The following is a 98,006-nucleotide window of genomic DNA, read 5'->3' as shown; positions in this document are numbered from 1 at the left end:
GTCGACTGTGAAGAAGGGCATTCAAGCCTGAGCGAAGTGATTTTTTGAGTGGCCACAGCTTGTAATGAAGCTCCACAGAATGGCGAGCCAAACGCGGAGCCATGAGAGGATGCGTTTGAAGTTGTAGCCGACTGCCGCGAGGACAGCGTTGATGGCATCGCCGGCTTGGCCCGCGAGATAATTTCGGTCCATGCGATGATCGGATTTTGTATGGCCGATGACGGGCTCGACGGCGGACCTGCGCCGCATCTGGCGGCGGATTTCCTTTGTCATGCCGCGTTTCTGTCCGGCGCGATAGACCTTGAAGCGGTGGGCAGGTGGCGCGTTGTGGCCCTTGTACCCCGCATCGGTGAATATCCGTTCAAGGGAGCATCCGATGAGTTGTTCGATGTCGGGAATGACTGTCCCGAGCGTATGGCCGTCATAGGGCTTGCCGGGCAGAGCCTTGGCATGGACGATGAACTGGCCGCCCTTTGAGCGTTTGAGTGTCGTCGCCAGCGAGACCTTCACCCCAAACTCATAGGGCTTGTGCGGCTTGCCCTTGCCGATGCATTCGACCTCCGGCGCATGCAGGCTGAACACCCGCAGGTCTGTATCAGCCTTTTGTCCCCTGAGAGGCCGCAGGTTTCTGTTGCCGGCATGGACGCGGCGGGCCAGCATGAGTTCGGGGGCGAAGATCTGCTGGAGTGCCTCCTGGTCTTTGATCTTGCGGGTGATGTCGCGGATCACCCGGCCGAGAGAGGTCTTGAGGGTCTTTAGCGAGCGTCTGGCGCGCCTGAACTGTTTGGCATGGGCATAGCGCTGCTGCCTGATCAGCGCATATTTGCCGACGCGGTGGTAACTCTGGCGCAGACTGACACCGTGTTTCCTGGCGAGCCGGACCAGCCTTTCACGGGCGCGCTGCATGAGCCTGGCATCCGTCGGATGCGCTACCGCCTTCGGCTGCACGGTCGTGTCGATGATCACCTTGGCGAAGTCGGAGGGCTTGGCCGCGCCGGTGCGCGTCGCACTCGCCAGACTTTCCTGCAACAGCGCGACAAGCTTTTCTTCTCCCATCCGCTGCCGCCAGCGGGTCATCGAAGAGCGGTCGAAGGCAAGGCTGTGCTGGAAGAACTCTTCTCCGCAAAACAGCTGATAATAAGGGTTTTCGACCCAGCGCTCGCAGAGCGCTTCGTCAGACAGATCGACCATGTGCTTGAGGATCGCCACGCCAGCCATCAACCGCGTCGGCAGAGGAGGATGGCCTGGCGCATCGCTGTAAGCGGCGCCAAAGCGCTTTTCGAGAAAGCCCCAGTCGATCGCCGCCGCCAGCTTCACCAGCGGATGCTGCATGTCGAGGATCTGATCGAGCCGCGCCCGAAACAGATCCTGCTGGCCGCTCTCACGCCTCTCCCGTGGCCGCATCCCCGCTGATCCTCCGCTTCCCTCAGAACCAGAGAATCACACCCAAAGCCCACGATCAATTTGCAAGAAAACCCGTCCACAGCCTATCAAATCCGGCAAATACCAAGACTTGCCAGAGGAAAATATAATCATTCATTCAATTGGTTGGGGATTCTTCATGGGCGACTCTTTCGACGATGATAAAACGCCCGCGCGCTGCACCCTCCCCTTTCGTGCGGGGTCCTCGGCATGATTTTGGACCGTGACCAAGCCTTCGCGGCAAGTGATGTTTCGAAGTACCACCTTCAATAAAAGATGCTTTTTACATTTTTTTCGCCTTTTCCCGTCTCAGACGAAATTTTTTCGACTTTTTCTTGGCGATTTGAGAAGCAAAATGCTAGGAAGCATCAGAAATTCTTCTTATCCGGGTTTCGGCACAGATGCAGTCGATCGAAACTGGAAGTAATCTGGTCTCGACAATGCTCCGCGACAGATACTTCCAAGGTGCTTTTGCGTTGAGGACGTCCAAACCCATTTCGCTAATTCAGGTCTGATGAAGAAAATCGAGGCCGTGATCAAGCCATTCAAGCTCGATGAAGTGAAAGATGCCCTCCATGCCGTCGGGATCTCCGGCCTGACTGTCACCGAAGCCAAAGGTTTCGGGCGCCAAAAGGGCCATACGGAACTTTATCGGGGCGCCGAATATATTGTAGATTTCCTGCCAAAGGTAAAAGTCGAAGTCGTCGTGCCAGACTCCCTGATCGATAGTGCTGTGGAGGCGATCCGCAAGGCTGCGCGCACTGGACGAATCGGCGATGGCAAGATTTTCATTTCTCCTATCGAAGATGTCGTGCGTATCCGGACAGGCGAAACCGGCCTGGACGCGATTTGACGCAGGACGCTTTGCTGTTCCCTCAACCTTTTCGATCACTCATGAGAGGCATGCATGAAAACCGCCCACGATGTGCTCAAGGCCATCAAGGATAACGACGTCAAATATGTCGATTTCCGCTTTACCGATCCGCGCGGGAAGTGGCAGCATGTCACCTTCGACGTCGGCATGATCGATGACGATATTTTCACCGAGGGCACGATGTTCGACGGTTCGTCGATCGCTGGCTGGAAGGCGATCAACGAATCCGACATGACGCTGATGCCGGATCCGACGACTGCCTGCATGGATCCGTTCTTCGCCGCCTCGACGATGGTCATCGTCTGCGACGTGCTTGAGCCTTCGACCGGCGAACCCTATGGACGCGATCCGCGCGGCATCGCCAAAAAGGCCGAAGCCTATGCCGCTTCCTCCGGCATCGGTGACGCTGCCTATTTCGGACCGGAAGCCGAATTCTTCGTCTTCGACGATGTCCGTTTCAAGGCCGATCCCTACAACACGGGTTTCGTGCTCGACAGCGCCGAGCTGCCGTCCAATTCTGATACCCCCTATGAAGGTGGCAACCTCGGCCACCGCATCCGCACCAAGGGCGGCTATTTCCCCGTGCCGCCGCAGGATGCGGCGCAGGACATGCGTGGCGAAATGCTCTCCGCCATGGCTGCCATGGGCGCCAAGGTCGAAAAGCACCATCACGAAGTCGCTTCGGCCCAGCACGAACTCGGCCTGAAGTTCGGTCCGCTCACCACCATGGCGGACCACATGCAGATCTATAAATATTGCATCCACCAGGTTGCGCAGAGCTACGGCAAGACGGCGACCTTCATGCCCAAGCCGGTCTTCGGTGACAACGGCTCCGGCATGCATGTGCATCAATCCATCTGGAAGGATGGCAAGCCAGTCTTCGCCGGCAACAAATATGCCGACCTCTCGCAGGAATGCCTCTATTACATCGGCGGCATCATCCGGCACGCCCGCACGCTGAACGCCTTCACCAACCCGTCGACGAACTCCTACAAGCGTCTCGTCCCCGGCTATGAGGCTCCGGTGCTGCTCGCCTATTCGGCACGTAACCGTTCCGCTTCCTGCCGTATTCCCTATACGTCCAATCCGAAGGCCAAGCGTATCGAAGTGCGCTTCCCAGATCCGATGGCGAACCCCTATCTCGCCTTCTCGGCCATGCTGATGGCGGGTCTCGACGGTATCATCAACAAGATCGATCCCGGCCAGGCTATGGACAAGGATCTCTACGATCTGCCCCCGAAGGAACTGAAGAAGATCCCGACGGTCTGCGGCTCGCTGCGCGAGGCCCTTTCCAACCTCGACAAGGATCGCGCCTTCCTCAAGGCCGGCGGCGTGTTCCACGACGATTTCATCGACGCCTATATCGAGCTCAAGATGATCGATGTAATGCGTTTCGAAATGACACCGCATCCCGTCGAATTCGACATGTATTATTCCTACTAAGATCTTCGAACAATGTTCCGGGCGGCATCTTCTTGCCTCCCGGAATTTCTACGATCTTCCCCAGAGCATTTTCCGATAATGCTGAATCGCTTTGCGATTCCATTACTCCGAAAATACTCTGATTTTTTTGAGTGGAGCGTTTCGGATATATCTGAAACGCTCTGACTGTTAGCATTCTCATTTTTTCACAGCACGATCCTTGCGGATCGTGCTTTTCTTTTCATGATCCCGAATCCTGATATGCGATGCGCATCAAACCATCGTGCAGAGGAGCAGCCTTCGCTGGAAATTTCGCGAGACCGACGGGATCTGGTTCATCCGAAAGATCGCCACCGCGTGTCTGTTTTTGTTTTGTTCCCTTTCCAGCCTGGCCATGCGATAAGGCCTTTCGTGGTAAACCTTCGTTCCGGGATATGATTTGATGGCAAAATCCGGCGATCTCTTCGGCGGTTCCGCTCGCAAGACCGCCCCGCGCGGCGCAGATAAAGGCCTTGAAAAGGGTCCAGCAAAGGCGTCCCGTCTGCCCGCCTCCGGCACTCCGGATGAAGCCGGCTATACCGCTGCATCGATCGAGGTTCTGGAGGGACTCGAGCCGGTGCGCCGCCGGCCAGGCATGTATATCGGCGGCACCGATGAAGTTGCGCTGCATCATCTTTTCGCCGAGGTTCTCGACAACGCCATGGATGAAGCGGTTGCGGGACACGCGACCTTCATTGACGTGACCTGCGAGGCCGGCGGTTTCCTCACAGTCATCGATAACGGACGTGGTATCCCTGTTGATCCCCACCCGAAATTTCCGAAAAAATCGGCGCTCGAAGTCATTATGACGACGCTGCATGCTGGCGGAAAATTCGATTCAGGCGCCTATCAGACCTCTGGCGGCTTGCATGGTGTCGGCGTCTCCGTGGTCAATGCGCTTGCCGAATCGCTTGAAGTCGAAGTTGCACGGGGCCAGCTCCTTTATCGGCAGACATTCGCGCGAGGCGTGCCGACCAGCAAGCTGCAGGAACTCGGCAAGATTCAGAATCGCCGGGGCACGAAAGTCCGCTTCAAACCCGATCCGCAGATCTTCGGTGCCCAGGCCCATTTCAAACCCGCCCGCTTATTCAAAATGGCACGGGCCAAGGCGTTTCTCTTCAAAGGTGTCGAGATCCGCTGGCATTGTGATCCCACCCTTCTGCCACCCGACGGGTCCGTTCCGCAGGAAGCCGTTCTGCATTTTCCCGGTGGCCTCGCCGATTATCTCAACCAGGAAATCGATGGGAAAGCCCTCGTCACCGAGCAGGTTTTTTCCGGGCGCCTCGAAAAGGAGGGAGGCCACGGCTCGCTCGAATGGGCGATCGCCTGGCTTAGCGAGGACGACGGTTTCGTTCATTCGTTCTGTAATACGATTCCGACGCCTGATGGCGGCACCCATGAAGCGGGGATGCGCACGGCGCTGCTGCGCGGCCTGAAGGATCATGCCGAACGTATCGGCCAAGCGAAACGGGCTTCGATCCTCACCAATGACGATATTATGGTGTCTTGCGCGGTGCTCTTGTCCGTCTTCATCCGCGAGCCGGAATTTCAGGGCCAGAACAAAAGCCGGCTGATGACCACCGAGGCCTCACGCCTCGTCGAAGCGCCTTTGCGCGATGCATTCGATCATTGGCTTGCGGGTGCGCCCTCGCATGCCGCAAAACTCCTCGACTGGAGCGTGGAGCGGGCGGAGGAACGGCTTCGCCGACGCGCCGAAAAGGACGTCGCGCGAAAGACGGCGACACGCAAACTGCGCCTTCCCGGCAAATTGGCGGATTGCACCAATACGGCGGCACAAGGGTCGGAACTCTTCATTGTTGAGGGCGATTCCGCTGGCGGTTCAGCCAAACAGGCGCGCGATCGCTCGAGCCAGGCCGTGCTTCCCCTGCGCGGCAAGATTCTCAACGTTGCCAGCGCCACGCGTGACAAATTGCTGGGCAATCAGCAATTGGCCGATCTCATTCAGGCGCTCGGTTGCGGCACCAGCACGCATTACAAGGCGGATGAATTGCGTTACGAGAAGGTCATCATCATGACCGATGCCGATGTCGACGGCGCTCATATCGCCTCGCTGCTCATTACTTTCTTCTATCGTCAAATGCCGAAGCTGGTGGAAGGCGGCCATCTCTATCTTGCGGTTCCTCCGCTCTACCGGCTGACCCAGGGCAGCAAGAACGCCTACGCGCGCAATGAAGCCCATCGCGATTCCCTCCTCGCCATGGAATTTTCCGGCAAGGGCAAGGTCGAGATCAGCCGCTTCAAGGGGCTCGGCGAGATGATGGCCGCGCAGCTCAAGGAAACGACAATGGATCCCCGGACGCGCAATTTGCTGCGCGTCGTGATTCTCCCCGATGATCGCGAGGAAACAGCCGATTCGATCGAGCGCCTTATGGGCAACCGTCCTGAGGCGCGCTTTGCTTTCATTCAGGAACATGCGGCCTTCGCCGGCGATCTCGTCAGCATTTAGAGTGTTTCCGGATATGCCCGAAACGCTCCAGGCGCCAATTTGGTCTGGAATTTTTGGAACAAGCATTTGAATAAGCGGCGCTTTCAGCGGCTATGTACCGCATGGAAGCGCTATTTATTTCAAAAACATTTTGAAATACTATAAGGCAACAGTTAAGCTCATATTGGAATGATGATTCATCCTACAGATCAAAGCCATAGAGGATCGCATCGTGGCGTGGCACAATGGTTTTAATCTGTACGATGCACGAGAAGCGGCTGAGACGAAGGTGGCCGGCGGCAAACGGCTGTTTCGAGGAGGCCACTCCCGCCATTTGCACGCCGGCCGACCCTACGGACCCAGGAGATGCGGCGGACCTGGCACTCCGCAGGGCAGTCATGTCGGGCATGCATCGAAATGCGAAGCGGTTCGCTACCTGGCCTTCTTGGGGGAGCCGGATCGCGCCGCTGATGCCAATTCGAGCCCAACATTAAATACGTTAACGCCCTCGGTTCCGAAAATGCAATCGTCTGAAGCGACAACTCACATTCATTTTTCTTAAATATTTGCAATTTTCGTGAAATCAGGCCTGGCATTAGCCAATCCGAAGGGCAAACCATGCGCATTTACCCATTGACTCTCATGCAGCATCGGTGAAGACGCGATTTCTGCCGCTTCGCTTGGCGCGATAAAGCGCCTTATCCGCTCGGCGAAACAGGGCTTCGGCATTGTCCGCATCATTGTCGCTCAGTTCCGTCGCGGCAAGCCCTATCGAAACCGTCACGTGGAGGGATTCCTCCGTCCCTGAGAGGACAAAGGGTTCTTTCTCCACAGCGAGACGTACACGTTCGGCAATGGCCTCGGCCTGTTCCAGCCGCGTCGCGGGCATGAGCACGACGAATTCTTCTCCCCCAATACGGCAGGGGTAATCACTCGCCCTCACGACCCGTTTCATCCGTGCCGCGAAATATTTCAGGATCTGGTCGCCAGCCTCGTGCCCATAGCAATCATTGACGCTCTTGAAATGGTCGATATCGAGAACCATCAGAGAAAGAACAGCCGTGTTCCGGCCATTGACATCCCTCGATTCCCGCCCCTGGCATTTGTGTAGAGTGTAACTCTGCGTTTCAAGGAAGCGGCGATTATACAAACCGGTCAAAGGATCGATCAGCGCCATATCTATTGAGAACTGGACGATATTGCGCAAATGATCGGCGTAAAGTTTACGCAGGATTTGTGTACGAACGCGCGCGATGAGCTCATGGCCATCGAAGGGACGCGTGAGATAATCATTGACGCCGAGATCCAGCGCCGTCAGCAGCCGGTTCCGATCCTCCCGTTCCACGAGAGCGAGAACCATGATGCTTCGCGTCGTTTCATCACAGCGCAACTGGCTGCAAAGGCGAAGTCCATCGTGATGTTCAAGATCAAGACTGACGATATACAGGTCCGGCGGCTCTTCCTCTCCTCGCGAGAGGGCGGTGAGAGGATCTGATAGACATTCAATCCGGCAGATCCCGGCAAGGCTCGACCGGACATGTTCGATCGTCGCCAGTCGATCTTCTATAAGGATCACTTTGCGCTGCGCAATATTGGCGAGACCGCCAAGCGTTTCATAATCCGGCAGAGCAAGATGGCGTGTGCGCCGATGCAGTTCGTCAAGCGCCATATGCAATCGTGCAAGCGACCGGACGCGTGCGATCAGCGCAATTTCATCGATCGGCTTGTGCAGAAAATCATCGGCACCGGCCTCAAGGCCCATCAGACGATCAGCGGTCTGATCGAGAGCCGTCACCATGATGACGAAAATATGCATGGTGGAGGGGTTCTGCTTGATACGCCGGCAGACTTCGAAACCGTTCAGGCCGGGCATCATGACATCGAGTAGAATGATGTCGCATTCACCACGGTTACAGATTGCCAGGGCATCAAATCCATTGGTTGCCGTCGCGACGGAGAAATATTCTGCGCTGAGGCGCGCATCGAGCAATTTGAGGTTCAGGAGATTATCGTCGACGACAAGAATACGCGCATTCATATTCGTTTCTCGGCTTAAAGCGCAATCTCCGCAGGAAACCGGGAAAGGCCGCTGCGACCGCAATCAAGACCGCTGCAACAAATCCAATCTGGGTAGAACGACATGCGCTCAAGGTTCGGCGAGATAATTGCGTACTGTTTCCAAAAATTTGACAACTGAAATCGGCTTGGAAAGATAAGCTTCACATCCGCCCTGGCGAATTTTTTCCTCGTCTCCCTTCATCGCGAAAGCAGTGATGGCGATCACAGGAATATGGCGCAGGGCGGCATCTTCCTTCAGCCATTGGGTCACCTGGAGACCCGACACTTCCGGCAATTGAATATCCATCAAAATCAGGTCAGGCTGGTGCTCGCGCGCGAGATCGAGCGCCGTCATTCCATCACGCGTCTGCACAGTCCTGTAACCATGCGCTTCAAGCAAATCGTTGAAGAGCTTCATATTGAGTTCGTTATCTTCCACGATGAGAATGGTCTTTTGCATCGTCCCCACCCAACCGGCTCCAATATTCCGTATTCTTAGAGTGTTTTCGGCTTGGAATGAAACGCCTTGCGATTTAGACTTGCCGATTACGCTCGAATATTAATGGAGCAGATCGAGAATATCCAACCATGCTCTTACACCCAGCCTCACTGATCCCAATAGGTTCGGATCAGCGAGGTCCGGCCGAAAGCCGCCACCCCGCTACCGCAGGGACCAAATCCCAATGAACCATGTTCATCGAGAGTTGAGAATACCATAGGTCATTTCTGACCATGATCTGGTTTTCAAAGATCACGGCATTGAAATCGATGTTACCGGCCAGACATTGATGAAAAGGAAATCCGATTCATGCAAAACCGCCCAATTTCCCGAAACAGGCAAGGAATGAATCAGGAAGCGGCGGAAAGTCTCGCCATTGGCGCCTTGAGTTTCCTTGCAGCTGACCCTGACAGACTCGGCCGCTTCCTCTCGCTTTCCGGCCTGACGCCTGAGACATTACGTGCGGCAGCCGCGGAACCCGGTTTTCTCGGCGCCGTTCTCGATCATCTTTGCAGCGATGAATCGCTCTTGCTTGCCTTCTCCGCCAATGGCGACCATGACGCCGAAGCCGTCATGGAAGCACATGCGCGGCTGGCTCCGCCACCACAGGAAAGCTGAAAGTCCCGTCATCCTCGCTGATATGCCGTGGCGATCTCAGCCACGGCCATGCGGCGCGGCGAAATCGATCTGCGGCCCCACCGGCACGATACCGGTTGGATTGATCTGAAGATGGCTTTGATAATAATGGTTCTTGATATGATCGGGACGGAATGTCCCGGCAATTGAACCGGTCTGATAGAGATCACGCACATAGGCAAAGAGCACGGGATAATCGGCTATGCGCCGGATGTTGCATTTGAAATGTCCGACATAAACGATATCGAAACGCAGCAATGTCGTTAAAAGGCGGATGTCAGCTTCCGTTATGACATTCCCGCAAAGATAACGCTGCCGGCTCAGACGCTCCTCAAGGAAATCGAGCGTCTCAAACAATGGCACCACCGCTTCTTCATAGGCTTCCTGGCTCGTCGCGAAACCTGCGCGATAGACACCATTATTGACCGTTTCGTATATGCGTCTGTTCAGGGTATCAATCTCCGGTCGCAGCGGTTCAGGATAATAATCGCCCTCCGCCGCACCGAGCCTGTCAAAGGCTTCGTTGAACATACGGATGATTTCCGAAGATTCATTGGAGACAATCGTTCGCTTTTCCTTGTCCCACAGAACCGGTACGGTCACGCGGCCGGTATAGTCGGGCTTGGCGGCACGATAGATCTCGTAAAGATAACGAGCGTTGAAAAGCGGATCGGCGATCACACCATCGCCTGCGGCAAAAGTGATTCCATTTTCCCGCATCAACCAATTGGTAATGGAGACATCGACAAGGTTTTGTAGGCCCTTCAATTCCCGAAAAATCAGCGTGCGATGCGCCCAGGGGCAGAAATAGGCGGCATAAAGATGGTAGCGTCCCGCTTCCGCCTTGAAACCGCCGGACCCTGTGGGCCCAGGCGCCCCATCGGCGGTCACAAAATTGCGAAAACGGGCAGCATCGCGTTCAAACCGTCCACCATGTGTTTTGGTGTCATACCACTGATCCCGCCAGACCCCATCCACGAGCAGACCCATCGCATTCTCCCTGGCCAATCCCTTGGACGGATTTAAGGGAATCTGGTGAAAGGATTCAACCAAGCGGATGCCTTGAAGTGAAGTGATCCGCTCCGTCCCGGCTTGCGCGGGCTCTCACCTTCGTCGCGGAACCGTTCGCCCTCTTCGCATGCCTGGCGGCTTTATGATAAAGCCCAGAGAAAACAGGAGTCATCATGACCAAGCCCATGCCTGCCGCACGACACCATGATGAGGGCGTGCAAGAAGCCCGCGACGCGTTGAAGAAGCTCAATCTGACCCACCGGGCACGTCGCAACCGCAAGACGGAATGGAGCCGCCGGCTCGTGCGGGAAAATGTGCTGACGACGAGCGATCTCATCTGGCCGCTCTTCCTCATCGAGGGGGAGAAAAGGCAAGAACCCGTCGCCGCCATGCCGGGTGTGGAGCGGTTGTCGGTCGATGCCGCCGTGCGGGCCGCGGTCAAGGCGGCGGAACTCGACATTCCCGCCCTCGCCTTCTTCCCGTATACGGAAGCGGAATTGCGCGATCCACTCGGCAAGGAAGCCCTCAATCCGGACAATCTGGTCTGCCGCGCCTGCCGTGCCATTAAGCGCGAAGTGCCGCACATCGGCCTGATCACGGATGTCGCTCTTGATCCTTATACGACGCATGGCCATGACGGCGTGATGCGGGGCGAGGAAATTCTCAACGACGAAAGCGTGGCGGTCCTGGTCGAACAGGCGTTGAACCAGACGCGGGCGGGCGCCGACGTCATCGCGCCTTCCGACATGATGGATGGCCGTGTCGCGGCTATTCGCGCGGCTCTGGATGCTGAAGGATTTGAATCCGTTCAGATCATGTCCTATGCGGCGAAATATGCCTCGGCCTTCTACGGGCCCTTCCGCGATGCGATCGGCACCAAAGGCGTCCTGATCGGCGATAAACGCACTTATCAGATGGATCCGGCCAATGCCGAAGAAGCCTTGCGGGAAGTTGCGGAGGATATAGAGGAAGGCGCAGACATGGTCATGGTCAAGCCTGGCCTCCCCTATCTCGATATCATCCGCCGGATCAAGGACACTTTCCCGATACCGACCTTCGCCTACCAGGTCTCCGGCGAATATGCGATGATCCGAGCGGCCGCGCTCAACGGATGGATCGACGGCGAGAAGGCCATGCTTGAAAGCCTGCTCGCTTTCAAGCGGGCGGGCGCATCCGGCATCCTGACCTATTTTGCCGTCGAAGTGGCGGAAAAGCTTCAGCGCCACGCTTGAACGCTGTCCCCTGCCGACCGTTACCCATTAAATGTGCGAGAGAACTGGTTTCTATCGCACTTCGAAATCATGGAGTTCGGCGTCAGCAGCACCCGGCAAATTGAAATGCCACCATTCGTTGGGAAGATTTTCGAAACCGTGCTTGCGCATCAGGGCGAGAAGCTTCCCACGATTGGCGTTGGCGGTTTCGTTAATCGACGAATAATCGGTCGCCGAGGCCGCATCGAATAAATCGAACGGCGTTCCGAAATCCTGGCCAACAAAACCCAGATCGACCGCCATTCCTGTCGAATGGGTGGATTTTTCCGCGATATAGCCTTCCTTGAACAATAGGGCCTTGTCGATCGCGGGATAATAGGATTGCTTCGTGAGCTGGTCGTTCGGGTCCTGCGCCCAGGCGAGAAAGGCTCGCGTGGCCCGCTGGGGCCGAAAGCAATCATAAACGACGAGCCCAAGCCCTTCGGCCTCGGCTTCCTTCTGGACGGCAAGAAGGGCGAGTGCCGTGGAACGCCTCAACCAGCAGCGGCCCTTCGCATAACCCGGGACCGGTCTGCCGGTGAAATTGTCATTACCCGCATAGCGCATATCCTCGACGATCGAAGGGGCAATGTCGTGCAGACGCACGAAATCGGACGGCGGCCCCTCTTGCGCAATTGCCTGCTGACAGAAAGCCGCAGTCGGCACTGCGGCGCAGCAGAGCAGAAAAATCGTCATCGTCGTCAAGACTCATTCCTCCACATACGCCTTCCTGGCAGCTCCTGTGAGCTCACGAGCCAGAGACCTTGAACTGATCATTAATATCGAAAAATTGAGCATTCAAAAAACAAATCGGTCCTTCAGCTGACTCATGGGTCGCTGCCGGGATAATTGCGAAACCAATGGGACAACGCCACCGCGCACCACATTTTTCTTGATTGACACACTATAACTCGCGAAGCTGCGCACTTGCAGCGACGACAGCTTGGGACCACATTAGCGTGCGATGGTCCGGGGCCACTTCCTTTGGGAATTGGCAGTGAAATGAATGAAAGCCATCGGAGACCGTTTCGGCTGGCTGGCGCGTCACATCGCCAAGACCTGCAAAATACGTGGTTGAACACGAGGATCAAAGCGAGGATCAAGGGATGAGTGATTGGGGCAGCAGCGCCAGAACCGCGCCGCAGCGTTCCGTTTTTTCGACTGCCATGCTGCCGCTGGAAGCCCTTGCTGGTGTCAGGCGGCGACGACTCTTCGCGCTTTGTCTCGACTTCATCCTGGTCGCCTTTATCGCCGGACTGATCTGGACGGTGCTGCTGTTCCTGACCCTCGGACTCGTGCTCCTGCTGCTGCCGCCGATCTTTCCCTTTGTCGCGTTCTTCTACAATGGATTGACGGTATCCAGTTGGCGAATGGGGACGCCCGGCATGCTGGCCATGGACCTCGAAATGCGGATGATAGACGGCACACGCGTACCGTTCCTCAACGCCGCCGTCCACGCGGTTCTTCTCTATATCAGCTGGATGTTTCCTCCCATCCTCCTCGTCTCACTCCTCACGGATGACAAACGTTGTCTGCACGATATCCTGGCCGGGGTCATCATTACTCGGCGGCCGCCTGCCTATTGACGGCATAAAATTTGCTGCGATATGGTATCGATAGCACCGTTGTTTCTCCGGATAGGCTTGTGCTGGCGGAAGCTCTCTACGATGTTCGGCTTGGGCGTAGATGCAGATGCGAACATACAGATGAAGTCACTTGGGAGATCGTTTCGTTTCGAGTCTGTCATTTGTCTCCAATCGCATACCAATACTATGGTTAAGCTTTTAATCAGGGATTAAAATCGTGACGCGAGAACCGCGCGACGCTCCTCAGTTCTATCTGACCGCGCCTTCTCCTTGTCCCTATCTGCCGGATCAGCAGGAGCGCAAGGTCTTTACCCATCTGATCGGCCGGCGAGCGGTCGCCCTGAATGATCATCTGACACAATCCGGTTTCCGCCGGTCACAGACAATTGCCTATCGCCCGGCCTGTGAACATTGCCGCGCCTGTATCTCTGTCCGTATCAAGGTTAATGAGTTCACGCCATCAAGAAATCTTCGCAGGATTCTCGATCGCAATCATGATCTCACCAGCACCGTTGTGCGTCCTGAGCCGACGAGCGAGCAATATTCCTTGTTTCGCACCTATCTCGACGCCCGCCATAGCGACGGCGGGATGGCCGATATGACTATTCTCGATTATTCGATGATGATCGAGGACAGCCATGTCGAGAGCCGCCTTTTCGAATATCGCAGCAAGGACCACACCCCTGGGCATGGGGATGGCCCACTCACGGCGCTTTGCCTCACCGATGTCCTCGCCGACGGCTTGTCCATGGTCTATTCCTTCTACACGCCGGACGCGCCGGAAAGATCACTCGGAACCTATATGATCCTTGATCATATAGAGCGTGCCCGGCGTCTCGGGCTCCCCCATGTCTATCTGGGCTATTGGGTCGAAGGCTCACGGAAGATGGCCTATAAAGCCAGATTTCTGCCGCAGGAGCGCCTCGGCCTCAACGGGTGGGAACGAGTCGATCCTTAATCCACGGCGCGAAATACATGAATGCCGGGTGATAAAACTCCCTTGAGCCTGTCTCCTCATGCAACCGATATTCAACCCGAGCGTTGGTAGCACGAGTCTCTGAACTATCCCCAAATCCGTCCATGATTGTCATGTCCGGGAATAGAAGGGAAAATCGTCAGATCAGGACGAACAAACGCGGCGCTATTCGGGACAATTTCGGGCCGAAACGCCTTCATGAGAGTTCTGGTTGCGACGAAAGTCGGGATGCTGACAGGCTTCTCGCCGACAGGTTTCTCAAGGAGTTGACGTCCATGAAAGCTCTCAATATCGCAACTTTGATTGTCGTTATTCTGGGTGGTTTGAACTGGGGTCTTTTTGCTCTGGCCAATCTTGATATCGTCGCCACCTTATTTGGCGGTTCCGATACCATCCCCGCCAAACTGACCTATATTGTCATTGGCCTGAGCGCCGTCTACCAACTCCTGCCTTTCTCACAAGCGCTTTCCGTGGGAGAAATCACGGCGGAGAATATGAATTACTAAAGGTTTTTTCAAAATATTTTCAATGACGGATGATACACACCATCATTCGAAATCCGTGAAATGCTGCTCTTTATTTCATGAGAGCCTGTTCGGCACCATCCGAACAGGCTCTCATAGTGGTAAGATAATCGTTGCGTTTCAATATCATGATGATTCCTTCGAACCAATACGCTATAATGGTTTCGGATCGTCACATATACCACGCGACAACAAGAATTTATCCACCCGTCGTCATCTCCCTCTAGGCATTCACTTCCAAACACCAAGATCAAGGCAATTGTCTGCTTTATATATTCTCGATTTGAGCGATCATTAATTCAAGCATGTCTTTCGCAAACCGGCCCAGCCGGTCATCAGCATTCTGGTTCATAAAGCATACATTTTCTGCTACAGGCATTCATAAACAAAGCAGACTTTGTTTTCGAGCCGTGATATAGATTCGCTAATATATCCGCCTCACGTTGGAATGGAACATCCTTCATGACGACGAAAAGCGCCAAGAGCATCAATCTGGCCTTACAAGGCGGCGGCAGCCATGGAGCCTTCACCTGGGGAGTCCTCGACAGGCTTCTTGAAGAAGAAAGTCTCGTCATCGAAGGTATAAGCGGAACAAGCGCTGGCGCGATGAACGCAGCGGTATTGGCGCAGGGCTATACGCGAGGTGGCCGCGAGGGTGCGAAGGCCGCATTGGATTGTTTCTGGAAGCGCACTTCTGAATATGCCCTGTTCAGCCCGGTGAAGCGCACCCTGCTCGATCAATTGCAAGGCAGCTGGAACATCGATGGTTCTCCGGGCACATGGTGGGCCGATCTCCTCCAGCATATCGCCTCGCCATATCAGAGTAATCCGTTGAATTTTGATCCACTTCGGATCGTCCTGAACGACATCATCAATGAAGATGATATTCAAAGCTGTCAGAGTATCAAGCTCTTCATCGCCGCGACAAATGTTGAAACCGGCCATGCACGTGTCTTTCTACGCCATGAGATTACCACTGACGTTCTCCTCGCCTCGGCTTGTTTACCATTTACCTTCAAGGCAATAGAGATCGACGGCGTACCCTATTGGGATGGCGGCTATATGGGCAATCCGGTCATATGGCCAATGATCTATTATTGCGACAGCCCGGATATCGCTATCGTTCAAATCAATCCGCTGGTCCGCAAAGGCACACCGACAACCCCACTCTCCATCATTAACCGGGTGAATGAAATCAGCTTCAATGCCTCCCTGATTGCGGAAATGCGTGCAATCTCCTTTGTTCAACGGCTGATCGACAAAGGCGGTTTGGAGAGTCCGGAAGCCAAACGGTTGAAACGGATGAATATTCATCTGATCGGCTGCGAGGAACAATTGCGCGACCTGGGCGCGGCCAGCAAAATGAACGCCGAGCTTGATTTCCTGCTGTTTCTCAAGCAGCTTGGCCGCGTGACCGCCGAAGCATGGCTGGTAAAGAACTGGGATTGCATCGGCAAGCAGTCGAGTATCGATATTCGCAAGGTATATTTCGGCTCGACTATGGGGCAGACGCCATCACCGCCGGATCACACACCGCAAACTGCATGAATCGTGATATCAGGAATGCGATTTACAACATCATAAGCATTCCCGGTTCCCATCGGCAAAATTAGCACGTGACCGCCGGTTCCGGAATTGCGGCATCGTCGCTCTTTTCCTATCCGATCCCTGAAAGCCTACCCATGCGTCTAAACAGAGCCCAACGTCTCGATATTCGGCCGCAAGATTACATCATCGTTCCGGGCTCCACGGGCCCTCGCAGGGATTTCCGCATCACTGTCGGGCTCAGAGAGGGCTGGACGGAAGAAGGACGCATCTATGACATTGCAGAGGCCGTTCATACGGCACATGCCTGGATGCGGCACAGGGTTGACGCAGGTTTACCGGCTCTTTCCGGCATGTTTACCCGCGCCGAAGTCACTTATGCCTGGCCACGTCCTGATGGCTCCACCGGATCAGACCGGGAGCCTGTGGCTGTCTTCACCGGTGAAGCGGTCCATGCCTATCTCGGTCACCTTCCCGACAAGGAAATCGAGACGATGCTCAACGAACTGGCGACCGAACTCGGCGCTGCTCTCGGGCAGGAACGTCTCTATGTCGCGTTTTGCGATCGAACCTGGATTCTCGACATCAATGCCCCCACTCCCTGAAACAAAGTCAGGCGGTAGCACCTTCGCGAGCCTCTAGCATCAAACCGAAAAAGTGATCCGCTGTCTCGGCTTGATGCGACATGCAGAAAGCCACGGGATGTTCCTTCTGCAATTGAGGTTTACACAGGACGAAAGACTATTGTTTCCATTTCCAGTCAACACGTCTTGTGTAATCCGTATCAAGGTTGCGGGCAAGCAGGCGCGCTTGCTCGACCCATTCATCGCTTTTGACGATATTCGGCAAGGTAAGATAGGCGCTTACCCATTCAATATTGTCGTTATTCCAATCGGCGATCTGGTGAAAGTACCAAACTCCGACAAGGTGAAGCTTTTCCTCGTTCCTTTCTCCGATACCCGAAATTCGTTTGAGATTATCGATTGCCATTCCTGACGGGCCAGCACCGGCCTCGGGCAAAGCCGCTGGACGCCGTCCCGGATATTGATCGAGATCTTCGCCGGGAACCGATGCCGCCACTTCGGTTGAGGGCGCGGCACGACGCGGTGTGAGACCGGCTAGCCAATTCCCAAGAAAACAGCCGATCAGATAAGCAGCAAATAAGAGGAGTGCGGTTTCGAGATAAAGGCCACTCGCTCCCGGCAACCATCGCAGAGAAGCGGCAAGAACGCCGATGACAAACAAAACGATCGAGATTTTCAACCAGTCTGGCGTCGCCGGCCACCAATGCGTCGATTCTATCCGCAGAAATGTATAAAAGCCGACCATCGCGCCAAGCAGCAAAGCAAGCACGAGTGGCAGCCAATAAGTCGCGAACAAATATGTCATGGTCGCCCCCTATTCCACGGTGAACTCGATGCGGCGGTTTTGCGCCCTGCCCTCTTCCGTTTCATTGGATGCGACAGGACGGCTGGAACCATAACCGGTCGCGGTCAATCGATCGGCAGGCACACCAGCGGCGATCAAGTAGTCGAAGACAGCTCGTGCACGCTTGTCGGAAAGCGCTAGATTGAAGGATTCATCGCCCGTCGAATCCGTATGTCCGCTGATGTTGATCGTCCCATTCGGGCAACGTTGGATAATGGTCACGATGCGATCCAACAACCCTTCGGAAGTCGGGGAGATAATGGCCTCATTCGTTTCGAACAGAATAGTGGACTTGCCGAGCAGGCGATTCAATTCCGCCTGGCAAGTTCCCGTATCAATACCCGCTTCCTGGGTGCCCACCGTTATAGCCGATGTATCTGCCTTGAAATCCGCCGGCAAATGCTTTTCCAATTCCGCGCGGATCGCCGGCACGGCACGTTCGTATAGAGCCTCACCGGATAATTTCACATCTGTATTCGTTATCGTTAAGACACCATTGGTCAATCGTGCAAGCGCCGTAAGCCCGGCAAACAATGCCTCGCTGAAGCCTGTAGGTGCGTTGCCGCGAACGTGCAACTGATCGACAATATCCTCACCAAAAAATGCTGTCTTGGCGTCCGCCAGGATCTTCCGATGAATATCCTCGCTAGGCACGTTGCCGGTGAGCGTCAGCTTTTCATCAAGCCGTGTCACGTTAAAGATATATTGCAACGGAGCGATGATCTCCGCCTTGACGAGCGAAATCCCCGGTGGCGGTGTCTGAACGGCTTTCACAACAGCATCATAGACGGCATTTGTCGGCGCCTTACCGGAAATGAAGAAATTATCATCTTTTAGAACAGCTTTGCCTTCCGTCAGCTCGGCCAGCTGGCCGATCGCGAACAGGGCACCCTTTTCAAAGCTTTCCGGCGCACCACTCGCGTAATTCAACTGATCCTTGATGGCGGCTTGCCCAAAATGTTTGCTCATCGCCTCAAGAAGTCGCGTCTTCGTCACCGCATTCGGCACATAGCCCGAGAGCGTGATGTCATTTCCATCCCTGACGATCTGCCAGTCGTAGGGTTTGGCAATCGGCGGCGTTTGCACCAGATTGGCGACCTGCCGCACACCCCAGACATTGTCAACTTTGGTCGCGGCAGTTTGAGCATCGGCTGGTGAAAATGCCAGGCCGGCCAAGGTAATATCGCGACCCGATGCTGAAACGACCGGGTTCATGATGAGAGAACCCAGTGCTGCTTTGGAGCGACTCGTCAAATCGGTTTCAACCGAGCCATTGATGAACAAATTGATTAAAATCCACAGAAGGACAAGCGGCAGGAAGCCCCACCACCACTTTTCAGGCTGACTCATGATGTGCCTTTCTCCTGAAAACGACTGCCTTGTTCAGGCGATAAACATCCTCCCAAAGGGCAGTACGACGATCAACCGATGATTATGGTTCCATGCGGAACGCGTCATGGACACAGGAGAGGATTGGTGCCGCCGACAACGCAGCCAGAAAATCCTACTCAAAGAGCCAATAAATTGCTTTGGTCTTCTTAAAATTCAAAAATGACGTTTCAAAAACGGACCGTTAGTATTTTAAGCTTTAATGATAAGGTCTTTACAACAACCAGCAGAGATGAGTCAGTTTTTTCAGAGCAACACGCACTTTAATTTGATCAAAACAATGATCCATAGGCTTGTCTGCCTACCATCTGCGCTTTCATTATAATCTTTTTAGTTTCAAATGACCACCTGCCCATCCGTCGTAATCGCACACACCCGCAGGAAAAGCTGCCGCCCCTGATAGGCATGAAAATTTCATTATTTTTATCAATATGTTAAAAAATCCCCTAAAGGTGCATCATGACGATTAATCAATCAACCAATGCGGGCAAAACAGAAGATACAAAATCCATCGAGGCAAAGCCCCTCGAGCCGCCAAAGCAATTCGTCACCCACCATGAAGGCAGTTTTCACAATCATCATATTGCCTATCGCGCGATTGCCGGCGAGACGCACCTCAAGGATAAGGCTGGTAAACCCAAAGCCAGCCTGTTCAGTTTCGCCTATCTTGCCGAGCATGTAGGCGATCCAGCGAGCCGCCCGATTACATTTCTTTTCAACGGTGGCCCCGGATCCGCGTCGCTCTGGTTACATATGGGGGTATTCGGCCCGCAACGCGTACTCGTACCGGGAGACGGCTCTTTCGCCAAGGGTCCTCCCTATCCGCTCGTGGATAATCCCAACTGCTGTCTCGACGTAACCGATCTCGTCTTTATCGATCCGATCGGCACCGGCTTTTCGCAACCGCTCGGCGAGGCGAAACCCGAAGATTTCTGGGGCCTGAATGAAGACGCGTCCCTTATCGCTGAATTCATCATACAGTTTCTCACGGATCACAAGCGCTGGAGCTCACCGCGCTATCTGGGCGGTGAAAGCTATGGAACCACGCGCTCGGTCCTCACCGCAGGCAAATTACATGGTGGACTCGCAGGAGTAGCGTTCAACGGGCTGCTGCTCATTTCGGTCATTCTCGATTTTCACACCGCCAATTTCGAGAAAGGCAATATCCTTCCCGACGTCAGCTATTTGCCGACCTATGCCGCAACTGCACTTCATCACGGAAAAATTGACCCGATGCCGGCCGATCGCGACGCGTTTCTGAATGAGGTTCGGCAATTCGCCCTCCAGAATTACGCCCCGGCACTTCTTGCAGGCAATCGCCTGACGCCAGAACGCTATAAACAGATCTCCTCCGAACTCGCAGGCATGACGGGCCTGAGTGCGGCCTGGATCGAACGTGCGCATTTGCGCCTGTCTCCGTCCCGCTTTCGCAAGGAATTGTTGCGTGATCAAGGCGCGACCATCGGCCGTTTCGATACACGCTATCTGGGAGCAGATTACGATAATGTCGGTGAAACACCCGATGACGATCCCGCGGCCTATGCCGTCAAGGGCGCTTACACCTCAGCGATGCAGGATTATCTCGGCCGCATGCTGAAGGTCGAACTCGACAGACCCTATGTCGTTTTCTCAATGGATGCCTTGAAGAAATGGAAATGGACGTCATCGCAGGAAAAGGAAGTCTCCTCCTGGCCAGGATATATTAATGTAGCGCCGGAGCTCGGCCGCCTACAGCGGGAATGTCCCGGTCTCAAAATTCTGATGGCAAACGGCCTTTATGATCTTGCTACGCCCTTTTTCGCCGTTGAAAATACGATTGCAGGAAATGGCATCGACGCCACACGCATCGATATGCGTTATTATGAAGCAGGACATATGATGTATGTAAACGAGGATTGCCTAACCGCACTGATCGCTGATTTCCGATCATTGATCAAAGCAGAACAATAAACAATCCCGCGTGGCGATTGCTCGAAACGCCACGCGTATTTTTGCAACCCTCAGATCCGTTTGATGAAATCTCCAGAAATCTCATTCACGTCATGCAGTCCGAGCATAGCCATATCGCGATCGATCTCCGCCTTCAGCAGCTGAATGGCGTGACGCACGCCTTCCAAGCCGGCGGCGGCGGCAGCAAACATGAAAGGCCGGCCCAAAAACACGAAATCCGCTCCAAGTGCCAACGCTTTCAGCACATCAGAGCCCCGGCGAAACCCACCATCAACCATGACAGTGAAATCGCCCGTCATGTGTTTAATCTCGCTCAGAACATGGAGAGCCGATGCCGCGCCATCCAATTGGCGGCCTCCATGATTTGAAACGATAATGCCATCGGCACCATGTTCCCTGGCTAGACGCGCATCTTCCGGTGCAAGGATGCCTTTGATGATGAGCGTTTTTTTCCATCGTTTGCGGATGAGCGAGACATGACGCCAGGCAAGCTGATCCCGCGCTCCGATCGCCCGTACGACGTTGCGCGAGAGAATAGGCGGCCCCCGAAAGGCATCCATATTCTCAAAATGGGGGACGCCATATTTGTAATAGGTTGCAAACCACGTTTTTAGAAGCCATCGAGAATGTGTCAATCCATCCCAGGCGAGGCGAAGTGAAGGCGTCAAAGGGATGCTGAAACCGGCACGAACATTGTTTTCGCGATTAGCGGCAACAGGCACATCGGCCGTAAGAATGAAATGTTCAAATCCGGCCGATTCCACACGATCAACCATGGCTTCGATCCGTGCATCTTCTCCCGGGAGATAGGATTGAAACCAGCGAGATTGCCCTTCATCCGCTATACGTTCCAAGGGCGCAAGCGAGGTCGCGCTCGCAATGGCCGGGATATTTTCCGATGCACCGGATTGCGCCAAAACCACATCGCCATTGAACGTGGAAAGGCCAGCAAGGCCCATCGGGGCGATTCCAAAAGGCGCATCATAAACATGGCCAAAAAGCGATTTGCGTTGTGATCGCTCAGAGACGTTGACAAGTACTCGCGGTACAAAAGCATATTGCTTGAAGAGCGCGCGATTGGCCTCTCGTGATTGATTTGTTTCCGCCGCACCAGCGTAATAGCCAAAGATTTGGCGAGGCAGTTTCCGCTGCGCCGAAATTTCGAAATCATCGAGACAAAGGAACTTTGTGAGCCGCGTTGGAGTAGACACCTCCTTGCGCGGCTCGACATAGCGACCCTTCGTCGGACCGGAAAGTTCGATGCCACCAGCCGAAACACCATCTTTCCCAGTCATCGAGCCAATATTCCCTATGGTTCCGACAACGTCCTCCTCCATGAGAGGACAACAGCATCCTATACCAAGCCCTTTGTCCGCGCCCTCTTGCGATCAATGGGGCTTGAGAGCCGTTACACCGCCTTTATGCCGGCAATCGTCCCCGAGCAAACGCATTTCAACGAATTGTTGCTCTAGGAAATTTTTACGAACGCCGGGCCAGACGACCCGCTGCCATGCCAAGATTTGGCGAAATAATCGAAAGCAACCGAAACAACGTCCAATGGCTAAAAATAGGTTTTCCATAATGACGAGAAAACAGAATATGAAAGGCCATTTTCCTGTCCTTCGCCATAGCCGCATCCAGTGAAGCAATTGCGCCAATCCGATCCAGAAGCTCCTGCTTCGCGGCAACTTCCCCGGGTGAAGAAACCGGAAATTTTTCCACTTCCCGGTAAAAAAGATGCTGACCATGATTGATACTTTTCAACCGCATAATCGACGTTTCATTTTCGCGGTTTTTAGAAACATATTCATTAACATAAACAAATGCGCCACTTTCCACCGCGGCACCAAGACGAATGCCGAAATCGGTATCGACCGAATGCCCGACCTCCGCTTCAGTACGATAGCGTACTTGACGGGCAAGAGCCGTTTCGACCAGATAACCATTATTGGGAACCTGCTGACGCAAACCAGCTTCAAGGCAGGAAGTCTGCGGACCTTCAAATTGCTTCGATCTTGAATAGAATACATTAAGTTCTTCAGACTTCTGTGGAAGAACCAAACCGGCCTGGGAAATCAGATATTGGTTCCCATACACACAACGAGCCGATGGGTGTTTTTCCCAACATTCCGCAAGGATATCAAGACCTCCTTCACACAGGAGATCGTCATCATGAATAAGCAAAAGGCGCCCGCCTCTGGCGGCATCGAAAAGACGATTGACATTCATGGCCGGCCCACAAGTTGGCCGATTATGAAAGTAACGTAGCTCTATATTGTCGGGGAGCACGAGATTTTGAAGATATTCTTCTGTAATATCATTAGTAGAATTATCGCCAATGACAATTTCAAGCGGTCGATATTTTTGTGTCAGGCAACTCGCAATTGTCTCCTGCAATAACGGGAGCCGATTATAAGTTGGAATACAAATTGATATGAGATTATCCATGATCGCCCCCAAAAATCTCATCGAAAGAAAACCTCATCAACTAAACAGAATTGCAGCGGAAACCGGCCTCTGGTGCCCCCATGACGATTTAATTTTGATCTTCTAGGAAGATAAGCTTTTTCTATTAAAGGTCATGCATCAATGAACTGGGAACAATATATCCTGCTCTTTGCGTAGGCTGTCGATAAGGCGATCTGCTGGCCGCTCGACATCATCGTAAGTCAGAATGTCATCCTTGCGGAGATCCCGTAACAGGCGACACCCTTCGCTCAGACCCATTGGAAGCAAGTTTTCAGCTCGGGAAACTGCATAGGTCTCACATTGACCATAGGTCAGATAACCGCCCAATCCATCAACGATATCACCGGCCTTGAGATCGGTCTTGGCAGTCGCAACGACATCTACACAAGGTCCATCAATAGGTTGAATTACCGGATCCTTCAAAAGGATAACACGGGCAACCGATATCGGGACCTCGAAATGGCAGAGATGATAAGGCGTATAGAAACTATAAAGCGGACCTTCGCCCAGTTTATATAAATTCAGAAAATGCTTTTGCTTGGGATCATCATGTGTTCCAAGAACATACACCCCGGGATTGGGCTGAGCGCCGACGACATAATCGACAATGCCACCACGCGCTTTCAAAAGATCAAGGTCATAACGATGAACGAGCTTGTCGAGATGTTCCCTGTGATCGTAGCCGAACATACCACGCTGCCCAATGCTCATTCCTGTGGCATTTGCGACAATGGCTTGCTCGAAACTGATTTTCGTCCCGTCGGCGAAACTGGTGACCATATAAGGATCTTGCCCCCAACGTTCAGCGAAGGCAGCCTGGGTAGTCGGCGTTCGATAAGGATCTTGGAGTCCCTTGATATTACCACAAACAAGAGGCGTGATTCCGATTTGCTTGACAAAACGGAAGAGATTCATCTGAACCCCAGGCTGATCTCCATCGCTTCCACAAAAAATAACACCGGCTTTATCAGCGTAGCGCTTCAATATAGGCCCGACGGTCCCATCAAGCTCCGCGTTCATGGAAACCATAGGCTTCCCATGACTGATAGCACTCAATGTCATTCTCGCGCCAAATTCCAGCGCTCCTGTTACATCAATAAGACAATCGATCTGCGCCGATTGTATCAAAACCTCCGGATCCTCCGTGATAGCAAATCCACCGTTCTGTAAAACTGTTTCAAATGCGCTCAGAGTATCGGCGATAACGACATTTTCAATGACACCAGCTTCTGTATAAGCGCGCTTTGCGTTAGCCAGCGTGCGATTGGCGATGGCTGAAAGACGCATGCCCGGCGTATAATTAATGATCTGATTAGCAACACCACGTGCCATGAATCCGGCGCCAATCATACCAACACGAATTGGATTGTTTTCCGCGGCTCTTTTTCGCAATAAAGTGTCAATAATGATCATCACAAAATCCTGATCTCAAAATTCACAGGAACAAGCCTCTTAAGCATAAGGAAGCTTGTTCACTGCGGAAAAATGACGCCGGAATCACGACTCTGCACAAAAGAACATTCAAAATTTTTCGGGCTGTCGATAGCGAGGCGCAAGGGATAGGAAGTATCGGACCTCCGGATACATCCATAACAGCTTGAACCCACGGTCAGAACTGATGCAAATCCGCCAAATCCCCACCCATCGGTTCAAAATAAGGCAGATTCTTATCCCGCTCAGACATTTCTATTGGCTGCAAAGGCCATTCGGCCTTGATCCAGGGATCATCGAAACGAATTCCCCGTTCATTTTTAGGCGAGTAGAAATCGCTGACGAGATAAAAGGTCTCTGTTTCATCTTTCAAGGTAATGAAACCATGCGCAAAGCCGCGTGGTACATACATCATCAAACGATTATCGGAATTCAGTTCAATTCCGAACCATTTCCCGAACGTCTCCGACGAAGGCCTGATATCGACGATTACGTCATACAAGGCACCGCGAATACAGCGTACGATCTTGACCTCTGCCGCGGGAGGAATTTGATAATGGAAACCCCGTAAAGTGCCTTTACGGACGCTGAGCGAATTATTGATCTGCACAAAATGGGAAACGAGATTTTTGCTCTTAAATTCATTCTCGCAGTAAAATCGGGCGAAGAAGCCGCGATCATCAGCGTGCTTCTCAAGCTCTATCAAATAGGCGCCGACAAGCGGTGTTTGATGAAAAATCATGCCGCAATTCCGTCTGGGATGATTTCCTTACGCCGCCATCTCAAATCCTCCGCGAGAGCCTGTGACTCCAGATGCCGTTCCAGGACACGCAACCGGATCAAATTCGACTGGCGGAATTCCGGGTCGGAGAATTTGATCGCCCTTAGCCCATCGCGCAGGCCGGCGATCGTGCTGTCAAGTGTTTCTTGAGGTTGGTGCTTTGGAGCGCGTTGACGATACAGACCGAAATCGACACGATAGGAACGCCGGTCCGGCGGAGCCTCGGCGTTGATAGAAACGTCGATACCACCGAGAATACGCGCGACAGCGTGGGCGAGATCACGCACCTGATAATTCCATTCATCCGAACCCACATTGATGCGCAAAAAATCGCCGTTTTCATCCGCTTCTCGAACAAGCGCCCATTCTATAGCCCGCGCCATATCCTTGACATGAATGAGCGGGCGCCACGGAGTGCCATCGCTGAGGACGGAGATCGTCCCCGTTGCTAGCGCGGCTGCGACGAAATCATTAAGGACTAGATCGAGACGTAAACGATCGGATATGCCACAAGCCGTCGCGAACCGCAAACTCGTTGTCACCAGATTGTTGCGTTTGAGCTGCAACAATCCTTCTTCCGTGCCGATCTTTGATCGCGCATAAGCAGTCAAGGGATTAACGGCGTCCTGCTCGGAACGAGCACGACCATCTTCGGCTACGCCATAGACGCTGCAACTCGACGCAAAGACGAAACGACGAACACCGGCGTCGACCGCCAATTCAGCCAGGCGAATGCTCGCCTGACGGTTAATGGTATCGGTCACGGCTTCGAAACGGTTGCCCATTGGATCATTCGAAACAGCAGCGAGATGCACAATCGCATCAAAACCCTTCAGATCCTCGACTTGAAGAGATCGGACATCCCTGAACCATTGCTCATCAAGGGCAATTTCCGGCAAAATATTATGTGATGTCAGACAATGCGCAAACCAGCCATTATCGACACCAACCAACCTTGCTTCCGGAAAAACCTCACGAAGGTGAGCGGCGACACCGGGACCGACATAACCCATATTGCCAGTAATAAGGATATTCATGATAAAATTATCCAGAAATTGCGTGGCACTCAATATTAAGCGGAACGGAACCGGCTCGCGCCCGGTCAACAAAGGATATTACCAGACACGCCATGGCGCCTGATTTGCTGCCCACAAATTCTCCAGAATACGACGATCATTCAGCGTATCCATAGGTTGCCAGAAGCCATTGTGATGATAGACGGAAAGTTCTCCATCACGAGCCAATCGCTCCAGAGGCTCACGCTCCCAGACAGTGGAATCTCCTTCGATATATCGATCCACTTTCGGGCTCACGACAAAGAAACCGCCGTTGATCCATCCTTCATCATCGGGCTTTTCACGAAATGCCACCACACGAGATCCTTCGGTCCGTAAATTGCCGAATCGTCCGGGAGGCTGCGCAGCCGTAAGAGTACATAAACGGCCTTCCCGCTTATGAAGGTCGATCACCGCGGATATATCGACATTGCCGACACCATCACCGTAGGTCAGGCAAAAGGCTTCTTCCGCCGCAACATAAGACAGAATACGCTTGATACGCCCACCGACCTGCGTTTCCTCTCCGGTGTCCACCAAGGTCACACGCCATGGTTCACACCAGTTTCTATGTATTTGTGTTGTATTATTTTCAAGATCGAATGTAACATCCGACATATGTAAAGAATAATTAAAAAAGAACTCTTTGATAAAATATCCTTTATAGCCGAGACACACTATAAAATCGTTGATTCCATGCGCACTATATATTTTCATGATGTGCCACAGGATTGGTTTACCTCCAATTTCAACCATCGGTTTTGGACGAACCATCGTCTCTTCAGACAGCCGTGTTCCCAGGCCACCAGCAAGAATAACTGCTTTCATGCAGATCACCTCACTTTAAAATGGATTCAATGTAACCTTACACTGCGCATGGGAAAATAATGACCGAGCGTACAAATACATTGCAGAATTGATAATGTTCGTGCTTAAGTAAACTTAAATACTTACGCGACGCAACATTATGATTAAAAGGAGAAAAATTACATATAGAAAGCCAGGTCCAGAACGACCGGCACTTTCAAACCAAATCGTCCCGCCGATTGATAAATCGAAATAAAACGGGACTTTCACACACCCGCAACAATCAAAGCATTGCCGACATAATCAACAAATTGGCGGGAAATACGAATACACTGTTGTTAAGACAATTATATAAAATAGCTATATCATCCCCATGCGATATTTCTGCTATTTATAATGTTAGCCTAGTATGCACTTAATACCCACTTCCGTCAAACATATCTTAAATTATAACAAAGATCGGAAGGATGTATTTTCCTTCCGGTCCGATTTAAGCTGCATGATAGTCTCTCTCAATCAAGCAGCGCGATGCGGATTGCATTGATCAAACGGTATGGGCTCAATGACATGCCGATAGAGATGCCAGGTGGCATGGGCGAGCACGGGCATGGCTATTGCCAGGCCAAAAAACAATATCGCCATGCCAAGCGCTAGCATGAGAGCGACAATTAAACCCCAAATAGCCATGATGACCGGATTTTTGGCAACTGCCATCACTGACGTTTTGATCGCCACACCCGCGCCGACATCACGATCCAGCAGAAGCGGAAGCGATATCACACTGATACTAAAAGCAACGATCGCAAAAACTGCGCCGATCAAATTGCCTTGGATCATCAACGCACGTCCTTGCTCACTTGCAAAGATACCGCGAATAAAATGCATGTAATTGGCAGGAGCCTTCGGACCAAACAATTCCTCATACAGGGCTTCCGCCGTCATCAGCCAACCAACGAAAAGCGCAAGAAGCATGAAGCCGATCGCGAGGATTGCTGGCAAGGAAGGCGAATGAAAAATCTCGAAAGCGTGCCCCCAGGATGTATCCAGGCCGGCCTCGCGTCTCCGGCTCATCTCATAAAGACCGATCGCCAGAATCGGCCCAACCAGGGCGAAACCGGAGAGCAGAGGATAAAGGAGCTGGAGAACATTTTTGTCGGAAGTCGCGACACCCAGGATGATGCCGACAATCGGATAGAGGAGACCGATAAAGACGAGTTGCGACGGCATGGCCCAGAAATCATCGATACCCTGGGCAAGCGATTCCTTCAGGTCCCGCAGACCGATATGCCGGATGACCGGCATTGCCGCCGTTCGTCCACCCCCCTTCATGATGTGGAAATCGGAAATACTCGTCATTATTCTTCCTCCCGAATGCCTTTGGCTCCCCAGGATTGCCGTTCTCTTGGTCTTTTAAGCGTCGCTTGCGCGCGCAGGCCTTGGAGAAATTCTGGAATTCAGCACCTAGTGAACAAAGTCGCTCCCGAGCGGTTCCTGTAAGGGATTAATCTCCTCCGAAAGGAGGAGCCGGATTGACAACCGGGCCGGGCCTTGCGACGACACAGTCGCATGAAGGCACCTGATCAAGTCGACCGGCGGCGTACGTTCGCCATCATTTCGCACCCTGATGCGGGCAAGACGACCCTGACCGAAAAGCTTCTGCTTTTCGGCGGCGCGATTCAGCTCGCCGGCGAGGTGCGCGCCAAGGCCAACCGACGCCAGACACGCTCCGACTGGATGGGTATCGAACGCGAGCGTGGCATTTCGGTCGTCACCTCGGTCATGACCTTCGAATATGGAGATTGCGTCTATAATCTCCTCGACACGCCTGGCCATGAGGACTTTTCGGAGGATACCTATCGAACCCTGACGGCGGTTGATTCGGCGATCATGGTGATCGACGCAGCCAAGGGTATCGAAGCACGCACGCGCAAATTGTTCGAGGTCTGCCGTCTGCGCGACATCCCGATTCTGACCTTCATCAACAAGCTCGACCGCGAAATCCGCGATCCCTTCGAGCTGCTTGATGAAATCGAGACGACGCTGGCGCTGGATGTCGCGCCCATGACCTGGCCGCTCGGCCATGGCCGCGATTTTGCCGGGACTTTCGACCTGCAACGCAATCTTGTGCGCCGCATCGACCGTGACAGCGAACCGGTGCCGGTCACGGGACCGGACGACCCGTTCATCAAGGACCTTCTTCCTCCAGCCGCATTCGCCGAAACACAGGATCAGATCGCTCTTGCACAGGAGGCATTAAAACCTTTCGAGCGGCAGAGTTTTCTCGAAGGCCATCTCACACCGGTCTTCTTCGGCAGCGCCTTGAGAAATTTCGGCGTCCGTGACCTGATCGATGCTTTGGCGGAATTTGCGCCCTCCCCGCGCGGACTCGAAGCACAGTCACGACAGGTCGACGCCCACGAGGCCAAAATGACCGGGTTTGTTTTCAAGATCCAAGCCAATATGGATCCAAATCATCGCGATCGTATCGCCTTCATGCGGGTTTGCTCCGGAAAACTGAAACGGGGCATGAAGGCCAAACTCGTGCGCACCGGCAAAATGATCGCTCTCAACGCGCCGCAATTCTTTTTCGCTCAGGACCGCCAGCTCGCAGAAGAAGCCTTTCCGGGCGATGTCGTCGGAATCCCCAATCATGGTACGTTGCGGATTGGCGATACATTGACTGAAGGAGAAGATCTGATCTTCAGGGGTGTACCGAGTTTCGCACCCGAAATTCTACGGCGCGTCAAGATCGGCGATGCCATGAAGGCCAAGAAATTGCGGGAAGCCCTGGCCCAAATGGCGGAAGAAGGGGTCGTACAGCTCTTTCTACCGAATGATGGTTCGGGTGCGATGGTCGGCGTGGTCGGTGCTCTGCAGCTTGACGTTCTGGCGGAAAGACTCGAAGCGGAATATGGTCTTTCCGTGAGTTTCGAGACGTCGCGGTTTGAACTGTGCCGGTGGATTTCCGCGCCGACAAGCGCGGAACTTGATCAGTTTATCCGCGCACATGGATCATCCATGGCTGTCGATCTCGATGACGCGCCGGTTTTCATGGCCACTTCGGCATGGGATCTGCGTTATGAACAGGATCGCGCGCCCGCTATCGTCTTTTCCGATATCAAGGATTATCAAAAATCCGCGGAAAAGTAGGCCCTCAAACATTCCATGCGTTTGTCTGAACGGATCCACACTTGCTGAGCAGAATAAACGGACAAATTTCAATAATATAGAAAAGAAAAGTAGCCAAGTCAGTAAAGATCAAGAGTAGCGATTGAGACCGAAAACCTTCGGTCCGCTACGATTGTGTCGGAGCGGCAGACGACTCCCTTCAGCTGCCTGTCACGAGGTCCAGCTCACCAAATTATCATATCAATATCTGTCCTGATCTCACAATGCCAACGCTTGTAGAATGATGGTTTTTGATGCGATGTTTGCATCCCGTCGCATGCAATTCAGTCGCTAGCATGTGTATCGATCGATGATTGGAAAGGTTTTGATAAGAAGCTTAACGAAAGATTTAACGCACCTTTCTCTCGCCGCAATCAAGGAACACAGATAAACTACCTTAAAACTTTAAGTAGAGACTTCTCCTTCACACGAAGAATGTCGTATAAGATCCGGAACGAAGCTTTATAGATAAGGCTGATATATGACGTAATCCGGCGCTTGGACGGCGGCCCAATCCACGAAAGCCGCGCAAAGCGGGATTATCAACCGGTTTCGATTCAATTCTCTTTCGCGCACCAATAGGGGCATAATAATGGTCAAAATCCTTCCGGTCATCATGTGTGGCGGATCGGGAACACGCGTTTGGCCGGAGTCGCGGGAAAGTCTGCCCAAGCAATTCATTTCCCTCGTCGGCACTCGGTCGACCTTTCAGGCGGTTCTGGATATCGTATCGGATCCGCTCTTCGAGACGCCAATCGTCATCTCCAATCATGATTACCGCTTCCTCGTCACCGAACAGCTCGCGCAAATCGGCAAGGAAGCCGAGATCGTCTTAGAACCCTGCAGACGCGATTCCGGACCTGCAGTCGCCGTCGCGGCAGAACTCGCCAATCTCCGTGCGCCCGAAACGATCGTCGCTGTGCTCGCTGCCGATCATGTCGTGCAGGACAAACAAGGCTTCGTCACCCTCTGTCAGCAGGCCGCCGTTGCCGCCGCCGAGGGCTATATCGTGACGCTCGGTATCAAGCCCAACGCGCCTGCAACAGGATATGGCTATATCAAGACCGGCAAGACCGTCGTGCCGGATGGCACGGCTTTCAAGGTCGAAGCCTTCGTCGAAAAGCCCGACGCCCCCACGGCAGAACGCTATATTGCTGAAAATTATCTCTGGAATTCCGGCAACTTCTTCTTCCGCGCCGATGTCATGCTCTCCGAACTTCAGGCTTTCGAACCGCAGATCGCCGAAGCCGCGATAGAGGCCGTTGCGAACGCCAAGAAGGACATGAATTTCCTCGTGCTGAATGGCGATGCCTTTGCTACGGCGCCGAAGAAATCCATCGATTATGCTGTCATGGAGAAAACCGCCAAGGCGGCAGTCGTGCCAGCCGATATCGGCTGGTCAGACGTCGGCAATTGGTCGAGCGTCTGGGAATTGTCTGATCGTGACGAGCATAATAATTCGGTCCGCGGCAATGGCGTGATCCTGAATGCTGAAAATGTTCATATTCGTTCGGATGAGCATCTGACGACCGTGGTTGGCGTCGATAATGTCATTGTAGTGACCACCCAGGATGCGGTTCTCGTCCTCGATGCAAAACATGGCGATCAGGTCAAGCAGCTGGTCGACAAGCTGAAAGCGGAAAGCCGGCAGGAAGCTCTGGAACACAAAAGGTCTTATCGCCCCTGGGGTTATTACCAGTCGGTCGATAATGGCTCGCGCTATCAGGTCAAGAGGATCGTCGTCAAACCCGGCCAGAGGCTGTCTCTGCAGAAGCATTTCCATCGCGCGGAGCATTGGATCGTCGTCCAGGGCACGGCCGAGGTGACCCGCGACAATGAAATCCATCTCGTCCACGAAAATGAATCGATCTATCTACCGATCGGTTCGGTCCATCGTCTGGTGAACCCAGGTCGGATCAATCTCGAATTGATCGAGGTCCAGACCGGTTCTTATCTCGGCGAGGACGATATCGTCCGTCTGCAGGATGTCTACAATCGCAATTGATGTTAGCGCGATTTCCCAAACAAAAAAGCCTTTCCGGTAGGAAAGGCTTTTTTGTTGGAACCATTCGTTTTGAGCAGAAACACGAAGCGATCAGTAGAATATGAAAAAGGCTAGCATTTAATCCGCTGACAGCTTCGGATGTATCGAGAGCCTTCAAGAAGCTGTCGTCGCCGGACCGCCGCTTGCTGCCGGTTTAAGGACCGGTACTGGCCGCCCTTCATCATTGATCTTGTCCCAGCGCGTGCCGAACCAGCTGTCGCAAATGCCCGGGCTACCGAAACCGTCGCTAAAGCTGACGGAACCGCGTCGATGATGCTCCGCATGCGCCTTGCTGGTGATGAGAAGCGCGATGACGGATGCGACCCGCGGAAATGTCCGCCCAAGCCAGCTTTTTGGCAAAGGCGCGGAAAAATCATATCCGGAATGTTCATAAAGGCCGCCAAAAGCGCCGAGGCTGGCGACGAGGCAATGGAAGAGGATATCGCTGCCACCGCCACCGATGAGCGCCAGGGGGATGAGATAGGGCAGTACGATCTCCAGGAAGAAATCAGCCCCGCTCATATAGCATGCGCTGATGCTTTTGCTGGCGCCCGTCGAATGATGCAGGCTGTGACCGAGCGGCTTCATAAGGCCCGGCCGGTGCAAAACGAGCCGGTGGGTAATGTATTGGACGATATCATGTCCGAAGCCGATCAACACCATATTGGTTATGAAACGCAATGGCGTGAGATGCGGCGTGCCGACGAATGCCAATCCCGCCCATTGCATGAAAAGCATGGCCGGTAGAAGGAGGAAGACCTGATTGGCCAGCACGCGCGGCAGCAATTGCCGGTAGCTCAGACGATCGACATCGCGTATTTTGCACGAACGCAGATATTTATGCTGGTCGCACCATTCGAACGCGAGGCCAATGCCATGGTAGGCGATCATCTGAACCGCCCAGGCGACAAAGGCCAGCGGCAAGAACCACGGCAAAACGCCATTGTCTGTGAAAGCCATTTCCTGCAAGCCCATATCTCCCCGTGAAATGGCGGAAGCCCAAGCACGGCTTCTCTAATTTCGAAGCTTGTAGCAACGGGAAAACCTTGCCAGACTTCTTGCGGAGGCGACATTAACCGCGAACCAAAGAGACAGTCCATACCCGTAGCATGCTTTCTCTATAGTGCAGGCTTCACGGCGTGGCTCTTCAATTTCCCTGTCGCTTAACGACATAAATTGAGGAAAAAAGACGATTTGCCACGGTTTCTCTTCAGGGGGATGCTCCCTGTTTCTGCAAATTCCTCTATAAATCGCGGCGACGCGAGGCCAAAGGCCGCAGGCCCGCCATTGCGCGATCTCGATCGCATCAGTCATTGCCTATCAAGAGGACAATTAATTCATGACAGAGCCCACCGCCGACAGCCGCGCCATCGCCCGCGAGACCGCCAAAATGCTGCTCGAGGTCAAGGCCATTCTGTTCAATGCGGAAACGCCCTTCATTTTCGCCTCAGGCTGGGCAAGCCCCGTCTATACGGATATGCGCAAGCTGATCTCTTATCCGCGGCTGCGCCGGCGGATCATTGATTTCGCCGTAACGACGATCGAACGCGAAATCGGCTATGAGAATCTTGAGGTCGTCGCCGGGGGTGAAACGGCAGGCATTCCCTATGCCGCCTGGATCGCCGACCGAATGATGTTGCCCATGCAATATATTCGCAAAAAGCCCAAGGGTTATGGGCGCAACGCGCAGATCGAAGGGAATCTTCACGACGGCGGACGGGCTTTGCTGGTCGAGGATCTGGCGACGGACGGCGGCAGCAAGGTCAATTTCTGCAAAGCTCTGCGCGACGCAGGCCAGCAATGCGACCATGCCTTCGTGTTCTTCTATTATAATATTTTCGCTCACAGCCAGCCGCTGCTGGAGGAACTCGGACTCAAGCTCCATTATCTGACAACTTGGTGGGATGTCCTCGCGGTCGCGCGCGAAACCCAAACGATCGAGGCTTCGACGCTCGACAAGGTGGAAGAATTTCTGAAAAGCCCGGCGCAATGGTCGGCCGCTCACGGCGGCCTTGCGGAGTTCAAACCAGCCGGGTGAGTCATTGGGCTGATGACGGCACCGGTTCGCTCGAATGTGAACCAGTGCCGTCCGCCAGTGGCACGCCGTATCGCGCTGATCACTACATTCCAGCCCATGGGCCGGAAAATCTCTTCCTGAACCAATTGGTCAGCAAAATCTTCTCATAGATGAGAGGATCGCCCGACAAACGCGCGGCAGGATTCTCAAGGAAGTCGAGATCCGTCACGGTTTCTTCGGAGGCAATGAGAGTTTTGCCCCCCTCCGTGAGGGTATAGCGTAATCTGAAGGCCGGTGGTGGCCCAGCATCGCTGATGATGCGTAAACCCCGGCCATAAGCCAAAGACCAATTCGTATATCCGGCCAATTGGATATCCAGCACGTCAATGCTCAACGTCTGCCCAGGCGGCAGATGGCGATCCCCCAATGTCTGCAACGTCCGATCGATCTCGAACATGACGTTTTGAGGTGAACGCGCACCACCGACCCCAAGATGAAATGCTGGCTCCGTATAATTTTCGGGCGCGATGAAATGAACCGCCACGGTGGCCGCAGCGGCATAACCAGTAACGCCACAAGACTGAAATCCCGCGACGAGAATCGCGCCAAAAATTATCTTGCGTATCAGATCAACGAAAGAAGCGGCTCCGGCCCAACGCATCGAAAATATCCCCCATGGATGCTCTTCTTTACCGAAGAAGATAGGAAGATAGATGGAACATGGAGGATGCGATAGAGACACTCAAGAAAGTGCCTATAATTTGATCGATACGATCGAACAATCTTGATTCTGAAAAAGCAAATAGGTAGCGGCAATATTCACAGCCAACAATGTTTCGCGGCAACATAAGTGTCTTAAACCAAGTCACGATAAGGCATGTTCATCGTGACCTGCTCCTTTTACACCAGGCCGGCAGCGCCCGCCGGCCTCATTGGTCACAAATGATCGGTGAAACGCGAAGCCTGGATGTTACGATGCGCTGACACGCCGGTCCTGCGGCGCGAATGTATTGCCGACCATTTCTCCAAACGGACCGCGATGCGCGCTTGCGGCATGGGGCGCATGGGTTCCGGAGGCCAGAGGCAGACGCGGCAACACCAATTCAGCGAAGCGATAAGCTTCCTCAAGGTGAGGGTATCCCGAGAGAATGAATGTATCGATGCCGGCGCGCATATATTCCTTCATGCGCTCGGCGACTGTATCCGGATCACCAACGAGCGCGGTGCCCGCGCCACCACGCACGAGTCCTACACCGGCCCAGAGATTGGGGCTGATTTCGAGATTGTTCTTGTCTCCCCGATTCAGGACCGTCATCCGCTTCTGGCCTACGGAATCCATACGCGCGAAAGCCTTCTGGGCTTCGGCAATGGTTTTGTCATCGACATATCTGATCAGATCATTGGCCGCATCCCAGGCCTTTGACGCCGTCTCCCGCACGATGACATGCAACCGGATACCGAAACTGAGACTGCGCCCGACTGCGGCCGCCTTCCCGCGCATGATCGCGATCTTCTCGGCGACTTGCGCGGGCGGTTCACCCCAGGTCAAATATTTCTGCACCGTGCGCGCGGCAACATCCTGGCCGACATCCGACGAACCGCCGAAATAGAGCGGCGGCGCGGGTTGCTGATGTGGGGGAAACAGCAGCCTGCCCTTCTCGATCTCGATATATTTTCCTTTGAAATCTACATCCTCACCGGCAAGGAGCCGCGTATAAACCTGCAGGAATTCATCCGTGACGGCATAGCGTTCGTCGTGGTCGAGGAAAATACCATCACCCTTGTTTTCCAGAGGATCTCCGCCAGTGACAACATTAATGAGCAAGCGGCCTTCCGACAGACGATCGAGCGTCGCGGTCATACGCGCGGCAACGGCGGGACTTTGCAGGCCCGGCCGCACCGCCACGAGAAATCGCAACCGCTTGGTGCGAGGCGCCAGCGCCGAGGCTACGATCCAGGAATCCTCGCAGGAGCGGCCCGTCGGCAGCAGAACACCGAAATAACCGAGTTCATCGGCTGCTTCGGCAATCTGCGAAAGATAACGCAGGGTGACATCACGTGCGCCATGGGAAGTCCCAAGGTAACGTCCATCGCCATGCGTCGGTAAAAACCAGAGAACATTGGCGGCTTGTGCAGCAAGATCGTTCATAAACCAACTCCCGAAATCTATTCCGCTGCGACGGTGACAGGCACGTGGCGCAAACGCGCACCCGGATGAGTCGAGGGCAAATGCCCACCCTTTACGCCCGACAGTTTCTCGCGAAGAGTGCCCGGTACGTAATCCTGCTTGTATCGCCCACGCGCCTGTAATTCCGGCACGAGCAGATCGACAACATCCTGGAACGTTTCTGGCGTTACCGCATAGGCGAGGTTAAATCCGTCGACGCCGGTTTCCACGATGAATGACTCCAACCTGTCGGCGACCTGGGCGGGGGTGCCGATCAGGACCGGACCGATGCCACCGATCGCCACATGTTCGGCGACTTCACGCACCGTCCAGATACGGTCGGGATCGCCACGCGTGATATTGTCCATGGCGCTACGTCCGGCGTCATTCGTGACATGCCGGACTTTCTCATCGAGGCTCAAGGTAGAGAAATCCACCCCGGTCCAGCCCGACATCAGAGTCAACGCACCTTCATGGCTGACATAGCTGCGATATTCGTCATATTTGGCTCGCGCCGCCACCTCGGTCTCACCGAGGATTACCGTCATCAGCGCAAAGATCTTCAACGTATCCGGCTCCCTGCCATAAGCGGCCGTCAGCCGCCGCAGATCCGCCACACGTGGTGCAAGCACTTTCGCGGAAGGGCCGGAGACGAACACACATTCCGCATGACGTGCTGCGAATTCGCGGCCGCGCGGCGACGTTCCAGCCTGATAGAGAACCGGCGTGCGCTGTGGCGAAGGTTCGCTCAGGTGAATCGCATCAAGTCTGTAATGGGAACCATGGTGACTGACGCTATGGACCTTCGCCGGATCGGTATAAAGGCCGCCTGCGCGATCGCGCAGAACCGCGTCATCTTCCCAGCTACCCTCCCAGAGCTTGTAGAGAAGCTCCATATAATCTTCGGCCTGGTCGTAGCGGGCATCATGGGCCGTCTGCTGCATGCTTCCGGTCGCCCGCGCGGCACTGTCGAGATATCCCGTCACAATATTCCATCCCGCACGCCCCTCCGTCAGATGGTCGAGCGTCGTCATCCGCCGGGCGAAAGTATAGGGCGGCTCATAGGAAATATTGGAGGTTACACCGAAACCCAGATGACGTGTTGCCTGCGCCATCGCCGGAACAATCAGCATCGGGTCGTTGACGGGAATCTGGATCGCACCCGCCAACGCGGCATCGGGCCCATGACCATAAACGTCATAGGGTCCGAGGACATCGGCCAGAAACAAACCATCGAACTTGCCCCGTTCAAGTGTCTGTGCGAGCTCCGTCCAATAGGAGAGCTTCGTATATTCCGTCGAACGATCACGCGGATGGCGCCAAAGGCCCGGCGACTGATGGACGACGCAATTCATCGCAAAAGCGTTAAGGCGGATTTCCTTGCTCATGATGGTTTGAGCCTCAAAAATTGCCGCGGCGCGGTGGTTTGACGCCATTCAGCCAGTAATTTCCCAGTGTGAAATATTTCCAGCGGATCGGATCGTGTAATGTATGCGTCCGCGCATCCCGCCAATAACGATCGAAATCCAGAGCGGCGCGCGCACTGCGGCTGCCACCGAGTTCGAACAATTTGCTGGTGGCGAGAAGCGAGATGTCATTGGTCGCGACGCGCGCCTCAGCGACGGCGATCGAGGCCGCCTCGGAAAAGGCTTCCGGTTCGTGCTCCGCCTTATCCACAATCCTGGCGGCGCGTTTTACGAGCGCCTCGGCGGCGGCAAGGCGCACACGCAGATCTCCAACGATGCTGATGACATAAGGATCATCCTGCGCATGTTCGACGCCGCTATCGACCCATGGCCGCGCCTGAGTCCGCACGAAATCCAGCGTGGTGGCAAAGGCACCTTGCGCAATACCTAGATCAATGGCGGCATGAATGATCTGCGCATAAGCGCCCATGCGCGTCGGCCGCTCGAAAGCCAGATGGTGCGGCACGAGAGCGAGAGCAGGCACACGGACATTCTCAAAAATCACCGTGCCGCTGCCAGTGGTGCGCTGCCCCATCCCGGACCAATCATCAATCACCGACAGTCCTGGTGTCGCATCCCTGCCACACGCCTTGGGTACGAAAACGAGTTGGCGTTTGCCATGCTGATCAACCGCCAACGCCACGATCCAATGGCCGAACAGGGAACCGGAGCAGTAGAACTTCCGGCCGTTCAAAACGAAATCATCACCATCGGGAAGGACGGTCGTCGTCTGATCGGTAGCATATTTGCCGCCCGCCTCGGCCAAAGCATTGGCGAAACGCTCGCCTTGTAAGGCACGTTCAAAATAGAACCGTTTCTGCGCTTCGCTTCCATCGAGCCGGAGCGCCTCGATGAGATACCAGTGATTTTGCGGAATCTGACCGAGACTGCCATCGGCAGAGGCAAGGAGCGCCGTGACGCGAGCCAGCGTATGCGCCGAAACACCCGCCCCGCCGTAACTTTTAGGCACATTGATCGCGCCAAGACCTGCATGCGAGAATTGCTCGATCTCGGGATAGGGGAGCCGCCGATCGCGATCACGCTCGACAGCGAGGCGATTGAAATCGCGCGCAAGCTCGCCTGCGGACGCAAGCGCTTCGGCATCATTCGACAAAATATGGGGCTTGGCCGTGGAAGCTTCGATTTTCTGCGGCGCGTTCATACCGGATCTCCTTCAGGAATGTGCTGGGGAGGGCATCGCTCACAGCCATGAATGGCGCGGCGGCTTGACGCCGTTCAAATAGAAATTGCCGATGGCGTGATATTTCCAGCGCACCGGATCATGTAATGTATGCGTCCGTGCATCACGCCAAAGATGGCTGAAATTGTAAGCGGCGAGCGCCGAGCGGCTACCGCCGAGCTCGAACAATTTCTCACCGGCCAGGAGGGAAATTTCCGTCGTCAGCACCTTGGCCTCGGCGACGGCTATCGAAGCATTGGCGACCGTCTCTTCCGTTTCGTCGAGCAATCCTGCATCGATCAATTCGCCTCCCCCTTCAAGGACAGCCTCGGCCGCATGCAGGCGGATCGTCAGATCGGCAATCGCTTCAAGCGAATAGACATCCTCGCTTGCATGATCACGACCGCTGTCGACCCATGGCCGCGCCTTCGTGCGGATGAAAGCCGCAGTTTCTTTGATCGCGCGCTGCGCTATGCCGAGATCGATCGCAGCCTGAATGATCTGGGCAACCGGTCCATGCACGGTGGGCCGCTCGAAAGCGAGATACGAGGGAACGATCTGACTTTCCGTGACGGCGACATTATCCACAATCACAGTACCGCTCGCCGTCGTACGCTGACCAACACCATCCCAATCATCGATGACAGTAAGACCCGGTGCGTCGCGCGGCACGAGAAAGAGATTGCCCTTGCCTGCCTCATCAATTGCGTAAACCGGAACGATGTGAGCGAAGAGCGCGCCAGTGCAATAGAATTTCTGTCCCTTGACGACAAACCCACCATCCTGGCGCAGCAACCGCGTCTGCATGTCGAATATGGTCTTGCCGCCCTTTTCGGACAGGGCATTGCCAAAACGGAACCCCTCCAAAGCTGCCTGAAAATACCGGCCTTTGCGCGTCTCATCAGGATCAACACGCACAATATCAAGGAGGCTGATATGGTTTTGGGCGATCTGCGCGATCGACGCATCCGCTGACGCGATGATCGAAAATACCTTTGCCACAGTGACATAGGAAACTTCGGCACCGCCATAGACACGGGGAACCGTCATGCCCCAGAGGCCGCTTTGAGAAAACAGATCGAGTTCCGCGAAAGGCAGGCGCCTATCCCTGTCGCGATCCGCTGCGCCCGGGGCAAATTCTTCAGCCAATGCCGTGGCGACCGCAATAGCCTCAGCATCATCGTGCAAAATACGAGCGGGCTCGGGCACTTTCGCCGTTGCCGTAACTGAATTGTTCACATGCGGTGAACCTGGAGAAAAAATCGTCATTATCGTCTCATCGGGATGGAAGGCATTCCTTGCCGTAGCATCGGCCAAGAGCATCGGCAGAGCCTCGCTGAAAATGACATCTTCCATAAAGAGCACTTGCCTAGACCCTGCTTAGGATATTATTCTAATCTAGTCCATAGATATTATGGAGTATTTCCCCGATCCATTGGGATGATGCTGATGACAGGGTCAAAGCCAGCAAATGCCGTCAAAAACCGCTTCCCTTTGAAAAGCTTATTTTTTTGATTGTTCAGGGAACAACAATCTTCGGGCGAGCGCCGACCGTCCCATAGAGGTCATGAGATGCATGATGGTGGGAATGAGGAGTGAAATAAGAGTGATGGATGCGATTGATAAACGGATTTTGCGTCTGGTTCAGAAAGATGCCTCCCTATCCATCAGCGAAATCGCAAGCCAGGTCGGTCTTTCCCAGACGCCCTGCTGGAAGCGTTTGCAGAAACTCGAGGCCCTGGGCATCATCAAGCGGCGGATTGCCTTGCTTGATCCGCTCAAGCTCGGCTTGCAAATGACCGTCTTCGTTCTGATCGAGATTGATTCGCATTCACAGCAGGATATCGAACATTTTGCCGAGGAAATCGCGCAGATGGAGGAAGTTCTCGATGTGTATCGCATGGCGGGCGATATCGATTATCTGTTGCGAGTCATCGTCCCCAATGCCGCTGCCTTCGATGCCTTTTATAAGCGGCTCATCAGTCTGACCCCGCTCAAGAAAGTCACGTCGCGCTTCGCATTGGAAGGAATCAAGACGGAAACAGCCCTGCCAATTGCAAATTGAGGTAGCGCCCTCTATCGAGTAATATATTGGCGTCCGGCATTGAAGGAAGGTCCGAACGGCGGTGCCCCGCCCCGCCATTACGTCCGATCGATGGTTCTCGGCATGAACATCCCCTCCGTCAAACGCATTCCATACATCACCACTATGGCTGCCTCGAGCCAGCGGCCTGTCTGAAATTCACACAATGGCATGGATGTATGCGCGCTTGCGCCAAGCCACTTGATCTTCATCAAGGTGGCAGGGTTTTGGCACCAGTTTCTGAAATAGCCAAAAATAACTAAAGTTCCACGCCGCCTCAGAGCTTTTCTTGAGGTTTTTTCTCGAGAGGCTTCCACGGATCATTGTTGCCGCCCCTAACACCGGATTCATTCAGGATTCATATAAGAGCGTCGGCAAGCAAAGCACATCCATGAATGATGATTGCTGCGGCGCAATCCACTCCACGAAGACAATTGTTTGAATGTTTCACATGGCTATCCTGAAAGACAAGCCTATTTCCAAATATTCTGAATAGACCCGCGACTTTCCTTCGATCGAAAACATTCTCATCCTCGATTGGCATGACACTCAGGTTCCTGCGTCAGAATGGGCAGAGTTCCACCAATCATTATAGCAGAGCTCGCGGTGCGACGAGAGATGCACATCGCAATGCGTTCTATCCATCGTGATGACATCGAATTGTTGTGACAAAGAGCGGCCGTGTCACCGTTTAAAGCTCTCAAGACCTATCGTACTCATTGCGATGATAATTATAATCCGGAGGAAACAATGCGTGTCAGCATCATCCTTGTCATTCTTTTCCTTATAGGAATCCCGTCCGCCATGGCGCAGGAAATGATGGCGGAGCTGAAAAAACTCCGCGCTGTCTGTGGTCCGGAAATCAGGCAGCTCTGTGCGGGTGTCGAGCCCGGCGGAGGAAGGATCAAGGACTGTCTCAAAAAAAATGCCGATAATCTGACCGTCGGATGCGCGAAGGAAATTCTCAAGGTCAAGAACCAAATGAAAAAATGACCTTGTAAATGGCCGGTTTCGAGCCAAGCGACAATTGTGCAACCGACTGATAATGCGCCCGCAACGCGCCTCAAAAAGACGTTTGGAAACATCACCAGCGAGAAAATTCGCGCATCCGCTCCGTTCCCCCGGACGCGTGGGGCAATGCCGCGAGTGCTCACGGATGTTTCCAAACGCTAATTGTCCTCCGATCAATCGGCAGGCGAAGGGTCATAGCTCACTTCACTCATGGACTTTCCACAACGACCAGAGATTTCAATTCAAAAATTCTATTATTATCTGTACTTTATCGATTTTATTCGTGCTCTGCCCTCTTCCTTTCCAAACCGTCACTTGCCGCTCGTCCGTGCGCAAGCTAAGCAATCCAGAATGATGAGAGTTCTTCCTGATCCAGTGCAAGGATTGCGGAAGAATTCGCGGCGCGCCTCATCCCGTCAGATGCCGCGCCGGACCAGATGCGATAAGGGGAATGCTGTCTTTGCCATCATCGCACCTTTTCCTGCCGCCTTTTCTTGCGGCACTCGCGCTTCTTCCCTTGCTTAACGGGCTCGCTGGCTGCGCGAAATCCATGCCCGGCCGCTGCGAATTGGGTATCGCCCGCGGAGATTGCATTCGCGGCGACGCATCGCTCGGACATTTCCCCAATGACGACGCCGTCTGCCAGTCCTACGGGCTCACCCCGGGCAGCGAATCCTACGCCGTCTGCCGTAAAGCCAAGGCGCGCGTCAACGATAAGACCGAAGAGGAAATCGACAGGCAATGGTGGGGGCGCGGCCCTCTGTAGCGGTAGGTGCTGTAGGGGAAACTCCTCACGCCGAGACCGCATGACTTCTTCGGTTCCGCATCCCCGCTTCCGTCTCTTCGGCCGATGGTCTAATAGCTGTCAGCAACCACGAATATCGTGATCAAGACTTCATCCCGTCAATTTTTCCATTCCGCGAGACCCGCAGGACCGCGGCTTCAAGCTCTTTGGGAGATCCGGCCTGATGAAACTGTCAGCACAATCCGATCTCGACCCCAATGCAGGCCTCTCCGGCGATCACGACGCCGAATATATCGGCCAGAAACAACTGCCGCCCCTCGCGCTTAACGTCGAAAAATTCGGCCTCGTTTCCTTGCGCTTTCCCGTCGTCGTCGGCCTCCTCTTCAGCCTCCTCGTCATTTTCGCAGCCTTTGGAGTCGAACGCCTCAAGGTCGATGATTCTCTCAGCCAATTGTTCCGCTCCGACACACCGGAATTTCATCAATATGAGGAAGTCACCAAGCGCTTTCCCTCGACGGAATATGATGTGCTGGTGGTGATCGAGGGCGAGACGCTCCTGCAACGCAATTCTCTGGAAAAATTGCGCGATCTTGCGACCGATCTGCAACTGGTCGACGGCACAAGAGGCATTATTTCGATCTTTTCCGCGCGGCAGCCGCCGGAAGAAGGTCATATTCCCCCTCCCCTCTTTCCGGAAACCCTGCCGGAGGGAGCCGATTACGACCACCTCGTCAAAAGAATCCGCGGCAACGAGATCATTCGCGGCAAACTTCTTTCCGAGGACGGCCAGTTGACCATGATCGTTCTCGCGCTCGATCCGGAAGTCGCTTCCAGCAAGGGGCTCGACGGAACGATCAAGGAAATCCGGCAAACCATGGCCGAGGATCTCCAGGGCACGGGGCTCCGAGCGGAATTGTCCGGCGTTCCGGTGATGCAGCTCGAGATCCGCCAGGCCGTCGAGCGCGACCGGCTGACCTATAACGCGATCGGCTTCGTCGCAGGATGCCTCATTGCCATTGTGTTCTTCCGCCGCGTCTCCTTCATGATCGTCGCGGCGGCACCTCCCCTCACCGCGATCCTACTGTCACTCGGCTTCCTCGGCTGGCTCGATTTCCGGCTGAACATGTTCCTCAACGTGATGACGCCGCTGATCATGGTGATCAGCTTTTCCGACAGCATGCAGCTGACATTCGCGATCCGCGACCGCCTGATCGCCGGCCAGCCCAAACGCATGGCGATCCGCCATTCCATCCTGATCGTCGGGCCCGCCTGCGTATTGACCCATGCAACTGCCGCGCTTTCCTTCATCGCGCTGCAATTTTCAAGTTCCGACCTGATCCGGACCTTCGGTGAAGCTGGCCTGCTTGCCACCTTCATCGCACTGGTGGCGGTCCTCACTCTGGCACCGCTTCTCGGCTTGATACTGCTGCCGAAAGATGCGTCCTTCGCCGCCAAGGCACGCCGGCGTGACTACGGCGTGCAAGCCCTGCGCAATTTCTGCGGCTGGATCGCCGCGCGCATGGTCAGCCATCCGGTTCTCTACAGCCTGCTCGGCCTCTGCATCGTGATCTCGCTCGGCTTTGTCTATGCGAGCCTCGAACCACGCTACCGGCTTGCCGATCAGGTCCCGGACAGAGAACAGGCCGTCGAGGCCGCCGGCCGTCTCGATGCCAAGCTGACCGGCGCCAATCCGATTGACGTTCTCATCGAATTTCCCAAGGGCACATCACTTTACGATCCGCAAACCCTTGCGACGATCGGCACAGTGCATGCCACGATCGAACATCAGGCTGGCGTCGGCAATGTTTGGTCACTGGAGACGCTCCGGCGGTGGCTCGCCGAAAAGGCCGGCATCAATGATGTCGCGACACTCAAGCAATATGTCGACATGCTGCCGGAATATCTGACCCGTCGTTTCATCGATGCACCGCAGGACGCCGTCGTCGTCTCCGGCCGCATACCTGATATTGACGCAAGCAACCTTTTGCCAATCGTCATCGCGCTCGACAAGGCTTTGCAACCGGTCCGCGAGGCCCACCCAGGCTTTAAGATCTCCGTCACCGGCCTTTCCGCCATTGCCGCGCGCAACAGCGCGGCAATGATCGAAAAGCTCAATCGCGGACTAACCATCGAATTCTTCTTCGTGGCGGCCTTCATCGGCCTCGCTTTCCGCTCATTCGTCGTCATGCTGGCCAGCATTCTCCCAGGCATCTTCCCGGTTGTGGCGGCCGGCGCGCTGCTGCGTCTGACGGGGGACGGGCTGCAATTTGCCAGCGTGGTCGCTTTAACGGTCTCTTTTGGATTGGGCCTGAGCGCCACCATCCATTTTCTGAACCGCTTGCGTCTTGAAGATGATCCGAAAGCCGATCCGGCACTTGCGGTGGAAAGGGCGACCATCCTCGTCGGTCCGGCCTTGATTCTGACATCCGTCGTCCTGGCCTGCGGACTCGCGGTCACCGTCTTCTCGGATCTACCCTCACAACGGTTGTTCGGCTGGCTCTCCGCCTTTGCGATGATCGCCGCTTTAACCGCCGATCTTTTCATCCTGCGCCCAACGGTAACGGTGCTGCGGCAGATCGCACGACGGAACCGGAGAGGTGGCAAGCAGGCAGCATGACCTGAACCAGAGTGTTGATTGCGTGAAGATACAGAGAGACATCCACCACGTGCTCTCGTTCCCTTGAAACAGATCGGAGCCAAAGGCACTCCCTTTTGGCTCCGATACGATAGATTATGATATGGGCAATTGCCGGAGCCTGCCCCGGAATCCATCTCAAGGATCCGACGGGTCAGCTTTTGTGCATGGTAATCATCACACCGGCAATATCGGTCGCCCCTTCCGAGGAAAAGGTCACGGCCTGCTTGCGTCCGTTTGTTGAAATCGACAGACCGGCGGAAAAACCGGCTCCATCGACGCGCGCCCTGATCATTGTCGGCGAGGCTGTACCGGTGACGACACCGGTCGCATTGCGCGTCGATTCACTCCAGGATCCGGAAATCGAAGCTCCGGAGGCGGTGACATTGGCATTGATGTCCAGTTTATAACTGTCGCTTGCACAACGCAGTCTCTGCTCGATGGCGCTACCACCGGTTGCCACCGCATAGCTGCCCTTGCAGCGGATGCGCTCACTTGTCCCGTTCGTCAAACGAATCGTGCCTTCTCCGCCCCAATAACCAGCCAGATTCGCGAAAGGGCCTTCCGCGCGCGCGGCAAAGGGGGCACCAAGGCCAAAAAGCAAAACGGAAGCCGCCAGCGCATTTCGCGAGCACCGCACTGCCATGGAGACATCAATCATTTCAAAATCCTCACCGGGGTTGGGAAGGGATTGCGCCCGCCAAACCATCATGGTCTGTTCCGGTCAGCTTCAGGCAGGCGATAGCTTATACCAGTTCTCCCTGATCCAACCGATCTCGATTTCCGGGCGCTTGCGGAAAACCAATGTCCGTTTTCACCAGGCCGAAAAGACCTCAATTCTTCTCGATCCAGCAGGTGGCACCAAAACTGCCCTTCCATCCACATCGGCGTGCAATACCCACGCGACGAATCCCATCCGGCAGGGGACCTGAATCGTCTGCTCTCATGTGGAGAAGCGGCTGGTGCGTTGTGCCAGTGCCAAACCGAAGAGGACCGCAGCTAGGACAAGAAGCGAGGAACCAAAAAGTCCGTTGTTGACGAAGGCGAGAATGGTGAGGATGGCGATGCCCGCGGCGCCAGCCGTTGCATAAAAGGAATCACGCCCGCGCCTCCAAGCACCCCGGAGCAGGACGATGGCGGAAAGGGAGGCGGCCACAAGCGCGAGCCATAAGGCAGGACGGCCCATCTCAATAGAAAACCGGGCTGCAGCAGTCACAACTTCCGCCTTTTCCCCGCCGGGAACTCGAAAATGATAGATCGACATCAAACTCGGTAAACTGCCTGAGCCCGTGCCGAGAAAAGGCGTATCGTCGAGCAATCTTTGTGTCAGGGCAAGCGAGGCGGGATCCTTCCTGACAAAAGCCAACCTCGGATCCGCTTGACCAGCAGCACCGGCGATTAAAACCAGGGCAATGATTGAGGATGTGGCGGCGATCGCTCCAGCGCCCAGCCGGCCAAGCGACAGCCTCCGGACGCAGATGACGGAGAGGAATCCTCCGATGCCGACAATGGCGGCAAAGAAGAGCGACCCGGAATATTGGAGTGCAATCGCGACTACGCAGATCACAAAAGCAAATGCGCCAAACAACATCTGTAGTGCGAAGGGCGCTCCCTGACGCGAGGGCGAATGCGGCCGTGTCTCATGCCGCTCGTAAAACATACAGAGGCAAGCCGCCGAGAAAATAAGGCCAAGGCATGCGCTATCGATCGCTTCGTCGAAATGACTGTGATCCAGCACAAAGGAACCCGGGTCACTGAAAAAACGGGCGACCGCAAGACAGGCGAGAAAGACGCTGGCGCATGTCGCACTGATCAGAATATGCGTCGCTTTTCTGCGGTCTATACTTAGTATGGTCGTCAAAATGACAATGCCGATCAGGAGAAGATAGAAAGCCAGTGCCAAAGCGGTGGCACCAGGATCGATGCTGATATGGCCCGGCACGGACTGCCGCAGCGCTTCCGATGTGGCGGTCCAGATGGAATGGATCGGAATGCCAGGGAGCGCCGGCATGACCTGGAGAAGAAACCAGATTGCGAGAACAAATGCCGCGAGGAGAAAAATCCGCGTCGAGCTGATCAGAAAGGCGAGATCCGCTGCGGAAAGTCCCCAGGCCGCCACACCCAGCGCGACCGCCGTCCATAAGAGGAAAATGCTTTCGATCATCAAATCATCGGAGATCGCCAATATCGGACACAGGATGATCAGACCGAGAAGCAAAAAATGAGCAATTTGCATGAAATTCTTATCTCAAAACAACGGACCAGCCACGATACAAATATGGTGGCCGCATCCGAATTATTCCGAATCTCGTTGCAATCAATAATTTGCCACCCCTGCAGGGAGACAGATTTCTATCAAATATTATGCGAAGAACGAATGAAAGACGCTATTATGAAAACTGACCAGGCTCAATCACATCCCGCTTTTTCCTTTGAGCATTAAACCAAAAAGGAAATACCACTTTTTGAGCCTATTTGATGCGTTTTTAAGAATAGCGATTCAAAAATCAATTCTGTTGAACATTCGATGCTTTTGAGCCTCTCCGGATGTTCCCACACGGCTCCCCTGACTGAAAGACATAATAAGAAATCTCGCACCGTACCCCTTTATCGCGAATCACGACTGTCGAAAAGGTCGTTACTTAAACCGGATCTGCTCGATAAACGTATCGCTCTGCATTCATTGAAGCATAAGACGATAACACAATGGCGCTAATACTTGCCCGTCATGCCTTCTGGCGCAACGCCAACAGCTAAGGTCGTGTCATCATCACGGCATCGAACTATCACAAAACCATGACGACAATCGTTCTACCCGCTGACGAGCAACCGGGTGACGATTCATGCAGAGGTCAAGACTGGGACTTTCTCCCGCAAAAACCATTCATAAACGCTCTCGATTCCTTGTTTCAAGCCAATACGAGGCTTCCAACCAAGCGCCGCGATGCGGCTCGAATCCATGAGCTTGCGCGGTGTTCCGTCGGGTTTCGTAGTATCGAAAACGAGCGTACCCGAAAAACCCATGACGTCTTTGATGATCTCGGCAAGCTCCTTGATCGTGACATCGGATCCCGCACCACAATTGATCGTCTCGGCACCGTCATAATGATCCATGAGGAAGACGACCCCATCAGCCAGATCATCGACATGGAGAAATTCACGCAAAGGGGTTCCCGTCCCCCAGACAACGACTTCCTTCTGACCCGCTACCTTGGCTTCATGGAATTTGCGAATCAAAGCGGGCAGAACGTGACTGGTCTTGAGATCGAAATTATCGTTTGTGCCATAGAGGTTGCACGGCATGACCGAAATATAGTGCCGGCCGTGCTGTTTGCGGAAAGCCTCGCAGAGTTTGATGCCGGCGATCTTGGCAATCGCATACCATTCATTGGTAGGCTCCAATGGACCGGTAAGCAGCGAGGATTCGGCGATCGGTTGCGGCGCAAATTTCGGGTAAATGCAGGAAGAACCGAGAAAGACCAGACGATCGACACCCGCCGCATGGGCAGCTCCGATTACATTGGTTTCGATGATCAGGTTCTCGTAAAGAAAATCGGCCGGATAGGTGTCATTGGCGAGAATGCCGCCGACTTTCGCCGCCGCCAGAATGATAATGTCCGGCCGCGTCTCCGCAAGATAAGTGTGAACCCTCGTCTGATCCCGCAGATCGACCTCCGCGCGGCTGGCAGTCAGGATCTCGACCCCGGGATCATTCGACAGACGCCGCACGATCGCCGACCCGACCATCCCACTATGTCCGGCGACAAAAATGCGCCGCCGCGCCGGAACTGCCGTCATGGTTCTCTCCTTATTGCGGTCTCGCGCATGCGGCTGCTGACAAAAAGCCGCTTCCCTACCCTGAAAGACAATCGCTTGCTGAAATTTTACCGCGAAAGTCACCCATGCTGGCAATGACTTCCCGCATCCCGTTCGAACGCTGCAACGGACCGGACTGATAACTTTTAAAGCTGGAGCATCCGTGCGCTTGCTCTATGCGCCATAAAGTCTACTCGTGAATGACGTATCCAATTTTGTAAACAGATTCCGTGTTTCCGAAAAGGGATATTCCCTTCCCGGTTGATCGGTTTACGGAAATCCGAAAACGTCGCTCACGCGTCCCGCTGACAGGGATTCGGAACCGTCAGATCCGCCCACGCTTTTTCATGGTGACGAGATCGCTCGCGACCATGTCCGACACGAGTTGCGGGAACGGCGTTTTGTGCTTCCAACCAAGCTTTTTATTGGCTTTGGTAGGATCACCAAGCAGCAGATCCACTTCCGTCGGACGGAAATAGCGTTCATCGATCTCGACGAGCACACGGCCGCTCTTGGCGTCGATACCATGTTCGTTCACGCCTTCACCCTTCCAGGTGATTTCGATTCCTATTTCGGCAAAAGCCCGCTCCACGAACTCACGGACCGTATGCGTCTCACCAGTGGCGAGCACATAATCATCCGGCTCGTCCTGTTGCAGGATCATCCACATGCCCTCGACATAATCGCGCGCATTGCCCCAATCGCGCTTGGCATCGAGATTACCGAGGAAGAGCTTTTCCTGAAAGCCAAGATGGATGGCGGCAACGGCGCGGGTGATCTTGCGGGTGACGAATGTTTCCGCGCGTGTCGGGCCTTCATGGTTGAACAGAATGCCGTTCGACGCATGCATATTATAGGCTTCACGGTAATTGACCGTGATCCAATAAGCATAAAGCTTAGCGGCAGCATAGGGCGAGCGCGGATAGAATGGGGTCGTCTCGTTCTGCGGGATCGCCTGCACCTTGCCATAGAGTTCGGAGGTTGAGGCCTGATAGAAACGGGTCTTCTCGCATAAATTCAGAATACGAATTGCTTCAAGGATACGCAATGTTCCTATCGCATCTGAATTAGCAGTATATTCTGGTGTCTCAAAACTGACCTGCACATGACTTTGTGCCGCGAGATTATAGATTTCGTCCGGCTGAACCTCTTGCACGATGCGGATAAGGTTCGTCGAATCCGTCAAATCTCCGTAATGCATCAGAAATCGAAGATCATGCTCATGCGGATCGCGGTAGAGGTGATCGACACGTTCTGTATTGATGAGTGATGAACGCCGCTTGACGCCATGGACGATGTAATTTTTCGAGAGAAGAAGCTCCGCCAAAAGGGCGCCGTCCTGGCCCGTTATGCCAGTTATCAAAGCGACTTTCTGAGATGACATGGAGACGATAACCTTTCGCTGAGCCTAATGTAGTTTCTTAACAGGAGCGGACCTAACAGGCTATTCCCATTCTTTCTATTCTTTAAAAAGTGAATAGTCTCGGTATTTTATCCGCTCTGCAAGCAACTCAGTGAATAATTGGTCAATTATTTCTCAGGTTGCTTGAATCAACAGGGTTTGGACCGGCAGGATTAGGCTCGAAAAACGGCGGTAAAATGAAAGCGAAAGCGGCGGCACTCATCGCGCCGCCGCTTTCATTCCGTAAAGTTGCAATATTGCCGAATCAGACCAGCCCGACCCGCGAAAGGGTCTCCTGCCTGTCGACCGGCGCCGACGTGCCTTGCGCCTCGGCAACCGCCACGGCCGTCATATTGACGATACCGCGCGAGGTGACGGAAGGCGTGAGCACATGCGCCGGCTTGGCCGCGCCGATGAGAATCGGCCCGACTGGCAAGGCATCCGCCATCATCTTGGTCATCGTATAGGCGATATTAGCGGCATCGAGATTGGGCATGACCAGCACATTGGCCTCACCCTTCAGTCGCGAACTCGGCAGAATACGATCGCGGATCGCCTGCGACAGAGCCGTATCGGCCTGCATCTCGCCATCCACCTCAAGGTCAGGAGCACGGCGGCGCAGGATTTCCAGCGCATTGCGCATTTTGAGAGCAGAAGGCGCATCATCCGAACCGAAATCCGAATGCGACACCAGCGCGATCTTCGGCGTCAGGCCGAACCGCCGCACATGCGAGGCGCACATGAGCGCCATTTCGGCGATTTCAAAAGCCGCCGGATCCCGCCGCACATGGGTGTCAGTCAGGAAGAAGGCGCCGTGGTTCGTCACCATGAGGCTCATTGCCGAAAAATCGGTGGCATTGGGGACGAGGCCGATAATGTCCTTGATATGCCGCAACCGGCTGTGGAAACGGCCTTCGAGGCCGCAAAGCATGGCGTCGGCATCCCCCCGCCTCACCGCGAGCGCCGCGATAACCGTCGAATTGGTGCGGACCAGAGTGCGCGCCGCGTCCGGGGTAATGCCCTGGCGCCCCGCCGTTTCGAGATAGGTCGCGACATAATCCTTATAGCGCGGATCATCATTGGGATTGATGAGTTCGAACTCGCGGCCCGCGCGGATCGACAGGCCGAACCGCTCGACGCGGGATTCGATCACATCCGGACGGCCGATCAGAATCGGCTTGGCGATCCCTTCCTCGATCACCGACTGGACCGCGCGCAACACGCGCTCATCTTCGCCTTCCGCATAAATGACACGTTTCGGGTCGGCCTTGGCCGCCTGCATCACCGGTTTCATAATGAAGCCAGAACGGAACACGAAGCGCGACAGCACTTCCTCATAGGCGGTGAAATCCTCGATCGGCTTACGCGCGACGCCGGTCGCCATGGCGGCGCGGGCGACGGCCGGCGCAATGCGCAGGATGAGACGCGGATCGAAGGGAGAAGGAATGAGGCTGTCCTTGCCATATTGGCGGGCCTGCCCGCCATAGGCCCGCGCCACCACATCGGAAGGCGGCTCATGTGCCAGCTGGGCGATGGCCTTCACCGCGGCGATCTTCATTTCCTCATTGATCGCCGTCGCCGCGACATCGAGCGCGCCGCGGAAAATATAGGGGAAACACAGGACATTATTGACCTGGTTCGGGTAATCCGACCGGCCGGTGCAGATCATGGCGTCGGAACGCGCGGCATAAGCCGCCTCCGGATCAATTTCCGGATAGGGATTGGCAAGCGCCATGATCAGCGGCTTGCCTTCCATCTCCTGCAGCATCTCCGGCTTCAGGACACCACCGGCGGAAAGCCCCAAAAACACATCAGCACCGCCGATGACATCGTTCAGCGTGCGGGCATTGGTATCGCGCGCATAGATTTCCTTGCGCGGATCCATCAGCTCCTGGCGGCCCTTGTAGACGACGCCCTTGATATCAGTGACGAAAATATTCTCGCGATTGGCCCCGAGATCGACCAGCAGATCGAGGCAGGCGAGCGCCGCCGCCCCCGCGCCGGAAGTGACGATCTTGGCCTGTCCAAGAGATTTGCCGGCGAGTTCCATGCCGTTCAAAATGGCGGCGGCGACGATGATGGCGGTACCATGCTGGTCGTCATGGAAGACCGGAATATTCATGCGCTCGCGCAGCCGGCGTTCCACCTCGAAACATTCCGGCGCCTTGATATCCTCGAGATTAATGCCGCCGAAAGTCGGCTCGAGCGCGGCGATCACATCGACCAGCCGGTCCACATCGGTCTCAGCAACCTCGATGTCGAACACATCGATCCCGGCAAATTTCTTGAAGAGAACCGCCTTGCCTTCCATCACCGGCTTCGAGGCCAGCGGGCCGATATTGCCGAGGCCGAGCACCGCCGTGCCATTGGAAATGACGCCGACGAGATTCTGCCGGATGGTCAGTTCCGTCGCCGCATTGGCATCATCGGCAATGGCGAGCGAAGCGGCCGCGACGCCCGGCGAATAGGCAAGCGCGAGATCACGCTGCGTGGCGAGCGGTTTCGTCGCCTGGATTTCGAGTTTTCCGGGTTTCGGCTGCTGATGATAGGCAAGAGCAGCGGCGGCGAAATTATTCGGAATCGAATCGTCCATGGCACTTCACTCCCTCAATCCGCTGGCGCTATCGGCATAATAACAGAAATACTCTACTTCCCCTTAGCAGGGAGGAAAAGGCGTTTGCTATAGGCTTTCCGGCCGAAGCTGCTGCAAAAAGATGCTGGCTGCTCAAAGCCATCCCTGCCGGCCCAGCTGCTATTTTCGTTATAGAATGGAAATTATTTCCAAATGATAATAGCTTCAATATGAAGCTTGTTGCACCTTCTTTCGACACATTATAAGCGGCGGCAAGACGCCGGCTGGAACCGCGATTGCTTTAATGGCGTGCCGCAGGCAAGGCCAGCAGTCTTAGATCAAGTCTCGTTGAATAGATTCATCAAGGCTTGCCCCCGCGACTGCGGGGCGGCGGCTTTCCGCCGCACCTCACGGACCCCGACAGGCAGGGATCAGTGAGATCTGGTATTTTAAGGGCATCGAAGCACATGACAGGTCAGGACGTTCCGGCAGTTCACGACAAGGCTTTCGATGAGGCTCTCGCGAGCCTCGGCCTGCGTCGTTTCGAGATCCCTCCGGCGAAAATTCTCACGACCGGCTATGTCAGCGTCTTCCAGGTGGTGGCGGACCGTGCCTATGCGCGGCTCGCCAGCATGGCCGATGAATATGAGACGCCGGGCTCGGTTGCCTTCGGCTTTGCCGAACATCGCGAGTTCAACGCCTTCGCGCAGCGCGGCCAGATGGACGTCCTTGGCTTCTACACCACGGTGGTGCGGGTCATGTGGAGCCTCACCAATGCCATGATGGGCATCAGGGAAATGTTCCCCTGGATCGATGATGTCGATCAACTGGGCGAGGAACAGGCCCCGCACGCCAATGGCGAACTCTTCTTCGTGCGCCCGCCCGACCAGCCTGCCCCCAATTTCGAGCCGGTCCGTGGACGCCTCGCCACGGCTCTCTTCGATGTCGCGATGGATTTCACCTTGATGCACGAACTCGCGCATCTGTGGAACGGCCATGTCGAACTGCTGCATCGCATGAGCCCGAAGCCGATCCAGGAAATGCACCTGAATGAGGGCGAATGCCTCGATCTGCCGCTCATGCAGGCGCTGGAATTCGACGCCGATTCCTTCGCCATCCAGAAAGTCTTTGCGCGCGTCCATCGCGAAAATCCGTTTCAGGATTTCACCAAGGGCCTGTTGAAGGACCATGCGTTACCGGCCGATGGCGCGCATACAGCCTCCTGGTTTTTCACTTGGGTCGCCATCTACGCTCTATTCAGATCCTATGACGAAGCGAGCGCTTGCGCCGACATCACCCGCCGCTCGCAGCCGCCAGCCGCTTTACGCCAAGCCTGCCTACTGCCAACCGTCGCGGCGGTCGCCAAGCGGCAAGGCTGGTCGGACCTCTCCATGGATGCCTGGATGACCCATGCCACCATGGCGGGCCTCGAAGCCGAAAGCGCCATCTGCCGCCTGCGTCGCCTGCCCTTGGACTCGGACTCCTATCGCTTGGCCTGGCAGGGTCCGGCCTTCGATCAGATCGAAAAATATCTGGGGGTGTGGGAACAGCTCGGGCCAATGCTGGCGGATACAAAGCGCGGGCCTATGGAGCCGGGGGATGCGCCCGTTGCAGCGGCTTAGAACGTCATTGGCGTAGACTTCGACATAGAGCGTCAAACCATCTCCACGTCCTACGGACGCCGCCATTATCATCTCACTTCTTGCTCACTAGTTCGCAGTCTCGCTTGACTCACTCAAACACGAGCCTGAAGCGGACGACCGCTTGGCTGTATGGTGGATTATGCTTGACCGGAACAAGCGTATATTCCTAAGGTAACGGTGTTGACTCTAGCCGGTAGCTTGGCAGGCGGGATGACCATCGGGACCAAGCGCACCTGCTACGGCGAGGCGACGGCGAAGGCCGTAATCTCGATTGTGCGGCACGGGCCGAAAGGAACCGCTGCGGAGTTCAGCACCCCCGTCGGACGGGTGAGGCTAACTGACAGGACCCTAAGACTCTGACCTCCGATCTTGTCAAAGCCGTTCGTAAGCTTGACAAACTTGAGCGCGCATGGAGCGTGATCCAGCAGAACGGCCGTACATCGAAATCCGAGGAGGTCCGGCTTGATCTGGAATGTTTCGCCCAAAACGCGCCGCATAATCTTCGATCTCTCCAAAAGCAACTAAGCAACGGAAGTTTCAAGTTTGGGACAGCGAAGGGTGTTCCACTTCCAAAAGTTGACGGCCGAGGCAAGCCCACTGGGAAATTTCGCCCTATTGTGCTCGCGCCGGTCGAGACCCGCATCGTACAGCGGGCCATTCTGAACGTTTTAGTCGAGATTGAAGCGTTAAAGCCCTTCGTACAAACGCCCTATAGCTTTGGAGGCATACGCAGTCAGCGACGGCGCGATGAGCAGGATCGCGCAGAACGCGTGTCAGCCGTACCAGCTGCTATCAAAGCCGTTCTTGACGAGATTGGGCGTGGAGCACGCCACGTTGTCAGCGCGGACATTCGAGCGTTCTTCACGCGTATTTCAAAGGACCACGTCACGAGCATAATTAGTGATGCTATAGATGACCAAAAATTTATAGACTTCTTGCGACAAGCAATGAAAGTCGAGTTGGGAAACCTCTCTATTCTTAGAGAAAAGGCGCAACACTTTCCGACCGAAGATATCGGTGTTGCACAAGGGAACTCGTTATCACCTCTGTTCGGAAACATAGCTCTTGCCGAATTCGATCACATAATGAATGAGGGGGATTGTCGGTGTATCCGTTATATCGATGACTTCATCATCCTCGCGCCGAGCGCGAAGGCTGCAAATGCTCGCCTTCGCAAAGCGATTAAACTACTACGAGAACTTGGAATGGAGTTATCGCCTGAGAAGAGTTCGACAGGTGCACGGCTCGTGGATACTGGATTTGATTTCCTTGGCATCACGATTTGCCCCGGCATCGTGCGGCCGAGTGCGAAGGCTCAGGATCGCTTCATTGCGTCGGTGAAAGGGCTCATCATCGAGTCGCAAAAAGCCATGACCGCAGTCAAAAACGGCAAGGTAGTGGATCGAGATAAAACGCTTATCGGCACGCTTAAACGACTGGATGGGATGATTGACGGCTGGGGCAAGCACTACTGGTTCTGCAATGATGGACAGGTCTTCGCGAACCTTGACCAGCAAGTGAATGAGCAAATTGGAGCACTTCTTGGTTACTACCGGTCGATCAGAAATGATGTCCCTCCGACAAACAGGACATTGCTTCTCGGATTAGCCGAACTCGCAACAATCAAGCGAGAGCCATATTCATATCCTCGCGTCCGGTCCGCACGATAAGATGGCTGTTTTACTCGATCGAGGGCAGCCAAGCCGGGATCATCTCAACTCCCGCCGAAGAGCGACGTAGCCCATCTTTATTGTTCTAGACCCAGTTGGATTACTGATCCTGATGTCTAATTCTAGGACTGGTTAAGCCATAGCAAAGACCAAATAGTCTTTGCTTATGGCTCTCCCCTATCCTTCGCCACTCTCGGGCGTATCCCCATTATCACTCGGCCCTGAATCTCCCACAGGCCCCTGTTCTCCCAATCCGTCTTCCTCGCCGCGCTCGGCCTCATCCTCAGGAATCCGCTCCACGGATACAACCTGCTCGTCTTCGGCGGTATTGAACACAATGACACCCTGCGTACCGCGTCCGGCGACGCGAATGCCTTCGACCGGGCAGCGGATCAACTGGCCGCCGTTGGTCACCAGCATGATGCCATCGCCCTCTTCTACCGGCATGGAGGCGACGAGCTTGCCGTTGCGCGCATTCACGGCCATGGCGACAATGCCTTTGCCGCCGCGTCCGGTGATCCTGTATTCGAACGAGGATGTCCGCTTGCCATAGCCATTGGCGGAAATGGTCAGGATGATCTGCTCGCCCGCCGACATTTCGGCGTAACGCTCGAGGCTGAGGCTTGTGGAGCCCAGCACCTCCTCGGCATTAGCTTCTTCCGCCTCGCTCGCAGCCTCTTCCGCCGTCTCTCCGGCCACGGCACGGCGCCTCTTGAGATAGGCCGTGCGTTCGTCGCTGTCGGCCTCGATATGGCGCAGAATGGCGAGCGAAATGACTCTGTCGCCCTCACCCAAAGCGATACCGCGCACACCCATGGAATCGCGGCCCTTGAAGACGCGTACATCGGTGATTGCGAAACGGATACATTGCCCGTTGGCCGTCGTCAGCAGGACATCGGCTTGCTCGGTGCAGATCTGCACATCGACAATCTGTTCGCCTTCATCGAGCCGCATGGCGATCTTGCCGGCTCTGTTCACCTGCGCGAAATCGGAGAGCTTGTTGCGCCTCACCGTGCCGCGCGTCGTCGCGAACATCACATCGAGGCTTTCCCACTGCTTTTCATCTTCTGGCAGCGGCATGATTGTGGTGATGCGTTCATCCTGCTCCAGCGGCAGGATATTCACCAGCGCCTTGCCGAGCGCCTGCGGCGCCGCGAGCGGGAGGCGCCACACCTTTTCCTTATAGACCTGACCGCGCGAGGAGAAGAACAGGACTGGCGCATGGGTCGAGGCCACAAAAAGCCTGGCGACGAAATCCTGATCCCGCGTCTGCATGCCCGAGCGGCCCTTGCCGCCGCGCCTTTGCGCGCGATAGGTTGAAAGCGGCACGCGCTTGATATAACCGGCGTGGGAAACGGTGACGACCATATCCTCGCGCTGGATCAGATCCTCGTCATCGACGCCCGCGTCGCTATCGAGAATGATCGTGCGGCGTGGCGTCGCATGAGCCTCTTTGACCGCGATCATCTCATCCTTGATGATACCGAAGAGCCGTGCGCGCGAGCCAAGAATGTCGAGATAATCAGCGATTTCGGCGGCGAGCTTGTTCAGGTTTTCAGCGATCTCATCGCGGCCGAGCGCCGTCAGCCTTTGCAGCCGCAATTCGAGAATGGCGCGCGCCTGCGCTTCGGAAAGCCGGATCGTGCCCTCCGGCGTCAGCACATGGCGCGGATCGGCAATAAGGGCGATGAGCGGCGCCATGTCATGCGCCGGCCAATCCCGCGCGCAAAGGGCGGCGCGGGCTTCCGCCGCATCGGCGGAGGTGCGGATGAGGCGGATGACTTCATCAATATTAGCGACGGCAATAGCGAGGCCAACCTGCAGATGGGCGGCATCGCGCGCCTTGCCCAGCAGATATTTGGTGCGGCGGGTGACCACCTCCTCGCGGAAATCGATGAAGGCCGTGAGGAAATCCCGCAAAGTGAGGGTTTCCGGCCGCCCACCATTGAGCGCGATCATGTTGCAGGGGAAGCTCGTCTGCAGCGCCGTATAGCGCCAGAGCTGGTTGAGCACGATATCGGCCACCGCATCGCGCTTGATCTCGATGACGATGCGCATGCCCTGACGGTCGGATTCGTCACGCAGATCGGAAATGCCTTCGACCTTCTTCTCGCGCACGAGTTCGGCGATTTTTTCGATAAGCGACGATTTGTTCACCTGATAGGGAATTTCGGTGACGATCAGAGCCTCGCGCTTCTCGCGAATCTCCTCGACCTCCACCTTGGCGCGCATGAGCACCGAGCCGCGCCCGGTGGCATAGGCCGAGCGGATGCCGGCGCGGCCCAGAATGCTGCCACCAGTCGGGAAATCCGGCCCCGGCACGATGCCCATAAGCTCTTCGACGCTCATTTCCGGCTGGTCGATGAGGGCTATGACCGCGTCGATGACCTCGCCGAGATTATGCGGCGGAATATTGGTGGCCATGCCGACGGCAATGCCGCCCGCGCCATTGACGAGCAGATTGGGGAACCGGGCCGGCAGAACCACCGGCTCCTTTTCCTTGCCGTCGTAATTCGGCTGGAAATCGACCGTGTCGGAATCGATATCGGCGAGCAACGCCAGCGCCGGGCGGGCAAGGCGCGATTCCGTATAGCGCATGGCCGCCGGCGGATCGCCGTCGACCGAGCCAAAATTGCCTTGACCGTCGATGAGCGGCAGGCGCATGGAAAAGCCCTGCGCCATGCGCACGAGCGCATCATAAATCGCGCTGTCGCCATGCGGGTGATATTTACCCATGACGTCGCCGACGATGCGGGCACTTTTCACATAGGGACGGTCCGGCAGATGGTTGTTCTCGTTCATCGAGAACAGGATGCGCCGATGCACCGGCTTCAGGCCGTCGCGCACGTCGGGCAGCGCGCGGCTCACGATCACGCTCATCGCATAATCGAGATAGCTGCGCTGCATTTCATCGGAAAGCGAGACGGGCTTTATGTCGGAACCCTGAGGACCGGGACCAGCCGGACCCTGCCCGTTTGCATCATCGTCTGCCAAGTTCCAATCCAGTCAATTTGAATCCAAGCAAAGTGTCTGCGGCCGTTCTAGCCTATCCCTCTGCTGGAAAAAACAGCTTTCGACCATTTTATGACAGGTCTGCACCAAACCTGCGCGAAGCTTGCGTGGTCACCGGTTTCAGCCGTTTCGCCTGTTCCGGAAAAGCCCAAGCTATAGTAGTTTCAAGGGATGGAGGCAAACCGGATCACGGTCCGGCAGCGCGAAGGTCAAGCCATGCGCAAGTTCTCAAGTGTATTTCTTTATTCGTTTGTTCTTGTCTGCCTTTTCCTTGCCGGACTTCCCGCCTTGCGGGTTCCGGCCGCTTATGCGGCGGAGCGACTTCCCGCGCTCGGAGCCGATGCGTCACGGGTTTCCGTTTCCGGCCTATCCTCCGGTGCCTTCATGGCGCTGCAATATGGCATTGCTTTTTCCCGCAGCATCATCGGGGTCGGAGTCGTGGCCGGCGGTCCCTATGGCTGCGCCCAGCTCAGCGGCACCAATTTCATGTCGGTCTGCATGAGCGCGCAACCAGCGCCGAACGGCGAGACCTCCTATGATCTGGCGGCGGCAACGGCGGAGGACCATGACATCGACGCCGTGAAAAACATTGCGGCGCAGAAGATCTATCTCTTCAGCGGGGTGAAGGACACGGTGGTCAAACCGCAAGTCATGGATGCGGTGAAGGATTTCTATCTCGCGGCGCAAGTCGCTCCGGACAATCTGACCTATATGCAGACCCTGCAAGCCGGGCATGCCTTCGTCACCGATGATCAAACTTTCGGCAATGCCTGTAATCTGACACGCTCCCCGTTCATCGTGCATTGCGAGACGAAGGATGGTCCCTATGACCAGCCCGAGGCTATCCTCTCCCGCATCTATGGTCCCTTGAACTCCAAGGCCACCCAATTATCGAGTCAGGCCGCGCCTTTCGATCAGACCGAATTTTCGGCGCTGGCGGGCTATTGGAGCTATGTCTTTCCCGATGGCCTCGCCAAGACCGGCTATGTCTATGTACCGGAAGCGTGCCGCCAGACCAGCCAGGGAAAATGCGCGGTTCATGTGGTCTTTCACGGCTGCCAGCAGAGCGCCGAAAAAGTCGGCGCCGATGTCTATGCGCGGCTCGGCTATAATGAATGGGCCGATACGAACAGAATCATCGTGCTCTATCCGCAAATTTCGGCGAGCAACTTCTGGCCGGCCAATCCGAATGGCTGCTGGGATTGGTGGGGTTATACCGGAACTGGCTATTACACGCAGCGCGGCGTCCAGGCCAAGGCGATCAAGGCCATGATCGACCGGCTCGAGCAATGAGTAATGGGGACCGGGGCGAATTGACCTGTGTCCCTCTCTATCATTCCGTGAATGAGGACTATCTCAAAACTGGCTTGTGTGGAGGACGGTGAAGTGCGATTGAACGCTGGTACCACTACCGTCCGGTCCCAGCTAACGCGCATAAACTTTCGGCGGATCTTCCTGATTACACCCGAGCATAGTCAACGAGACTTGCCGCAAACTGAACGGAAACGCCCGACGTGGATGGGATGGGTTTGAGACGAAATCTCTGGGTCACGTTTGGCGTGGCCCTGCTTTTCGTCGTCCAGGCCTTTTTCATGGGCCTCGCCTCCGGGGCTATGGCCGCGACCATGGGAAGTTCCCATCCCGTACATGACCACAGCCTTTGCGCGGAGAGTGGCGGCGGCGATCACGATGCTTCCGATCCCATGCCGGCGCATCCGCATGGGCCCGATTGCTGTACCGCCGGCTGCCCGATGCTCGCCGGCGGCCTGCTGCCGGTCCTTGTCCTCTCCATATGGATTTCCGTTCAAGCGGGTGAGACGCTGGTTTTCGCGCGTCCGCCCGATGTGCAAATACCTGCCTTCCCTGAGCACTCTCCGAAAAGAGCCCGCGCGCCACCCGCCCAGGGCTGATGAAGTCCGCCGCGAAACGATCGGATGATCCTTCGCGCAAACCGTCCAACTTTGAAGATCAACAGGCAACCTGCCTGATTACGGTCCTGTCTCCCTCATCGGCGATGGGCACGTGTGTGATCGGCCTGGACTCCCTTCATCGCGGATAAGCCCGTCCCATTGTCTCCTGGAGCCGATGACGCGCTGCGACATGCGTTATCATCGACCGGATACGCATATCGGGCGGCTGCAACCGCTTTTCTCGAGACGATCCATGCCATTTGGCAATCAATCGCTTTTTCCACGGCGTGCCTGCTGCGCGTCACCCGAAACCATATTCAGAGCGCGCATTCATCGCCGTTTCGTGAAGCATCTCTTCCTGGACGTGCTTCTGGGCGCTGGACTCATTCCTTGCGCTGCCTCCGGGCAAACAACCAATGCGCTCCTGCCGATGGTCGAAGTCATGGCCACGCGCGAGCACGAGACCCATCAGGCACCTCCGACCAATGCATCCATGCGGGTGCTGTCAGAGCAAGAGCTCGCCAGCAAACGTCCTTATACATCGGATACGGCGCAGATGCTGAACAGCGTGGCGGGCGTCAATCTCCAGCAAGGGGGAGCTGTCTCAAGCCTGCCGGTCATTCACGGACTGAACGACGACCGCAATGCAATCTCAATCGGCGGCATGTCGATTACGTCAGCCTGCGGCAATCATATGAATCCACCTCTTTCCTATATCGATCCCAATAATGTCCAGAAGATTGAAGTGCTCACCGCACTCATTCCAGTAAGCGAGAGCGGCGATTCCATCGGCGGCACAATCATCGTTACACCGCGTGAACCTGTCTTCGCCACTCCGGCGTTGATCCCTCAAGCGGCAGTGACAAACGGCGAACCCGCCTTTGCCGCCGCATCGCAAGTACCAATCTTCAGCGGTTCTCTCTCGCTGTTCTACCGTTCCAACAATAAAAGCCCGACGATCGCCGGCACGGCGGCAGCATCGACGGAACATTTCGCCGTCAATTACGCCGGGTCATGGAGCAAGGGTTCCGATTATCGCGCAGGAGGCGGGGAAAAAATCCTCTCGACGAATTATTCGGCGCAAAACCATTCCGCCACATTTGCGTACCGCAACGAGGATCAATTGCTGTCGCTGCGGGCCTCATATCAGGATATCCCCTATCAGGGATTCGTCAATCAGCGCATGGACATGCTCTCTAATCAGTCGATCAATTTCGATCTCGCCTACAAGGGAGGGTTCGATTGGGGCCGGCTGGAAGGCCACGGCTATTACCAGCGCACGCGCCATTACATGAATTTTCTGGCGGACAAGAACAGCGGGGTCGATGCGACGCCGACGACAGGTATGCCGATGTATACGAGCGGCACCGATTTCGGCTATACGGCGAAGGCCGACGTCATCGCGAGCACGATCGACCAGATCCGCCTCGGCAGCGAGTTCCACGGCCAGGAACTCAACGATTGGTGGACGCCTGTCGCCTCAAGCGGGAGTAGCGGCATGAGTTCGATGAGCAGCATGATGTGCTGCTCGACATTCACCAACATCAATAATGGAATAAGGAATCGCCTCAGCACTTATGTCGAATGGAACCGGCAATGGGCTGAGCAATGGTCGACGCTCGTTGGCCTGCGTAATGATCTCGTCTTTATGAACACAGGCGGGGTACAAGGCTACAACACAATGATGTATGGTGCCGACGCCGCGCGCTTCAATGCCACGGGACATGGCAAGCTCGATGTCAATTTCGACGTCACGGCACTCGTCCGTTTCGCACCGGACCGGACAAGTCTCATCGAGGCCGGCTACACCCGCAAGACCCGCTCGCCAAGCCTTTATGAACGCTATACGTGGTCAACCAACGCCATGGCCGCCGAGATGAACAATTGGTCCGGTGATGGCAATGGCTATGTCGGCAACGTCAATCTGAAACCGGAAGTCGCCCATATGTTCAGCGTCAGCGCGCTGTTTCAGGATAGCGCAGACGGCGCATGGGAAGCCCGCGTCACACCCTACTACATGTATGTCAATAATTACATCGATGTTGACAAGCGCGGCACACTCGGTTCCGGCTCTGGCCAGGTCAATCTCCTCCAATTCGCCAATCACGACGCGGAGATCTTCGGCGTCGATCTCTCGGGTCGCATCCGTCTCTTCAAAAGCGGTGACTATGGAAGCCTCGCCCTTTCCGGTATTGCTGGATATACGCGAGGTGTACGTTTGGACAATGGTTCAAGCCTTTACCATATGATGCCGATGAATGGTAAAGTCGCGCTGGAACACAAGATCGATGTTCTCGGCGGCCTTTTGACCACCATGGTGGAAGGCGAAGCCGTCGCTGCCAAGAACAATATCGAGGCGGTGCGACTTGAGCCGACGACACCAGCCTATGGCTTGATGAATTTCCGCTCATCCTTCGAATTCGCCAATGTGCGGTTCGATTTCGGCGTCGAGAATATATTCGACAAGCTCTATTATGCGCCCTTGGCTGGTTCCTATGTCGCTGGCTACAAAGCCGGTATCAGTTCCCCCTTGCAGACACCCGTCGCCGGTATGGGCCGTACTTTCTATGGAGGAATGACGGTCCGCTTCTGACGCTGAGACACTCTGCTTACGCGGCTTTGATCACTTTTACGAAAGTCCAAGGCACCAGGAGCCAAAGCACCTGGAGTAAAAACCTGGGTCACAGCTCTATCCGGGAACATTGGCGTGAAAACCCCAATGTTCCCCTGTTTTCAAGGAAGCCGTTCGGCAACCGCTCAAGCCGCTTCAGACTTTTCTGTTCAGCCGGTTCAGACGGGGGATCATCCTTCCGAGAACGGAATCGTGAAAGACATAATAATGGAACAAAGCCGCGGCCATGTGACCCGCCGCGATGATGATGATTAATGTTCCGATGGTTTCATGTAACTCCCCAAAATTGTGACGCTGCTCTGTGCTGAACACAAAGGGGGAAGGAATGGTAAACAGTCCGAAAAAGCTTAAGGATTCGTCCTGCGCCCAACGAAACAGAAAGCCCAAAACGATCTGGATGATCAAAAGCACATAAAGAAGATAATGGACTGCTGTCCCAGCATATCCTAGCAAACCGGGCGTGGCCTGCGGCAACCGGCGGCCGGCGAAGGCCCGCCACGGAATTCTCAGGGCAATGACAACGGTCAGTACCAGACCGAGGGATACATGCAGGGCCTGTAAGGCATGACGGGGTGGCGTTCCTTTTTCAAGAAACCCCCAAATTTCGGCCAGAAGATAGAGGCCTACAACCAGTATAGCCGTGATCCAATGCAGCGATATGCTCACCCGATCGTAAGTATCGGAATTGGCTGTACCGAAGTCGTTGGCTTGACTTTGATTTTGCAATTTCAGCAGATCCTTCAATGGCGCAAGGTTTCCGGGGTGCAAGATTTCAGGTTTGTCACTTCCATGCAGGACTCGTCCGGCATCGAGTGCTGTCCTCCCATCTTTACCCGACGAGGCGATAACGGCATAACAAAAGGACAATCACAAGCCAAGGCGCATGGGTCACGACCTTTCATGATCCATAGTGTTCAGTGGCTTGCCGACGCCCCGCAATCGCGGACGCCAAAGGACGATAAGTCAGGCTCATTGTCCTTTAGTATTACAAGCCAAGGTCGGAAAGCCCTGGATGTTCGTCGGGCCGTCTGCCCTGCGGCCAACGAAATTTGCGGTCTTCCTCGGCAATGACGAGATCGTTGATCGAGGCGTAACGGCGGTGCATGAGACCTTCACCATCAAACTCCCAATTTTCATTGCCATAGGAGCGGAACCATTGTCCTTCCTCATCATGCCATCCATAAGCGAAACGGACAGCGATGCGCTCGTTCGTAACCGCCCATAATTCCTTGATAAGACGATATTCGTGTTCGCGCTGCCATTTGCGGGTGAGGAAGGCGATGATCGCTTCCCTTCCGTTCACGAATTCCGACCGGTTGCGCCAACGACTGTCCAGAGTATAGGCCAAGGCGACCCGTTCAGGATCACGGCTATTCCAGCCATCTTCGGCGAGCCGCACCTTTTGAATCGCTGTTTCCCTTGTATAGGGGGGAGCAAGAATGATCATCTGGTACCTCTTTGAGGCAAATATCCAGCATGGATCTGCTGGATTGGATGCCTGGCTGGTCGACTATACTCGCAAGCCGAGGATGCCTCGATCACGCGCCATAACGAAACCGGGCCGTATGAATAGTGGCTCCGTCGCAGCGTCACTCCCTGAAGCCCGGATTCAATCCTTACCCTCAAAACGGAATATCATCGTCGATGATATCGGCCATGCGGCCGGATCCGCCGGAGCGATTGTCGGGCATCTTATTGTCATTCCGATCGGAAGAACGATCATAACCCCGATCCATCGGCGAACTGCGACCGAAGCTGGCATTGCCACCCTCAGACATCGAATCCCCGCCAAAATCGCCACGACCGCCGCGGCTGTCGAGCAATGTCAGTTCACCCCGAAAACGCTGGAGCACGACTTCGGTCGTGCGGCGCTGGTTGCCGTCGCGATCCTGAAATTCGCGCGTCTGCAATTGGCCTTCGAGATAGACCTTCGAACCCTTCTTGCAATATTGCTCCGCGATCTTGCCGAGATTTTCATTAAAGATCACGATATTATGCCATTCCGTCCGGTCCCGGCGCTCGCCCGACATTTTATCGCGCCAGGATTCCGTCGTCGCCAGGCTGAAACTGACAACCGCCTCTCCGGAATTCATCCGCCGTACCTCGGGATCTCGGCCGAGATTGCCGATGAGTATGACCTTGTTGACACTTCCCGACATCATCGCCTCCTCGGGCCAGACGCACTGCCCAATCGAAAAATACAGGATCCGCTTTCTGAACGACCGGCTTCATATTCAAAGCCTCCCATTCAAGCGCTCTCGCTTAAGGGTTCTCGTCCAAGGGTTCTTTGGGGCACGCCCAATGAGATACCCAGATTATTCACGTTTCGTTCTCATAAAGATAGTATCGCAGGCCATAGATAACAGGAAATTGGATAGGCTGCGGAGGAGTCTCGCCAGCAACCGGCACCTTCGCGCTTTTTAGCGGGGTGGTTCAAAAACCTTCTAGCCCGCGCGGGCCATCATCGACCCACTCCTGCCCTCAGCCTTCCGCATCAAATTCCTGCTCGGCTCTCGGCACCATGGGCGCGGGGTTGCGCGGCCTTCGCTCGACACGGCGGAAGCGCCAGACGATTTCGAGCTGACCCGTCGGTTCGTGAACGACGATCTGCACACTTCTGCGCGGACCATCCGGAGAAGCGTAAAAAACGCTCTCCTCCAGATTGATCAACGCATAATCGGCCTCAAAAAGCCAGCGCCGGCCATTTGGCAGAACACAGAGAACGCCTGCTCCATTGCAGAGCCGGCGAACCCGCACCTGCGGATGGATATGAAAGCGCAGCACGTAGGGCCGACGCTCCGGCATCTCTTCCGTCGCGGCGGACAGCAGCCGGTCGCGTCCGTCAAGCTGCCGGCCATCGCGCCGCAGCACCAGCTGGCGCTCGTGTAGCCAGCCGAAACGCTGCGCATAACCATCATGAGACGCCGTGAGTCGCACGCCTTCGGCTTCGCTCAGGCGCTTGACGTCGACTTTTTCCGGTCCCGAGAGAATTTCCGTACCGAGCCAACGCCAGAGGCCGGAATGGCTGGTAAAGCGGCATGAGGAAGAATCATCGACAACGAGCGTTGAATGCGCCGCCGTCGCCCGCGCGGCTTCCCGTGCCGCCGGACGATTGGCTTCTGGCGAGCCACAATTGACGACAAGGCGATGCGCGCCGACCGAAAATTCGAAGGAAAGACAACCGGCATGCGCGCGCTGTGAAAAGCCTTGCGGCGGCGGCCGGCCCGTATCCATGACAAGGATCGTATCCTGTTCCTCGACACGCTGATAGCCTGAATAAGGCGCATTGGTCAGCGCCTGGGCACGGGCGTCGTCATAGGCGAGAACGATCGCGAGAAGTTCCGGCGCCGTCACCCCCATGCCATTGAAGAGCGCGAGCGTGCCGTCACCATGGCGAAACAGCCGCAGCATGGGCATCATGCGGTCGATGACATTCAGGAGCCGCGCGGGTGTCTGGAACCCGCGCGCGGCATAGGCCTGCCGCAACGGCAGAAGATCAAGCAAGAGTTCAATAAGAATACGCGGATTACGGCTGATATGGCCTCCATCCGGCAGGATCTGGCGCTCGAGCTCTTCCGTCAGCAGCCGCGTCCCACGCACCGAGAGTTTGCCCGCACCCTCGGCGCAAAGACCCAGTTCGGCGAGAGCGATGACAGCCAGCAGCCTGTCTTCACCTCCAACGCCCTCGATCAATCGCCTTTCGAGGAAAATCTGCAATCGGCCGAGCCCGCGCATGAAGCGGCGATAAAAAGCACGATCGGCATTTTCCAGAATGATGGGCGATTGCGACAGCCACGCCAGCAGGCGTCGCGCCGCCGTACCGACCTCCCAGGCCGGTTCCGAGCGTATGTTCCCTTTGAGGGTCAGAAAATCATCCACAAGCGCGCGCGCATTGGCTCTGGCGAGAGCCGTATCGGCGGCGCGCAAATGCCGCAGCCAGCTGAAACTCGCCAAAGCCCGCGCCCAGGTGGGCGAGGCAGGCTCGATTTCAAACGGCGAGCGGCCATGCGTATTGACGACCTTGCCATCGAAGGTGAAATAGCCCGCATAAATATCGGCGGCGATCGTCGGATCGCTCGTGCGTATATCCTGCGGCGCGATCAGCAGCCGCTCCAACGGCCTGCTCCGCAGGCTCGGCCATTGGCGCAACGGCAGGCTGGCAAGACGCCAGGCCAGCGTTTTCCCTTGCGCCGACATTAGTCCCAGTAGGCGCAACCGATCTTTGAATGATGCGCCGTTCAGGGACTTCTCTCCTCATGCAAGGGGCGCCTTGGCGAGGCAAACGCCAAAACCCGCCTCCGATCAAGGCCATTCGATGGTCGCCTCCATGTAAAGCTAAAAACCTCTCGGCTTTATTAACTAAAGCTCGATTCCGGAGGCTCATCCCATTTTTCCAGAAGCGTGATCACCTTGCGAGGAGTGGAGGCGAACGTAGAGCGTGAACGTGCTTTACGCCCGGCACGACGATTGTCTGGAACGGCGGAACAGAATGCCGGAGCGCACGTTAAAATCCGTTTTCGCAGCAATCGGTCGAGTATCGGAGATCCCGAATGGCGCCCCGCCTCTTCTGGGAAGGCTATTTGAAGCTTTCACTCGTTACCTGTGCAGTCGCTCTGACACCCGCGCTCTCGGAGAACGAAAAGATTCGTTTTCATACGATCAATCGAAAAACCGGCAATCGTGTCGTAAGCGAATATGTGGATGCCGTCACCGGCAAGGCTGTCGAGAAAGAGGATGAAGTCAAAGGCTATGCTCGCGGAGAAAATGACTATGTCATGCTCGAGGATGAGGAGATCGATGCGGTTGCACTCGAAAGTACACAGACGATCGCTATAGACAGATTTGTCCCCAAAGGGGCCATATCCTGGATTTGGTATGATAGACCCTATTATCTGACACCGAATGATGATGTCGGAACCGAGGCTTTCTGTGTCATCCGCGACGCCATGGCAGCGACCCGCACGGCGGGAATATCCCGGCTCGTTCTGTTTCGCCGCGAACATTCCGTCATGCTCGTCCCCCACGGCAAGGGCATTATTCTATGGACCTTGCGCTATGGCGATGAAGTGCGCAAGGAAGAGGCCTATTTCGCAGAGATAAGCAATGTCCAGCCTGACCCCGACCAGATGCCGCTCATCAGGAAATTGATCGATACACATATGCAGGCCTTTGATCCGAAAATGGTCAGCGATCCGGTTCGGGAGCGATTGCTTGCGCTCATTGCCTCGAAGAGGAAAGCAAAAAGGCGTACCGAAAAGCGGCGGCTCAGCGACGGCAAACAAGGCAATGTCATTGATATTATAGATGCGCTGCGCCAAAGTCTTGCAGCGGATAAACACACGCAGAAATGATCGTTGCGATCCGCATCCAGAGGTCAGGTTTTCTGCTTCCCGGCTTTCCGCACAACCTCAAGCGGCACTGCCGCAGCTCGGAAATCGCCCCATGGATCCGACGAACGCTCCGCAAGCCTCTCAGATGTATTCACGAGCGTATAATGTGCAGCGCCAATTTCGGGACAGAGTTCATCCCAGGCCAAAGGCATGGACACGGGAGCACCGGGCCATGCCCTGGTCGAATAAGGCGCGACCGCCGTCATTCCTCGTTGATTGCGCAGATAATCAATGAAAATATGCCCCTCCCTCTTCGATTTTGCGAGGGTGGCGACATAACGGTCGGGCGTATCCGCTGCCATGGCGCTCGCCAGAGATTTGGTGAACGCCTTGACGGCAGGCCAGGATGCACGCGGTGTCAGGGGGGCTGCCACATGCAACCCCTTGCCGCCCGAGGTTTTGACGAAGGCAGCAAGCCCGGCTGCCTGCAGACGTTCACGCACCTCCCGCGCGGCATCGATGACGATTGGCCATGCGACCTCCCCACCTGGATCGAGATCCATCACGATCATATCTGGATGGTCCCAATCCCTGATGGTCGAGCCCCAGGGATGGATTTCGAGAACAGCGGACTGGACGAGTTCGAGGAGCCCATCGATATCCTCGATCATCAACAAAGGGTCTGATGCTTCTTTCGGATCCTCGATAAGGCGTATATGTGCGAATGTCTTCTTCCAGGCGTGTTTCTGAAAGAAACGGGGTCCGTCAATGCCTTCCGGGCAACGCAGGAGCGCAAGCGGCCGGCCGGTTATGAACGGGGCGATGAAACGCCAAACGCCAGCATAATAATCAGCGAGCCCCTCCTTCGTAACGCCCGCATCGGGCCAATAGAGACGCTCTGGATGCGTCAATGTCACTGTGCGTTTCTGCGGCTTTGTATCTTCTGGCATGTCTGCTGCCGACTCGCGGATAATATGCTGCGCCAGTTTGTCTTCCCGGATACCGCGGAAGGACGCATGACGAAGACGGTGATCGGCCGTCCATCCCGGAAATTCGACTTCCACGACGAGTTCCGGACGAACATAATAAACGTGACGCGCCTCCGCGCGCGATAGGGCCTCTGCGAAAGGCCGCTTTTTCACGGTCAGCGGCGCGAGCCGATGGTATAGATCGTCAGCCATCGCATGGGTAAATCCGGTGCCAACACGGCCCGCATAGACGAAGCGACCACCCTCATAATAGCCGAGAACGAGTGAACCGATCGTATCCGGCAGCACGGTCGAAGGTACGTATCCGCCGACCACGAATTCCTGCCGTGCCGAACATTTCGCCTTGACCCAATCCTTTCCCCGGCCGGAGCGATAGAAGGAATTGCGCCGCTTCGAGAGAATCCCTTCAAGACTGAGCCTGCAGGCATGCTCCAGAACCAATGCGCCTTTCTCATCGAAATGCCGGCTCAGACGCAGACAATCCGGCGCGTTTTCGATGACTTGTGCCAACCGCTCCTTACGATTGATGAGAGGTGTTTCGCGTAGATCATAGCCATCAAGATGCAGGAGATCGAAACTATAGAACAAGAATCGATCAGTCCTGCCTTCGCTCAAGGCGGCCTGCAGCGCCGAAAAATCGGAAGCGCCTACGCCATTCTCGACCACGAGTTCACCATCAATCAGCGCACCGCTGACAGGTAAACCCTTCAGGGCCGTGACGAGACCCTCACCGAATTTCATCGTCCAATCGAGAGCGCCACGTGTCAGAAGGCGCACCTCGCCATTGTCGATCCGCGCGAGGAGACGGTAGCCGTCGAATTTGATCTCATGCAACCAGTCCGAACCCGACGGCGGCTTTTTCACCAGCGTCGCCAGCATGGGCGCGACGAAATCCGGCAAGGGCGCCAGCCTGCCGCCTTTCACAACCATGGCCGCCGCCAGTTCCTCGCCGATGACCGTTCCGGATACAGCCTTTCGCGCATATCTCGCTTCGCTCTTAGGCGACGCCTCCACCTGTTTCCGTGTGACCTCCCGAATATCACGTCCGGTTTTTACCGATTCCGGGCGTTCTTGCAGAATGTCCGGCTCATCCGGTGTACGCGCCGCAGAATCGTCGCCTTTGATCAACAGCCAATTGTCTCGCTTTTCCTCCGCCTTTCCATGCATCTGGACGAGATGCCAACGGCCCTTGAGCTTGCTTCCATACAATTCGAAATCGAGATGCCCCTTGGCAAACCCTTCATGGGGATCATGCAGCGGCATCCAGATGCCGCGATCCCAGACGATGACGGAGCCGCCGCCATATTCTCCTTTCGGGATCCTGCCCTCGAAATCCGCATAGGCGAGAGGATGATCCTCGACATGGACCGCGAGGCGTTTTTCCCCGGGCACGAGGCTCGGCCCCCTGGTGACGGCCCAGCTTTTCAGCACCCCGTCCATCTCAAGGCGGAAATCATAATGCAGACGCCGCGCGGCATGTTTCTGAACGACGAAACGATAGCCCATCCCCGGGACATCGTTCCCTTCCGGTTCCGGCGTCGCGCTGAAATTACGCTTGGCTTTATAAGCCCGCAGCGACGCCATCCTCAGTTCGCCTCGCGCTTGCGGAGCGTTTTCTTACTGCTGCTCGCATTACCGGGCCTTTTGCGCGACACCGGCGCGCCATCAGCAAGCGTCGCGCTTTCGCGCAAGGCAGTCATGAGATCAATGACGTTCTCAGGCGGCTTTTTCTGCGGCGGTTCAATCCTGCGGCCCTCAATCTTCGCTTTCACGATTGCGGTAAGCGCCGTTTCATAACGATCGTCGAATGTTTCAGGATCGAAGCGGCCCATCCTCGTCTTGATGATATGCTCGGCGAGCTTCACCATCTCTTCATCGGCCTTTGACGACGGAATGTCTTCGAAAGCTTTGGAAGGTGACAGAACCTCGTAATCAAAATTGAGTGTCATCGCGACAAGACCCTCACCGCGTTCATCCCTCTCGATCGGCTGGATCAAAAGCGTTCGCATACGGCGAAATAAGATTACCCGGGCGAGCGCTACGACTTTCCGGCTGCGCATCCCTTCGCGAATCAGCGCATAAACGGAGCGCGACTCGATATCCGCCGGAACTAGATAATAGGGTTTGTCGAAATAGACTTCCTCAATGTCATCGAGGCCGACGAAGGCAATGACATTCACTATCTTGTCACTCTCCGGCGCGACATTGGCAATTTCATCGTCTTCAAGAAGGATGTCATCACCAGCAGCTTTTTCATATCCCTTGACCTGATCCTCTTTTTCGACTGTTTCCCCTGTCTCACTGTCGATGAAACGCCGCCGCACGCGATGTCCGGTTGCACGATTGAGGATATGAAACGCCACGCGTTCGGAAGTCGAAGCCGCCGCGTAAAGCGCGATGGCACAGACCAGATCCTCGATTTTCAGCACGCCCTTCCAGTTTGCTCGTGGCGTCAAGATTCACCTCCGGCTCAGCCCCTTCCCAATCCCGGTCGGATACAGGTCGTCAAATCCTCGAACACGCAACTTCCTATCGGTGCCATAGTTCCTGCGACGTTTCGCTCGAGCCCGCGGCATCCCACACAAACAAAATGCCGACGGCCGGCTTTCACCAACCATCGGCAGGTCCATCCGTGCCGAAAGGCAAGAATGGTAGGTAGTTTCTTCCTAAAATCGATCAGTTACTTAGGGGACATGTCTCTGATCGAAATCCGTGCGGCAAGAAATCAGGCGCAGCGCTTGAAGGCATATTGCCTGATCAGAAAACCACGACGCTGCGGATCGACTTGCCTTCATGCATGAGATCGAAGCCCTTGTTGATTTCCTCAAGCTTCAGAACATGAGTGATCATCGGGTCGATCTCGATCTTGCCGTTCATGTACCAATCGACAATCTTCGGCACATCGGTACGGCCACGCGCGCCGCCGAAGGCAGAGCCTTTCCAGACGCGGCCCGTTACCAGCTGGAACGGACGGGTGGAGATTTCCTTGCCGGCTTCGGCGACACCGATCACCACCGAGACACCCCAGCCACGATGACAGGCTTCAAGCGCCTGGCGCATGACAGTCGTATTGCCGGTGCAATCGAAAGTGTAATCCGCGCCACCATCAGTCAAAGCGACGAGATGCTGAACGATGTCACCTTCAACTTTCTTGGGATTGACGAAATGGGTCATGCCAAAACGGCGCCCCCATTCTTCCTTTTCGTCATTGAGATCGACACCGACGATCTTGTCGGCTCCGACCATGCGGGCGCCCTGAATGACATTGAGACCGATGCCGCCGAGACCGAAAACCACCACATTCGCGCCGGGCTCGACCTTGGCCGTGTTGACCACCGCGCCGACACCAGTCGTGACACCGCAACCAATATAGCAGGTCTTGTCGAATGGTGCGTCCTCGCGGATCTTCGCAACCGCGATTTCCGGAAGTACGGTAAAGTTGGAGAAGGTCGAGCAGCCCATATAATGGTAAAGGGGTTGACCCTTATAGCTGAACCGGCTGGTGCCATCCGGCATCAACCCTTTGCCCTGCGTCGAGCGAATGGCGGTGCAAAGATTGGTCTTGCGGGAAAGACAGCTTTTGCACTGGCGGCATTCCGGCGTGTAGAGCGGGATGACATGGTCGCCCGGTTTCACGGAGGTTACGCCCGCGCCGACCTCACGCACGATTCCCGCACCTTCATGGCCGAGAATGGACGGGAAGATTCCCTCGCTATCCAGGCCCGCCATTGTATAGGCATCCGTATGGCAGAGCCCGGTCGCCATGATCTCGACCAGCACTTCGCCTTCCCTTGGACCTTCGAGATCGACTTCAACGATCTCCAGCGGCTTCTTCGCTTCAAAAGCGACGGCTGCCCTTGATTTCATGGATTGCTCCCATTGGTTGGTTTTTTCCCACTCTGCGGGATGGGTGCGGCATTAGGAAGTGGGCGCCGGTGCAATTCATTGTTGCCAAGGAGGGATAATTAGGCAGACCCTTGAAAGATCTTGTGAATTATCACTCGATGTGCTGCCGCGGCGCCACGGATGGTGCTTGAAATCCAGTTACAAGTCTTTGTGAACGCCTCAAATCGACAAAAGGTCATTCGCCTTTTCTCTCAAGCGCGCGATCTCGCGTGCGCCCTGCCGCGCCCGGCGGCGCACAGGCTTAAGGATAACGAGGGCCAGCCATCGCACTCCTTTACCAATGGCGGTGGTGATGGTGCCCATGCCCGTGTCCCCGCGTATGTGGGAAAACGTGATTTCCATTGGGGTGGCTGCGTCCGCAGGCCGACGACATGCAATCGGACGAGACAAATCCATGCCGCCCGGTGCGGTTCTGCTGCGTCGTCCGTGCCTCTCCGGCGGAGGTGAGGAGAGAAGCACCGAGAAAAATCGCGGTTAAAAGGCATTTTTTCAACAAGAGAGCCATCCATTCTTCAGGCAAGCGGGATCCCTACGCGGCGTTCGGCGATCATCCGCCCGAGCAGGGCCTCATGCCCGGATCGTTATCCGGCGATTGAAAAGATGATCATTTCTCGGGTCCGCTCGCGAATCCTGAGCCTTCTAACAGGAGCGGTGGAGGCGGCCAAGCGACGTGTAGCTCCATCGAAGATCGTATGCGCGAAAAATCAGCATGAAGGGTTGCGCGGTTCTTGCTTCAGGGGATCCGTTGCCTGCCGCCTTCATTCCCGGCTGGATGAAAAAGGCGTTTGGGCACAGAGATGACGGGGAGAAATCCCCGTGTGTTTCGCCGCACTGGAGCCGTCGTCAAGACACTCTGTCATAGAGGTCGCTCCGTCATAGAGGTCAATCGATGCTTCCAACCGGTTCATCGGCCGGAAGCTTAAATTCATGGGAGATTTCAGATGGCTGCAACCCCCGAGGAAGCCGGGCGCTACGTGATGACGATTTTCAAGCGCCACAATGCCGTAAAGGGCGAGACCCTGCTCATCGCCAATTTGACCCTGCCCTTCTCGCAAGACGGCTGGACCCTCGCTGACTACGAGGTGGGAAGCAAATATGCGGTCGATCAGGGCTGGATCACCCTCGGCAAGAGCGAAAAGTTCTTCAAGATCACTGAAGCCGGCATCGCCGCAATGCCGGAAGCCGTCGCCTGATCCCTTGCGCGGGATCTGCCTCTCCGTCTTGGACCAAGTCTCATTGATTCCAACTTTTGGGATCAATGAGTTCTGGTGGACAATTGCTACCCCCGCAGTTGCGTGGGCAGCGAGCGGTTTCGGATATTTTCGCAATGCTCCAAGCGATTCCGGCCTGCGATCAGCCCTGCGCTGCGGAGTCCGAAAGCGTCAGACCATGCAGCATGCCACGGGCTATCTCTCTTTCACCCATGATGACCTCGTCGGCGCCCAATTTCGTGAGGTGATCGACTTCCGCATCCGAATGTGAGCGGGCGATGATTTTCAAGAACGGATTGGCCTGCCGTGCCTGTTCGACAACCTGACCGGCTTCAAAGGCATTGGGAATGGCGACGAGAAGTGCCCTCGCGCCGCCGAGATTGGCCAGCGCCAAATGTGACGCATCCGCGGCATTGCCGAGGATGACTTCAATGCCCTGCGCGGCGAGACCGGCGACAATGTCATCATCGTCCTCGATGACCAGGAAGGACGTGCCCATCGATAGGAGGGCTTGCCCGATAAAGCGGCCGACCCTGCCATAGCCGATCAGAATGACATGGTTCGAAAGCGCTGTCTTTCCAAGGCCCTGGTCGTCGCTTGGCGCCGTCTCGTCGTCTCCATCCACCGCCGCGTCACGTTCCTTTGCACCTTTTTTCTTCTCAGACCCCGGCAAAATGGCACTTTCCACCATCCCTTGAATGGTTTCTGCCACTGCGACAGAGGGTGTGAGCGCAGTCCGTGATCCTTTTTCGTCCAGAAAAGACTTCAAGAGCTCGACGAAGGAAAAGACCGCCGGATTGAGGATGATCGAGATAATAGAACCGCCAACGACGAGCGCGCGGCCTTCTTCCGGCAACAGATTAAGTGAAATGCCGAGTTCCGTAAGGATGAAGGAGAATTCACCCATCTGAGCCAAGCTGGCGGCAATCGTCAAGGCCGCGCCCGTCGAACCGCGCAGCACCCTCACGATGAGAAAAGCGGCAATCGATTTGCCGATAATGACAATCAAGACGGTCAGAAGCAAAGGCCATGGTGCCTGCAGAATGATCGTGGGATCAAACAGCATTCCGACTGAGATGAAGAAGAGCACCGAAAACGCATCGCGCAGCGGCAGGCTTTCCTGGGCAGCGCGGTGACTGAGCTCACTTTCGGCGAGAACCATGCCGGCAAAAAATGCGCCGAGCGATAAAGAAACACCAAACAGCCAGGTCGCGCCGAAAGCGACCCCAAGCGCGATCGCCAGCACGCCAAGCCGAAACAATTCCTTTGAACCGGTATGGGCAATCCAATGCAGGCACCATGGAATGACACGGCGCCCGGCAAGCAGCATAAGAGCGAGAAAAAGCGAAATCTTCAGGAAAGTCGCCAGGATCAGTCCGGCTATACCGAGATGAATGCCCAGCATCTGTTCGAGGCTCGCGGCCAGCGGATCGACCTTGCCTGCATTCCCCTGTGCAATATCGGCAATCGCTGGAATGAGAACGAGCGCGAGAACGCTCGCCATATCCTCGACAATCAGCCAGCCAATCGCGATCTTGCCGCGTTCGGTCGCGATCAAGCGCCGGTCCTGTAAGGCTTTCAGCAATACGACTGTCGAAGCGACCGACAGAGCAAGCCCAAAAACAAGGCTACCGCCAAGAGGCCAGCCCATCCATCGACCAAAGGCGGCGCCGAGCAGGGTCGCGACAGCAATCTGTGCGACGGCACCGGGCAAAGCAACGCCGCGAACCGAGGCAAGATCGCGCAAGGAGAAATGGAGACCGACGCCAAACATAAGGAGAATGATGCCGATCTCAGCAAGCTCCTGAGCCAGCGTCTGATCGGCGACAAGGCCAGGCGTATTCGGTCCGACGAAAATTCCGGCAATCAGATAACCAACCAAAGGCGGCAAGCGGAATCGATTGGCGATCGCGCCGAGAATGAAGGCCAGAATGAACGCCATGACGATCGTGGAAATCAGCGGGTTTCCATGCGGCATGACGGTCCTGAAAGTGAACGGATGGAGGATGCGGCCCTGTCGCGCCGATCAGGCGGGGATCACGGTGATGTCTTCATCTATGGTCAAGTTCGGTATCACGCAACCGTCCCGTGGCGCATCGATTGCTTCTCGAAGCGCGTACGGAAGGCGAGAAAGCGTGGGGCCGGAAAGCAGCATTGATTTTGCTTGAAAAGCCAGATCAATCGCGGCTTCGGCCGGATGGGCTTTCCCTGGATCCTCCTCTAGAGGAAAGCCCGGCAACATCGAGGAGAACTCCATGGCAGAGGGAGCGTTTATCGTCCTGTCGGACCCGGTTCCGAAAAAGGAGGCGGCCTTCCATGATTGGTATTGTGACTTCTTTAATGAAGTGAAGGCGATTCCCGGCGTAACCGCCGCATATAATTACATGTTCGGCCCGCATCAGATCGATGTTCGTCCGTTGCAGCAGTTTCTTGCGGTTTTCGAACTTTCCGATGTGGAAAGCGTCCGCAATGTGGTCGCGGAAAAGATCGGCATCAAGACCAGCAAGGAATTTCTGCGCCTGCCCGATTGCGCCGATCAGACGACGATCATGCCGACGTTTTTCGAATATTGCGGAGAAAAGCAAAGCGCCCCGGAAGCACCCGCGACGCCTATCGAGGAACAGAATATTCTCATTTCCCTCATCAGTGTTCCGCTCGACAAACAGGCCTCCTTTCCAGAAGCCTATAGTGGTGAGCGCCTTGGCGATATGCTGAGCATTCCGGCGCAGATTTCAGGCCAATTGCTGCAGATTTCGAAGAGCCAGATTCAAAATCCGATCTATCCCTTCGTCGCGCTCTATCATAACAACGACACTGCGGCGATCCGTTCCGCCTGGCCGGCTCCGAACACGACATGGCGCTCGATCGCCGCGGCCCGTGCCAAGGATCCTTCCATCCGCGCTGATGGACGTCTCGCCGGCATGAAAACCCGCGATTTTCTGTTCGTGCCCTATGTGAAGCCCGAGCCGGCTCCGCCACCGCCACCAAAGCCTGCCGCTGCCAAGCCGGTGGCTTGAGGCTTCCCGGCCATCGCACTCATTCTGGTGCGTTTCGGAAATATCCAGAAACGCACCGCTAGAAAAATCAACGCATTTTCAAAATGATGGACTCGCTTCGCGATCCAATTCCGTCGGAAAATGCTACGGAGGCGTACACACTAAAGGAAGAGTGCTGTTTTCAACAGACGGCACTCTTTTTGAATGATTTGAGAAAGCCAAGCGTCGCTTTATACCCGATCTCATTGATGACGTCTGAATGTAATCAATGCCGTTCGGAGGAAAGCCGTACCATTCTGTGAAGGCAAGAATCTTGATGACTCATGGTCATCGGGATTTCGTATCGAGCGCTCTTGGCTCAGTTTCGAAGATTTCGGAATGTCACGAAGACCATTCCAACAACGTGGTTCAATCGGACGGGACGCCAAGGAAAAGAAGCATAATGTCTCTTCTGCCTCGGTGACGCTTCGCAACAATGCGAATTCCGGTTATGACAATGAAGAGTAATGCCAGCAATCGGCATGGGAAGACCATAGACGCAGAGGCGGATCATGAGTGACAAAGACGCAGTAATGAAGGGCTTGCTGGAAAAGCTCATCAGCAAGGCGAAGAACGCGCATCGCGATACCAAGATCACCACGATCGCCGGCGCTACCCAGATCATTTCCGGTCACAGCGTTCAGGATCAGGAAATCGAAATCGGCGAGGTTTCCGTCTCCTGGACGGATGGTACAAGGACGTTCCTGATTCCCTATTCCTCGATCGATCATATTCTGATGGTGTGATCACGCCGGCTTGCGCGTCATTCAAAGGTTCATATCGAAAGCCTTCGGCAATAGGATCGAACAGCTGATCTCTCCGGACTGTCCACCTGGCCGAGTGCGGGTGCGGATCGGGCCTTAAGATCCTGCGCCAGAATTAAGTGGATCGTGCCTCGGTCCGGTCTCGCAAGGTTCGCCTCGGGACCGGCCGAAACGTAATAGTGACGCCAGCCCACCGCTCGCGCCCTTTGAGAACGATCCGGGATCAATTATGACGCTCGCTCCGACAGGGGGGTTTGGTCGAAGATGGAAATTGAGGAACTCAACAATTTTATCGAAGGCGGCGACGAATATGAGTTGCGCGCCAGCGATGACAAAACCGCTTATACGCTCCGCTTCAAAACCGAGGAACAGATCGTCTTCCTGCAGGGAGAAGATCTCGAAGCGTTTTTGAAGGAATATAATCTGATCAAACTGCAATATCCCCAATATGGTGCGGATCAGCGTCTGGCTCAGATCTGGGATCAAGGCGGCTATAGCTGGCTCGCAGCCGGTCAGGATGAAGAATAAATTCTTCGAAAATTCAGGCCTCTAGAGCATTTTCCGATAATGTTGAATCGCGAAGCGATTCCATTACTTTGAAAATGCTCTCGCTTTCATAGGCAGGGCGTTTCGGAAACATCCGCGACGCCCACGCCTTATGCTGCCGATCGCGCCTGCGACAGCCGACGAGCATCAGGCGGTTAAAGCATTTTCCGATAACGTTGAATCGCTTCGCGATTCCATTTCCGTGAAAATGCTCTGGTTTTTTGAATGGAGCGTTTCTGGATATATCCGAAACGCTCTAGCCCCAGAGTTTTCAAAGCGCTGCCATTGATTCCCGATCTATTTTTTCAGGAAATTTTCCAGATAGGCCAGCGCTTCCTGGCGCTCGTCCGCGGATGCCGAAGCCATGGCTTTGTCATAGAGATCAATGATCCAGGAATCCTTATGCGTGTCGAGCTGTGCCTCCCGCGCGAGCGTGAGCCACATCAATCCGCGCGCCCTCTGAGGCTGGATACCTTCTTTTCCGGTGAACAGGATCTGCCCTAACAAAGCCTGGGCATAATAATGATTTTTGTCGGCGGCGAGAGACAGCCAACGGACCGCCTGCCGGCTATCCTTGCTCGTCCCGGCGCCGTCGAGATACAGGCGCGCGAGATTATATTGGGCGTTGGAATCACCAAAATTGATGGCCGCATATTGAAACATGGCCATAGCGTGCCGAGGATCCGGCTTGATCTTCGTATTAGTGATGCCGTTCAGATAATAGATCCCCAAAGCGACATAGGCATTGGCCACAAGCGGCATGATCCGCCAGTTCGGGCTTTCATCGTCATAAGAGGCGACAATCTGAGAAAAATATTCGTAAGCCTTGACGTCGTCATGAGGAACGCCGTCACCGCTGGCATACATTTTTCCCAATTTCCATTGCGCCAGCGATTCACCACCAGCTGCGGCATATTTCAGGGCATCAATCCAATGTTCATCACCGGAGCGTGCTCCCGCCAGACCCGCGCGAAGCGCGCTTCGCGGATCCTTGAAGATCTGCAACGGCTTCTTGCTATCGTCGGCATTGCTGCTGGCTCCATCAAAGGCCAGGAGCGGTGACGATAAAAATGTCATGCCGACCAGATAAGAAAGGAGAATCTCACGCCCACGCGGCAATACGCGTCTCATCGGTGTCTTGAACTCGTTATGAATTCGTGTAACTTTACCAACCGCTGGCTGCTGCATAGAACAAGCACGCATCCATTGCCGCACCGAAAGTTGCGGGCGGAGAAAATGGGCCGAACAAGCAATTTGACCAAATAAAAGCTTCGCCATACCTTTGCCGCCCTGGGCAAGCGTCGCTTTAACGGGCGACGCACGGACCACCGTGGAAAGCAACATATTGTCCCCCGGCAGCACCAATTCCATTCCGCTATGTCTAAAAACTGCGGCCACCTAAAGGCCGAGGTAAATCACACATCAGTTTCCAACACAGATCCGGAACTCATGATCTATCTATGATGAGATAAGATTAGCGAGTTGTTTATGGCTGAAAAACGACTTTCTGCGTAGGATCGCCATGCGAAATCAAGTTCAGGGTACTTGTGTCTTAACAGCCACAAAAATTGGCCAAAAACTATGATGAGCTAGCCATTTTGCGAGCATTTGTACAATATTTGGTTATTTATCCAGATCAAATATTGATGATCGGCACATCACTGATTCTCGATCGGTCGCTTCAACTGTCAATTTGAAGCCTCTCAACTTGCCAAGATCAAGATAAACAAGAAAATCATCAGGGAGACATAACCTCATGAAACGCCTTCGCCGCTGCAAGATCGTCGCGACCTTGGGCCCTGCTTCTTCAACACGGGAAACAATCGAAGCCCTCTTCCAGGCTGGAGCCGATGTGTTTCGTATCAATATGAGCCACACCGACCATGATGGCCTCCGCGAGCGGGTAGCGATGATTCGCGCGATCGAAGCGGAGGTCGGCCGGCCGATCGCCATTCTCGCGGATCTGCAGGGGCCAAAATTGCGGCTCGGCACTTTCGCCGCAGGCGGTGTCGATCTCGCAAAAAACGCAACTTTCATCCTCGATGCTGATGAGACGCCGGGGGATGCCGAACGGGTACACCTGCCCCACCCGGAGATTCTCAAGGCCTTGAAGCCAGGTGATAAAATCCTGATCGACGACGGCAAGGTCCGGCTGCATGTCATCGAGGCCGAGGCGCAACGCGCCGTAACAATCGTCGACGTTGCCGGCCGTGTCTCCAACCGCAAGGGCGTGAGCCTGCCAGATACCGAAATCGCGGTTTCCGCTATGACCGAGAAGGATCGAGCGGATCTCACAGCCGCGCTCGAGGCCAGGGTCGATTGGATTGCACTTTCCTTCGTCCAGAGGGCCGATGACGTCGCGGAGGTGAAGAAGATTGCTGGCGACCGCGCCCTGGTCATCGCCAAGATCGAAAAGCCCCAGGCGATCACCCGTCTCGATGAGATTCTCGCATTGTCAGATGGGCTGATGGTCGCGCGGGGTGACCTCGGGGTGGAAATGCCGCTCGAAAAGGTTCCCGGTCTTCAAAAACGCATCACCCGTGGCGCACGCCGTCTCGGCAAGCCGGTAATCGTTGCCACCCAGATGCTGGAATCGATGATCACTCTTCCGGTGCCGACGCGCGCCGAAGTCTCGGATGTCGCAACCGCCGTCTTCGATGGCGCCGATGCCGTCATGCTCTCGGCGGAAAGCGCAGCAGGCCAATATCCCGTCGAGGCCGTGGCGACCATGAACAGAATCGCCGAGGAGGTGGAAAAAGACGCGATTTACGCATCCTTCCTTTCAGCCCAGCATGCCGTGCCCGAGAAGACTGCCGCCGATGCGATCGCCACAGCCGCCCGGGAAATCGCCGATACGCTCGACGCCGCCGCAATCGTCGCCTGGACTTTCTCTGGATCGACCCCCCTACGCATCGCCCGTGAACGCTCCTCGGCGCCGCTCATCGCGCTCACGCCCAATCAGCAGACGGCGCGCCGGCTCGTTCTCGCCTGGGGCGTCCACGCCGTGATTACCGACGATGCTCGTGATGTCGACGATATGACCGAACGCGCCAGCCGTATTGCGCGGGAGGAAGGTTTCGCCATGCATGGTGACAGGATCGTCATCATCGTCGGCATCCCTTTCGGTACGCCCGGCGCCACCAACCTCATCCGCCTCGCCCGCATCTAGGTCATCGGAGCATCGATAGAATCGCCATTGATGCTCTATTTCTCTAAAAACGCATCAAATTTATTCCGAAAGTGGTGCTCGCTTTTGGATTTGAGGCTCTAATCTCCGAACAGGCTCACGGCAGCAGTGCGGGCCAAAGTGGCATTGACCGCTTTATATCTTTAGCGGCACCTTGTTCACTCAGCCCGCATTTGCCAAAAGCCCGTCGGACCAGCTGGAGTTGTTTCGATGGATCTGGACAATTCCATCACCATAACCGCATTGTCAAAAGGGACGAATCGGCGGGCTCCCCATCTCGCTGAGTACGACCTCATTACATACACTTAAGATGTTTTCCTTGCCTGATAGACGAGCTCCGCGCTCCCAATTCGTTCAAAACGCCCTGAATTTCTATGGAGCAATGCGGCGGCCTCCAAACATCTTCGGCCGTGAATAGACTCAATAAAACAGCTTACTTTCAATATTTTGCAGAAATCAGCGGCCTCTCTACGCGAAGACGGCGCAGGAATTCCACCATAAATTCATGTGATCCTTATGGGATGGCAACTATAATAAAACTGAAAATTCGTTAAATATTGGCGTGGTAGCCTTCGTGAATCAGACTCCGGGACGGAAGACTTCATGACCATCTTAGTGACAGGCGGTGCCGGTTATATTGGCGGCCATATGGTTCTAGCGTTGCTCGATAGAGGTCAGGACGTCATCGTCCTCGACGATCTATCGAGCGGTCATGCCTGGGCTATTCCGGAGCGAGCCAAATTGATCGTCGGTGATATTGGCGACAAGGCACTGGTGGCGAAAATCATCGCCAATAACGGCATCGATACGATCGCTCATTTCGCGGCCCGTATCATCGTGCCGGATTCAGTGTCCAATCCGCTCGATTATTATCACAACAACACAGCCAAGGCGCGCGATCTCATCGAAACAGCCGTGAAGAATGGCGTCAAACATTTTCTCTTCTCCTCGACCGCAGCCGTCTATGGCGAACCCAAGGTCAATCCGGTCTTCGAGGATTCGCCGCTTCTCCCCATCAATCCCTACGGCCGTTCCAAGCTCATGGTGGAATGGATTCTCGAGGATGTCGCCAAAGCGCATGATTTCAATTATGCCGTCTTGCGCTATTTCAATGTCGCCGGCGCCGATCCGCTTGGACGTCACGGCCAGTCCTCGCCGGTCGCGACGCATCTTATCAAGATCGCCGTACAGGCGGCCCTTGGCTACCGTAACGGCATGAGCGTCTATGGCACCGATTATCCGACGGCGGATGGCTCCTGCATACGCGACTATATTCATGTGAACGATCTCATCGACGCCCATATGCTGGCGCTCGAATATCTGTGCGCGGGCGGGCAAAGCCTCATTTGCAATTGCGGCTACGAGCGCGGCCTTTCCGTCCTGGAGGTCATCCGTACTGTGAAAGAGGTGAGCGGTGTCGATTTCGATGTCCAGGTCACCGACCGCAGGCCCGGCGATCCCGCCTCGCTCGTTGCGGGAGCCAAGCGGGTTCGCGAATTGCTCGGCTGGAAGCCGCAATATGATAATGTCGAAACCATCGTTCGGCATGCTCTCGACTGGGAGCGGAAACTGCCTGATATCAAGGCACAATTCGAACGGGAAAATCTTCCCGTTTCGATCGCCGGCAAAAAATAAGCGGAATCCGCTCCTTTCCGGAGACGAAAAGATTCCCTTAGGTGATGTCCTGCACTAAAAATTGCTCGTCGTATAATATGGAAAGGCGCTCGGAAGCGTCGCGTTTCGGCGACGCTTTCCGCGTCCCTTGTTCCGGGTTCGACAGGCCAGATCGTTCCGCGCCCCGAACATTCTGATTGCACTTCATTGTTTACAATGACAGGCGCGCCGCATCCGCGCCCGTCCCAAACCTATAGGACCAATATGGCGCAGGAGCAGAAAGCGGGCGAAGCCGGCAGCAAAGGAACCGCTGGTAAGGCTGGCAAGCAGAAAACCGCGATCACACCCACGCGCGAGGAAAATTTTCCGGAATGGTATCAGGCCGTGGTCAAGGCCGCGGATCTCGCCGAAAATTCTCCGGTGCGTGGCTGCATGGTCATCAAGCCCTATGGTTTTGCCCTGTGGGAGAACATCCAGCGCGCGCTAGACGACAGGATCAAGGAAAAAGGCGTGCAAAACGCTTATTTTCCGCTGCTGATCCCCTTGAGCTTCATCGGCCGCGAAGCTGAGCACATTGAAGGCTTCGCCAAGGAATGCGCGGTCGTCACGCATCACCGGCTTGAAAAGAACGCCGCTGGCGCGCTGGTTCCCGCCCCTTCCGCAGAATTGGAAGAGCCTTTCATCATACGGCCGACTTCAGAAACGATCATCGGCGACTCCATGTCGAAATGGGTGCAATCCTATCGCGACCTGCCGTTGAAGCTCAATCAATGGTGCAATGTCATGCGCTGGGAAATGCGGACACGCATGTTCCTGCGCACCTCGGAATTTCTGTGGCAGGAAGGGCATAACGCCTTTGCCAGCGCTGAAGAAGCCCATGCCGATGCACTCGAAATGCTGAATGTCTATCGTAGCCTATATGAAGACATTCTCGCCATAGGCGGCATTCCGGGTGAAAAGACACCGGATGAGCGTTTCCCCGGCGCAGCGCAGACATTCACCATCGAAGCGATGATGCAGGACGGCAAAGCCTTGCAGGCATGCACGTCGCACGATCTCGGACAGAATTTCGCCAAGACCTGCAATATCCAATTCCAGGGAGAAGATGGACAGATCCATCTCGCCTACACGACCTCCTGGGGCCTGTCGACACGCTCGATCGGCGGCCTGATCATGACCCATGCTGATGATGACGGGATGATCATGCCGCCGAAAATCGCGCCGCATCAGATCACCATCATCCCCGTCGTCAAAGACGATCCAACCGCGCTTTTCGCTTATTGTACGGCGCTTGCGCAGGATCTCAAACAAGCGGGTTTCAAGGTGCATCTCGATACGTCGGATGCACGTACGCCCGACAAGATGTGGGCGTCGATCAAACGCGGTGTGCCCTTGCGCGTTGAAATCGGTCAGCGCGAAATGGAAGAACAACAGGTCACTTATACGCGCCGCGATCTCGGCAAGGCCTCGAAAGCGACTTTGCCAACCAGCGAATTCATTGCGACCGTCGGCAATATTCTGAATACGATGCAGAGCGACCTTCTGGCGCGTTCGCGCGCATTCACCCTGTCGCATATTCACGAGGTCAATGATCTGAAAGGTCTGCGTGATCTCTTCGCAGCAGACACGTTGGGCTTTGCCAAAATGCCCTCCGCTCTGCTCGACGATCCGGGATTGGAAGCGATCAAGAATGAATTCGCGCTCACGCCGCGCTGCCAGCCCCTCGAGGATGAAGGCCGTACGGTGCTGATCGGCAAATCCTATTGAGAAATGTGTGTGATCGGAGCACGTTTCGATCATTGGCCTTCCCGGCCCGCGCTTTCTTGCTTTGAAGATATATCAAACCGGAAGTGGTATCATTTCCGGTTTGATACTATCGCCATTGCATATGATTTCGAGCACTATCAAGGTTAAATCGGGACGAGCCTGACAGGGGGAGAAGCGCATCACAGGGGAGCAACGCAAAATCGGATTGCCATCCTATGAGCTTCACATCCTTTTCCCTGACGACCATTTTCATTGCCAGCCTTGCAACCCTTTTGATTGCCTGCGAACTCGGTCACCGTTACGGCTTGCGTTTCAAGCAGACCGATCAGATTTCAACCCTCGAAGCTTCGATGCTTGGCCTTTTGGCCTTGATGATCAGCTTTACCTTTTCGATGAGCCTTTCCCGCTATGATGCACGCGGAATAGGCGTTCTGGCCGAGGCCAGCGCCATAGACACAGCCGGACGCCGAGCGCTGCTCCTGCCACGCGATCATGCAATCATTGCCATCAATCTCCTGCGCAGTTTTGCGCGGAGCCAGCTCGATCTCACCACCAGCCCGCAGACCGATGACCTCATCGCCTCAGCACGCAAACGTATGGCGGGAATCGAAAATGCTTTGTGGACAGATGCCCGGCGGGTTGTTGAGGCCGATAACACATCATTTGTGAGCGAACTATACGTTCAATCGCTGAATACAATGTTCAACGAACATCAAAAGCACGTCACCGCCTTGCAGGCGCGCGTTCCCGACATCGTGCTTCTCGGTCTTTATGCCATAGCCGTCGTCTCGCTCGGTTTTACCGGCTATGTCAGCGGCAATAATCCGCGCTTCTGGAGACTGCCGATCTATATTACTGCCATTCTCGTCGCCAGCGTCATTCTTCTGATCCAGGATATCGATCGGCCGGGAGCCGGCTTGCCATCCACGGGTTTCGTCTCCATCAGCCAGCAGCCGATGCTGGAAACCACCGAGGCGCTCGACCATTGTCTGGCGGAAGCTGAAGCAAGTAACGCGCAGCCCTGACCGCAATCAGGGCTCGCTCTCAGGCAGGCGCATTCGCAGGCCAATGATCACCTTCCCCGACCTGCCCACGATGGCGCAGGAAATGATCGGCGAGCACACAAGCGACCATCGCCTCCCCGACCGGCACCGCTCTTATGCCGACGCAAGGGTCATGGCGGCCCTTGGTGACGATCTCGCCCTCCCGCCCGAAGCGATCGATCGTCCTGCGCGGTTGCAGAATGGACGAGGTCGGCTTGACGGCGAAGCGCATGACGAGCGCCTGACCGGTTGAAATCCCTCCCAATATACCGCCGGCATGGTTCGACAGAAATTCCGCCTCTCCTGACGGTCCGATCCGGATCTCGTCGGCATTGGTTTCACCGGTCAGCGCCGCCGAGGCAAAGCCTTCACCGATTTCCACCCCCTTGACCGCATTGATCGACATCAGGGCAGCCGCGAGATCGGCATCGAGCTTGCCATAGAGCGGCGCTCCCCAGCCGGAGGGCACGTTTTCCGCGATGATTTCGATCACCGCGCCGATGGAGGAACCGGCTTTGCGAATCTCATCAAGATAAGTCTCAAAAAAGGCGGCAGCTTTCGCGTCCGGGCAAAAGAAGGGATTGCGCGCGACCTCTTCCCAATCCCAATGGGATCGATCGATCACATGTGGCCCCATCTGCACCAGCGCCCCGCGAATGCGCACGCCAGGCACGATTTTGCGTGCGATGGCGCCGGCAGCAACACGCGTGGCGGTTTCGCGCGCCGAGGAGCGGCCACCGCCGCGATGATCTCGCACGCCATATTTTCTGTCATAGGCGTAATCGGCATGACCAGGCCGGTAAAGATTTTTGATCGCGTCGTAATCCTTCGAACGCTGATCCGTATTCTCGATCAACAATGCGATCGGTGTACCGGTCGAAATCTGCCGGCCGCTGCCTTCATCCGTGAAGACCCCGGACAGAATGCGCACCCGATCCGCTTCCAGACGCTGCGTCGTGAAACGCGACGTACCGGGGCGACGCAGGTCGAGAAAGGTCTGTATCTCGCTTTCCTCGATCGGGATCGCCGGTGGGCAGCCATCGACAATACAGCCGATGGCGGGCCCATGACTTTCCCCGAAAGTGGTGACGCGAAACAGATGACCGAATGTATTATGGGACATGGATGCGAGGAGCCGGAAGCGGGACGGGAATAATCTTGAAACTGCAGGGCGGCGACTTTCTGCCAGACGAAAGGATCGCGACAGGCTCGGATCCATAAGACAAATGCGGGTCAAAAACTCATCAGCCTTTGTCGCGCAATAATCGGCCTTTTTCCTTGTTCCAATCGCGTTTCTTTTCGGTTTCGCGCTTGTCGTGCAATTGTTTGCCGCGTGCCAGCGCGATCTCGATTTTCGCCCTGCCCCGATCGTTAAAATAGATCTTGAGCGGTACGATGGTCATGCCCTGCCGCTCGACACCCTGGGCCAGTTTAGCGATTTCCTTGCCATGCAGCAGGAGCTTGCGCGGCCGTTTCGGAACATGATTGAAACGATTGGCCTCGAGATATTCCGGTATGGTCGCATTGACGAGAAACACCTCGCCATCATGATCGACGGAAGCATAGCTTTCAGCAATGGTCGCCTTGCCCGTGCGCAAGGATTTGACCTCGGTGCCCGTCAGCATGAGCCCGGCCTCGAAGGTCTCGCCGATTTCATAATTGTAACGCGCCTTGCGGTTCTCCGCAGCGATCTTGAACGCGCTTGGTTTCTTCGCAGCCAATCGTGCACACTCATTCTTTCAGCAGGCCCGCATGGACCATGGCGGCCCGGATGGTCGCCTGAGCATTGGCCGTGACGGGCACGAGCGGTAGCCTGATTTCATTTGTTATCTTTCCAAGCACGCTCAGCGCATATTTCGGCCCTGCGGGATTAGGCTCGATGAACAGCGCCGCGTGGAGGAGAGACAATTTGTCATGCATCGCGAGCGCCGTGGCATAGTCTCCATCGAGGCTTGCCTGCTGCATATCCGCGCAGAGGTGCGGCGCGACATTGGATGTAACAGAAATACAGCCATGACCGCCCAGAGCATTGACCGCCAGCGCCGTCATATCCTCGCCCGACAATTGAATGAAATCCGGCCCGAGAATCTGGCGTTGCAAAGCCGTACGGGCGAGATTGCCGGTCGCATCCTTCACACCGACAATATTCTTCAATTCAAACAGGCGCTGCATCGTGTCGATCGACATATCCACCACGGAACGTGGGGGAATATTATAGATGACGATTGGAATACCAACGGAATCGTTGACCGCCTTGAAATGCTGATACAACCCTTCCTGAGAGGGTTTGTTGTAATAGGGCGTGACGACGAGCAGGCCATCGGCACCCGCCTTCTCCGCGAAACGTGCGAGTTCGATCGCCTCGAGCGTATTATTGGAGCCGGCCCCGGCTATGACCGGAACGCGCCCGGCTGCCTCCTTGATACACGCGGATACGACTTGCCGATGCTCCTCATGTGACAGGGTCGGGCTCTCACCCGTCGTGCCGACGGGCACCAGGCCATGTGTGCCGTTGAGAATTTGCCAGTCGACGAAAGCGCGAAAAGCCTCCTCATCGACCCTGCCGGCGCGAAACGGCGTGATCAGCGCAGTGATCGAACCTTTGAAAGCCGCTTTCAATCCCATGGCTCCTGAACCTTCACCTGTCCCCGCTTGAAAAACCCGCGGCAATGACGCGCCGCGCAAGTCGCTTGCCCTGCCTGGAGAGAGCTTTGTGAGCAACCGCCCGACCAATCGGAAAGATGCTCTTTGTTTCCGGGAATGCCTCAATTCTTCCGAAAAGCAGCATCCCCGCTCCAATTTGACGCCAAGGCCGCCCGATCATTGAGCGCCCATGCGACAAATTTTCCTCAAACCCCTTAAAGGGACTCGAATGCCCGGCCAAGCTTCTAATAGAGGAGAAATTTTCTATCGGAAACAAGGTCATATCAGATTTTCGCGTCCCCTCGCCGAAGCTGGTTGCCGATTCGAAACACCGGCATGAGCAGCTTCCACTAACTCAAGATTGCATTTTGCCGCACCTATGCCGCATTCGCCATGCTGTTAAGAGCACGCTCTTCTCCGGCAAGGCTCTCGCAGGAAGGCAAACACATAAACATTATGACCCGTTCCGAAAAGAGCCTCATCGGCAAATCGTACCGGCTCGTCGCGCGCCATTTGCCGTCATTTACAGCCGCCGGTTCAAACGCGGACCTCGGCAACGAGTGGGGGATGGACGTGGAATGAAACCGGCAAAGGTCACTTTGACGGTTTGTTAAGGAAAACAGCTTCAAATTTTCTCAATTTCTACAGGCAAGCGCCAGGCATGGAAAGCTTGCAAAGGCATGGCGCAAGCAAGGGAACAGAATGGCGAACAAGCAGGCTAACCAATTCCTGACGAGAGGGGCTCTCGCTCTCACAATCGGCGTCGCATCAGCATTTATTTTCAATGAAAAATGGCCTGCTTCACCGCTCTCCGACATGGAATTCGGCGCGCATTTGCCGAACCTTTCCGCCAGAGTGCATTCGCTGCTCGATAACGTCCGTGTTTTTTGGCAGTCGGACAAGCCGGAATCAAACGCCGCCGACGAAGCGGTTGAGATGGCAGCACGGCCGGACGAGCCGCTTCCTGATAACACCACTCATGCGCCGCAGTCTCTTCGCAGCGATCATGCGAAAAGCCCAGGCGCGAATTCTGATCGTGCCCTGGATATGACAGGCCTGGATGAAACGCTCGCCCTTTACCGCAAAGGCGATCTCTCCGGTGGCGATACATTGGCCGAAACCCATGTGAAGGAAGGTGTGATCCGCACCGCTTTGCAATGGATCGCCCTGCAGATGTTCCCGCAAAGCGGTTTCACGCGACTACAAAAGTTCGCCAGAAACCATCCACAATGGCCCGCGCAGGACTGGCTGCGCAAACGGTCCGAAGAAATCCTTTACGGAGAACGCTCTCTCTCACCCGAGGAACGCACATTCCTGCTTGAGACCCAGCCGACCACAGTGGCAGGAAAAATCGCTTTGGCGCGGCTTCTCATCGACGAGAATAAAGGGGAAGAAGCAGCAAAAATTATCCGCCAGGTCTGGCGCGAGAGCGATTTCCCCCAGGCGATGGAAGCGAAGATCCGCAGCGAATTCGGCAGCTTGTTCGAGAAAGCCGATTACAAATATCGTGTCGAGCGATTGCTTTATAAAGAGCGAGGCGCCGAGGCCATGCGGCTCGCCCCTCTCGCCGGTCCTGATGTTGTGTCTCTCGTGCGCCTGCAGATTGCCTCTTTCAAAGGCATCCCCAATGACAAATTATTCGCCGCCGTCCCTGCGAACCTGCAAACGGATCCGGCCTATCTTTTCGCCCGCATCCGGAAAGCACGGCGCAGCGATAAGATCTTAGAAGCGGCAACCCTGTTGCTTTCGGCCCCGCGCGACCCCTCGCTCATCGTCAACGGCGATGAATGGTGGGTGGAACGTCGGCTGATCGCACGCAAGCTTCTCGACCAGAATGAAGCCGAAAAGGCCTATCGCATCTGCGCGGAACATTCCGCGGCAGCCCGCGATCTGCGCATTGAAGCGGAGTTTCATGCCGGTTGGATCGCACTGCGTTTCCTGCATGATCCCGCGAAAGCAATGCCGCATTTCACCCGCGCGGCGGATTACGCGGAAACGCCTATTTCGATCGCCCGCGCCGCCTATTGGCAAGGCCGCACCGCAGAAGCCGATTCGCGCGCAGAAGTCGAGATCAACGCTCAGCATTTCTATGAAATAGCCGCACGCCAGTCGACGACCTATTATGGACAGCTTGCCCGCAACAAGCTGGGTTTGCCTCTGGTTGCCGAACCCGCCGAGCGTCACGCGGTTCCCCCGGCCGAGCAGAATCCGGCTCTGCGAATCATAGCGCTCCTTCAGGACCATGATGAAAACAATCTGGCGCGTTCCCTCGCGATCAGCGCCGCGCGCAATCTTGAGGATCCGGCACAAATGGCCGCTCTCGGCGACATCGTCGAGCAGCAGCATGATGCGCATTTTTCCCTGATGATCGGCAAGCTGGCGAGCTACCATGGCTATTTCCTGAACCATCTCGCTTATCCGACCTATGGGATCCCGGCCTTTGATCCTCTGCCGAATTCAGCGGCGCGCTCGCTCGTCTATGCCATCGCCAGGCAGGAAAGCGCCTTCAATCCCAATGCGGTCTCGGCCGCAGGCGCGCGCGGCGTGATGCAGATGATCGTTCCGACCGCGCGACGCACCGCACAACGCGCGGGAGTCCCCTTCGACGAAGGGCGGCTTTTGTCGGATCCCTCCTTCAACGCCCAGCTTGCCGCCGCCCATCTCGGCGATCTGCTGACAGAGCAGCGCGGCTCATGGATCCTGACTTTCGCCGCCTATAATGCTGGTGGCTCAAAAGTGAAGCAATGGATCGACGCCTATGGCGATCCACGCGATCCGGCGATCGATCCGATCGATTGGGTCGAGCGCATTCCTTTTACGGAAACCCGCAATTACGTGCAGAGGCTCGTTGAAAATCTTGCCATGTATCAATTGCGTTTCGGTGAGGATCATCATGCTTTCGGCGAGGCTTTGCTGCGCCTCGATCCGCAAAATGCGGTCAGGCTTTGATAACCGTATCTCAGTGACCAGGACTCATTGAGACCGGGCTCCCGCCGACTGCGGATCAACGGCTCTCCACCGGGCCTCATGGATCCCGGCAATCCGGGACCAATGAGACTTGGATAAAGATCCCCCTGCGCGGACGAAAATCATCAGGAGGCTTTAAACGAGGAAAACACGGGGATTGCTCACGCGGCAAAACCATTCGGCATCTCTCCTTGATCTCTATGAGCCATGATCAAGGACGATGGGAACGACAGGCATAGGCCAATGAACCAGCTTTCCGCTGCCGGAATTTGGCCGTAAGAATTTGCACTCACCTGTCTTCCTGGCGAAAGGCTGTCATGAATCATTCCTTGGTTGACGCTTCTCCGGCTTTTACGCATCGCTACTACACGAGTGCGGACGGACTAAGACTGCATTTTCGCGATTACAATCCACTTGGCGGCAACGGGACGCCAGTGGTCTGCCTTTCGGGATTGACGCGCAATTCTGCCGATTTCGACCCGCTTGCAAACGCGCTTGCCAGCGGTGCTTATGGCACACCCCGTCGCGTCATCTCCTTCGATTATCGTGGACGAGGCCTGTCCGCCTATGATCCCGACTGGCGCAAATATACACTCGCCGTCGAGCACAACGATATTATGCTTGGTCTCACCGAAGCCGGGATCGACAAGGCAACCTTCGTCGGCACCTCGCGCGGTGGTCTCCACATCATGCTCATGGGCCTCGCGAAACCGGATATTCTGCACGCAGCCATTCTCAATGATATCGGTCCGGTAATCGATGCCGCCGGCATAAAACGTATTCGCAGCTATCTCGGAAAAACCACTCCCCCGACGACACTCTCGGAGGCGATCACTGCCGTCAAGACAACAGTCAGCGGCTATTTCCCCGGCCTGTCAGACGCCGATTGGGAAACCTACGCCCGGCAGAGCTATATGGATGACGAAGGTCATCTCGGATTGCGTTACGATGCGGCACTCGCCAAGCAATTCGAATCGCTCGATCTCAACGAGCCTTTTCCACCCGCCTGGCAACAATTCGACGCTCTGGCGAAAATCCCGCTACTCGTCGTACGCGGAGGCCTTTCGGATCTTCTCTCTCCCGAAACCCTAAAGGAAATGGCGGCACGCCACCCCGCTTGCGAAACCATGACCGTCGAAGGTCAAGGTCATGCACCTCTTCTCATCGAGCCATCGGTCGTTGCAAAACTCTGTGCTTTCATTCTCAGGGCAGAATGAATGGCGAAAAACCAGATTGCGGAATGAAAATCTCATTGATCACTACCGATCGTGATTAATGAGGACAGAGAGAGCATTCTCGGATCTTTCCAAAACGCTCCATCATAAATCGATAGCGTTTTCCACGTCTTCCAGGCGCGAAGCGATTCGGAACGGGCAACATGTTCCGAATCTAATAGACTTCTTCGCATACATCCAAATACAGTCGCAGAACAGCGGTCGAGCCTTTTTTGTGACCCAAGCGTAATCTGCCGTATGCTAGCCGCCTTTTCCAACCGATATTGCACGTCCGTCTGGTTCACACCTATACAAGGAAGGTTGCGGATCACGCATCCCCCCTTGTTAACGTAGAGCTTGGTTCCAATCAGAAAGCACGCTGGACGCGCACACGGCCTTCATAGGTGTTGGTATTCGATTTAAAGGCAGGCAGACCAGCCGCCGTCAAGACCTGATCAGAAGCAAGCCCGACCGGTCGCGTCTGATCAAGATGAATGTACATAAATTCGGTGCCGATATCGAAACCACGCAACGGCGACCAAATCAAATTGGTGCCGACACGCAATTCCTTCAGGTTGGAGACACCAACGGCGCCGCCAAGACCAGCCAGGGCATTCGCCGAATAATGTGTTTCCTCATAGGAACCAAAAACGGCGGAACTCAAAGTTGGAATCCAGTAATGTTTATACGCGCCCACAAAGGCCCAGCCCCATTGCTGCTCGCAGGAACCCGCGCCGGTAAAAACGCAATCGGAGTTGATTTGCGGGTTCCAGCCAACGGAATAATCCATCGATGTAATACCGCTGCCCATGTAACGGTTCTGATTAACTGCACCATAGGCATTGGAAAGATTGTTACCGGCTATGTAGCCGAAGGCGCCTTTTTCATAAGCTGCCTGCAACCATAATTTGTCACCTGCGGAAATGGAATCGGCATTGATCTGAAGACCACCCTGAACCGCGAAACCATAGGAATTACTGGTTCTTTGCGGGAAAGCATAAGTTGTTGCGGGGACCGAAAGCGCCGTACTGTAATAGAGTGTCGAACGCACCTGATGCGCCGCAGCCGACAATTGGATCGCTCCCCATGGCTGATCAAGTCGGACGTTGCCGACGATATCGGGGACGCGCGTCCCGGCGGGTGTCCCCTGGTAACCGGCGACGGTGCTGCCAATAGCCGCGCGCCGTGACGGCTGGTCTTCGAAGGAGATCGAGGCTGACCAACCATCGCCGAATGTCGCCGTATAGGCTAACAGCGCCACGGTGGCGTTGGAGCCACGCAGATTGGCGAAGTTGTACGCATCAGCATAGAAGTCGAACAAGGACTGGGCGCGGCCGGCGGTCAAACCAGCGAATTGGATGAATGCTTTATTGACGATCGTCGTCTCGCGAGGAGCAGTGCTACCCGCCGTTGAGTTCCAGGTATTGGGGATTTGCGCGCCGCTGCCTGTCGAAGCATTATCGCTCGATCCGAAATAAGCGTCGACACGCAGGAAGGTACGCACCGTACCCCATTCCGACCGGGTGCGCGCGTCAAGTTCCACTCGGCCTAGAGCGCCATAACCATAAGCATCGCGGGAGCGTGCATTGGAATATTGTCCCGCTGTCGGCACATAGCCGGACCCGCGCGCGACGCCATTACCGTAAAAAGCGCCGCCGTTAATATTATAGGAGGCATCGAAAGCGCGGAATTCCGCAAGCGCGAGGCCACCAACTTTAAGGCAGGTTTCAGTCCCAGGCAGATAAAAGAATCCTGCACCATAGGCATCGCAAATGCGCACATATTCGACTGGCGCGGATTTGTGCCAAGGCAGATCCGCCGCGCGGGCCGGGGTATTCAGGCCGAAACCGGCGATGACCAACCCCGCCAACGGCCGCAAGCCGCGCGTAAGGCTACACACTATAGGGGGCCGCGGCGAGCTGGAACGAATCATCATCGACGTACGTCTCGGAAAAACGCCCCAAACTCCCATCGACGGCATGCCATCCCCCTTTACCACGCTTTGTAGCACCACATGTGCCGCCGGGACGGCCCCCCGCCATCGCAACAATGCACAATTTCCGCATCACAACTTGATGAGCTTAATCTAACGAGCGTTTTGCAAGTCTCAAAAGATTCATTGGAGATCGGGAGAGGTTCTTAAATTACTGTGACTTTCAGGCCACTTTGCACAAGACCAGGGATAATGAACGCTCATCCGCTTTGAGGAGGCTTGCGTTCGTCTGCCACCTCGGGCATATGTGGCGTCACGGTTGGGCAACCGTTAAATTGCTCAGTGGAGACGTGGCCGAGAGGCTGAAGGCGGCGGTTTGCTAAACCGTTATAGGGTTGTAAAGCCCTATCGAGGGTTCGAATCCCTCCGTCTCCGCCAAACCCGCCGATTTCCCTCTACGATCCGATATTGCCGCCGATTATCGCACACCACCATGCGGTATAGCGAACCGCCGATTCCACGCTATTGCCCGATACTTCAATGCCCCAAGCGGACAGTGCGGCAGCTTTCGGCCAGCTTTCGCCGCTTACCGACCGGGCTGTGAATGGCCGCTGCTGCCGGAACCGGCCATTAACCATCGTAGAGCCGCCTGCCAACTCGCCTCATTTCGAACATACGACAGGATCGCGAATGGTCGTAATTGCGGCCGCCTCTATGAAATCGGTATGATGTCCTTCGAATCCCCTAGGTCCTGTTGACGAATAGGATTCCCAAGTTGCGAAGGTTCTGATTCAAAGTCGCTTTCAGAAGGAGGCGACTTTGATTCGTGGGCTGATGTCGGATGAAGAATGGGCCTGTCTTGAGCCGTTCGTGACGCGGCGCGGGCCGCATAGCGGGCGACGTGCGAAGGACCATCGCCTTGTTCTTGATGGTATTTTCTGGATTTCCCGCACGGGCGTGCAATGGCGCGATTTGCACGAGCATTTCGGCAAATGGTCATCAGTTTATCGCCAGTTTCGGCGCTGGACGCTGGCTGGATTGTGGGAAACGCTGCTCGAAGCCTTGAATGAGACCGAAGGTGTCGGC

77 protein-coding genes and 1 tRNA gene are annotated in these 98,006 nt (G+C 55.4%); 36 read left to right on the top strand and 42 right to left on the bottom strand.

Annotated features, from left to right (window positions below; all coding sequences use genetic code 11):
* Window positions 1-21: 21 nt before the first annotated feature.
* The gene (locus DL88_RS12245; RefSeq protein ID WP_051955798.1) at window positions 22-1,404 is read right to left on the bottom strand and encodes an IS5 family transposase; all 1,383 of its coding nucleotides are present in this window, start codon (window positions 1,402-1,404) and stop codon (window positions 22-24) included.
* 532 nt (window positions 1,405-1,936) lie between these two features.
* On the opposite strand from DL88_RS12245, the gene DL88_RS12240 reads away from it, so the two are divergent.
* The 3 genes from DL88_RS12240 (at window position 1,937) to parE (ending at window position 6,224) form a co-directional block, all read left to right on the top strand.
* On the top strand, window positions 1,937-2,275 hold the full coding sequence (locus DL88_RS12240; protein WP_034996399.1) for a P-II family nitrogen regulator: 339 nt from the start codon (window positions 1,937-1,939) through the stop codon (window positions 2,273-2,275).
* A gap of 54 nt (window positions 2,276-2,329) precedes the next feature.
* A complete protein-coding gene (gene glnA / locus DL88_RS12235; protein WP_034996398.1) occupies window positions 2,330-3,739 on the top strand; it encodes a type I glutamate--ammonia ligase in 1,410 nt (469 codons plus the stop codon).
* A gap of 421 nt (window positions 3,740-4,160) precedes the next feature.
* Window positions 4,161-6,224, top strand: a complete 2,064-nt coding sequence (gene parE / locus DL88_RS12230; RefSeq protein WP_034996397.1) for a DNA topoisomerase IV subunit B — start codon at window positions 4,161-4,163, stop codon at window positions 6,222-6,224.
* Between the two features lie 619 nt (window positions 6,225-6,843).
* Here the strand turns inward: parE and DL88_RS12225 are convergent.
* Window positions 6,844-8,241, bottom strand: a complete 1,398-nt coding sequence (locus DL88_RS12225) for a PleD family two-component system response regulator (protein WP_034996395.1) — start codon at window positions 8,239-8,241, stop codon at window positions 6,844-6,846.
* Window positions 8,242-8,349: 108 nt separating this feature from the next.
* Window positions 8,350-8,721, bottom strand: a complete 372-nt coding sequence (locus DL88_RS12220; protein ID WP_034996394.1) for a response regulator — start codon at window positions 8,719-8,721, stop codon at window positions 8,350-8,352.
* 384 nt (window positions 8,722-9,105) lie between these two features.
* On the opposite strand from DL88_RS12220, the gene DL88_RS12215 reads away from it, so the two are divergent.
* Window positions 9,106-9,378, top strand: a complete 273-nt coding sequence (locus tag DL88_RS12215) for a DUF3572 domain-containing protein (RefSeq protein WP_034996393.1) — start codon at window positions 9,106-9,108, stop codon at window positions 9,376-9,378.
* Between the two features lie 36 nt (window positions 9,379-9,414).
* Here DL88_RS12215 and DL88_RS12210 read toward each other — a convergent pair whose 3' ends face one another.
* Complete coding sequence (locus DL88_RS12210; protein WP_034996392.1) at window positions 9,415-10,386, bottom strand: glutathione S-transferase family protein; 972 nt, start codon at window positions 10,384-10,386, stop codon at window positions 9,415-9,417.
* Window positions 10,387-10,592: 206 nt separating this feature from the next.
* Between DL88_RS12210 and hemB the strand changes: the two genes are divergently transcribed.
* Window positions 10,593-11,639, top strand: coding sequence for a porphobilinogen synthase (gene hemB / locus DL88_RS12205; protein ID WP_210165309.1), 1,047 nt, complete (start codon window positions 10,593-10,595; stop codon window positions 11,637-11,639).
* Between the two features lie 51 nt (window positions 11,640-11,690).
* Here hemB and DL88_RS12200 read toward each other — a convergent pair whose 3' ends face one another.
* A complete protein-coding gene (locus DL88_RS12200; RefSeq protein ID WP_051955938.1) occupies window positions 11,691-12,353 on the bottom strand; it encodes a M15 family metallopeptidase in 663 nt (220 codons plus the stop codon).
* Window positions 12,354-12,763: 410 nt separating this feature from the next.
* On the opposite strand from DL88_RS12200, the gene DL88_RS12195 reads away from it, so the two are divergent.
* The 5 genes from DL88_RS12195 to DL88_RS12175 all read left to right on the top strand — a co-directional run bounded on the left by DL88_RS12195 (window position 12,764) and on the right by DL88_RS12175 (window position 16,893).
* A complete protein-coding gene (locus tag DL88_RS12195; protein WP_034996390.1) occupies window positions 12,764-13,243 on the top strand; it encodes an RDD family protein in 480 nt (159 codons plus the stop codon).
* A gap of 217 nt (window positions 13,244-13,460) precedes the next feature.
* The gene (locus tag DL88_RS12190) at window positions 13,461-14,201 is read left to right on the top strand and encodes an arginyltransferase (protein ID WP_034996389.1); all 741 of its coding nucleotides are present in this window, start codon (window positions 13,461-13,463) and stop codon (window positions 14,199-14,201) included.
* 293 nt (window positions 14,202-14,494) lie between these two features.
* Window positions 14,495-14,725, top strand: a complete 231-nt coding sequence (locus DL88_RS12185) for a DUF378 domain-containing protein (RefSeq protein ID WP_034996433.1) — start codon at window positions 14,495-14,497, stop codon at window positions 14,723-14,725.
* 480 nt (window positions 14,726-15,205) lie between these two features.
* Window positions 15,206-16,291 carry a patatin-like phospholipase family protein gene (locus DL88_RS12180; protein WP_051955931.1) on the top strand — a complete coding sequence of 362 codons (1,086 nt, stop codon included), beginning with the start codon at window positions 15,206-15,208 and terminating at the stop codon, window positions 16,289-16,291.
* Window positions 16,292-16,425: 134 nt separating this feature from the next.
* Window positions 16,426-16,893, top strand: a complete 468-nt coding sequence (locus DL88_RS12175; protein ID WP_034996430.1) for a hypothetical protein — start codon at window positions 16,426-16,428, stop codon at window positions 16,891-16,893.
* A 136-nt stretch (window positions 16,894-17,029) separates the two neighbouring features.
* On the opposite strand, the gene DL88_RS12170 is transcribed toward DL88_RS12175, so the two are convergent.
* Together DL88_RS12170 and DL88_RS12165 are read right to left on the bottom strand one after the other, a co-directional pair.
* On the bottom strand, window positions 17,030-17,677 hold the full coding sequence (locus DL88_RS12170; protein WP_034996387.1) for a helix-hairpin-helix domain-containing protein: 648 nt from the start codon (window positions 17,675-17,677) through the stop codon (window positions 17,030-17,032).
* Window positions 17,678-17,686: 9 nt separating this feature from the next.
* Window positions 17,687-19,066 carry an OmpA family protein gene (locus tag DL88_RS12165; protein WP_034996386.1) on the bottom strand — a complete coding sequence of 460 codons (1,380 nt, stop codon included), beginning with the start codon at window positions 19,064-19,066 and terminating at the stop codon, window positions 17,687-17,689.
* A gap of 498 nt (window positions 19,067-19,564) precedes the next feature.
* Between DL88_RS12165 and DL88_RS12160 the strand changes: the two genes are divergently transcribed.
* Entirely contained in the window at window positions 19,565-21,055 is a 1,491-nt protein-coding gene (locus tag DL88_RS12160; protein WP_051955930.1) for a S10 family peptidase, read from the top strand.
* A 50-nt stretch (window positions 21,056-21,105) separates the two neighbouring features.
* On the opposite strand, the gene DL88_RS12155 is transcribed toward DL88_RS12160, so the two are convergent.
* The 7 genes from DL88_RS12155 to DL88_RS12125 all read right to left on the bottom strand — a co-directional run bounded on the left by DL88_RS12155 (window position 21,106) and on the right by DL88_RS12125 (window position 28,945).
* Window positions 21,106-22,350 (bottom strand): alpha-hydroxy acid oxidase, encoded by a 1,245-nt coding sequence (locus DL88_RS12155; protein WP_084705153.1) that lies wholly within the window; start codon window positions 22,348-22,350, stop codon window positions 21,106-21,108.
* Window positions 22,351-22,534: 184 nt separating this feature from the next.
* Complete coding sequence (locus tag DL88_RS19925; protein WP_169741570.1) at window positions 22,535-23,503, bottom strand: glycosyltransferase family 2 protein; 969 nt, start codon at window positions 23,501-23,503, stop codon at window positions 22,535-22,537.
* A gap of 138 nt (window positions 23,504-23,641) precedes the next feature.
* Window positions 23,642-24,937: an NAD(P)H-dependent oxidoreductase gene (locus tag DL88_RS12145; protein ID WP_034996385.1), complete on the bottom strand. Its 1,296-nt coding sequence runs from the start codon at window positions 24,935-24,937 to the stop codon at window positions 23,642-23,644.
* A 196-nt stretch (window positions 24,938-25,133) separates the two neighbouring features.
* Window positions 25,134-25,697 (bottom strand): dTDP-4-dehydrorhamnose 3,5-epimerase, encoded by a 564-nt coding sequence (gene rfbC / locus DL88_RS12140; protein ID WP_051955928.1) that lies wholly within the window; start codon window positions 25,695-25,697, stop codon window positions 25,134-25,136.
* The gene (locus DL88_RS12135) at window positions 25,694-26,773 is read right to left on the bottom strand and encodes an NAD-dependent epimerase/dehydratase family protein (protein ID WP_034996383.1); all 1,080 of its coding nucleotides are present in this window, start codon (window positions 26,771-26,773) and stop codon (window positions 25,694-25,696) included. The genes rfbC and DL88_RS12135 overlap by 4 nt, the downstream gene beginning before the upstream one ends.
* 78 nt (window positions 26,774-26,851) lie before the next feature.
* On the bottom strand, window positions 26,852-27,619 hold the full coding sequence (gene rfbF / locus DL88_RS12130) for a glucose-1-phosphate cytidylyltransferase (protein ID WP_034996382.1): 768 nt from the start codon (window positions 27,617-27,619) through the stop codon (window positions 26,852-26,854).
* Between the two features lie 495 nt (window positions 27,620-28,114).
* Entirely contained in the window at window positions 28,115-28,945 is an 831-nt protein-coding gene (locus tag DL88_RS12125) for a DUF2189 domain-containing protein (protein ID WP_370736393.1), read from the bottom strand.
* Window positions 28,946-29,164: 219 nt separating this feature from the next.
* On the opposite strand from DL88_RS12125, the gene DL88_RS12120 reads away from it, so the two are divergent.
* Together DL88_RS12120 and DL88_RS12115 are read left to right on the top strand one after the other, a co-directional pair.
* Window positions 29,165-30,748, top strand: coding sequence for a peptide chain release factor 3 (locus DL88_RS12120; protein ID WP_034996379.1), 1,584 nt, complete (start codon window positions 29,165-29,167; stop codon window positions 30,746-30,748).
* A 610-nt stretch (window positions 30,749-31,358) separates the two neighbouring features.
* Entirely contained in the window at window positions 31,359-32,771 is a 1,413-nt protein-coding gene (locus tag DL88_RS12115) for a mannose-1-phosphate guanylyltransferase/mannose-6-phosphate isomerase (RefSeq protein WP_034996378.1), read from the top strand.
* Between the two features lie 153 nt (window positions 32,772-32,924).
* On the opposite strand, the gene DL88_RS12110 is transcribed toward DL88_RS12115, so the two are convergent.
* Window positions 32,925-33,770 carry a sterol desaturase family protein gene (locus tag DL88_RS12110; RefSeq protein WP_034996421.1) on the bottom strand — a complete coding sequence of 282 codons (846 nt, stop codon included), beginning with the start codon at window positions 33,768-33,770 and terminating at the stop codon, window positions 32,925-32,927.
* Between the two features lie 379 nt (window positions 33,771-34,149).
* Here DL88_RS12110 and DL88_RS12105 point away from each other — a divergent pair, with 379 nt between their 5' ends.
* A complete protein-coding gene (locus DL88_RS12105; protein WP_034996376.1) occupies window positions 34,150-34,848 on the top strand; it encodes an orotate phosphoribosyltransferase in 699 nt (232 codons plus the stop codon).
* Window positions 34,849-34,930: 82 nt separating this feature from the next.
* Here the strand turns inward: DL88_RS12105 and DL88_RS12100 are convergent, their stop codons facing one another.
* From DL88_RS12100 to DL88_RS12080, 5 genes are all read right to left on the bottom strand, one after another.
* On the bottom strand, window positions 34,931-35,569 hold the full coding sequence (locus DL88_RS12100; RefSeq protein WP_156971074.1) for a DUF3016 domain-containing protein: 639 nt from the start codon (window positions 35,567-35,569) through the stop codon (window positions 34,931-34,933).
* Window positions 35,570-35,797: 228 nt separating this feature from the next.
* On the bottom strand, window positions 35,798-36,976 hold the full coding sequence (ssuD, locus tag DL88_RS12095) for an FMNH2-dependent alkanesulfonate monooxygenase (protein ID WP_034996374.1): 1,179 nt from the start codon (window positions 36,974-36,976) through the stop codon (window positions 35,798-35,800).
* A gap of 17 nt (window positions 36,977-36,993) precedes the next feature.
* The gene (locus DL88_RS12090; protein ID WP_034996418.1) at window positions 36,994-38,382 is read right to left on the bottom strand and encodes an LLM class flavin-dependent oxidoreductase; all 1,389 of its coding nucleotides are present in this window, start codon (window positions 38,380-38,382) and stop codon (window positions 36,994-36,996) included.
* A gap of 13 nt (window positions 38,383-38,395) precedes the next feature.
* Entirely contained in the window at window positions 38,396-39,622 is a 1,227-nt protein-coding gene (locus DL88_RS12085; RefSeq protein ID WP_034996373.1) for an SfnB family sulfur acquisition oxidoreductase, read from the bottom strand.
* A 39-nt stretch (window positions 39,623-39,661) separates the two neighbouring features.
* Window positions 39,662-40,909, bottom strand: coding sequence for an SfnB family sulfur acquisition oxidoreductase (locus DL88_RS12080; protein WP_034996416.1), 1,248 nt, complete (start codon window positions 40,907-40,909; stop codon window positions 39,662-39,664).
* 340 nt (window positions 40,910-41,249) lie between these two features.
* Between DL88_RS12080 and DL88_RS12075 the strand changes: the two genes are divergently transcribed.
* The gene (locus DL88_RS12075) at window positions 41,250-41,705 is read left to right on the top strand and encodes an Lrp/AsnC family transcriptional regulator (protein ID WP_034996372.1); all 456 of its coding nucleotides are present in this window, start codon (window positions 41,250-41,252) and stop codon (window positions 41,703-41,705) included.
* 177 nt (window positions 41,706-41,882) lie between these two features.
* Here DL88_RS12075 and DL88_RS12070 read toward each other — a convergent pair whose 3' ends face one another.
* Window positions 41,883-42,074 (bottom strand): hypothetical protein, encoded by a 192-nt coding sequence (locus tag DL88_RS12070; RefSeq protein ID WP_034996370.1) that lies wholly within the window; start codon window positions 42,072-42,074, stop codon window positions 41,883-41,885.
* Window positions 42,075-42,527: 453 nt separating this feature from the next.
* Here DL88_RS12070 and DL88_RS12065 point away from each other — a divergent pair, with 453 nt between their 5' ends.
* The 3 genes from DL88_RS12065 (at window position 42,528) to DL88_RS12055 (ending at window position 46,096) form a co-directional block, all read left to right on the top strand.
* Entirely contained in the window at window positions 42,528-42,716 is a 189-nt protein-coding gene (locus tag DL88_RS12065; protein ID WP_245270813.1) for a cysteine rich repeat-containing protein, read from the top strand.
* A gap of 469 nt (window positions 42,717-43,185) precedes the next feature.
* Complete coding sequence (locus DL88_RS12060; RefSeq protein ID WP_034996367.1) at window positions 43,186-43,500, top strand: hypothetical protein; 315 nt, start codon at window positions 43,186-43,188, stop codon at window positions 43,498-43,500.
* A gap of 202 nt (window positions 43,501-43,702) precedes the next feature.
* On the top strand, window positions 43,703-46,096 hold the full coding sequence (locus DL88_RS12055; protein WP_034996366.1) for an efflux RND transporter permease subunit: 2,394 nt from the start codon (window positions 43,703-43,705) through the stop codon (window positions 46,094-46,096).
* A gap of 172 nt (window positions 46,097-46,268) precedes the next feature.
* Here the strand turns inward: DL88_RS12055 and DL88_RS12050 are convergent, their stop codons facing one another.
* The 5 genes from DL88_RS12050 to DL88_RS12025 form a co-directional block, all read right to left on the bottom strand.
* Window positions 46,269-46,826, bottom strand: coding sequence for a hypothetical protein (locus DL88_RS12050; protein WP_245270811.1), 558 nt, complete (start codon window positions 46,824-46,826; stop codon window positions 46,269-46,271).
* 231 nt (window positions 46,827-47,057) lie between these two features.
* Window positions 47,058-48,278: a hypothetical protein gene (locus DL88_RS12040; protein WP_156971072.1), complete on the bottom strand. Its 1,221-nt coding sequence runs from the start codon at window positions 48,276-48,278 to the stop codon at window positions 47,058-47,060.
* A gap of 677 nt (window positions 48,279-48,955) precedes the next feature.
* Entirely contained in the window at window positions 48,956-49,912 is a 957-nt protein-coding gene (gene fcl, locus DL88_RS12035) for a GDP-L-fucose synthase (RefSeq protein ID WP_034996360.1), read from the bottom strand.
* Between the two features lie 343 nt (window positions 49,913-50,255).
* Window positions 50,256-51,314: a GDP-mannose 4,6-dehydratase gene (gmd, locus tag DL88_RS12030; RefSeq protein ID WP_034996359.1), complete on the bottom strand. Its 1,059-nt coding sequence runs from the start codon at window positions 51,312-51,314 to the stop codon at window positions 50,256-50,258.
* A 283-nt stretch (window positions 51,315-51,597) separates the two neighbouring features.
* Complete coding sequence (locus DL88_RS12025; protein WP_034996358.1) at window positions 51,598-53,925, bottom strand: NADP-dependent malic enzyme; 2,328 nt, start codon at window positions 53,923-53,925, stop codon at window positions 51,598-51,600.
* Window positions 53,926-54,371: 446 nt separating this feature from the next.
* Here DL88_RS12025 and DL88_RS12020 point away from each other — a divergent pair, with 446 nt between their 5' ends.
* Both DL88_RS12020 and DL88_RS12015 read left to right on the top strand, forming a co-directional pair.
* Window positions 54,372-55,526, top strand: a complete 1,155-nt coding sequence (locus DL88_RS12020) for a hypothetical protein (RefSeq protein ID WP_034996356.1) — start codon at window positions 54,372-54,374, stop codon at window positions 55,524-55,526.
* A gap of 437 nt (window positions 55,527-55,963) precedes the next feature.
* Window positions 55,964-57,217, top strand: coding sequence for a reverse transcriptase domain-containing protein (locus DL88_RS12015; protein ID WP_245270809.1), 1,254 nt, complete (start codon window positions 55,964-55,966; stop codon window positions 57,215-57,217).
* 177 nt (window positions 57,218-57,394) lie between these two features.
* On the opposite strand, the gene gyrA is transcribed toward DL88_RS12015, so the two are convergent.
* Window positions 57,395-60,211: a DNA gyrase subunit A gene (gyrA, locus tag DL88_RS12010; protein WP_034996354.1), complete on the bottom strand. Its 2,817-nt coding sequence runs from the start codon at window positions 60,209-60,211 to the stop codon at window positions 57,395-57,397.
* Between the two features lie 234 nt (window positions 60,212-60,445).
* Between gyrA and DL88_RS12005 the strand changes: the two genes are divergently transcribed.
* The 3 genes from DL88_RS12005 to DL88_RS11995 all read left to right on the top strand — a co-directional run bounded on the left by DL88_RS12005 (window position 60,446) and on the right by DL88_RS11995 (window position 64,732).
* Window positions 60,446-61,522, top strand: a complete 1,077-nt coding sequence (locus DL88_RS12005; protein ID WP_034996413.1) for an extracellular catalytic domain type 2 short-chain-length polyhydroxyalkanoate depolymerase — start codon at window positions 60,446-60,448, stop codon at window positions 61,520-61,522.
* Between the two features lie 230 nt (window positions 61,523-61,752).
* Window positions 61,753-62,139, top strand: coding sequence for a DUF2946 family protein (locus DL88_RS19435; RefSeq protein ID WP_051955925.1), 387 nt, complete (start codon window positions 61,753-61,755; stop codon window positions 62,137-62,139).
* Window positions 62,140-62,392: 253 nt separating this feature from the next.
* Window positions 62,393-64,732 (top strand): TonB-dependent receptor, encoded by a 2,340-nt coding sequence (locus DL88_RS11995; protein WP_245270806.1) that lies wholly within the window; start codon window positions 62,393-62,395, stop codon window positions 64,730-64,732.
* Between the two features lie 174 nt (window positions 64,733-64,906).
* On the opposite strand, the gene DL88_RS11990 is transcribed toward DL88_RS11995, so the two are convergent.
* The 4 genes from DL88_RS11990 to DL88_RS11975 form a co-directional block, all read right to left on the bottom strand.
* Complete coding sequence (locus DL88_RS11990) at window positions 64,907-65,515, bottom strand: cytochrome b (protein ID WP_084705146.1); 609 nt, start codon at window positions 65,513-65,515, stop codon at window positions 64,907-64,909.
* A 241-nt stretch (window positions 65,516-65,756) separates the two neighbouring features.
* The gene (locus DL88_RS11985) at window positions 65,757-66,218 is read right to left on the bottom strand and encodes a nuclear transport factor 2 family protein (RefSeq protein WP_034996352.1); all 462 of its coding nucleotides are present in this window, start codon (window positions 66,216-66,218) and stop codon (window positions 65,757-65,759) included.
* Between the two features lie 175 nt (window positions 66,219-66,393).
* Entirely contained in the window at window positions 66,394-66,930 is a 537-nt protein-coding gene (gene ssb / locus DL88_RS11980) for a single-stranded DNA-binding protein (RefSeq protein WP_034996351.1), read from the bottom strand.
* 322 nt (window positions 66,931-67,252) lie between these two features.
* A complete protein-coding gene (locus DL88_RS11975) occupies window positions 67,253-68,968 on the bottom strand; it encodes a heparinase II/III family protein (protein WP_245270804.1) in 1,716 nt (571 codons plus the stop codon).
* A gap of 353 nt (window positions 68,969-69,321) precedes the next feature.
* Between DL88_RS11975 and ku (DL88_RS11970) the strand changes: the two genes are divergently transcribed.
* Window positions 69,322-70,122, top strand: a complete 801-nt coding sequence (gene ku, locus DL88_RS11970; protein ID WP_034996349.1) for a non-homologous end joining protein Ku — start codon at window positions 69,322-69,324, stop codon at window positions 70,120-70,122.
* Window positions 70,123-70,145: 23 nt separating this feature from the next.
* Here the strand turns inward: ku (DL88_RS11970) and ligD are convergent, their stop codons facing one another.
* The 4 genes from ligD to DL88_RS20345 all read right to left on the bottom strand — a co-directional run bounded on the left by ligD (window position 70,146) and on the right by DL88_RS20345 (window position 75,299).
* Complete coding sequence (gene ligD, locus DL88_RS11965) at window positions 70,146-72,674, bottom strand: DNA ligase D (protein ID WP_034996348.1); 2,529 nt, start codon at window positions 72,672-72,674, stop codon at window positions 70,146-70,148.
* A gap of 2 nt (window positions 72,675-72,676) precedes the next feature.
* Entirely contained in the window at window positions 72,677-73,546 is an 870-nt protein-coding gene (gene ku, locus DL88_RS11960; protein ID WP_034996347.1) for a non-homologous end joining protein Ku, read from the bottom strand.
* Between the two features lie 301 nt (window positions 73,547-73,847).
* Window positions 73,848-74,957, bottom strand: coding sequence for an S-(hydroxymethyl)glutathione dehydrogenase/class III alcohol dehydrogenase (locus DL88_RS11955; RefSeq protein ID WP_034996346.1), 1,110 nt, complete (start codon window positions 74,955-74,957; stop codon window positions 73,848-73,850).
* A 198-nt stretch (window positions 74,958-75,155) separates the two neighbouring features.
* On the bottom strand, window positions 75,156-75,299 hold the full coding sequence (locus tag DL88_RS20345; RefSeq protein ID WP_156971071.1) for a hypothetical protein: 144 nt from the start codon (window positions 75,297-75,299) through the stop codon (window positions 75,156-75,158).
* A gap of 638 nt (window positions 75,300-75,937) precedes the next feature.
* Between DL88_RS20345 and DL88_RS11945 the strand changes: the two genes are divergently transcribed.
* Window positions 75,938-76,189, top strand: coding sequence for a hypothetical protein (locus DL88_RS11945; RefSeq protein WP_034996343.1), 252 nt, complete (start codon window positions 75,938-75,940; stop codon window positions 76,187-76,189).
* A 160-nt stretch (window positions 76,190-76,349) separates the two neighbouring features.
* Here the strand turns inward: DL88_RS11945 and DL88_RS11940 are convergent, their stop codons facing one another.
* A complete protein-coding gene (locus tag DL88_RS11940) occupies window positions 76,350-78,185 on the bottom strand; it encodes a cation:proton antiporter domain-containing protein (RefSeq protein ID WP_034996342.1) in 1,836 nt (611 codons plus the stop codon).
* A 48-nt stretch (window positions 78,186-78,233) separates the two neighbouring features.
* The gene (locus DL88_RS11935) at window positions 78,234-78,449 is read right to left on the bottom strand and encodes a hypothetical protein (protein ID WP_156971070.1); all 216 of its coding nucleotides are present in this window, start codon (window positions 78,447-78,449) and stop codon (window positions 78,234-78,236) included.
* 13 nt (window positions 78,450-78,462) lie between these two features.
* On the opposite strand from DL88_RS11935, the gene DL88_RS11930 reads away from it, so the two are divergent.
* From DL88_RS11930 to DL88_RS11920, 3 genes are all read left to right on the top strand, one after another.
* On the top strand, window positions 78,463-79,224 hold the full coding sequence (locus tag DL88_RS11930) for a hypothetical protein (protein WP_034996338.1): 762 nt from the start codon (window positions 78,463-78,465) through the stop codon (window positions 79,222-79,224).
* Between the two features lie 530 nt (window positions 79,225-79,754).
* Complete coding sequence (locus DL88_RS11925) at window positions 79,755-79,988, top strand: hypothetical protein (protein WP_034996337.1); 234 nt, start codon at window positions 79,755-79,757, stop codon at window positions 79,986-79,988.
* 282 nt (window positions 79,989-80,270) lie between these two features.
* Complete coding sequence (locus DL88_RS11920; RefSeq protein WP_034996334.1) at window positions 80,271-80,534, top strand: hypothetical protein; 264 nt, start codon at window positions 80,271-80,273, stop codon at window positions 80,532-80,534.
* A 315-nt stretch (window positions 80,535-80,849) separates the two neighbouring features.
* Here the strand turns inward: DL88_RS11920 and DL88_RS11915 are convergent, their stop codons facing one another.
* Complete coding sequence (locus DL88_RS11915; protein WP_245270802.1) at window positions 80,850-81,671, bottom strand: tetratricopeptide repeat protein; 822 nt, start codon at window positions 81,669-81,671, stop codon at window positions 80,850-80,852.
* A 637-nt stretch (window positions 81,672-82,308) separates the two neighbouring features.
* On the opposite strand from DL88_RS11915, the gene pyk reads away from it, so the two are divergent.
* The 4 genes from pyk to DL88_RS11895 all read left to right on the top strand — a co-directional run bounded on the left by pyk (window position 82,309) and on the right by DL88_RS11895 (window position 88,145).
* On the top strand, window positions 82,309-83,721 hold the full coding sequence (gene pyk / locus DL88_RS11910; protein ID WP_034996333.1) for a pyruvate kinase: 1,413 nt from the start codon (window positions 82,309-82,311) through the stop codon (window positions 83,719-83,721).
* A 621-nt stretch (window positions 83,722-84,342) separates the two neighbouring features.
* Window positions 84,343-85,374, top strand: a complete 1,032-nt coding sequence (galE, locus tag DL88_RS11905; RefSeq protein ID WP_051955922.1) for a UDP-glucose 4-epimerase GalE — start codon at window positions 84,343-84,345, stop codon at window positions 85,372-85,374.
* A 195-nt stretch (window positions 85,375-85,569) separates the two neighbouring features.
* On the top strand, window positions 85,570-87,120 hold the full coding sequence (gene proS, locus DL88_RS11900) for a proline--tRNA ligase (protein WP_245270818.1): 1,551 nt from the start codon (window positions 85,570-85,572) through the stop codon (window positions 87,118-87,120).
* Between the two features lie 215 nt (window positions 87,121-87,335).
* Window positions 87,336-88,145 carry a bestrophin-like domain gene (locus tag DL88_RS11895; protein ID WP_051955921.1) on the top strand — a complete coding sequence of 270 codons (810 nt, stop codon included), beginning with the start codon at window positions 87,336-87,338 and terminating at the stop codon, window positions 88,143-88,145.
* A gap of 19 nt (window positions 88,146-88,164) precedes the next feature.
* On the opposite strand, the gene aroC is transcribed toward DL88_RS11895, so the two are convergent.
* The 3 genes from aroC to dapA form a co-directional block, all read right to left on the bottom strand.
* Window positions 88,165-89,286, bottom strand: coding sequence for a chorismate synthase (aroC, locus tag DL88_RS11890; RefSeq protein WP_034996332.1), 1,122 nt, complete (start codon window positions 89,284-89,286; stop codon window positions 88,165-88,167).
* A gap of 121 nt (window positions 89,287-89,407) precedes the next feature.
* Complete coding sequence (gene smpB, locus DL88_RS11885) at window positions 89,408-89,884, bottom strand: SsrA-binding protein SmpB (RefSeq protein ID WP_034996331.1); 477 nt, start codon at window positions 89,882-89,884, stop codon at window positions 89,408-89,410.
* A 10-nt stretch (window positions 89,885-89,894) separates the two neighbouring features.
* Window positions 89,895-90,788: a 4-hydroxy-tetrahydrodipicolinate synthase gene (dapA, locus tag DL88_RS11880; protein ID WP_034996330.1), complete on the bottom strand. Its 894-nt coding sequence runs from the start codon at window positions 90,786-90,788 to the stop codon at window positions 89,895-89,897.
* 720 nt (window positions 90,789-91,508) lie between these two features.
* On the opposite strand from dapA, the gene DL88_RS11870 reads away from it, so the two are divergent.
* On the top strand, window positions 91,509-93,755 hold the full coding sequence (locus tag DL88_RS11870; RefSeq protein ID WP_034996328.1) for a lytic transglycosylase domain-containing protein: 2,247 nt from the start codon (window positions 91,509-91,511) through the stop codon (window positions 93,753-93,755).
* A 335-nt stretch (window positions 93,756-94,090) separates the two neighbouring features.
* The gene (locus DL88_RS11865) at window positions 94,091-94,990 is read left to right on the top strand and encodes an alpha/beta fold hydrolase (RefSeq protein WP_034996325.1); all 900 of its coding nucleotides are present in this window, start codon (window positions 94,091-94,093) and stop codon (window positions 94,988-94,990) included.
* Between the two features lie 364 nt (window positions 94,991-95,354).
* Here the strand turns inward: DL88_RS11865 and DL88_RS11860 are convergent, their stop codons facing one another.
* Window positions 95,355-96,857, bottom strand: a complete 1,503-nt coding sequence (locus DL88_RS11860; RefSeq protein WP_245270799.1) for a porin — start codon at window positions 96,855-96,857, stop codon at window positions 95,355-95,357.
* A 407-nt stretch (window positions 96,858-97,264) separates the two neighbouring features.
* Between DL88_RS11860 and DL88_RS11855 the strand changes: the two genes are divergently transcribed.
* Both DL88_RS11855 and DL88_RS11850 read left to right on the top strand, forming a co-directional pair.
* Window positions 97,265-97,358: transfer RNA gene (locus tag DL88_RS11855), tRNA-Ser, on the top strand.
* Window positions 97,359-97,754: 396 nt separating this feature from the next.
* A partial coding sequence (locus tag DL88_RS11850) for a transposase (protein ID WP_034992925.1) occupies window positions 97,755-98,006 on the top strand: 252 nt, incomplete at its 3' end.

It is taken from the genome of Beijerinckia mobilis, from assembly GCF_000745425.1.
GTDB lineage: Bacteria > Pseudomonadota > Alphaproteobacteria > Rhizobiales > Beijerinckiaceae > Beijerinckia > Beijerinckia mobilis.
This window is presented reverse-complemented; position numbering and strand designations above follow the sequence as displayed.

What these genes read in the sequence shown, in the direction of transcription:
- DL88_RS12245 (WP_051955798.1), bottom strand. Translation starts at nt 1,404, where the DNA reads ATGCGGCCACGGGAGAGGCGTGAGAGCGGCCAGCAGGATCTGTTTCGG.
- DL88_RS12240 (WP_034996399.1), top strand. Translation starts at nt 1,937, where the DNA reads ATGAAGAAAATCGAGGCCGTGATCAAGCCATTCAAGCTCGATGAAGTG.
- glnA (WP_034996398.1), top strand. Translation starts at nt 2,330, where the DNA reads ATGAAAACCGCCCACGATGTGCTCAAGGCCATCAAGGATAACGACGTC.
- parE (WP_034996397.1), top strand. Translation starts at nt 4,161, where the DNA reads ATGGCAAAATCCGGCGATCTCTTCGGCGGTTCCGCTCGCAAGACCGCC.
- DL88_RS12225 (WP_034996395.1), bottom strand. Translation starts at nt 8,241, where the DNA reads ATGAATGCGCGTATTCTTGTCGTCGACGATAATCTCCTGAACCTCAAA.
- DL88_RS12220 (WP_034996394.1), bottom strand. Translation starts at nt 8,721, where the DNA reads ATGCAAAAGACCATTCTCATCGTGGAAGATAACGAACTCAATATGAAG.
- DL88_RS12215 (WP_034996393.1), top strand. Translation starts at nt 9,106, where the DNA reads ATGAATCAGGAAGCGGCGGAAAGTCTCGCCATTGGCGCCTTGAGTTTC.
- DL88_RS12210 (WP_034996392.1), bottom strand. Translation starts at nt 10,386, where the DNA reads ATGGGTCTGCTCGTGGATGGGGTCTGGCGGGATCAGTGGTATGACACC.
- hemB (WP_210165309.1), top strand. Translation starts at nt 10,593, where the DNA reads ATGCCTGCCGCACGACACCATGATGAGGGCGTGCAAGAAGCCCGCGAC.
- DL88_RS12200 (WP_051955938.1), bottom strand. Translation starts at nt 12,353, where the DNA reads ATGACGATTTTTCTGCTCTGCTGCGCCGCAGTGCCGACTGCGGCTTTC.
- DL88_RS12195 (WP_034996390.1), top strand. Translation starts at nt 12,764, where the DNA reads ATGAGTGATTGGGGCAGCAGCGCCAGAACCGCGCCGCAGCGTTCCGTT.
- DL88_RS12185 (WP_034996433.1), top strand. Translation starts at nt 14,495, where the DNA reads ATGAAAGCTCTCAATATCGCAACTTTGATTGTCGTTATTCTGGGTGGT.
- DL88_RS12180 (WP_051955931.1), top strand. Translation starts at nt 15,206, where the DNA reads ATGACGACGAAAAGCGCCAAGAGCATCAATCTGGCCTTACAAGGCGGC.
- DL88_RS12175 (WP_034996430.1), top strand. Translation starts at nt 16,426, where the DNA reads ATGCGTCTAAACAGAGCCCAACGTCTCGATATTCGGCCGCAAGATTAC.
- DL88_RS12170 (WP_034996387.1), bottom strand. Translation starts at nt 17,677, where the DNA reads ATGACATATTTGTTCGCGACTTATTGGCTGCCACTCGTGCTTGCTTTG.
- DL88_RS12165 (WP_034996386.1), bottom strand. Translation starts at nt 19,066, where the DNA reads ATGAGTCAGCCTGAAAAGTGGTGGTGGGGCTTCCTGCCGCTTGTCCTT.
- DL88_RS12160 (WP_051955930.1), top strand. Translation starts at nt 19,565, where the DNA reads ATGACGATTAATCAATCAACCAATGCGGGCAAAACAGAAGATACAAAA.
- DL88_RS12155 (WP_084705153.1), bottom strand. Translation starts at nt 22,350, where the DNA reads ATGACTGGGAAAGATGGTGTTTCGGCTGGTGGCATCGAACTTTCCGGT.
- DL88_RS19925 (WP_169741570.1), bottom strand. Translation starts at nt 23,503, where the DNA reads ATGGATAATCTCATATCAATTTGTATTCCAACTTATAATCGGCTCCCG.
- DL88_RS12145 (WP_034996385.1), bottom strand. Translation starts at nt 24,937, where the DNA reads ATGATCATTATTGACACTTTATTGCGAAAAAGAGCCGCGGAAAACAAT.
- rfbC (WP_051955928.1), bottom strand. Translation starts at nt 25,697, where the DNA reads ATGATTTTTCATCAAACACCGCTTGTCGGCGCCTATTTGATAGAGCTT.
- DL88_RS12135 (WP_034996383.1), bottom strand. Translation starts at nt 26,773, where the DNA reads ATGAATATCCTTATTACTGGCAATATGGGTTATGTCGGTCCCGGTGTC.
- rfbF (WP_034996382.1), bottom strand. Translation starts at nt 27,619, where the DNA reads ATGAAAGCAGTTATTCTTGCTGGTGGCCTGGGAACACGGCTGTCTGAA.
- DL88_RS12120 (WP_034996379.1), top strand. Translation starts at nt 29,165, where the DNA reads ATGAAGGCACCTGATCAAGTCGACCGGCGGCGTACGTTCGCCATCATT.
- DL88_RS12115 (WP_034996378.1), top strand. Translation starts at nt 31,359, where the DNA reads ATGGTCAAAATCCTTCCGGTCATCATGTGTGGCGGATCGGGAACACGC.
- DL88_RS12110 (WP_034996421.1), bottom strand. Translation starts at nt 33,770, where the DNA reads ATGGCTTTCACAGACAATGGCGTTTTGCCGTGGTTCTTGCCGCTGGCC.
- DL88_RS12105 (WP_034996376.1), top strand. Translation starts at nt 34,150, where the DNA reads ATGACAGAGCCCACCGCCGACAGCCGCGCCATCGCCCGCGAGACCGCC.
- ssuD (WP_034996374.1), bottom strand. Translation starts at nt 36,976, where the DNA reads ATGAACGATCTTGCTGCACAAGCCGCCAATGTTCTCTGGTTTTTACCG.
- DL88_RS12090 (WP_034996418.1), bottom strand. Translation starts at nt 38,382, where the DNA reads ATGAGCAAGGAAATCCGCCTTAACGCTTTTGCGATGAATTGCGTCGTC.
- DL88_RS12085 (WP_034996373.1), bottom strand. Translation starts at nt 39,622, where the DNA reads ATGAACGCGCCGCAGAAAATCGAAGCTTCCACGGCCAAGCCCCATATT.
- DL88_RS12080 (WP_034996416.1), bottom strand. Translation starts at nt 40,909, where the DNA reads ATGACGATTTTTTCTCCAGGTTCACCGCATGTGAACAATTCAGTTACG.
- DL88_RS12075 (WP_034996372.1), top strand. Translation starts at nt 41,250, where the DNA reads ATGGATGCGATTGATAAACGGATTTTGCGTCTGGTTCAGAAAGATGCC.
- DL88_RS12070 (WP_034996370.1), bottom strand. Translation starts at nt 42,074, where the DNA reads ATGAATCCGGTGTTAGGGGCGGCAACAATGATCCGTGGAAGCCTCTCG.
- DL88_RS12065 (WP_245270813.1), top strand. Translation starts at nt 42,528, where the DNA reads ATGGCGCAGGAAATGATGGCGGAGCTGAAAAAACTCCGCGCTGTCTGT.
- DL88_RS12060 (WP_034996367.1), top strand. Translation starts at nt 43,186, where the DNA reads ATGCTGTCTTTGCCATCATCGCACCTTTTCCTGCCGCCTTTTCTTGCG.
- DL88_RS12055 (WP_034996366.1), top strand. Translation starts at nt 43,703, where the DNA reads ATGAAACTGTCAGCACAATCCGATCTCGACCCCAATGCAGGCCTCTCC.
- DL88_RS12050 (WP_245270811.1), bottom strand. Translation starts at nt 46,826, where the DNA reads ATGATGGTTTGGCGGGCGCAATCCCTTCCCAACCCCGGTGAGGATTTT.
- DL88_RS12040 (WP_156971072.1), bottom strand. Translation starts at nt 48,278, where the DNA reads ATGATCGAAAGCATTTTCCTCTTATGGACGGCGGTCGCGCTGGGTGTG.
- fcl (WP_034996360.1), bottom strand. Translation starts at nt 49,912, where the DNA reads ATGACGGCAGTTCCGGCGCGGCGGCGCATTTTTGTCGCCGGACATAGT.
- gmd (WP_034996359.1), bottom strand. Translation starts at nt 51,314, where the DNA reads ATGTCATCTCAGAAAGTCGCTTTGATAACTGGCATAACGGGCCAGGAC.
- DL88_RS12025 (WP_034996358.1), bottom strand. Translation starts at nt 53,925, where the DNA reads ATGGACGATTCGATTCCGAATAATTTCGCCGCCGCTGCTCTTGCCTAT.
- DL88_RS12020 (WP_034996356.1), top strand. Translation starts at nt 54,372, where the DNA reads ATGACAGGTCAGGACGTTCCGGCAGTTCACGACAAGGCTTTCGATGAG.
- DL88_RS12005 (WP_034996413.1), top strand. Translation starts at nt 60,446, where the DNA reads ATGCGCAAGTTCTCAAGTGTATTTCTTTATTCGTTTGTTCTTGTCTGC.
- DL88_RS19435 (WP_051955925.1), top strand. Translation starts at nt 61,753, where the DNA reads ATGGGTTTGAGACGAAATCTCTGGGTCACGTTTGGCGTGGCCCTGCTT.
- DL88_RS11995 (WP_245270806.1), top strand. Translation starts at nt 62,393, where the DNA reads ATGCCATTTGGCAATCAATCGCTTTTTCCACGGCGTGCCTGCTGCGCG.
- DL88_RS11985 (WP_034996352.1), bottom strand. Translation starts at nt 66,218, where the DNA reads ATGATCATTCTTGCTCCCCCCTATACAAGGGAAACAGCGATTCAAAAG.
- ssb (WP_034996351.1), bottom strand. Translation starts at nt 66,930, where the DNA reads ATGTCGGGAAGTGTCAACAAGGTCATACTCATCGGCAATCTCGGCCGA.
- DL88_RS11975 (WP_245270804.1), bottom strand. Translation starts at nt 68,968, where the DNA reads ATGTCGGCGCAAGGGAAAACGCTGGCCTGGCGTCTTGCCAGCCTGCCG.
- ku (WP_034996349.1), top strand. Translation starts at nt 69,322, where the DNA reads ATGGCGCCCCGCCTCTTCTGGGAAGGCTATTTGAAGCTTTCACTCGTT.
- ligD (WP_034996348.1), bottom strand. Translation starts at nt 72,674, where the DNA reads ATGGCGTCGCTGCGGGCTTATAAAGCCAAGCGTAATTTCAGCGCGACG.
- DL88_RS11955 (WP_034996346.1), bottom strand. Translation starts at nt 74,957, where the DNA reads ATGAAATCAAGGGCAGCCGTCGCTTTTGAAGCGAAGAAGCCGCTGGAG.
- DL88_RS20345 (WP_156971071.1), bottom strand. Translation starts at nt 75,299, where the DNA reads ATGGGCACCATCACCACCGCCATTGGTAAAGGAGTGCGATGGCTGGCC.
- DL88_RS11945 (WP_034996343.1), top strand. Translation starts at nt 75,938, where the DNA reads ATGGCTGCAACCCCCGAGGAAGCCGGGCGCTACGTGATGACGATTTTC.
- DL88_RS11940 (WP_034996342.1), bottom strand. Translation starts at nt 78,185, where the DNA reads ATGCCGCATGGAAACCCGCTGATTTCCACGATCGTCATGGCGTTCATT.
- DL88_RS11935 (WP_156971070.1), bottom strand. Translation starts at nt 78,449, where the DNA reads ATGTTGCCGGGCTTTCCTCTAGAGGAGGATCCAGGGAAAGCCCATCCG.
- DL88_RS11930 (WP_034996338.1), top strand. Translation starts at nt 78,463, where the DNA reads ATGGCAGAGGGAGCGTTTATCGTCCTGTCGGACCCGGTTCCGAAAAAG.
- DL88_RS11925 (WP_034996337.1), top strand. Translation starts at nt 79,755, where the DNA reads ATGAGTGACAAAGACGCAGTAATGAAGGGCTTGCTGGAAAAGCTCATC.
- DL88_RS11920 (WP_034996334.1), top strand. Translation starts at nt 80,271, where the DNA reads ATGGAAATTGAGGAACTCAACAATTTTATCGAAGGCGGCGACGAATAT.
- pyk (WP_034996333.1), top strand. Translation starts at nt 82,309, where the DNA reads ATGAAACGCCTTCGCCGCTGCAAGATCGTCGCGACCTTGGGCCCTGCT.
- galE (WP_051955922.1), top strand. Translation starts at nt 84,343, where the DNA reads ATGACCATCTTAGTGACAGGCGGTGCCGGTTATATTGGCGGCCATATG.
- proS (WP_245270818.1), top strand. Translation starts at nt 85,570, where the DNA reads ATGACAGGCGCGCCGCATCCGCGCCCGTCCCAAACCTATAGGACCAAT.
- DL88_RS11895 (WP_051955921.1), top strand. Translation starts at nt 87,336, where the DNA reads ATGAGCTTCACATCCTTTTCCCTGACGACCATTTTCATTGCCAGCCTT.
- aroC (WP_034996332.1), bottom strand. Translation starts at nt 89,286, where the DNA reads ATGTCCCATAATACATTCGGTCATCTGTTTCGCGTCACCACTTTCGGG.
- dapA (WP_034996330.1), bottom strand. Translation starts at nt 90,788, where the DNA reads ATGGGATTGAAAGCGGCTTTCAAAGGTTCGATCACTGCGCTGATCACG.
- DL88_RS11870 (WP_034996328.1), top strand. Translation starts at nt 91,509, where the DNA reads ATGGCGAACAAGCAGGCTAACCAATTCCTGACGAGAGGGGCTCTCGCT.
- DL88_RS11865 (WP_034996325.1), top strand. Translation starts at nt 94,091, where the DNA reads ATGAATCATTCCTTGGTTGACGCTTCTCCGGCTTTTACGCATCGCTAC.